Consider the following 114,670-nt stretch of genomic DNA (forward strand, 5'->3'; position numbering starts at 1 on the left):
GTCGGGCTGTCACTCACCCCACGCACCCTATCGGGGCCGGTCACCGACTCCCAACTCACCGCGTCGGCTGTCCCCGCGCGGGCACCGGGAGCCGCTGCGTCGGATCAGTTCTCGTGCGCGGCGATGACGGCGAGGTCGTCCGGACTGATCCGACCGTTCACGCGCGCCGAGCGCATCCGGCGATGACCGCCGACGACGAAGACCGCGCCGTGGACGCCCCGGGCCTGCAGGTGCCAGGCGAGCCATTCGGCTTCGTGCCCGTCCTCGCTCACCAGAATCCATCGGGAGTCCGGTCGCGCGGAACGCAGTGACTCCGGGGTGTCCGGGGTGAGGCGATCGAGGACCTCGACGGCGTCGATGGCCAGTGCGCCGAAGAGGGCGCCGTCGATCTGACGCCGTCGATGCGAACGCACGTCGACGGGGACGGCTCCTGCGGCCACCGCCGCAGAATAGTCGGTGACCTGCAACGACAGCGGCGACGACGGGGCCGGGGCGACGATCGGAGACGCCGCGGCGAACACCGAGCGGGGAGCGTTACGTGAGGTGGGAACAGCAGAAGGGGCAACCGAAGCGGTCATGAGAGGGAGTCCTCAAGGGGTGATCGAGACGAGCGGGGAGCGCGAAGAGGGCAGCCGCAGATGCGGTACTAGCCCCGACAACACTCCTGACAGCTCTGGATCACGGCGACGAGTATGCCACAGCCGGGCGGGCCCGACCAGGGTTCGATACAGGTGGCCCCGCTCACGCTCGGGGCGGCTGCCAGTCCTGCAGGCGACGCATCCGTGCGTCGAGTACGGCGTCGGGCGTCATTCGCAGCACGAGGTCGCGAGCCCGGACAGCGGGTCCGCCGCGCATCTGTCCGACCCGGCCGACCATCGACGCCTGTCGCGCGATCCGCTGGGTGCGCGGTCGTCGCAGCCGGTCATAGGTCACCAGCGCATCGTCAACCCCGTCGCGGCCGGCGCGGCTCATGAGGGCGCTCAACGTCACCGCGTCCTCCATCGCCAGATTCGCTCCCTGTCCGAGGTTGGGCGTCATCGCATGCGCGGCATCCCCGACGAGAACACCTCGAGCCCTCACGAACGTCGGCAACCCTCGCGCGAGCTCCTCGATCGGCAGGTGCCCGACATCGGCCGGTTCGGTGGCGTCGAGCAGCTCGACGATCGGTCGATGCCACCCCGAGAAGCGTTGCCGCACTTCGTCGAGACCACCTTCGGCCCGGGTTCCGTCGTCCGAGATCGAGGCGAACCAGTACACATGCCCGTCGGGCAGGGGCGCGATCCCGAACCGTTGTCCCCGGCCCATCGTCTCGCCCGCCGCATCGAGAGCGACCGGCCTCGACGTGATGGCCCGCCACGCGGAGTAGCCACACCGGATGACGCCGGGATCGTCGACGACCGCCGCCCGCACGCGGCTCCGGAGGCCGTCGGCGCCGACGATCAGGTCGCAGTCCGCGATCTCGGCGCCATCGGACAGCCGCACCCAGCCGTCCACGACGTCGAGGTCGGCGACACCGGCCCCCGTTCGGATGTCGGCGCTGCCCGACACGGCGTCCAGCAGCGCTGCGTGCAGCTCGGTGCGGCGCACCACCCGCATGTCCACGAGAGACTCGGGATCGAACCTGCTGAGCCACCGACCGTCCGGCCGCCGCGTTCCGCTGACCGGTGGTCCCATCGAGTCGGGGCCTGTCGAGTCCGGCCCGATCGAGTCCGGGTCCGTCGAGTCCAGATCTGTCGAGTCCAGGTCTGTCGAGTCCAGGTCTGTCGAGTCCAGGCCTGCGGGGATCACCGCGGACAGCCCGAGCGCCCCGAGGGCCCGGCGACCGTTGCCGAAAATGCTCAACCCCGCGCCGCCCCCGCGCACCTCCGGTGCACGCTCGACGAGTGTCACGTCCGCACCCGTCGCGGCCATCCCGGCGGCGGTACACAGTCCCGCGATCCCGGCTCCGACGATCACGACCTTCATCGGGTTCTTCTCCACATGGAGAAGAATCTAGCAGATATTCTTCTCCGTGTGGAGAAATCGCCGAGCACCTCGACGCGGAACGTCCTGCTCGACACCGGTGTCGCCCTCATCGGGACAGTCGGCAGCCGTCGGGCCTCCGCCCGGGCCGTCGAAGACACGGCGGGTGTGCCGCACGGGAGCGTCCGACATCATTTCGGCGGGCAGAGCGGGTTCCTCGCCGCCCTGGTCGAGCACGTCTTCGACGGCGACCGGGCCACCGACGGCGAGTCGGCACGGGAGGTGATCGCCCGCTGGCTGGGCGCCGACCGTGTCCGGACGAAGGCGCGGTACGAACTCATGCTGCTCGCGACCCGCGACGACGCGCTCCGGCGTGCGATGGTCGGGCATCGGGACCGGTACGTCACGGGACTCGTCGACGGGGGCATGTCGCGCGCGGATGCCCGGCAACTGGTCGCCGCCCTCGACGGCCTTGTCCTCGACGCACTGCTGCGCGATGCCGACGGCAGCGATGCCGATCACGATCCTGGCCGTCTGCTGCGCGCGTTCCGTTGACCTCGGCCGTTCGTCACGGCGACTCGACCAGATCCGCCGCCAGTGCACGCAGACGGTCGGCCAGCTCGTCGACGCCGGGCTGTTCGACCGGGAAGTGACCGCACCCGCTCAACAGTCGGATCTCGGTGGGTGCGACGATACGCCGGGCGAAACGCACGCTGACCTCCGGCGGCGTCCAGGTGTCGGACGCGGGGTGGACGAGCAGCACCCGCGGGCCCCGGTAGCGCTCCGGACGAGGCGGATGATGGGTCATCAGGTCCGCCAGGAAGCCCAGCGACACAGACGATCCCCCGCCGAGTGGATCGTCGGCGCAGACCTTCGACAGCGCCGGGTCGAGGCTCATCGCGGACATCGGGGCGACCCAGCGGATCGGGAACCGCACCCGGGCGAGGGCGCCGACCCGGGACGCGGCGGACATCAGCGGGATGAGTCGCGCCAGCGCCGGCGTGCGCGCGACTGCTCGCCGCGCATCGGGATCGCCGGCAAGATCGAGCAGACAGGTGGCGACGACCGCCGCCACGCGTCCCGTCCGGTCCGCGACCTCGTAGGCGAGCATCCCACCCAGGCTCGCGCCCAGCACCACGAGCGGACGGGGATCACCCTCGGTCTCGGTGATCACGAGATCGCTCACCAGATCGACCCAGTCCTCGTAATGGACGCGCCCGGGATCGGGCACCCGCGTGAGGCCGTACTGGGGCAGGTCGGGGGCGAGCACCTCGTATCCCTCCTTCGCGAGAATGGCCCCCAGCGGCCAGACCAGCCCGCTGTGTCCGCCGCCGCCGTGCAGCACCAACACCCGCAGCGGTGCCGCATCGCGACGCGCGCGCCGGACGTGCACATCCACCTGTCCACAGGGGCGGCCGGCACTCGACGGCCAAACCCACCAGGTGGATTCGGCTGCGATCCCCGCTGCGTCGGATCGCCACGGCTCGGGCAGGAAGCGGTAGTAGGATTCGATGCTCACCCCTCCATCGTCGATCCGACGGAGTGGCCGGACAACTCGCGTTCTCGCAGGATCGAGCCGATGCGCAAAACCCCACGGCAACAACGTTCGTCGTTCACCGTCGAGATGATCCTCGAAGCGGCGACTCAGCTTCTCGACGCCGAGGGCGCCGGGTTGACCACCAACGGCATCGCCGAGCGGGCCGGGGTGTCGGTGGGTTCGATCTATCAGTACTTCGGCGACAAACAGGCGGTCTTCGACGAGCTCGCGCGACGGCACCTCGAGTCCGCCGGCGCGCGGCTGACCACGATCCTCGACGACAACCCCGTCGGTTCCCGACCGTGGCCGGAGATCCTACGGCTGGTGATCGGCGCTGCGGTGCAGGAGAACTCCACCCACGGACGCGCACACGGACGCCTGCGCGAGCTGACCGACCCGGTGCGGCTGGCCACCGGCTACACCGCTCTCGTCGACACGCTGATCGGTCGGCTGCTCCCCTACCTCGTCGCCGACGGGTGGACGCCGGAGTCCGGCCGACGCCGACCTGCGTCTCGCGTTCGCCGCCGTCGACGCGCAGGTCCATCAGCTGGCGGGGTCGGGGTTCACCGAGGTCGAACTGGCCGATCGCATCGCGACCTACACGCTGAACGGGCTGCGCAGCAGCTGAGGCCGGACGCGAGCCGTGAGTTCACTTGCCGCGACGGGGATTCGCCTTCGTGCGTTCGTGGACCAGCCGAAGGCCGTCCAGGGTCAGGTGCGGGTGATGGTCGGTGAGCGACCGGCATTCGTCGAACATGAGCGGAGCGAGGTAGCCGGTGGCGACGACGGTCACGTCGTCGCCGTCGAAACCGGGGACGGTGTCGCAGACCCGATCGACCAGGCCGTCGACCTGTCCGGCGAAGCCGTACAGGATGCCGGACTGCAACGCCTCGACCGTGTTCTTGCCGAGCACGCTGCGCGGCGGCATCAGCTCGACCTTCCGCACGGTGACGGTGTGTTCGGAGAGGGCCTCGACGGCCAGGTTGACCCCGGGCGCGATGGCGCCGCCGAGGAACTCGCCCTTCGCCGACACCGCGTCCACGACCGTCGCGGTACCGAATGCCACGACGATGCAGGGTCCGCCGAACTCGTGGTGCGCGGCAAGACAATTCGACACCCGGTCGGTGCCGACCTCTTTCGGGTTGTCGACCAGCAGCGGAACCCCGGTGCGCACGCCGGGTTCGAGCAGCACGTGGGGACCGTTCCCGAAATAGCGCGGGACCATGACGCGCAGTTCGCGGAGGAGTGACGGCACGGTCGACAGCGCGCTGACGCCGGTCACCTGCTCGATGTCGTCGCCGAGCATGCCGCGGAACGCCCATGCCAGCTCGTCGGCGGTGTAGTGGGGATCGGTGTGTATCCGCCAGTCACGCACCAGGCGTGCATGATCTCCGGTCCCGGCGTACACGCCGAGGTGGATGTTGGTGTTGCCGATGTCGACGGTGAGCAGCATGGTCGAAGGGCGTGTCGTCGGACGGTCGCGTCGACGTCAGATCGACGCGTCGGCGAAGACCGGGCTGTCGAGGTGCCGGGGATCGAGGAGCCCCGATCCCGCAGGGACATCCGCCGGGTCGTCCCCGGTGGTCTCGATGCGGTTGCGGTCGTCGACGAAGACGACGTTGGGCGAGTACTCGCGCAGTTCGGCCTCGTCGAGCATGCCGTACGCGATGATGATCACCAGATCGCCGGGATGGACGAGATGCGCTGCGGCACCGTTGATCCCGATGACCCCGCTGCCACGCTCGCCGGCGATCGCGTAGGTCACCAACCGGGCGCCGTTGTTGATGTCGACGATGGTGACCTGCTCGCCTTCCAGCAGCCCGGCGGCGTCGAGCAGATCGGAGTCGATGGTCACCGAGCCGACGTAGTGCAGATCGGCCTGGGTCACGGTGGCGCGGTGGATCTTCGAGGTCATCATGGTGCGCAGCATGGTCATCGTCCCTCTGTGGTGGTTGTGGTGGCGTTGTTCCAGGCGATTTCTTCTTCGAGCGCGGCGAGTCCGCCGATGCTCACCCCGACGTTGTCGATCAGGCGGGCCGGGCCCAGTCGGGCGGCCACGAGGAGTCGTCCGGCACCCTTCTCCGGCGGGTCCTCGAGTTGCCTGCCACGCAGCTCCAGATAGTCGATCTCGATCTCGGGCACCGTGGCCAGCACCGACCGCGCGGTGTCGACGATCGCCTCCCGGCCGCCCTCGGCGGCATGGGCACCGGCGACGAGCGCCGCCGACAGGGCCGTCGCGAGCTCGCGTTGTTCCGGGGTCAGGTACCGGTTACGCGAGGACATCGCGAGCCCGTCCGACTCGCGTACGGTCGGGATCCCGACGATGTCGATGTCGAGATTCAGGTCGGTGACCATCTGCTTGATCAACACCAGTTGCTGGTAGTCCTTCTCACCGAAGAACGCGGCGTTCGGTCCGACGATGTTGAGCAGCTTGAGCACCACGGTGAGCATTCCGGCGAAATGCGTGGGCCGGGAGACGCCGTCGAGGATCCCGCCGGTCTCTCCCGGGTGAACCATGGTGCGGCGACCGTTCGGATACATCGACGCCGCGCTCGGCGCGAAGACCAGCTCGACGCCCAGCGGCTCGAGAAGCGCGAGGTCGGCATCCAGGGTGCGCGGATAGGCGTCGAGGTCCTCACCCGCCCCGAACTGCAGCGGATTGACGAAGATCGAGACCACCACGACCGTGTTGCCCTTCGCCTTCGCCGCGCGCACCAACTCGAGGTGCCCGGCGTGCAGCGCACCCATGGTCGGCACCAGCACGACCCGCTTGCCCGCCCCGCGCAGGGCACGCGTGACCCGCGACAGGGTCGCGGGCTCGCGGTGCACGGTCATCGCGCCGGCCGCGAAAGTGGGTTCGGTCTCGCCGGTGGGGGCGTTCACGGGATCTCCTTCGATCGGGGGGGGTCATCGGCCCTCCAGGACATCGAGCAAGGCTGCCGGGGCATCGGTGCGGTCGGCCGCGCGCCGCGCGAGCGTCCGGTAGGCGTCGGCGATGCCGTGTGGGCCCGGGCCACCGGGGACCGCCCGCAGTGCGGCGAGGTGACGTGCGACCGCTTCGGCGTCACCGCGCGCGACCGGTCCGGTGAGCGCCGACGGGCCGAGTTCGAGCACATTGCGCAGCGACGCGGAGACCAGCGGACCGAGAATCCGCTCGGCGAGCCGATTTCCGGAGCCGTCGACCGTCGCGGTGTCTCGGCCGGAGTGGTCGATGGCGGCGTTCAGGGCGGTGACCGCGTCGGAGATGAGCGCGATGAGGTGGTTGGCGCCGTGCGCGAGCGCGGCGTGATACAGCGTCCGGTCCTCCTCGGCGATGCGGACCGGATCGCCGCCCATCTCCAGGACCAGAGACGAGGCGATGGCCTCGCCGATCGGATCGGCCGCCGTGATGGCGAAACAGGCGTTCGTCAGGCGGGCGGTGTCCTCTTCGGTGCCGACGAAGGTCATGGCGGGATGCAACGCGATGCCGAGCGCCCCGCGGTCCGTCAGCGGTCGGAGCACACCGACTCCCTGAGCACCGGCGGTGTGCGCGACGATCGTGCCCGGTCGAAGCGCGTCGCCGGCCGCGATCTGGTCCACCACCGCGTCCAGGGACGCGTCCGGAACGCTCACCAGCAGCAGTTCGCTGCGGGCGACGACCGCGTCGAGGTGGAGGATCTCCGATTCGGGAAGGCGACGGGCCGCTCGACGTCGGGACTCGGGGGATCGGGCGACGACGGCACCGACCACGTGTCCGGCCTTTTCGAGCGCCTCACCCAGGGCCGTCCCGACGCGTCCCGCGGAGACGATGCCGACGGTGAGCCGGGCGGGAGCGGGCAGATTCGACGTACCGGGGAACGGATCGGTTGCCTCTGGATACGGGTAGGCGGGATCGCCGAAGGCGTCATCGCCACCGGGTCGCCGTGCTGACGGCATACCGGATTCACCGCTCGGTGAGGTCACCGCTGTCCTCCAGAAGTCGTTCCAGTCCCGCCTCTGCCGAAAACAGCCGGCGCGGGAGCGAACTTCCGCGAAGGCGTCGGCACGGGTACCAGACGTTGCAGAGCAAGGTTAGGTCCAGCGAGCGGGCCGGGGCCAATGTCTGTGACAGGTGTCACCCCGACGCCGGGCGCCGCCCACCCTCGCAGCCGTCGATCGCATCGCCGACACCGGCTGTGACCTGCGCCTGACCGGCGTAGTCTGAGGCGGACCAGCCCTCTCGTCACCGCAGCCCTCCTCGAAGGGAGTCCGCAGATGAGCCTGGAACCGGGTACCGAGTTCGCCGGGTACACGGTTGTGGGCAAGATCGGCGCCGGGGGCATGGGTGAGGTCTACCTGGCGCGGCACCCGCGTCTCCCCCGCCACGACGTCATCAAGGTGCTGGCCGAGCACGTCTCGAACGACCCGACCTTCCGCGCGCGGTTCACCCGAGAGGCCGATCTGGCCGCCCAGCTCGACCACCCGTGCATCGTCAGTGTCTACGACCGCGGCGAGGTGGACGGACGGCTGTGGATATCGATGCAGTACGTCGCCGGCACCGACGCGGCAGCGCTGATCGCCGCGACGCCCGGCGGCCTTCCGCTCGCCGACGTCGGCGCGGTGGGTGATGCCATCGGCTCGGCCCTGGACCATGCACATCGGCACGGGCTCCTGCACCGCGACGTCAAGCCGGCGAACATCCTCCTCAGCTCCGAGGACAGCGAACCGGGACAGCCGGACGCGCCGGAACGACGACGGATCAGACTGGCGGACTTCGGGATCGCTCGTCAGACCGACGGCGGGACGGCTCTCACCTCGGCGAACCTGGTCATCGGTTCGTTCCCGTACTCCTCTCCGGAGCAGTTGTCGGGGCAAACCCTCGACGCACGCAGCGACGTGTACTCACTCGCCTGCAGCCTCTTCGAATTCCTCACGGGGACAGTGCCCTTCACCGGTCCCACGCCGGCGATGCTGATCCACCACCATCTCGTGACACCGCCGCCGGCGGTCTCCGATCTGCGCCGGGACGTGCCCCGGGCGGTGTCCGACGCCGTGCGCCACGGGCTGGCCAAGAACCCCGCCGACCGCCCGCTCTCCGCGGGTTCGCTTGCCGCCGAACTCCGTTCGGCGATCGACACGACGGGGTTCTTCCCCATCGTCGCCCGCACCGGCCCCGCCATGAGTGCACGAACGCAGCTCGCCGCGACCCAGCATGCCCCCACCGCCGCGATTCCGACGGCGCAGGCGCCTCCGCTCCGATCCCGTTCGTCGCACTCAGCATCGCCGGCTCACGGATTCCCCACCGTGACAGCCTATTCAGAGTTACCGGACCAGACCGTCAGCGGACCGGATCCGGGCGCGTCCACCGTACGCGCGTCGCGCGACCTCCCGGTACTGGACGTTTTGCCGAACGGCCCCGCGGCCACCCGCCGCACGACCGCCTCGCTGGCGTGCGGTGTCGCCGCCCTCCCGCTGAGCGTCGTCGGCGGGCTCGGACTCCCGGTCGGCGTGGCCGGTTGGTATCTGGCGGGACGCGGAGTGCCGTCATCGGCCGGACGGCTCGCCAAGGCGCTGTGCATCGCCGGGATCGTCCTCAGCGTCGCGTTCATCGGGTTCACCGTCGGCCACGCGATGACGATCCAGTTCTGACCGCGAAACCCGTTGCACTCGCAGGTGTCTGATCAATGACTGCCCACGGGCGTGTACGGACTGGCGGACGCGCGGCCCTGTCGGGACAACACTCCGAACATCGTGTCGACCACCCACAGCGTCAGAACGCCGGCGACGATGTCGACGACGTCGTCGAACGGTGACCGGAACCTGGGCGAGAACGGATCGAGGACCTCAGACACCGGTACGTCGAGCAATTTGCCCGTCCCGTCGACGATGGCGTCCACCGGATTCGACGCCCACCCCTCGTAGGCGTTGATCGCCAGCAACGCGATGACGGGGACCGCCAGCACCCACCAGAATCCGCGCCGGCGCGCGACCGACCACGCCACGATCAGCATGAGGACGAAGGCCGGCGTGTTCTCCGAGCAGAACGTCAGCACGGGGTACTCCCCCGACCGGACGAGCACCGGAACCTGGCCTCCCCAGAAGCCGAGGGCGCCCACCGCGCCGATCACCACTGCGATCCCCGAACGGAGCGGGCTGCGCGACCAGATGCCCAGCACGATCACCATGTACAGCGGCATCAGCGCGGTCAGCGCCCAGATCAGGATCAGGCTCGTCTCCGGGCCGTTTGCCTCCATGGTCGCGTAATACTCGGGGAAGGGCGTGCCGTCATGGGTGTCGAACCCGAAGAGCCACAACACCGTCGGCCACCAGGCGATGACGGGGAGGAACAGCGCCGTACTCACCAGGGACTGACGCACCGCACCACCGCGGTCGGTGTACCGGATCGGTGGCCCGGCCGCGTCCGACCGGCCGGTCCGACCGGACTCCCCACCCGCGAGCGCGTCGCTCATGCGGGAATTCTAGGGCGATCGTCCAACTCGCACCGGCGATTCGACGGGCCCGGTCACGGATGTGAACCGAACAGATGACGAACCGGTGGCCCGCCGAGAGATCAGGGTTCAGCCGTTGCGGCGGCGGCGGCCTCCGCCGGTCGATTCCGTCTGCTGACGCAGCTGATTGAGCAGCTCGGAGACCGGGAGCCCCGCGGAGTGCGCCGACTCGGCGTCGTCCTCGGGCGCGCGGCGCCGGCGTCCGCCGCCGTAGGAGTCGACGGCGCGGCCGCCGTTGCCCTCGTGCCGACCTGCGGCGCCCAGGAACGGCGGCGGCTCCACCGCGTCGTCCGCAGCGGCGTTCTCCCCGGACGTGGTGCCGGCGTCGTGCTGGTCCGCCTCGGTGTCGTCTGCACCCGCCGGGGATCCGACCCCGCCGGAATCCTGAGCGGATCCGACTCCGTCGGAATCGTGAGCGGATCCGACTCCGCCGGGCGAACCTTCCGACGGACCGCCGGTCGACCACTCGTCGGTCGGAGTGTCATCGGTGTAGAGGGGTTGATCAGCGGGGACCGAGGCCACCTCACCCTCTGACGGGTGCGATGGCGTCGCGTTCGCGTCGTTGCCCAGGTAGAAACCCCCCGAGAAGGGCAGCGACGACGACTCCGCGGACTCCGTTCGGGTCTCGGTCGCGGGAGACGCAGAACCGGACTGCGCGGGCTCGACGACCTCCGCATCGGACACTTCCTCGCCGCCGGCGACCGTGCCCACCGAGCGGTCGTCACCGCCGAACGTCGGGAAGGTACCGCGGCTGTCCGCGGACGAGGCGGACGTCTGTTCATGCATCTCGTCGGCGGGGACCTCGGTGGCGATACGCCCCGAGATGGGGTCGTCGGTGATGACCGGGATCACCTCGGTCATCTCATTGGGGTCGGCCTGACCGGTGTGGCGGCCGTCGTCGGCCGTCGGCGCGGTGGCCGCGAAGTCGCGCGCAGCGAGGACACCGTCGTCGGCGTAGGCCGAGCCGTACGACGCGACGCCCCCGAAGTCGCCGCCGAACGACGAACCGCCGTGGCGGCGGCGCGTGCGGGAGTCGTCGTCGAGCCCGGACGCGAGTTCGCGCATCTTCTCGCTCGACAACGCCGCCCGCTGGTCGGGCAGCGGCTCGCCGAGCAGCATCTCGAGGCTCGAGCGCAGCGCGAGAACCTGCGCCTTGAGTTCGGAAAGCTCTTCGTTGGACTCCGCCGTGACCTCTTTGCGGATCGTGGTCTCGACATCGAGCTCGTACTGACGGCGCGCGGCGATCTCGCGCTCGAGCTGCAATTCGTAGACCAGACGCAGGTCGCGGCTCTTGGCTTCGGCGCTCTCGGCCTGTCGGCGGAACTTCGTGACCAGGATGGCGCCGATGACCGCCGCCCACAGCGCCGCGATGACGGCAAGGGAACCCGTGATCGACAACCGGTCGGTGAAGACCATCAGTACGCTGGCCGCCAGTGCGAGCACGATCAGCAGACCGAGCAACCACTGAGCCGGCGAGCGACTCGAGCGGCGCGAGTCGGCGGAACGGCCGTTCGAGGTCGTCATGATCGTGAATTTACCCGCTGTGAGTGCATTCAGACGTCAAGCGGGTGCGGAGTTTCTCAGATGGCAGACATGTTAAGGAACCATTCGGCCACATCGGGGGCTTCGACGCGCGTGTCACGAATCGCCCACTGCGGGCGGATCGTCGGGAGCCCGGCAGCAGTACTCGAGCCACAACGCCGCGGCCGCGAGCAGCACGCCCCCGATCAGTCCCACGATCGCACCGGGCCGGTCGTGGTCGGCGGCGGCGAGATCGTGCTGACCCAGCAGGAACGCGAGCAACCCGAGCCACACCCCCACCGCGATCGCACCGAGGATCGCAGAAGCCTTGGCCAGGGCCAGCACTCGCGCAGCGGTCAGCGGATGCAGTTGGCCGCGCGCCCTGCCCACGTCCCGGGATTCCACCCGAGACCGGACGACGAAGGCGATGACGATCTCGAGCGCGGCGAGCACATGCAGGACGAGTCCGGCGAGCAGTGGCAGCGGCGGGAAGTCGGAATAGTTGTAGCGCACCAGAATCCATGCGGCGATCGCCGTGGCCGCGGCGATGATCGCGAGATCGCGGACGCGCGTGGGACCGAGTCCGGACTCCTCGTCGTCCTGATCCGGCCGACGCGGGTCGGGCAGGCTCATCGCGTCCGGCCCGTCAACCGGTCGACAACCCGGACCGCGTCGCGTTCGGCCGCGTCGAGTTCGTCGACGAGATCGGTGACCCGACGTTCGCCGCTGGGCGTCCACAGGGTGGCGTCCGGTTCGACCTCCAGCCACGGGACGAGGACGAACGCGCGTTCGGCCGCACGGGGATGAGGCAGGGTGAGAGCCGGGTCGTCGCTGACGACGACGCCCGACGCATCGGTCACCGAGATCACGTCGACGTCGAGTGTTCGTGGGCCCCAACGGATGTCGCGTGTGCGCCGAGCAGCGTTCTCGAGTTCGAAGCCACGGTCGAGCCACTCGCGCGCATCGGCATCCCCTTCGACGATCAGAGTGATGTTGAGAAAGTCCTCCTGGTCGACGCCACCCCACGGCGGCGTCGCGTACACCGCGGACGCCGCGACCAGCTCGTCGGCGAAACCGTCGACGACAGACCGGAGGTGGGCCAGCGGATCGCCGACGTTGGATCCCGCCGACAGCACCGCGCGGGTCATCGGGTGCCCTTGCGCGAGCGGCGGGTCACCACCGCGACGTCGTCGAAGGTCAGCGGGATCGGCGCCGACGGCTTGTGCACGGTGACCTCGCACGCGCTGATCCGCTCATCGGTCATGATCGAGTCCGCCACCTCCCCGCCGACCGCCTCGATCAGGTTGCGCGGCTCGCCCCCGACGATGCCCGCGACCTGCTGTGCCAGTGCTCCGTAGTCGACGGTGTCGCGCAGATCGTCGGACTCGGCCGCGGCCTGCAGATCGAGCCAGAGCACGACGTCGATGAAGAAGTCCTGGCCGTCCGCGCGTTCATGGTCGAACACGCCGTGGTTGCCGCGGACCTTGAGGCCCCGCAGTTCTATCCGGTCAGCCATTCGTTTCTCCTACCGGTGACGAGGTACGCGAGCCCCCGGCTCGCCAGGCAGCGGCGACGGCGACGGCGTCGCGACTGCTCGAGACATCATGGACGCGCACACCCCAGGCGCCCGCGGCGGCCGTCAGCGCCGTGATCGACGCGGTTGCGACGTCACGTCCGGCAGGTGGCCGGTCGACGCCGTCGTGGTTCAGCAACGTACCGAGGAACCGCTTGCGGGACGCACCGACCAGGATCGGAAAACCCAGACCGGTGAACGTCGGCAGCGAATGCAGCAACGCCCAGTTGTGCTCGGCGGTCTTGGCGAACCCGAGCCCGGGATCGAGGATCAGCCGGTCGGGATCCACCCCGGCCGACACCGCGGCGTCGACCTGGGCCAGCAGTTCGCCGCTGACCTCGGCGACGACGTCGCGGTAGCCGCCGACGTCGCCACTGCGATGGGTGAACCGGCGATCGGTGCTGTCACCGGCCGGTCGCCAGTGCATGAGAATCCACGGCAGGCCCGCGTTCGCCACGACCCGCGCCATGTCGGCGTCCGCACGACCACCGGACACATCGTTGATGATCGCCGCGCCCGCGGCGATCGCGGCGTCGGCAACGGGTGCGCGCATCGTGTCGACGGAGACGGTGACGCCGTGGGCGGCGAGTTGGGTGATCACCGGGACGACGCGGTCCGCTTCGAGGTCCGGGTCGACCCGGATGGCGCCGGGCCGGGTCGACTCTCCGCCCACGTCGATGAGGTCGGCGCCCTGCTCGATCAACTCCAGACCGTGGGCCACCGCCGCATCGGCGTCGAGGTAGCGGCCGCCGTCGGAGAACGAGTCCGCGGTGACGTTGAGGACGCCCATCACCAGGGTCCGGTGGTCACCACCGCCGTCGGGGACTGCGCGCGGGGTCACCGGGTGATCAGGTCGAGGGCTTCGCCGCGGGACACCGCACTGGTCTTGAAGATGCCCCGGACCGCCGAGGTCGTGGTGGTGGCGCCCGGCTTGCGGATGCCTCGCATCGCCATGCAGAGGTGTTCGGCCTCGATGACGACGATGACGCCGCGGGGTTCGAGCCTGCGCATCATGGCGTCGGCGATCTGGCTGGTCAGCCGCTCCTGCACCTGAGGACGCTTCGCGTACAGGTCGACGAGTCGGGCGAGCTTCGACAGTCCGGTGACGCGGCCTGACGTTCCCGGGATGTACCCGACGTGCGCGACACCGTGGAACGACACCAGGTGGTGTTCGCAGGTCGAGTACATCGGGATGTCCTTGACCAGCACCAGCTCGTCGTGGTCCTCGTCGAACGTCGTCGCGAGGACGTCATCGGGCTCGGTGTAGAGGCCGGCGAACATCTCGCGGTAGGCGTTCGCCACCCGGGTGGGCGTGCGGATGAGGCCCTCGCGGTCGGGGTCCTCGCCGACCGCGAGCAACAACTCGCGCACCGCGGCCTCGGCACGTGCCTGGTCGAAATCGGGTCGGGATCCCTCGAGAACGGAGTCAGGACGCTCGCTGATGCTCATCAGGTCACCTTACGAACTCGGCCGCTGGTCGTCGTCATCGGCGCGGCGTCCCCAACCGTTGGTGCCGTTGGTGCCGTTGGTGCCGTTGTGTCCGGTACCGGGCTCGGGTCCCTCGGGCGGCCAGCCGGGCGCGGACCAGTCACGCGGTGCACCGTAATCGGGCCGGGTGCCGCCGGAGTACGGTCCGCCCGGACCGGGCGCCGACCGACCCGCCCCCGGATTCGGATATCCCGGGTTGGGATACCGAGGCTCATTCTGGGGCCCCGGGTACTGGGGATTCGGGTACTGGGGGTTCGGATACTGGGGATTCGGATACTGGGGGTCCGGGTAGCGCGGCTCAGGGTGCTGCTGCGCCGGCGGTGTCGGTCCGCCCGACGTGCCCGGTTCGGGGTACATCGGCGGATAGTTGGGCACCTGACCCGGGATCTGCTGGGTTCCGGGGTAGCCGGCGCCCACCGGCTCGGGGATCTTCGCCTGCTCCGGCGGCGGCCACGGCTCGCCGCGCTCGATCGCCAGTTCTCCCGGCGTCTTCACCGGCGGCTTGTCGCTCGGGGTGCGCTCGCCGAAGTCGTTGAAGGCGGTGATCCGGGGCCGCTTGTCCACATCGGAGAAGATCTTCTCCAGATCCTTGCGGGTCAGCGTCTCCTTCTCCAGGAGCTGGGTCGCGAGCACGTCGAGGGTGTCGCGGTACTCGGTCAGGATCGCCCACGCCTCGGTGTGCGCGGCCTCGATCAGGCGACGCACCTCGTCGTCGATCTCGCTGGCGATCTCGGCCGAGTAGTCGGTGTGCGAGCCCATCGACCGGCCCAGGAACGGGTCGCCCTGGTCCTGTCCGTAACGGACAGCGCCCAGCTTGGCGCTCATGCCGTACTCGGTGACCATCGCCCGGGCGATCTTGGTCGCCTGGTCGATGTCGGAGGACGCGCCCGTCGTCGGCTCGTGGAAGACCAGTTCTTCCGCGGCGCGACCACCCATGGCCATCACCAGGCGGGCGATCATCTCCGACCGCGTCATCAGGTCCTTGTCCTGCTCCGGCACGGCGAGGGCGTGACCGCCCGTACGTCCGCGCGCGAGGATCGTGACCTTGTAGATCGGGTCCAGGTCGGGCATCGCCCACGCGGCCAGGGTGTGACCGCCCTCGTGATAGGCGACGACCTTGCGTTCGTGCTCGCTGATGATGCGGCTCTTGCGGCGCGGACCGCCGATGACCCGGTCGACGGCTTCTTCGAGCGCCTCGGCGGTGATCGTCTGCTTGTTCTCTCGCGCGGTGAGCAGCGCGGCCTCGTTGACGACGTTGGCCAGATCGGCACCGGACATGCCCGGGGTCCGCTTCGCGAGACCGTCGAGATCGGCATCGGAGTCGATCGGCTTGCCCTTGGCATGCACCTTCAGGATCGCCCGACGACCCGCCATGTCGGGGTTGCCGACGGGGATCTGACGGTCGAAGCGGCCCGGGCGCAGAAGCGCGGGGTCGAGGATGTCGGGCCGGTTGGTGGCGGCGATCAGGATGACACCCGAGCGGTCGCCGAAGCCGTCCATCTCGACGAGCAGCTGGTTCAGGGTCTGCTCGCGCTCGTCGTGACCACCGCCGAGTCCGGCGCCGCGCTGGCGGCCGACGGCGTCGATCTCGTCGACGAAGATGATGCACGGGCTGTTGTTCTTGGCCTGCTCGAACAGGTCACGGACGCGCGACGCGCCGACGCCCACGAACATCTCGACGAAGTCCGAGCCGGAGATCGTGAAGAAGGGCACCCCGGCCTCGCCCGCCACCGCGCGCGCGAGCAACGTCTTGCCGGTTCCGGGCGGCCCGAACAGCAGGACACCGCGGGGGATCTTCGCGCCCAGCGCCTGATAGCGCGTCGGGTTCTGGAGGAAGTCCTTGATCTCGTAAAGCTCTTCGACGGCCTCATCGGCGCCGGCGACGTCGGCGAAGGTCGTCTTCGGCATGTCCTTCGACAGCTGCTTGGCCTTCGACTTGCCGAAGCCCATGACGCCGCCGCGGCCGCCGCCCTGCATGCGGCTCATCACGAAGAAGAACAGGCCGAACAGCAGGATCATCGGCAGCACGAAGATGAGGATCTGCCAGAGGACCGACTGCTCGTTGACGTTGGTGGTGTACTGCGCGCCGGTGGCCTCGACGGCGTCGAAGACCTGCTCGCCGGCCTGCGCCGGGTACTTGGCGCTGATCTTGTCCGCGTCGGCGTCGTTCACCTTCACCGGCGTCTTGAGCTCGATACGGAGCTGTTGTTCGCGGTCGTCGATGCTGATGAACTTGGTGTTCTTCTTGTCCAGCTGCTCGAGTGCGACGGACGTGTCGACGCCCCGGTACTCCCGGCCGGAATCGCTCATCACGCTCCAGCCCCACAGGGCGAGCAGGATGAGCGCCAGGATGGCGAGGTTGCGGAAGACTGTCTTACGGTTCATGCCAGTTGGTGGGGGTCGGGCTGGTTGGCGGGATCGAGTCCCGGCGCCGACGCCTTTCCCATGTCCTTCCCATCGACGTACACATTGAGGCTACCGGTCAACGATCGCGCTGGTGAATCCGTTCCCCTGCAGGTCGGACCCGGTTACGCACCCACATGCGGCTCGGCGCGGGGCGCCCGGCCGCCCGGCGGGTCTCAGAGCGCGTACACCGAGGGTTTCAGCCGGCCGATGTACGGGAGGTCGCGGTACCGCTCGGCGTAGTCGAGGCCGTACCCGACGACGAACTCGTTGGGGATGTCGAAACCGATGTCGGCGACGCGGACCGGCGACCGGACGGCCTCCGGTTTCCGCAGGAGCGTGCAGACCTCGAGGCTTCGTGGCGACCGGGTCGCAAGGTTCTTCATCAGCCACGACAGGGTCAGGCCGGAGTCGATGATGTCCTCGACGATCAACACATCCCGGCCTTCGATGTCCCGGTCGAGGTCCTTGAGGATCCGGACCACGCCCGACGACGACGTCGACGAGCCGTAGCTCGACACGGCCATGAACTCCATCTGCGACGGGATCGGCAACGCGCGGGCGAAATCGGTCATGAACATGATTGCGCCCTTGAGCACGCCGATGAGGACCAGGTCCTCGTCGATGTCGGCGTATCGGGACGCGACGGAGTGGGCGAGTTCGGCGGTGCGCTGTTTGATCTGCTCCTCGGTGATCAGAACAGCGTCGATGTCAGCGGCGTAGGGATCGGCAAACTGCACCTGTCCAGCTTGTCATGTTTTGCCGATCACGCGGCGCAGGGGTCGTGACGCGTTCGACGAAAATCGTCCGCGAGGGGCGCACCGCCCCCACCTGGGCGTTTGCAAAATCGCTTCCGGATGGGTCATTCGATGAATTCACAGGAAGATTTCCGCGATTTGCTATTCTCATAACATTCACATAACAAGTCATCACACGTGCACCATTCCGGACCGTTGAGTTTCGATATCGAAGAAGTGTCTGCCATTCTCGAAATCGAAGGTCTAGGCGCCAGGCTTCCATATCCCCCCTTCTCTCGAAATGTCCCCCCTCGGACAAGAAGGAGCCCCCGTGTTCCCCACTTCGCGTACCTCCCTGCGCCGTTTTCGCCTGAGCACCATCCTGTGCCTGGCGACCGCGGTCGTCACCGTGTCCGCCGCGACGGCCCAGGCCGCACCTCAGCAAACCCCGACTTACGATGCGTCATGGAACAATTCGTCGTTGACCCTCACGGTGCACAACGCGTCGCTGAGCACGGCCGGCGGGAATCTGACGGTGCGCGACACATCAGGTGCGGAACTGTTCCGCATGCCCCTGAGTTACGGCAAGGAATATCGCCAGTTCCCGATCGACGCCCGGACCGCCGGAAATAAGGTGACCCTTATTCCGTCTCGCGATCTTTCGCGCTCGTCGGCACTCGATCCGGTGCAGGTCAACCAATTGCGCGACGTGGCTCGACACAACGTCGCGGGTCCGCAGACACGGCAACAGCGCGACGACGAGGCGCTCGAACGGTTCAACACTCAGCTCCGGACGGGCATGACCATTTCTTCTTTGGTTGGAACGGTCGTAGGCGGAATCGTTGGCGGTGTCATCGGATGCGTCGGAGGTCTAGCGTTCATCGGCATCGGTTGCCCCATCGCTATCCCGTTCGGCACGGCTGCGGGAGCACTAGCCGGCCTCGCTCTCGGCGGTGGCGGCACCCTGATCGGGGCCGGCATCCAGTACTTCCAGACGATCAATTCGCCGTTCGTCCCGCCGCGGCGCTGACCGCGAACCTTCGCACGACGGTCCGCCTCACCGCGCGGTGAGGCGGACCGTCAGTGTTTGTCCATTCCGGACGACGACGCGACGCGTCGTCGGATCACCGCCGACAGCGACCTGCGCCCGGGAGTCGCCGCCCGTCGTGTCGTCGACCGGCGAGGTCGCGAGGTCGTCGACGGCGCAGATGACGGGGTGCGTCGGTTCGGTCGCCCCCACCTCGAGCAGCCACCCGCGGATGACCCGGGTCCGGACAGCCGGCGGTAGCTGTCGCAGCGGAGCCAGCTCGAGTCCGTCATCGACCGTGGCGGACTCACGGACCTGAGCGGCCCAGTCGTCGAGTGCGTCGTTGTCGGCCCGCAGGGCGTCGGCCGTGCGACCCAGCGCTTCTACGACCCCGCCCCGCAGGACCTCCTCGAGCAGCGGTAGTACCTCGGTCCGCACGCGTACGCGGGTGAAGCGTGGGTCCCGATTGTGTGGGTCGTGGTGGACTGCGAGCCCGAGTTCGGCACAGGCGGCCAGTGTCTGTGCCCTCCGCACACGCAGGAGCGGACGTCCCCACGGCTGGTTCCAGGCCCGCATGCCGGAGATCGAGCGCGACCCCGATCCGCGTGCCAGCCCCAGTAGGACCGTCTCCGCCTGGTCGTCCGCCGTATGGGCGAGCAAGACCGGATTCCCCTCGCGCGCGGCGTCGAGGGCTTCGTATCGGGCGTCGCGGGCGCCGGCCTCCAGACCCCCGCGCGTCCCCACCTGCACCGGCAGGACACGCACGTCGGCGCCGAGACCCCTGGCGAGGTCGGCCGCCGCGACCGCGACCTCCGCAGACCCCGGTTGCAGGCCGTGATCGACGACCAGCGCCGTGACATCGAGCCCGGCTGCGCACGCCGTGGCGGTGAGTGCGACGGAATCGGCTCCCCCGGAGAGTCCGATGCAGACCCGGGGCCCGTCGAGGTGTGCGGCCGCGAACTCCGCGACCGCCCGAGTTACAGCACTCGCCGAATCCATGCCTGCGCGTCGTCGATCTCATCGGGCAGCGGCATCGTGTCCGGCGACGTCCAGACGGTGTTGAATCGCTCCATACCGACCGTCGCGACCACCTCGTCGACGAAGGCCTTGCCCCGGATGTACTGCGCGAGTTTGGCGTCCATTCCGATCAGCGCGCGGATGATGCGCTGGATCGGGTTCTGCGGAGCGGTGCGTCGCTTGTCGAAGGCGGTGCGGATGCGGGCAACGGATGGCACGTGCGCGGGTCCGACCGCGTCCATGACGTGATCGGCGTGGCCCTCGAGGAGCGTGCCGAGCACCATCATGCGCTGGAACGCCGCGTACTGTTCGGGGCTCTGCAGCAGTTGCATCGCCCCGATGACGCCCTTCTCCCGGGTGCCGCCGGAACCCTTGAGCGCCTTGGTCATCCGCGTGACGATCTCGGTGGTCGACTCGCCGGTCTCCGACGTCAGCACGGCCACGTTGTCCTGCATGTAGTCCCGCAGCCACGGGTTGGCCGAGAACTGCACGCGGTGGGTGACCTCGTGCAGGCACACCCATAGGCGGAAGTCCGACGGGATCACCTTCAGCTGACGTTCGACGTTGATGATGTTCGGCGTCACCACCATGAGGACGCCGGGCTCGCCGGTGTCGGGATCCGGGGTGAACGGGTCGTACTGCCCGAGGATGGCCGTCGAGAGGAAGGCCAGGAGCCCACCGGCCTGGAGCCCGCCGAAGCGGGCGGCGAGCCCGGGCGAACCGGCGTCCGCGTCGTCGTCTGCGCCCAGCATCGACCGCATGGACACCGAGGCGGCGTCGATCCACCCGGCCCGGTCGAGGACCCGGGTGGTCGGGACCCGGAGGCCGTCGGCCAGACCGGTCACCTCGCGGACCGGCGCCTCGGCGCGGGTCGCGGCGTCGGCCAGTTCCGCTCGCGCGGCCTCATAGGTGTACGCGGTCGTCTTGGGGCCGGGCCGGGCCAGGCGTTTCGCGGTCGTGGCGGCCAACGACCAGTCGATCTGCGACCCGATACCCGGACCGGGATCCGCCGTTTCGTCCGTGGCCGGGTCGGCGTCGTCGGGCAGGGCGTGCCTGGGCCCCGACTGGTCGGCTTCTGGGTGGTCCGGCCCTGGGTGATCCGACTCGGGGACGACTACTGGTCTGGTCATCGGCATCCGCACTCTCTCAGTTGACCCACCACGGCGTCGAGGGCGGGACGGGCGTCCGCCGGCGACGTGCCGCCGGACATCAGGGCGAACGACAGCACGCGGCCGTCGACTGTCTGCACTATGCCGGTCAACGAACTCACCCCGGTGAGTGTTCCGGTCTTTGCCCGGACCCATCCCGCGCCGGGGGTGGTGGCGGGGAAACGATCGGCGAGTGTGCCGGTCCCCGCGGCGATCGGCAGGCCGTCGAGCATCGGACGCAGGGCGGGCCGACTCGGTCCGCTCGCCGCGGTCATCACCGCGTCGAGCAGTTCAGGGGTGGTGCGGTTGGCGTAGGAGATCCCGGAGGCGTCCTGCAGGGTCGTCCCCGCCCACTGCTCGGGGAACATCGACGACAAGACCTGCTCCACGGCGTCGACGCCGCCGGCATGGGTCGGCGGTCCGCCGCGATGCACCGACAGTTCGATGGCCAGCGTCTCGGCGAGCACGTTGTCGCTGTACCGCAGCATGTCGTTGACCCGCGTGACCAGCGGCGCCGAGGTGACCTTCGCGATCACGCGATCTCCCGCGGGCGCGGTCACCTCGGTGACAGGCCCCTCGACCCCGAGCGCGGCGGCGAGCGCCTCGCCGGCCATCCGACCGGGCGTCGGGCTGCGCGGGGAGTACTCGTCGAGCGGTTCGAGGCGGGCACCGTCGACCATCACCGATTCGACGGGCGCGATGTCGCCGCCCTGGATGTCGCGCCGGTCCCAGGTGGTGTCCATGGTCGGACCGGAGAACGCGCTCAGATCCACCGCCACCGAGGTGACCGGGAGACCGGCCCGCTCGATCTGGGCGGCGAGGTCGGCGATGCGCCCCGGGCCGGTGTAGAACGTGTCGGCGTCCGCGGGTTGGGCGGACAGCGTCGGATCACCCGCGCCCTTGAGGATGACCTGCCCGTTGTCGCCGGCCACGACCGTCGTCGTCAACCGCTGGTCGTGGGGCATCGCCTCCAGGAACGCCGCGGCCGAGAGGACCTTGTCGTTCGACGCGGGGATTCGGGGCTGCCCCGGATCGCGGGTCCACAGCACCTGGCCGGTGAGCGAGTCGCTGATCATGCCGGTCAGCTCGCCGAGCGCGGGATCGCGCAGTGCCGGGGCGATCGACCGCGAGATCCCGGACGGTGTCGGTTCGGGCGCGGTCGCGACCACCGGATCGATCCGCGGGTCGACGGCGACCGCGGCCGGCTGCGGCGGCACGCCGGGCGGCAGTTCGGGTTCGCGGTCCAGACGCAGGGCCACGAGGACCGCGGCGGTCGACACCAGGGCCAGGATCACCACGGCGGTGACCGTCCACCACAGGAGTCTCCGGCGGCGACGGTCTCCGGTACTGGTGGATGCGCCCACAAAGCCTCCGGTCTCTCGCGGTGCGTCCGACGATCACCCGGCCGGACGAACATGCAGGGGTACGAACATCGAGGTCGTCGGACTAACAGTATCGTTGGACCCGCGCGCGGCCGTCTCGGCCCGGCGCAGCATCCCCGATCCAGACTGCCAGGAGGAACAGTGGAATTCGATGTGACCATCGAGATCCCCAAGGGTGGCCGCAACAAGTATGAGGTCGACCACGAGACGGGGAAGGTCTACCTCGACCGCTACCTGTACACCTCGATGGGATACCCGGCCGACTACGGCTACATCGACGGCACCCTCGGTGAAGACGGCGACCCGCTCGACGCGATGGTCCTGCTGCCCGAGTCGGTGTTCCCCGGCATCATCGTGCGCTCGCGCATCGTCGGCATGTACACCATGACCGACGAGGCCGGCGGCGACGACAAGCTGCTCTGTGTGCCCGCGGGCGACGTGCGCTGGGACCACATCAAGGACATCTCCGACGTCTCGGACTACGAGCTGGGCCCCATCGCCCACTTCTTCGAGCACTACAAGGACCTGGAGCCGGGCAAAGAGGTCCAGCCCGGCGGCTGGGTCGGACGTGAGCAGGCCGAGAAGATCGCGCAGGAGGCCATCGACCGGCTCGCCGCGCATCCCCACGACGCGAACGAGCCCTCGCGAGGCTGACGCTTCGGCAGACGACACCGCACCCCTGCGCGCCATTCGCCATGGCCTGCAGGGGTGCGGTCGTCTGCCGGGGCACCGTCGCCGGCGTCCCTCGTACCCAGGGGTCAGACGATGTGCGGAAACGCCTTGTTGCGCTTGCCTTCCCGGATCTGGATCGTCTTGACCTCGGTGAACTCCTCGAATCCCGCGATCCCCATCTCGCGACCGTAACCGGACTGCTTCATCCCGCCCGCCGGTAGCTGGGGGCCGCCGTCGATGGTCGTGTTCACCCACACCCGGCCGCTGCGCAGCTTCTTCGCCACCGAGAGTGCGCGGTCGATGTTCTTGGTCCACAACGACCCCGACAAGCCGTACTCGGTGGCATTGGCCAGCGCGATCGCCTCCGCAGCGTCGGCGAATCGGGTGACCGTCAGGACCGGGCCGAAGATCTCCTGATGGAATTCGGGAGCGCTTTCGGTGACGTCGAGGACGATCGTCGGTTCGACGAAATGGCCGGACTCGGTGGCCGCGTCGCGGGGCACGCCACCACCCACCGCGATCCGCCCGCCGTGTGACTCCGCGGAGGCGATGTGGCTACGGACCTTCTCCAGGTGACCCGCATGGATCATCGGTCCGACATCGGTCTCCGAGTCGAACGGGTCGCCCACCCGCACGCGTCCGGCGGCGGCGACCAGCCGTTCGACGAACGTGTCGGCGATCGAGTCCTGGACGAGCAGGCGCGATCCGGCGACACAGCACTCGCCGTTGTTGAAGAACGCGCCGAACAGCACGCCGTCGAGCGCGTCGTCGAGGTCGGCGTCGTCGAACACGATGTTGGCGGCCTTGCCGCCCAGCTCCATGGACAGGCGCTTGGCGGTGCCGGCCGACGCCGCGGTGATCGCGTGTCCGGTCGCGGTGCTCCCCGTGAACGACAGGAGGTCTACGTCGGCGCTTTCGGCCAGCACCGCTCCGACGTCCGCGCCGTACCCCGTCACGACGTTGACCACGCCGTCCGGGACACCCGCCGCGGTGAGGATCGCGGCCAGTTCGAGCGCGGTGCCCGAGGTGAACTCGGACGGCTTGACGACGGCGGTGCACCCCGCTGCCAGCGCGAACGGCAGCTTCTGCGCGAGCAACAACAGCGGGAAGTTCCAGGGCAGGATCATCGCCGCCACACCGGCCGGCTCGCGGACCACCATCGCGGTGCAATCCTCGGCCAGGCCGGTGTGGGCCTCACCGTGCGACGACATGGCGAGTCCGGCCGCGTACTCGAACAACTCGGCACTGCCCGCGACATCGCTTTCCGCGTAGCGCAGCGGTTTGCCGGTCTCCTCGGTCTCGATGCGGGCGAGGCGGTCGGCGTTCGCCCGCATCAGGTCGGCCACCCGCAGCAGGGTGCGGGCCCGATCCATCGACGAGGTCCGCGGCCAGGGACCGTGGTCGAAGGCGCGACGCGCGGACGCGATCGCCCGCACGGTGTCCGCTCGGTCGCCCGCGGTGAACACGGCGAGCTCGCGGCCGTCGACGGGGCTGTGGCGGGTGATCGCGGGCCGGTCGTCGGAGGCGTCGAAGCCGCCGTCGATGAACAGCCCGTATCGTCGGACCGCCGTCGCGGGGTCGATGACGGTGGACGTCTGCATGGAGAACTCCTGATCGAGATGTCGGTGCGGGTGGACGAGTGCCGGTGGCTCAGTGCTCGTGGATCAGCACGCCGCGCAGGTTCTTGCCCGCGTGCATGTCGACGTAGGCATCGTTGACCTGGTCGATGGTGTAACGGGCGGTGATCAGCTCGTCGAGCTTCAGCTGGCCGGCCTTGTAGTAGTCCAGCAGCGCCGGGATGTCGCTGGTCGGGTTGCAGTTGCCGAACAGCACCCCGCGCAGGGTCTTGGCGTACGTCACGATCTCGAGGGGGCTGATCGGGATGCCCGGTTCGTTCTGCCCGATGGAGACCAGAGCGACCCGACCCTCCTTGCGGACGGCGGAGAACGCCTCCGCGATCAGCGCTCCGTCGACGACCCCGACGGTGATGACCGCAGAGTCGGCGCCCTGCCCGTTCGTGACCGAGTGCACGAACGGCATCGCCTCGGCGATCGACGCGAAGGCATGAGTCGCACCGAGCTTCATGGCCTGCTCGCGCTTGAAGTCGACGGGGTCGACGGCCACGACGTAGGCGGCCCCGGCGTGGTGCGCGCCCTGCACCGCGTTCATACCCACACCGCCGGCACCGACGATCATCGCGGTGTCCCGCGGGCGTACGTGGGCGGCGTTGACCGCAGCACCCCACCCGGTGGCGACACCGCAGGACACCAGGCAGGCGATGTCGAACGGCAGGTCGTCGTCGATCTTCACGGCCTGCGACTCATCGGTGACGAGGTGGTCGGCGAAGGTGCCCAGGCGCTGCATCGCCCCGATCGGCTGTCCCGACGAACGACTGAACCGCGGGTTGCCCTCGAGCCCGAAGCCGTTCTCCATACCGGCGCCGGTGTCGCAGATGTACTGCATACCCTGCGAGCACCAGCGGCACCGTCCGCACGCCGGTAGGTATGCGGTGGCGACGTGGTCGCCGACCGCCAGGCGCCGCACGCCGGGGCCCACGGCGTCCACGATCCCGGCGCCCTCGTGCCCACCGACCATCGGCAGGGCGTTCGGGATGTCCCCGGTGACCAGATGGTCGTCGGAGTGGCACAGCCCCGATGCCATGACCTTGATGCGGACCTCGCCGGGCCCGGGCTCGGCGAGCTCGAGTTCTTCGACTTTCCATTTGCCGCCGATGGCGTCGATCACGGCGCCGCGCACTGTTCGAGACATGATGTGTACCTCCAGAGATGGTCTATTTGATGATGGCGAGTCTGCTGCGATCGAGTGTGAGAACGACGATCGCGATGACCACCGCGCCGTACACGATCTGCTGATAGTTGGGGTCCACGCCGGCGACCGATCCACCGACGCGCAGGACCGTCACGATGAGCGCGCCCACGATGACCTTCCACGCACTGCCGATGCCGCCGGTGATCGCGCATCCGCCGACGAGGACGGCGGCGATGGCCGGTAGGAGCAGCGCGTCGGCGAGTTGCGGTGCCGCACTCTGCTGTTGGGACGAGAGCACCACGGCAGCCAGCCCGGCGAACAGACCCGACAGCGAGAAGGCGACGATGCGCACACCGCGAGTGCGGATGCCCGCCATGATCGCCGACCGTTCGCCGAGCCCCACGAGGTGGAAGATGTTGCCCCGCGGGTGGAAGCGCATGAACGCCCAGATCGCCGCGGCGACGAGCAGCCCCGCCCACACGGCGAGCGGCATGCTCAGGAACGTCACCGAACTGAGCCAGAAGATCGCACCGTAGTTCGTGTCGATGTAGATCGTGGTCGATCCCGACAGCGCCAGCGCGATGGCCCCCCAGAAGCCCAGGGCACCGAGGGACACCACGAAGGAGGGCACCTGCCCGATCGTGATCAGCACGCCGGTGAGTGCGCCGATCGCGGCGGTGGCGGCGACGGTGATCAGGATGGCGAGTGGGCCGGTCGCGCCGATGGTCTGCGCCAGGATCACGGTGCCGAGCGAGCACACCGCGGCCACCGAGAGGTCGATACCGCCGGTGAGGATGACGAACATCTGCCCCAGCCCGAGCAGGAGGATCGGGAGTGCCTGGGCGGTCACGACGGACAAGGCCGTCGTCGAGAAGAAGTTCGGCTCGGCGATCGTCACCAGGCCGAGCAGGACCACGAGCAACGCGGGCGGTCCTGCCGTACGCATCATCGCCGCCGTCGGCATGCTCTTCGGCATGGGCACGCTGCGCGAGGGCAGCGGAGTGGTCATCGTTGTCTCGGCCATGTCACATCATCTTCTCGAGTAGCTCGATCTTGGTCGGGGGGTCGGTGGCGACGGAGTCGTATTCCGCGGTCACCCGGCCGTCACGGAGGACCACGATGCGGTGCCCGAGACCGAGTGCCTCGTCGAGTGTGTCGGCGAGCACCAGGACTCCGACGTCGCGCGCGGAGAGGTCGCGAATGAGGCGGTAGACGTCTTCCTTCGCGCCGATGTCGAGTCCGCGGGTCGGGTGGTCGAGGATCAGCAACGACAGACTCTCGTCGCGAATCCACTGGGCCAGCACTGCTTTCTGCTGGTTTCCGCCGGACAGCCGGGCGATGTCGAGGTCGGGGTCGTCGGGCCGGATGTGCAGCTGCCGAATCCACTCCCGCGCCTCGTGCCGAGCGGCCGCCGCGCGGCTCCCACGACCCCGGACGGGATGGGTGAGGCAGATGTTGTCGGCGACCGAGGCGCCGGCGATCATGCCCTCCGACCGCCGTTCGGCGGGCAGGTAGGCAACCCCCGCCGCGACAGCCTTTCGAGGTGAGGCCGGGAACAGACCGGAGCCGCCCACCGACACCGATCCGCCGCGTGCGGGCGAGGCTCCGAAGACCGCCCGGGCAAACTCCTCCCGCCCGGAGGAAGCGACACCCACCATGCAGACCACCTCGCCGGGCCGCACCGACAACGACACGTCGTCGACGCTGCCCGCGACCGTCACGTTGCGCGCCTCGAGCACCGGGGCCGCCTGCCGCACCGGAGTCCGCCGGTCGGTGCAGTAGATCTCGTCCGCGGCCTCCTTGCCGATCATCATCGAGTAGAGCTCACGCTCGTCGACGTCGTCGGTGGGCCGCTCGCCGACGAGCTTGCCGTCGCGCAACACGTAGACACGGTCGGAGAACCGGAGCACCTCGTCCAGACGATGCGACACGAAGATCACCGAACCGATCTCGCGGAGCGCCAGGACCCGTCGGTGGAGGATCTCGATGTCGGCCGGCTGCAGCACCGAAGTCGGTTCGTCGAGGACGAGCAGCGGTGCGTGCCCCGCGGAACGTTCGCTGACTGCCCGGGCGACCTCGACCATCTGACGCTCGGCGAATCCCACGTCCTCGGTGGGTGTGTCCGGATCGAGCGTGGAGTCGACGAGGTCGAGCATGGCCCGAGCCGCCCGGCGGCGGGCGCCGCGGCGGATGAAGCCGAACCGTGCGAACTCCGATTCCGAACCGAGGGTGAGGTTCTCGGCGATGGTCAGGTTCGGGAGGAGGGACTGTTCCTGATGGACGACACCGACCCCGTGCCGGGCGGCGTCGGCCGGGTCCGAGAACACCAGTTCGGTGCCGTCGATCCGCATGACCCCGGCGTCGGGGCGATGGACACCCGCGAGGATCTTCAGCAGCGTCGACTTCCCGGCACCGTTCTCACCGATGAGTCCGATGACCTCGTGCTTGTGCACGGTCAACGAGACATCGTCGAGGACGACGTTCGGTCCGTAGCGCTTGGTGATTCCGTCGAGTTCGAGCAGCGGTGTCATTTGACGACCCTCAATCGGTTGCGTGCGGGCCACCCGGTGGCGATCACCGCGGCGACGATGATCACGCCCTGAGCGCCTTGCTGGACATAGGGACTCGCGCCCGACAACAGCAGGCCGTTGCCCAGGACGACGAGGAGCAGGATGCCGACCAGCGAGTGCAACGGGCCACCGCGGCCGCCGCTGAGCAGCGTCCCGCCCACGACCACCGCCGACAGCGTGAGGAACAGGTTCCCGGAGCCGACGCCGACATCTCCGACGCCGAGCCGGATGGTCGCCAGGACCCCCGCCAGTCCGGACATGACCCCGGCGATGGTGAACAGCACGACCTTGGTCCGCACGACGTTGATGCCGGTCACCTTGCTCACCGCTTCGTCACCGCCGATGGCATAGGTCTGCGTCCCCAGCGGGGTGCAGCGACACAGGAACCAGGTCACCAGGAGCGCGACGACGGCGAACACGACGATGATCGGGATGCCGAGCAAGGACCCCTGCGCCCACTCCCCCAGTCCGGCGTCGGCCAGTTGCGGTGTGCTGGTACCGAACAGCACCGTCGCGACACCGAGGCCGACGAACCAGGTACCCAGCGTGACGAGGAACGAAGGCACCTTCGCCACCGCGTGCAGCACACCGTTGACCAGGCCGAAGAGCGCTCCGACACCGACTGCGATGAGCACCGCGAACAACCCCAGGTCGTTGCCGTTCACGCTGTTGGCCGCCAGGAGGACGAAGGTGAGGCCACTGGCCGCCATCACGCCTTCGATCGACAGGTCGACGCTTCCGATCAGGATCACCAGCGTGGCGCCCATCGCCAGGATCAGCGGGATCGCCGCCTGCTGGATGATCGCGTTCAGGTTGCCGAGGGTGAAGAAGCTGTCCGCGGTGAACGAGAACACGACGCAGAGGGCGAGGAGGGCCACGAGTGGTCCCACGGAACGTCCCCACCGCGACAGCAGCACCGACCTCCCGGTCCGCGTGTCCGATGCCGGCGGTCCGGCCTGCTCGGTCTCCGGCTGCACCGGAGCTGACATGGTCATGTCGAGGTCACTCCTCATTGCTCGATGGGTCGGACTCGATCGGTCCGACGATGCGCGAGAACGGATCCCGGACCGAATCCACGATCTGCTGGTCGGTGGGTCGCTCGATGTGACGCGCCACGTTGTCGGCGGTGATCAGCGTCTGGTCCACGTAGAACTCGCGTTGGAGCTCCGACAGGTCGGACACCTTGCGCTCCCCGGTCGCGATCTGATGGCAGATCGCGAGACCCATGGCTCCGTTGAAGTACGGGTCGGTGGTGTAGGTCGACACCATCTCGCCGCGTTGGATGGCCTCGAGCCCCTCCGGCGTGGCGTCGGCGGCGCTGGCGACCTTGATCTGACCCGCCTTGCCCTTCTCCCGGACGGCTTGCAACGCCCCGAGCGCCATGGCGTCGGTGGCCGCCCAGATCCCGTTGACCTTGTCTCCGTACTTGTTCAGCAGTGTCTGGGTGGTCGTGTACGCCTTGTTGCGATCGAAATCGGCCGGCTGGTTGTCCAGGATGGTGACGCCGGGGTGCTGCGCGATCCCCTCGGTGAAGCCTTGGTAGCGCGTCTTGCTGATCTCGTTGGCGAGCAGACCCTGGATGGCGATCACGCCACCCTTCCCGCCGATGCTCGCGCCGAGTGCGTCGCCGGTGTCGGCCCCCTCCTTGACGCCGTCGTAACTCACATACGACGCCCATCCGTCACCGACATCCCACGGATGCAGATCCGCCGGCTTGCTCCACTGGGTCACCGCACAACCCCCGCTGTTCTGCACCGCCCGAACGATCGCCGGTGTGTCGGCACTGGTGTTCGGGTTGATGTTCAGCAGGACCTTCTTGCCGGTCGCGAGGACCGACTGCAGTTGTGACAACGCGTTCTGCGAGTCGCCGCCGTAGACGATCACCTTGAGATCGACCCCGACCGAGTCCGCGTAGGCCTTGCTGCCCTCGACCCATGCGGCTTCGTACGGGTTGGTCAGCGACCGGACCTCGGAGACCATCAGCAGATCATCTGCGCCGGTTGCCGATTCGTTCTGGGCGCCGGAGCAGCCGGCGAGTGTCGCCACTCCCAGGACAGCGACGGCGGCGGCCGTTGCGTACCGTCTCATCGGGTGGGCGTGGTGGGTGTGTGGCATCGAAACGCACCTCCTGTAAGCGTTTTCTACAGTGATCGGGAACACATGTCAAGGCGGTCACGGTTCCCGTCACCAGGCGCCGCCGGCATAGCGATAGCGCCAGATCAGACCGTAGATTCACTCGGAGACCATCCGTCGGGGGCGCACCCGCCCGGACGACTGCCGCTCTGCCGAGTCGGAATCTGTGTGATAGCGCTTTCTAGGCAGATCGGAAGCCGTCAGCCCGCGGAGCGGAGGAGCGATCGGCTGATGATGAGGCGCTGCATCTCGCTGGTGCCCTCGTAGATCTTGGTGATGCGCGCATCGCGATAGAGCCGTTCCACCTCGTACCCGCGGATGAACCCGTTGCCTCCGTACACCTGTAAGGCGGCGTCGGAGTGGCGGACGCAGGCCTCGGATGCGTTGAGTTTCGCCATCGAGCACAGCACCTCGGCGTCCGGATCCGCCTCGTCGATCGCCCGGGCCGCGGACACCGACAGCGCGGTGGCGGCCTGCAGTTCGGTGGCCATCGACGCCAGCGAGAACGAGATGGCCTGGTTCTCGGCGATGGGTCGTCCGAACTGGCTGCGGTCCAGTGACTGGCGGACCGCGGCGTCGAGCGCCGCCCGGCTGATCCCCAGGGCCAGTCCGGAGATACCCAGGCGCCCCTTGGCCAGGACTTTCATCATGTACCCGAATGCCTGGCCCTCGTCACCGAGGAGCGCCGACGCCGGCAGTTCCACATCGTCGAAGACGAGCCCGCCGACCTGGGAAGCGCGCTGGCCCATCTTGTGTTCGTGGTACGCCCGGCTCACCCCCGGTGTGTCGATGTCGACGACGAACACCGAGATTCCCCCGCGCTTCCCGAGTTCGGGATCGGTGACGGCCAGGACAACCGCGAAGTCGGCGACCGGTGCGTTGTGGATGTAGATCTTCTCGCCCCGGAGCCGCCAACCGTCCGGCGTCCGCTGCGCCCGTGTCGAGATGGAGCCGAGGTCCGATCCCGAACCCGGCTCGGTGAGGGCGTAGGCGCAGCGCTTCTCCGCAGTGAGCATCGGCCCGAGGTAGGTCTGCTTCTGTTCGTCGCTGCCGTAGCTGCTGAGCAGCGAGCCGAGGATCTCGACGAGACCGCACTGGTCGGCGATCGACGCATACCCGTAGGAGAGCGACTCCATGACGAACAAGTAGTCCAGAGCGGTACCGCCGGCGCCACCGTGGTCGTCTCCGACGGTGATGCCGAAGAGTCCGATCTTGCCCATCTCGGCGAAGATCTCCTCCGGAAAGCGTTCCGTCTCATCGAGTTCCGCCGCGATCGGTCGAATGCGTTCGTCGACGAAGTCGGCGACGAGGGCACGCTCGTCGGGTCCGAAGACCGACGTCGGGATGCGGCTGCTCGCGGTACCGGGCGCGAAGGTCATGCGGTCACTCCTTGGAAGATGAGGCCAGAAGGCGAGGACAGAAGGAAGAGCAGGGTCATGGGGATGGACAGTGTGGTCAGGAGACCGGGCACGCGAGCGTCCCGAAGACCGCCGGGCCCATTTGCGACGGGGATACGATGATCGGTCGGAATCCCATGTGCGGGAGTATGTCCCGTTCGACATCGACACCCGGCGCGATCTCGACGAGTTCCAACCCGGCAGTGGTGAGGCGGAACACGGCGCGCTCGGTGACATAGAGAACGCGCCGGCCATGGGCAAGCGCCCGCGAGCCGGAGAACGTGACCTGGTCGACGCTCCGCACGAACTTGGCGGTGGCGCCCTCACGACGAATGCGCAGTTCTCCGTCGACGACGTCGACCGCCAGCCCGCCCGTGGTGAAGGTGCCGCAGAAGATCACGGTGTCCGCACTCTGCGAGATCTCGACGAAACCCCCTGGGCCGTTGATCATTCCGTCGATCCGGCTCACGTTGACCGAACCGCTCGCGTCGACCTGCGCCATGCCCAGGCAGGTGGTGTCGATCAGTCCGCCGTTGATGAGGTCGAACTGGGTGGTCGACGAGTGCATGACCTGCGGGTACCGCGCGGCCCCGAAGAGGTCTCCGGTGAGCGGGCGTCCGCCGATGATGCCCTGCTCGATGACCACGGTGTTCTCGGCCGAACGACCTGCCGCGGCGAGGGCGTCGACGACCAGCGACGGGATGCCGAAGCCGACGTTGAGCACCTCGCCCGGTCTGACCTCCGCCGCGGCACGACGGGCGATGATCCCCCGCGCGCCCGTAGGCAGAGACGGCTCGTGGTCCTCACCAGCGCCGATGGCCGCGGTGCACAGACTCGGGTCGTACTCCCCGGCATGGGTCTGCCACCGCTCGGGTACCAGCACAGCCGTGTCGACGAGGCAGGCGGGAAGGTGGACGAGGTGGGGGTCGAGCACGCCGTCGATGACCCGCTTCACCTCGGCGATGACCCGGCCACCGCACGCGCGCGCAGCCTGGGCGACCGCCAGGGCATCTAGTTGCGCGGCTTCGGCCGCCCAGCCGATGTTGCCGTTGCGATCCATGGTGTCGCCGCGGACGAATGCGACGTCGACGCGAAACGGTTTGTAACGCAGGTATTCCCGCCCGTCCAGCTCGATGAGTTCGACCAGCGCTTCGGCTGCTCGCGAGTTGAAGCGCCCGCCACCGTGCCGAGGGTCGGCGAAGGTGTCGAGACCGACCGTCGTGATCAGGCCGGGCCGTCGCGCCCCGATCTCACGGAACAGTTGACTGATCACCCCACCGGGCAGGGCGTATGCGTCGAGAGCCTCGGTCCGGGCGAGCTCGCGGAGCTCGGCAGACCACGTCCACAGACCCCCGATGACTCGCGAGACCATCCCGGGCCGCGCCAGATGCCCGGTGCCCCCTCCCCGCCGGTCGCCCATACCGAGCGCGTAGACAACCGTCAGGTCCCGGGGCTCACCGATTTCGGCGAACCGCGCCTCGAGAGCGGCCAACAAGGCGTCCGGTTCGAGGATCCCCCCGCCCGCTCCGGTGACCGCGATCGTGGAACCAGACGAGATCCCGGTGACCGCCTCTGCCGCACCGACGAGCACGGGGCGGGGAAACCATTCACTCGTCATTGACCGGCGCTTTCTGTGAGGATCGGGACCAACTGTCCAGTTCTATGGTGTGAAGCGTATCTCACAGAAAGCGCTTTCTCAAGACCTCGTCACATCTGTCTCCGACCGATGAACGAGCGTCGGCCTCGGGTCAGCGAGCAGGGCCGGTCGAATCCCGGAGCACGACCTCGGCCGACAGCGGCTCGGGGGACTCCGGGCGTTCCTCGCTGCCCAGCATCACGTGCATCAGTTCCCATGCCCGCTTGCCGAGGGCGACCTTCGGACTGGTGACGGTCGTCAGGCGCGGTGCGATGTGCCGGGCCAGGACGATGTCGTCGAACCCCGTGACCGAGATGTCCTCGGGCACCGACAGCCCGGCGTCGCGCAGCGCCGAGATGGCGCCGATGGCGCTCAGGTCGTTGAAGCAGATCAGAGCGGTGGGTTCGTGTTCGAGCGCTTCGGGAACCGCGGCGTGAGCACCCTCCACGGTCCCGTCGGCGCTCACATGTGTCACCTGCAGGCCGAACGCGGACGAACTCTGCACCGCCCGCCACCGCTCGCGGTTCTGCCACGCGAATTCGGAACCACCGAGATAGACCGCGCGCGTGTGCCCGAGCTGCGCCAGGTGGCTGCACAACTGCATCATCGGCGTGAAGTTGTCCGCCGCGACCATCGGGAGGTCGACGCCGAGCTCGATGCGGTTCACCAGCACCGCCGGGGCTTGTCGACGGGCGAGCTGTTTGAGGCCCGCGGTGGGGATGCGACTCGACAGCAGGACGAGGCCGTCGACCTGACCGAGCAGGTCGAGCGCGGTGTTCAGCTCCTCGTCCGGATCGCCCTCGGAGTCCGCGACGAGCATGCGATACCCGTTCTCGGCGGCGCCGCGGTGCATCTCGTTGACGACATCGAAGAAATAGGCGTTGCGGAGGTCGGGAAGGATCACCCCGATGTTCCGCAGGCTGCCGATCGCCAGTCCGCGCGCCGCCCCGCTGGGTCGGTATGCCAGCTGTTCAGCCGCTTCGTGCACCCGGTCGGCCAGCTCTTGTTTGACCTTCGACGACCCGCTCATGACGCGAGAGACGGTGGCGATGGAGACACCTGCGGCCTCGGCCACCGTCGCGATGGTCGGCCGCGCGCGCGGCCCGTCCGGGCGCTGTGTCGACATGATGGGCGTCGTCCTCCTGATCGGCTGGGAAACCTCGGTCACGGCTGGTCGATCTGAGAAAGCGATTCCTGATGCTCACGTGGATGGTAACGGGTCGCCGATCCCGGCCAGGGCAACCGCGGCAGCTGCCACCGTCTCGTCGGCCGGCGTTCTCCACCAGCGACTGCTGAGCACCTCCACCTCCACCAGGCCCCGGTAGCCGGTCCGACGGCAGTCGGACACGAAGGAGTCGATGTCGATCGACCCCTCGCCGGGCATGCCCCGGCTGGTGAGTTCGTCATCGATGGGCGTCACCCAGTCGGCGAGCTGGACGGAGAAGACCCGATCGCCGAGGCCGGCGATCTGCTGGCGCAGCTCGGTTTCCCACCAGACGTGGTACGAGTCGACGGCGAGTCCGACCTGCGGGTTCCCGATGGATTCGACCAGGGCGGCGGCCTCCCGCAGTGAGGTGATCGCCGATCGCGTCGCGGCGAGCATCGGGTGGAACGGTTCGATCGCCAGCGCGACCCCCGCGGCGACCGCGTGCGGGACGAGGGCGTCGATTCCCTCTCGGATCTGATGCCGCGCCTCGTCGAGGTCCCTCCCGACCGGCGGGCCGCACACGAGGACCAGACAGTCGGCGCGCAGGGCCCGCGCCTGATCGATCGCACGGAGGTTGTCCTCGAGGCGTTCACGCCGCAGCGATTGCGTGGGCTGCGGGAACATCCCGCCGCGGCAGACGCTGGAGACGCCGAGGCCGGAATCGTGGATACGCCGACAGGCCGCATCGAGGTCAGCGCCCTCCAATACATCTCGCCAGAGACCGACGCCGCCGAACCCGTGCCGTTCGGCGAGGTCCACCACGACCTCGAGCGACGAACCTCGGATGGTCGCGGAATTGAGGCTGCACTCGGAAAGCTCCATGGCTCAGCCGATTCCGTGAGCCGCGAAGTAGGCGCCGGCACGCTGCGCGGTCCGCTCGGGGTCGGCGAACAGCCCGATCGAATCGGCTTCGCGCACGAGGTCGGCCAGATGCAGGAGGGTGCGCCCGGTCTCGAATCCGCCGATCATCCGGAAGTGCGACTGCTTTCCGTCGAGGTAGGCCAGCCACGCGACGCCGACCTTGTAGAAGCGGGTCGGCGAGGTGAAGATCAGCCGCGACAGCGGCTCGGTGGGCGCCAGGATCTCCCGGAACCCCGCCAGGTCGCCCGCGTCGAGGCGAGCGAACGCGGCCGACGCGTACGGACCCAGCGCCGCGAAAGCGCCCAGCAACGCGTCACTGTGCCCGTCGTCGTCGCCAGCGATCATGTCCACGTAGTTGTAGTCGTCGCCGGTGTAGACCCTGATGCCGGCGGGCAGGCGATTGCGTAGACGGACCTCGAGCGCGGGGTCGAGGAGCGATACCTTGATGCCCTTGACCCGGTCCGCGTGCGCGACCATGACGTCGACGACGGTGTCCATCGCGGCGTATGGGTCGCGGTGCCCCCAGTAACCGGCCAGTGCGGGATCGAACACCGCGCCCAGCCAGTGCAGGATGACCGGCCGCCGAGCCTGGGACAACACCTTGTCGTACACGTTCAGATAATCGTCGGGGCCGGTGGCCGCGGCCGCGAGGTGGCGGCTCGCCATGAGGACGCAGTCGCCCCCGGCCGCCTCGATGGCCGTCAGCTGCTCGAGATAGGCCTCGGCGATCTCGGTGAGGCTCGGATGGTCCGTCGTGATCTGGTCCGTGCCGATGCCGACCACCACGCGTCCGCCGAGTTCGCCTGCTGCGCGGAGGGTCCGGGTCGCGAGCTCGTGCGCACCCTGCCAGTCGAGCCCCATCCCGCGCTGCGAGGTGTCCATCGCCTCGGCGACACCGAGCCCGAGCGACCACAGGTCGCGGCGCAGTTCGAGGGTTGCGTCCCAGTCGATCTGGTCGGGTCCCCCGGCCGCGGACGCACGGCAGGGGTCGGCGACCACGTGTGCCGCGGCGAAGACGTCCCGGCTGGCCGGCGGTGCCGACGCCGTCGCGAGCGGTGCGGGTGCTCCGAACGCATGAACCGACGTACCTCCACCGCTCACCGGCAGTCTGACTGTATTCATGAAACTCCTGTAATCGCTTTCTTGCGGATCGGTGTGTGCAGCCTATACGCTCTGAAAAGCGAGGTAAATAGCTTTCATGCCGATCACCTCGATTCAGAAAACAGTTTCTCGCGGTGTGCCGACCCACCGCTCATCTGCAACGAAAGGGCTGCGATGGCCGTAACGACGAGCACCGGCGGGATCCACGAGGGATTGGCCGGCAGGACTGCGATCGTCACCGGCGCGGCCGGCGGTATCGGATCCGCGATCTCCGCTGCCCTGACACGAGGTGGGGTGCATGTCGTCGGCCTCGACGCCGACCCGCGTGTGGACGAGGTCATGACGTCGCTGGGCTGCTCGGCGGTGTGCGGCGATCTCACCGACGCGGCAGTGGGGCAGGCGGCGATCGACCTCGCCATCACCCGCACCGGCCGGCTCGACGTCGTCGTCAACGCCGCGGGCATCCAGAAGCGGACCGACGCCGTCGACATCTCCGACGAGGACTTCCACCGGTTGTTCGAGGTGAACGTGTCCTCGGCGTTCCGACTCATCAGGCAGGCGACCAAGTGCCTCATCGAGACCAAGGGCAGTATCGTCAACATCGCCTCGCTCTCGGCCGACCGGGCCGTACCCGGCATCGTTCCCTACGGCGCGACGAAATCGGCTCTGACGCAACTCGGTAAGGGCCTCGCCGCGGAACTCGGCAGATACGGAATCCGGGTCAACACCGTCGCGCCGGGTTACATCGAGACGCCGATGACCGCGGATGTCCTGGGCGAGGAGGAGTTCCGGACAGCGAAGCTGAATCGCATTCCACTGCAACGTTTTGCCGACGGCGACGATGTGGCCGACGTCGTGACATTCCTGGTCTCCGATGCGGCGCGCTACGTGACGGGTGTCGTCCTGCCCGTCGACGGCGGCTACTCCATCACGTGAGCACCGCCCCCGACGTGGCCTCACGGGGCGCCCGCCCGTGGAATGTGATCGTCGCACCGGATTCGTTCAAGGGCAGCGCGAGCGCGCAGGAGATCGCGGCCGCGATGGCGGCCGGATGGCGCCAAGCCCGCCCGACGGACCGGCTGACGGTGTTGCCGCAGGCCGACGGTGGCGAGGGGACGATGGCGGCGGTCGCCGCCTCGGTTCCGCGAGCGCGCTGGCATGTGGTGGGCAAGCCCGTCTGCGGGCCCGACCGACGCCCGGTCCAGGCGCGGTGGCTCGAACTGCCGGGATCGGTCGCGGTGGTCGAACTGGCCGAGTCGAGCGGCCTGCCCCTCATGGCGCACCCCTGCCCGACGCGGGCCACGTCGAGGGGACTCGGTCAGGTGATCAGGGCGGCGCTCGACGCGGGAGCGCGTCGGATCGTCGTGGGCCTCGGCGGCTCGGCATCCACCGACGGCGGCGCGGGCGCACTGCTCGAACTCGGACTCCGCCTCTACGACGAGAACGATCGCCGCCTCGACATCACTGACGCCCTGGACCTCGGTCGAGTGGCGCGCATCGACTCCACGGGGCTGGCCCCGCTGCCACCCGACGGCGTCGAAGTACTGGCCGACACGACGGCTCCGCTGTGCGGCCCGTCCGGAGCGGCCCACACCTTCGGCGCCCAGAAGGGGGCGGACGCGGACACCCGGCAGGCCCTCGACCTCGCGCTCGGGCACTTCGGCGCACTTGCCGGGCACGCCTTCGGCATCAGCACCGCCGAACCGGGTACCGGCGCCGCAGGCGGAGCAGGCTTCGGACTGCGCGCCTGGGGCGCGTCTCTCGTCCCCGGCGCCGAGCGCATCAATCAGCTCACCGGCCTGACCGCCTCCCTGCGGACGACCGATCTCGTCATCACCGGGGAGGGCTGCTTCGACCGCACCTCGTCGGGCGGCAAACTCGTCGGCACGGTGCTGCGGCAGTGTGCGGCACACGGCGTGCGCTCCCTCGTCGTGGCCGGTCGCCTGATGGCCACTCCCCCAGACCTCGGTGTCGAACTCGCGGCCACGGCCGGGACGGCGGACGCGGCGATCGCTGCACCCTTCACCCATGCCCGCTCGGCGACCAGGATGGTCGCCGAGACCGTCCACGAGCCGACAGCGTTCGGCATGCCAGGAGCGCAGAGCACATGAACCCCACGCCCGAGAACCCCGCCGCACCCGAGCTTCCGTCGAGTGCGATGGCACGTCGTCTCAGGGTCGGCGACTCAGCGACGTTCACCAAGACCGTCGGCGAGTACGACGTCTATGGATTTGCCGGCATCACCGGCGATTTCGCCCCCAACCACATCGACCGCGCCTACATGGAGGCCGGGTCCTACGGCGAACGCATCGCGCACGGCGTCCTCATCCTGGGCCTGTCCTCGACGGCGTCCACGCAGATCGCCGCGCGCTCGGGCGATCGAGCGGTGTCCTATGGCTACGACCGTGTCCGGTTCGTCGCGCCGGTCTTCCTCGGCGACACCGTCACCATCACCTACACCGTCGACCGGATCGACGACGACGAGCAGAAGTCATACGCGTCCGTCGTCGCCACCGATCAGCGTGGACAGACCTGCATGGTCGCCACGCACATCATGAAGTTCCTGCCCCAGCCCGACGACGCGTCCTGACCCCCGAACGCCCCCTTTCCCAGGAGGAATCCCGTGCACACACCCCGCATACTCACCGCCCGTCAGGCCGCCGCTCTCATCCACGACGGTGACACGATCACGGTCAGCTCGTCGTCGGGGCTGGGCTGTCCGGACGCCGTCCTCGCCGGCATCGGACGTCGCCACGAGGAAACCCGATCGCCGTCGGGACTCACCAGCGTCCACTGCATCGCCGCCGGGGACATGTGGGGAATCAAGGGAATCGACCACCTCGCCCGCCCCGGTCTCCTCGACCGGGTCGTCGCCGGTTCGTATCCCTCCGGCCCTTCGAGCGCGGACCCTCCGGCGATCTGGCAGATGATCGAGAACAACGAGATCGAGGCCTACAACCTGCCCTCGGGCGTCCTGTTCCAGGTCCACCGGGCCGCTGCCGCGAAGCAACCGGGGGTCCTCTCGCAGGTCGGTCTGCAGACCTTCGTGGACCCGCGGATCGGCGCCGGCCGAATGAACACCGTCACCCCGAACGCCTACGTGCGGGTCCAGGAGATGGACGGCCAGGAATGGCTGTTCTACGAGGCGATCGTCCCGGACGTCGCGATCATCCGCGCGACCACCGCCGACGCACACGGCAATCTCACCTTCGAAGAAGAGGCGTCGCCGCTGGGCGCGCTCGACCTCGCCTATGCCGCGCACAACAACGGCGGGGTGGTCATCGCACAGGTCAAGTACCTCGCCGAGGGCGGCAGTCTGAGTCCCCAGGCGGTCCGGGTGCCGGGCATTCTCGTCGACGCGATCGTAGTGACCCCGCACCAGCTGCAGACCACCCAGACGCAGTACGACCCCGCCATCTCGGGTGAGATGCGCCGCCCGCTCAGCACCCTCGACCCGGTGCCCTTCTCGCTGGAGAAGATCATGGCGCGTCGTGCCGCCGCCGAACTGCGCTCCGGTGAGATCGCCAACATCGGCTTCGGCGTCTCTGCGCTCGTCCCCCATGTCCTGGTGGAGGAGGGTCTCCCGAAGGCGGTCTCATGGGTCATCGAGCAAGGAGCCGTCGGCGGGGTCCCGTTGCTCGACTTCGTCTTCGGGGTGTCACAGAACCCGGATGCCATCATGCAGAGCGCCGACCAGTTCACGCTCCTCCAGGGTGGTGGTTTCGAGCACTCGCTGCTGTCGTTCCTCGAGATCGATCGCCACGGCAACGTGAACGTGCACAGCCTGCCGAAACGCCGGCACGTGACCGCGGGGCTCGGCGGGTTCGTCGACATCACCACCGGCGCGCCGTCGATCGTCTTCGTCGGCTCGTTCACCGCGGGTCGACGCGACATCGAGATGCGTGACGGTGGGCTGCACATCCGCACGGACGGGCCACACACCAAGTTCGTCACCGAGGTCGACTCACCGACGTTCTCGGGTCGCCGGGCGATCGAGAAGGGGCAGCGCGTCCTCTACGTCACCGAGCGAGCGGTCCTCGAACTGCGTCCCGAGGGCCTCACCGTGGTGGAGATCGCCCCCGGCGTCGACCTCGACCGCGACGTCCTCGCGCGCTCGGAGTTCGAACTGCTCGTGGACCCCGATCTCCGCACGATGTCGTCTGCACTCTTCGCCGCCGAACCCATGGGTCTCACCCTGCAGTCGATGCCGGCGCACCCGCGCGTTCGCGCCCTGGACTGACGCAACAGCGACTGCCCCGACCACCGCGGGGTCTCATCGACTTCGACGCCCCGCGTCCCCTCACGCGACCCGGTACCGCTGATCCTCCAGAACCGGCAGGACCTGTTCCCGGATCCGCCGTTCCGTCGCGTCCCCGTCGATCGGCACGAGGATGACCGCGTCGGCGACCTCCGCGGCATAGATGTCGCGCAACAACGTGAGCAGGCCGTGGGTGGTCCCGACATAGCGGATGGTGCCCGGCGCGGGGGTGCTCCCACCGACGACGGAAGTCACCGAGCCGCCGCCTGCAGGGTTCGACGAGCCGCCTCCGGCAGCGACCTGCGCACGGGCCGCCGACGCGCGGGCGGACGCGGCATCCGAGGCGACCGCCACCTCCACCTCCAGCGCGACCACGAAGTTCGCCTGATCGTGGCTTCCGGCGCGGACCAGTGACCGCGCCCGTTGTGCGTCACGCAGGGTCTCGCGGCGCACGACGATCGGAAACCCCTGTGCGACGGCGTCACCGGCAACCGCAACGCGGAACGCGGGGCGACCGATGCTCACCGTGCTGCGAGGACCGGCGGTCGGCTGGACGGAAAGCTTCTGTGCGTCGAGTTCGATGGTCATCGGTTACCCCTCGTCGATGTCGGGTCGGTGTGGTCGAGACGGTGTCGATCGGTTGCGCGGTGCTCAGGTCTGCGGTGGTCAGGTGTGCGGTGGTCAGGTGTGCGGGCCGTCGGTGGCGTCAACGCTTTCAGGCACCCGTTGATGCCCGCGGCGTCGGCAAGATCCGGCCCGCTCGCTCCGCTCCCGGCGCCGGCCACATTCGGCCCGCTCGCTCCGCTCCCGGCGCCGGTCACATTCGGCCCGCTCGCTCCGCTCCCGGCGCCGGTCACATTCGGCCCGCTCGCTCCGCTCCCGGCGCCGGCGAACCAGTCCGACCGTCCGATCAACACGCCGTAGGAGGAGGCTCTCCCCCTGCCCGCAGCCGAGAACGCCACGTAGTCGATGCCGTGGCTGACGATCGAGATCGGCCGATGGGCGACGAGTCGCTCGGCGTCGACGAAGATCCGCGCGCCGTGGCGATGGGCGATCGACGCGAGGCGGCCGACGGGCAGGACCTCGCCGGTGCCGGCCGATGTCGTCATCACCGCGAGAAGGCACACAGGGTGCGCGGCGAGCTCGGACTCCAGCACGAAGAGCGTGTCCTCGACGGACTCGCCGACCGGCACGACGCGTGCCCGGTCGCGGCCCTGCGGGCCCGCCGGCCATGCGGCATCCCGGCCGTCCCCGGAGGAGAGGACCACGACGTCGCCGGGCGCGATGTGCGCCGCGAGGCCGATGGCGTCGGCGAGGTCACGGGTGACGACGACGGTGTCGTCGACGCGCCCGCGGACGAAGCGTCGCAAGGAGTCTCGAGCATCCTCATGGCGTCGGGTGACGAGCCGCGGGCGTTGCACGACGTCGCCGGTCGCGATGGGGGCCGACAGCACAGCGGTCATGGCAGATAACTCCTTCGGAATCCACGCTTGCCGCATCCGGGTTCGGGGTGCGGCCAGGTCGTCACCCGGAGCACCCCACCGAGGAGGAGGGTTGCCGACCAGCGAGCCGGGGCTTGTCACTGGTACTCATGACCTGCCGTCAAGACTCGTCGATATGCTCGAAGAGTGTCAATTTTCACTCAACGTGATCCGAAGTTAGGGCACACTTACCTGTAGCGTGTTCCTCGTGTCAGCGTCTGATGTGTTCGTGTTGTCCCGTCCCCACGGCACCGTTCGAGGTCGGGGAGCAAAGCGTGGCTTCACCGATGTCGACGAGGCGTCGGCAGCACTGCGATCGGGCGCCGTCACCGCACTGACCGGTGCGATCCCGTTCGACGTACGCGACGCGGCCGCGCTCGTGGCGCCGCAGCACCTCGACATCACCGACGAGCCGCTCGCCGGCGGGCCGCCGCTGTCCCGGACGCCGGTCTCGGTCGAGCTGCACCCATCCGCCGACGAACACCGCGAACGTGTCGCGCACGCGGTCAAACGGATCGTCGCCGGCGACGTGGGCAAGGTGGTTCTCGCCCGCAGCCTCGACATCGTCCTCGACGCGGAGGTCTCCCCCGTCGACCTGCTCGACGCGCTCGCCGGCGGAAACTCCGGACACAACGCGTTCGGCGTCGACCTGGGCGCAGCCACCGGTTCGGGCTCCTGGCTTCTCGGCGCGAGCCCCGAGGTACTCCTACGCAAGTCCGGCCCGGTCGTCACCTGTCACCCGTATGCCGGGTCCGCGGCGCGGTCGTCCGACCCCGTCACCGACCGGGCGATCGCCGACCAACTCGCCTCCTCGGCAAAGGATCTCGCTGAGCACGAATTCGTCGTCGACCACCTCCGGGAACGCCTGTCACACCTCTGCGACGACGTCGACGCGCCATCGACCCCGCAGCTCCGATCCACCGGTGAGGTCTGGCATCTGGCCACGCCCATCCGGGCGACGCTGCGCGACCCCGCGACCACCGCGCTCGATCTCGCACTCCTGCTCGGGCCGACACCCGCGGTCTGCGGCACGCCGAGTGATGTTGCCGCACAAATCATCCGAGAGGTCGAAGGGGAACGCGGGTTCTACGCCGGGGCGGTCGGGTGGTGCGACGCCACGGGCGACGGCGAATGGATGGTCACCATCCGGTGTCTCGAACTCGACGCCGACCGCCGCAGCCTGCGCACCTGGGCAGGCGGCGGCATCGTCGAACACTCCGATCCGCAGGGTGAGCTCGAGGAGACCGCCTTCAAACTACGGACGGTGTTGAACGCCTTGGGGATCGACGGACTCGACTGATCGTCAGCCCAACGCCTGGTCGAGATCGCCGAGGAGGTCGTCGACACCCTCGAGTCCGACCGACAACCGGACCACCGAGTCGCTCAGCCCGATCGCCGCACGACCCTCGGGCCCCATCGCCCGATGGGTGGTGGTGGCCGGGTGCGTGATCAGCGACTTCGAATCGCCGAGATTGTTGGAGATGTCGACGACGCGCAACCCGTTGAGGACCTCGAAGGCCCGCTTCTTGCCGTCGATGCCGTCGTGGTCGTTCAGCTCGAAGGTCACCACGGTACCGCCGCCCGACATCTGACTCGTGGCCAGCTCGAACTGCGGATGTGACTGCAAGAAAGGGTATTTCACCCAGCGCACCCGCGGGTCACCCTCGAGGAACTCCGCGATCCGCAAGGCCGAGGAGACCGAGGCGTCGACGCGCAGGCGCAGGGTTTCGAGGCCTTTGACGAGCGTCCACGCGTTGAACGGGCTCAACGCGGGACCGGTGTGGCGCATCAACTGCTGCACCGGCCCGTCGATGTAGTCCTTGGGGCCGAGGACGGCGCCGCCCATGACGCGGCCCTGCCCGTCGATGTGTTTGGTGCCGGAGTACACGATGACGTCGGCGCCCAGGTCGAGACCACGCTGCAGCAGCGGAGTGGCGAAGACGTTGTCCAGCACCACCTGTGCGCCCGCGGCATGAGCCAGTTCGGACACCTTCGCGACGTCGACGAGGCTCTGCATCGGGTTCGACGGGGTCTCGAAGAACACGGCGTCGGTGGGCTTGGACAGCGCCCGCTCCCACTGGTCGAGGTCTTCGCCGTCGACGAACTCGGTCTCCACGCCCCACCGCGGCAGGATCTCGTTGCACACCACGAAGCAGGAGCCGAACAGGCTGCGGGCGGCGACGAGCCGGTCTCCGGCCTTGAGCAGTGCCCCGAGCGCGACGAACACCGCGGCCATGCCGCTCGCGGTCGCGAAACACGCTTCGGCACCCTCGAGTTGGCGCAGACGCTCCTGGAACATCTCGACGGTCGGGTTGCCGTAGCGCGAGTAGACGAAACGTTCGTCCTCGCCGGTGAAGGCACGCTCGGCGGCCTCGGCGGAGTCGTAGACGTAACCGCTCGTGAGGAAGAGGCCCTCGGAGGTCTCGTGGAATCCGGAGCGGGACAGTCCACCGCGCACCGCGATGGTGTCGGCCGACAACCCTTCGGGCAGCGGACGACCCACGGGCAGATCAGGACTCACGATTGCCTCCACGGCAGGTTCTCGGCACGCCAGCCCGACGCACCACGATGATCGTTCTCGTCGAGCGCACCCTCGAAACCGTCGACGACGTTGTACGCCTTCGCGATCCCGTCCGCAGTCGCGGCCTCGGCCGCACCGATGGAACGGTGGCCGGACCGGCACAGAAAGATGACCTCGTGGTCGTCACCGACGCCCGAATCGCGCAGCTGGGTCATGAAGTCGTCGTTGCGTCGACCTTCGGGGAAGGTGGTCCACTCGGCGAAGATCGTGCGCTTGCCGAGGATCTCGAGATCGGGCACACCGACGAACGACCATTCCGCGCGCGTCCGACAGTCGACGAGGATCGCGTCGGGATTGTTCTCGAGCTTCTCCCACGCTTCCCGGGGAGTCAGGTCTCCGGCATAGGTCATGAGGAGCACACCTTCCATTCGCCGTTCTCGCGCACCACGACCGTGTCGACGACGTTCTTGTCGTCGGGCGTCTTGTCATAGTGCCAATGGACTTTCGCGGTCGCCCGGTCACCGTCGACCACCAGTTCGGTGATCTCGGGGATCTCGATGTGACCGTTGGTGGTCAGCGACTCCCTGTTGTCCGCGACGAACTGCGCCTCGGTGATGAAGTCGGCGGCCTCGACGTCGGCCGCACAGGTGTTGGCGCGGTACTCGGAGTAGTTCGGACCGTTACGAGCCGTGTAGACGTCGTTGATCGCGTACTGCACCTGGGCCGAGTCACTCACCCGGTCCTCCGGCGGCCGGCTGACGTTCGACAGCACCACCCCGAGCACCACGAGTCCGACGACGCCGGCCGCGACGAAGAACGGCCAGGCGTTCTTCCACGACGGGGGCGCCTGGTCACCCTCACCTGCAGCTCTGGCCATGGCGGGCAGTCTATCGACCGCCCGGGTGGCGGCGCCGACCGGCGTCGGCGCCCCGCCGGCGAGGCCCCGGGCACGTCGACAACCCGGCGGTCGTGAGTAAGGTGGCCCTAAGAAACTTCGAACAGGTGGCCGGGCACTCTCCGAGATCGCCGACGCCGCACGGCACGACCAGCAAGGAACCCGGATGCGCATCTCCGAACACCGAACACTCACGCTGATCTTCGCGCTCCTCGCGGCCGCGATGGTGGCGACGTCGTGTTCATCGCCCGACGAGTCCGTCGACGAGGGTATGGCGCAGGTGCCCGCCCCCGAATCCGGTGCGATACCGGTGACCGTGCAGCAGGCGTACGCACCGGTGACGGTCGAGCAGCCACCCAAGCGCATCGCGGCGATGGGCGTCGGCGACGGCGACACCCTGCTCGCGCTCGGCGTCACGCCGACGACGATCGCGCCCTTCGCCGATCCCGACCAGGCGACCGCGCCGTGGAACGCCGAACTCATCGGCGACTCGAACCCCGTGGTGCTGGCCAACGCCTCGGCCGCCTTCGGCGACGAGATTCCCAAGGCCCTCGCCACCGAACCCGACCTGATCACCGCGGTGGGCGCCGATCCCACCCGGGATCAGTTCGATCTGCTGACCAAGACCGCGCCGACGATCGTGCGACCGGCCCAGTTCAAGCCGTGGCAGGTGCCGTGGGACGCACAGACCCGGCAGATCGGCACCGCGATCGGGCTGCCCGAGCTCGCCGACCGCAAGATCACCGAGACCGAGCAGTTCCTCGCCGGCGTCCGCGAGAAGAACCCGCAGCTGGCCGGCAAGACCGCCGTCGTGATCACCGCCAGCCCCACCGGCGGCGTGTCCATCTACGGGCCCGACGACGGCCGCGGACAGACCGTCGCCGGCTACGGACTCGCATTCCCGCCCGCGCTCCAGGGTTCGATCAGCAACGGGTTCTACGGCGAGGTGCCCGCCGAGAGCCTCAACCTGCTCGACGCCGCCGACGTCGTCATCGCCGTCGACTGGCAGGGCTCCAACGATCGACTCCGCAACAACGCCGCCTTCAACCGTCTGAACGTCGTCAGGTCGGGACGCGTCGTCTACCTGCCCCAAGAGGTGGGCAGCGCGATGTCGGTACCAACCGTGCTGACCATCCCGTGGGTTGCGGGTCAGGCCGTCGAACCGATCGCCGCGGCGGCCGGGAAGGCGTGAGTCGGCCCGGCAACCGGGTATCGCCACACCTCCCGAGTGAGGGTTACCTCACAGATGGATTTTGGTCGTGGCAGGCAAGCGCCTACCGTAGAAGGGATAGGCCTTATCCATACGCGTGGACCTGGGGGTCACCGGATTTGCTGATCCGCGCGTGCTGAGCAACGGAAGACACCTACTCCATGAGCGAGAACAGCCGCCCGCTGCGGGTTGCGATCGTCGGTGCCGGTCCCGCCGGGATCTACGCCGCCGACGCGTTGATGAAGTCCGACACCGCGAAGGACCGCGGCGTCAGCATCGATCTCTACGAGCGCATGCCCGCTCCGTTCGGCCTGATCCGCTACGGCGTCGCGCCCGACCACCCGCGCATCAAGGGCATCATCACCGCCCTGCACAAGGTGCTCGACAAGCCGCAGGTCCGCCTGCTGGGCAACGTCGACTACGGCACCGACATCACCCTCGACGAGCTCCGCGCCCACTACGACGCGGTGATCTTCTCCACCGGCGCCACCGACGACCGCGTCCTCGACATCCCCGGCATCGACCTCGACGGCAGCTACGGCGCCGCCCAGTTCGTCGCCTGGTACGACGGGCATCCCGACTTCCCGCGCACCTGGCCCCTCGAGGCCGAGAAGGTCGCGGTCATCGGCGTCGGCAACGTCGCCCTCGACGTCGCACGCGTACTCGCCAAGACCGGCGACGAACTGCTGCCCACCGAGATCCCCGCCAACGTCTACGAAGGACTCAAGGCCAACAAGGCCATCGAGGTCCACGTGTTCGGCCGTCGCGGCCCGGCGCAGGCGAAGTTCACCCCGCTAGAGCTCAAAGAGCTCGACCACTCCCCCAACATCGAGGTCGTGGTCAATCCCGAGGACATCGACTACGACGAGGGCTCGGCCGTGGCACGCCGCGGATCGAAGATCACCGACCAGGTCGCCACGATCATCGAGAACTACGCGATCCGCGAGCCCAAGCAGGGCGCGATCCACAAGTTGTTCCTGCACTTCTTCGAAAGCCCCACCGAGATCCTCGGTGAGGACGGCAAGGTCGTCGGTCTGCGCACCGAACGCACCCAACTGGACGGCACCGGCAACGTCAAGCCGACCGGCAAGACCACCGACTGGGAGGTCGGCGCGGTCTACCGTGCGGTCGGTTACCTCTCGGACAACCTGCCCGAGATCCCGTTCGACTCGCAGGCCGGCGTCATCCCCAACGAGGCCGGACGCGTCTTCGACGAGGGTCAGCAGCTCACCGGCATCTACACCACCGGCTGGGTCAAGCGCGGTCCCGTGGGCCTCATCGGTCACACCAAGGGCGACGCCAACGAGACCGTCGACTGCATCCTCAAGGACATGGAGGCCGGTGTCCTCAACGATCCGGGCAAGCCCGGTGAGGACGCGATCATCGAACTGCTCGAATCCAAGAGCATCCCGTTCACCACCTGGGACGGCTGGTACCGACTCGACGAACACGAGCGCGCACTCGGCGCCGCCGAAGGCCGCGAACGCGTCAAGGTCGTCGAGCGCGAGGACATGCTCGCCGCGTCCGAGCCGAACAAGGTGTCACGCCCCTCCGCGTGACACACCGGGGCTCTCCTGCCGGCTGAGCCCACCTCCGCCGGCTGAGCCCACCTCCGCCGGCTGAGCCTGTCGAAGCCAAGAGCGGCGGCCGAGATCTCTCGGTCGCCGCTCTTTCGCATGCGCCGGGCGGTGTGCGGAGGCGTCCTCCCCGCACCCGCCCGACGCGAAATGTCTTGTCGTCGTGGACGCTCAGTTGTGTGGGTTCAGCGGTCTCGGTTCGGCTCAGCGGCCCGGGATCGCGGGAACACCCTCGACGTCGGTGCCACCGCCGGTCAGTGCAACCGAGGCGGACGACGCGGACGAGCCCGTGCCGAATCGCTCCAACGGATTGTCGACGCGACGGACGTTCCACCAGAAACCGGCGTTGTCGGTCAGGTTCTCGGCGTAGTCGGAGATCGCGTACCCGGCGATCGACGACGGGAAGCAGCCGAACCAGACGGTCTTGATCGTGAGCGACTCGTTCTTCTTCAGCTGCGACTTGAACTTGGTCGCGCCGTTGATCTCCTGCAGGGTGACATTGCGGAACTCGCCGTCACGCGCGGTGACCCGCATGAACCGGGTCATGCTCCACGCCTGATTCCACGGAGTGCCCGGAGCCGCGAACTGGCAGTAGACACCGCCCGTCAGCTGGAGGTTGGGAACGGCGGCCTGCGCCGGCGCGACACCCACCAGCGTCCCACCTGCGACTCCTGCGGCGACCAGCAGCCCTGTGACAGCTCGTTTCAGCGATTTCATCGATCCTCCTCGTTCGTAGGCGACACCATGCGTGTTCCCGACGTCACCGTCCGCGTACGTGTTCGACGCGTGACCGGCGACCTGTGTGGCTTGTCGGTCGAGATCCCCACCGACACCGGGACTATCGACCAAGCCTGAGCGAAGTGTTACCGCGGGCACAGCCTCCGCTCAGGTTTCGTGGGCAATTCGTTATGGGACCGACACCGTCGGCGGAAACATGGACCGACTCCGTCGGCGGGGACATGGGACCGACTCCGTCGGGGAAGCGAGTACCCGGGCGCCGGAGAGGCCCTGGCGAAGGTTGGTAAGGTTTACCTTCGTGCGCCGCTCCCTCCGAGTTCTCGGCATCCCGCTCCTGCTGGCGGCCCTCGCTGCGCTGGTGGTTGCCTCGGTGCTCTTCGGGACGCGGCCGGTACCGCTCGACGAGATCTGGCCGAGCTTCACCGCCGGTGCCCACGAGATCTGGACCGCTCTCCTCGACTTCCGCATGCCCCAGGTCCCCAAGGCCACCGACGTCGACGGCATCGTCTGGGACCTGCGCGTGCCCCGTACCCTCCTCGGACTGTCCGCCGGGCTCGCCATCGGTGCGGCCGGCGCCATCACCCAGGGACACACCCGCAACCCGATCGCCGATCCCGGCATGCTCGGGGTCAACGCGGGTGCGGCGTGCGCCGTGGTCGGCGGCATCTACCTGCTGGGGATCAGCAGCCCGATCGCGTTCATGTTCTTCGGTCTACTCGGCGCGGTCATCGCCGCGACGGTGGTCTTCGGACTGTCCGCGCTCAGCGGTTCGAGCCCTCTCACCCTGATCCTCGCGGGCACGGGGCTCACGGCGACGCTCACCGCCGTCACGTCCTCGATCGTGCTCGTCGACACCGCCTCGCTGGACCAGTGGCGGTTCTGGAGCGTCGGCTCGACCGCCGGACGTGGCATCGACGTCTTCTGGGCCAGCCTCCCGTTCATCGGCATCGGTCTGGTGCTCGCCCTGGCGAGCGGCTTCTTCCTCAACGTCCTGAGCCTCGGTGACGACATGACCAAGGCACTCGGTTCCCGGGTCGTGCTGATCCGGTCACTCGGGGTGCTGACCATCACCCTGCTCATCGGAGCGGCGACCGCCGCCTGCGGACCCATCGTCTTCCTCGGACTGGTCGTGCCGCACGTCGCCCGGGCGATCGTCGGGACCGACTATCGGTGGATCATCCCGTACTCGGCCATCCTGGGCGCGATACTGCTCGTCGGCTGCGACATCCTCGGCCGCCTGGTCGCCCGGCCGGGCGAGGTGCAGGTCGGAGTGATGATGGCCCTGGTGGGCGCACCGTTCCTGATCTTCATGGTCCGACGGCAGAGATTGGGGACCGTGTGAGCACGCCGACCTCCGGCAAGACCGAGCCCACCCAACCGGGATCCCCACTGCAGAGATCCGGATCGCGCATCGCGCCGCACCCCGGTGGCTACCGGATCGCGATCGAGCCGGTGTCGATGGTGGTGCGCCCGCGGATGCTCGGCGTCGCCCTGGTGTCCACGGCGGTCGCACTCCTCCTGTTCCTGACGAGCGTCGGTGTCAGCGACTTCCCGCTCACCCCGATCGACGTCGCGCGCATCCTGCTCGGCGGCGGTACCCGGGTCGAGAACGTCGTCGTCTTCGACGTGGCACTTCCCCGGGCACTCGTCGCGCTGCTGGTCGGTTTCGGTCTCGGCATGGCGGGGTCGCTCACCCAGCTCATCGCCCAGAACCCGCTCGCCACCCCCGACATGCTCGGCATCACCGCCGGCGCCGGCGCCGCGGCCGTCGCCGCGATCGCCTTCTCGACGACCAGTTGGGGGTCGGTGTTCGGTGAACTCGGCGTCCCGGCATCGGCGATGGTCGGAGGTCTGCTCACCGCTGCCCTCATGTACTTCCTGGCCTGGCCGGGCCGCAAGGCGAACACCGGGATCAACCCGTTCCGGCTCGTCCTGATCGGCGTCGGGTTGACGTGGATGTTGCAGGCGCTCACGAACTTTCTGCTGACCCGCGCCGACATCCAGGACGTCGCCCGCGCCCAGGTGTGGATCGTCGGCTCGGTGGCCAACGTCGGTTGGTCCAACGTGTGGCCGGTCGCGGCCGGGGTCGTCGTGAGCATGCTCGTGGTCGTCGGTCTGGCGCGGCAGATCGGCATGCTCAGTCTCGGCCCCGACCTCGCGCGCGGACTCGGCGTGCGGACCGGGGTGGTGTCGACGACGCTGCTGCTGACCGCGGTCCTCGTCGCCGCCCTGAGCGTGTCCGCGGCCGGTCCGATCGCTTTCGTCGCCCTCCTGGCCCCGCAGATCGCACTTCGCCTGGCCGGCACCGCGGTCCCCACGCCGCTGCTGTCGGGACTCATCGGCTCGTCGCTGGTGCTCGGCGGAGATCTGCTCTGTCGCGCAGTGCTTCCCGGCGGCCTGCCGGTCGGCATCGTCACCGCCGCGATCGGCGGCCCGTTCCTGATCTATCTGATGATCGCCATGTCCCGGAAGGCGAGCGTATGACCGCACGAACTCTCGAAACCTCGACCGACACCGCGCGTCTGCGCGGAGTCGGGTTGACGGTGGGCTACGACGAACGGATCGTCATCGACGGCCTCGACGTCGACATCCCGGACGGGCAGGTCACGACGATCATCGGCTCGAACGGGTGCGGCAAGTCGACGCTGCTGCGCTGCCTGGCCCGCCTCCTGCCACCCAAGGCCGGTTCGGTGTATCTCGACGGCGAGGACATCTCCTCGATCCGGCCCAAGCAGGTCGCCCGCACATTGGCGATCCTGCCGCAGAATCCCATCGCGCCGGAGGGACTCACCGTCGCCGACCTCGTGGCACGGGGCCGTCACCCGCACCAGCGTTGGTTCCAGCAGGCCAGTGCCGCCGACGAGGCCGCGGTGGCCCAGGCGATGGAGATGACCGACACGCTCGATCTCGCCGACCGAACACTCGACGCACTCTCGGGTGGACAGCGTCAGCGCGTGTGGATCGCCCTGACACTCGCCCAGGACACCGACCTCATCCTGCTCGACGAGCCGACGACCTATCTCGACCTGGCCCACTCCATCGACGTGCTCGATCTCGTCCGGCGGCTACGCGAGGATCACGGCAAGACCATCGTCATGGTCCTGCACGATCTCAATCTCGCCGCGCGCTACAGCGATTCACTGTTCGTCATGCGCAAGGGCGCGATCGTGACCACCGGCTCACCGTCCGACGTCATCGACGCCGATATCCTCGACGAGGCCTTCGGCCTCCGCGCCCACGTCATGACCGACCCGATCTCCGGCGGCCCGCTGATCGTTCCCCTCGACTCACGGACCTCCGCCACGTCCTGATGACCACTGCTCCCTGAGGTGCGAGGAGCGATAGCGACGAGCCACGAAGGGCCTGGTGAGTAACGTTCCGGAGCCCTTCGAGGCTCGCTTCGCTCGCACCTCAGGGAGCAAAGGACGGTTCACGCGCTCGCACCTCAGGGAGCAGGGTCCTCTCGCCGAGCCGAAGTCGCGAGCATGCGCTCGCGGAGCGAATCGTAGACCGGCGGCGATCCGGACATGTGGGCGACGAGAACGGCCGCGGCGGTCGCGGCCAGCATGGGCAGGGCGACGGTGGTCGTCGCGGTCATCTCCATGACCACGACCATTCCGGTGAGCGGCGCCCGCACGACCGCGCCGAACAGGGCGGCCATCCCGGCCAGGATCAGCGCACCGCGCAATCCCGCGTCGCCCGCATCGGAGAGTGGCACGACGACGTCGGCGAACTCGGCGAAGGTTGCGCCCCACAGGGCACCGAGCGCCAGCAGCGGGGCGAACAGTCCGCCCGGCGTGCCCGCGGCGTAGGATAACGGGCCCGCGACGAAGCGCACCAGGAACAGCACGATGAGCGCGGGCAGCACGACTCCACCGTCGAACACGGCCTGGGTGAGATCGTCGCCACCGCCCGCGGTCCGGGCGTCGGCGGCGAGGAGCGCCCCGATCACGGCACCGATCACGGCAGCCCGGGCCATCGGTGGCACGCGGGTGAACCCTCCCACCCAGCCGAGGGTCCCGAGAACCACTCGGCTGTAGGCGATCCCGATCAGCCCCGACAGCAGTCCGAACACGACGAACACGGGCAGCAGGGTCACCGACGGGACGGTGATGGACGGAACGACGAACTCGGGAGGGTCGCCGAGTATCAGCCGACCGGCCGCCACCGCCGCCACGACGGCGAACACGGTGGGCACCACCAGGCGCAGGCGGAACGAGCGACCGACCTCCTCGAGCGCGAACAGGGCACCGCCGATGGGGGCGGTGAATGCCACCGCCAGGCCCGCGCCGCTCATCGATGTCTGCATGACCCGGACATCGGCGTCGTCGAGGCCACCGCGCCGGGCGGTTTCGGCGCCCACGACAGCACCCATGTGCACGGTGGGCCCCTCGCGACCGAGGACGAGGCCCGAGCCGATCGCGGCGAGCGCGCCGGCGAACTTCGCCGGGATGAGCCGGAGCGGCGCCGCGGTCGCCTCACCGCGTTCGACTGCTTCGACGTGCTGAATGCCGCTGCCCGCGGCCGTCGGTACGAGTCGGACGGCCAGCGCGCCGGCGGTGGCGCCTGCCGCGGTGACCGCGATCGGTACGAACCATCCGGGCACACCGAGACCCGCCGACCATTCGAGCATGTCGTGGCGCCACCGTTCGAGATGTTCCAGACACCAGCGGAACGCGCCGCCGATCAACCCGGTGGCGAGGCCGGCGACGACGGCCAGCACACACAGCCGCACCATGCCCCGGTCCGCGGTCTGTGGCGACATCACACGTGGACGCTACCGCGCGTGCCGCGCTCCGGGTGCCCGGCGCATCACACCGGCTGGATCAATCGCCCCTGCATCACCAGCGAGGCATTCTGCTTGAGGCGGCGCATGCGGATGCTGACCGAGTACCCGGTGACCCCGTCGACCGCGGCGAGTCTCGTGCGCAGGTAGTCGTAGAACGCGGCGGTGTCCCGGCAGATGACCGCGACGATCAGGTTCTGCTCGCCGCTGATGGCGGCCGCGAACGCGACCTCGTCGTGCGCCACCAGCTCGGCTCCCGCACGGTCGAGTGCCGAGGGCAGCACGGTCAACCACAGCGTGGCACTCAGGCCGAAACCGAGTCGCTCGGGCAGGATCTCGACGTCGTAGTGCAAGGCGCCGCCGCGTTCGAGAGTGCGGAGTCTCCGGCGGACCCGTCCGACCGTCCAGCCGCAGATACGCGCCAGCTCCCGATGCGGCAACCGTCCGTCCTGGGTGAGCGCGTCGATGAGTACGGCGTCGTCGGGACCCAACCGCGCACTGCCCGTCCGATCGTCGCCCGACGGCTCGTCTCCGGGGGCGGGGTCGTCATCGACCGGCACCGGGTCGGCTGCGTCAGGGCCGCCGGCGAGCAGGGCTCGGGACTCGTGCGACAGATGCCCCCCGAAACCCGTCCACCGCGACGCGGGCTGCCCGAGGTCGAAGGCGTGCAACACGAGATCGATGCGGACGTCGATGATCGACGCGCGAGTCGGGAACACCTGGGCGACAGCCTCTTCCCCCACCACCCCGAGGGGCGCGCGGAGGACGCACACGATCTCGGCGCCACCGGAGACGACATAGGCGAAGGCGACGTCGCGACGGCGTGCCAGTGACGTGGCCAGAGACTCCATCCGGTCCGGCCGGCACCGCACGCGCGCAACCCATTCCGACTGCCCGCGCACCGACGGCTTGATGATGCCGACCACCTTCATCACCCCGGCTCTCCGCAGCGCCTGATACCGACGCGCGGCAGTCTGCTCCGACACCCCCGCGACCTCGCCGAGTTGGCGGAACGACGCACGCGGGGACACCTGGAGTGCGCGCAGGATCGTGCCGTCGATCTCGTCCATGGTGGCAGAAGTGTAACGCTGTTTCGGGTCAGGGCGGAGGTTCTGTGCGGTCCAGGCGGATCAAGAGGGGATTTCGCGGACCGCCACCGGAGAATGGAAGATCTGCGCCGTTCGGCGACACACCTTCCGTACCCCCGAAAGCGAGAGCGAGTGACCGCGTTCAGTCCTGCTGGGTCCATCCCTGCTGGGTCCATCCCGTTTGGGTCCACACCCACTGCCTCCACCGTGCCAGGGCCCGCCCATCTCACCCCGGTCCCTGAACGCCGCACGGCCACCCTCGTGATGGCCTGCCTCGGGGTCTTCGTCGCCTACCTGCCGATCACGAGCGTCGCCGTGGGGCTGCCCGCCATCGGCACGGCGTTCGGCGCGACCACCGCCCAGTTGTCCTGGGTGCAAGACGCATTCGTCCTGCCGATGGCGGCGTTCATCCTCACCGCGGGGGTCTTCGGTGACGTCCACGGCCGGCGCAAGGTCTACCTCGTCGGTCTCTGCCTGACCGCGCTGGGTGCCCTGGTCGCGCTGACCGCGCAGTCGATCGCGATGGTCTGGCTCGGGCAGGCGCTGGCCGGTACGGGGGCCGCGGCACTGTTGCCGACGACGCTCGCCCTCATCAGTCACGCCGTCCCCGACTTCCGCGAACGCGGCAAGTTCATCGGCCTCTGGGCGTCGTCGCTGATGTTGTCGCTGACGGTGGGACCCTTGGTCGCCGGACCGGTCGCCGAGGCCATCGGGTGGCGCTGGATCTATGTGCTGCCCATCCCGGTTGCGGTGATCGCGCTCGTCATCGCCTTCATCACCCTGCCCGAATCCCGGGCACCACAGGCACGCCGCCTGGACTGGCCCGGACAGATTTCCGCCGCGATCGCGGTGACCGCCCTGGTGTTCGGCGTCATCGAGGCCGGGGTCTACGGATTCGTCGACGCTCGCGTCATCGTCGCATCGCTGGTCGCCGTGATCGCCGGCGTCACGTTCGTCGTGGTCGAAAGGCGTTCGGACAGCCCCATGCTCGACCTCCGCCTGTTCGGCAGCCGCGCCTTCACCGCCACCACATTGGTAGCGATGATCACCTTCCTCGCCCTCATCGGCTTCATCTTCGTGCTGAGCATGTACCTGGGCATGGTCCAGCAACTCGGCACCGTCGAAGCCGGATGGCGGCTGGCCCTGATGAACGCCGCGTCGATGCTGGTCGGCGCGCTCGCGGGCAAGATGATGCACCGCATTCCGGCGCGCCTGCTGATCGGCGGCGGCCTGATCATGGTGTCGCTCGCCCTCTTCGCGCTGCTCACCGTCGACGCCGACACCTCGTTCGTCGCGCTGTGCTGGCGCCTCGTGGTCCTCGGCCTGGGCATGGGCCTCGTGATGGCACCGATGACGGCGACCGCCGTGTCCGCGGTGCCCTACCACCTCGCGGGCATGGCCGCCGCAGGCAACAACGCCTTCCGCCAGGTCGGCGGCGCACTGGGCCCGGCCCTGCTCGGCGCACTGCTCACCGCAGGTGCGGTGAACTCCCTGCCGGACGCCCTCGCCGATGCCGGTGTGGGCGAGGCGGTACGCGACCGCGTGGTCGGTGCGGTCGACGGAGAGGGACTCGGTGCGGTGTCCGGCCTCGACCTGGGTGCGGACACACCCGCCGTGATGCACGCCGTCGGCACCGCGTTCCTCGACGGGATGCACCTGTGCCTGGTGTTCTCCGGGGTCCTCACCGCCGGCGCCGCGGTCCTCGCGCTGGTGATGCTGCGCCCCGCCCGATCCGTCGAAGAGTCGCAGACGGTGTGATTCCGCGGCTCAGCGCCGTCGGGTGAGCAGCAGCCGCGCGCCGGCGTCGAGCAGGAACCCGAGGATGCCGATGACCACGATCACAGCGGCCACCTGGTCGTAGGCGAGCTGGTCGCGTGCGTTGAGGATCTGGTAGCCGAGACCTGAACGCACACCCAGCATCTCGGCGGGTACGAGTACCACCCAGGCGATACCCAGGGCCACCCGGATCCCGGTCTGGACGTTGCCGCGGATCGCCGGCACCACCACCGTCGTCAGGACCTCGATGCGGGTGGCGTGGAACGATCTCGCGACTTCGAGGTAGCCGCTGTCGATCGCCTTCACTCCGGCCGCGGTGTTGATGACGATCGGCCAGATCGCCGCGATCGCGATCAGGAAGATGACCGGCTCGTTGCCGATCCCGAAGACCATCACCGCGATCGGGGCCCAGGACAGCGGCGAGATCATCCGCAGGAAGGCGACGATGGGGTTGGCCGCCCGGTCGGCGGTGATGCTCAGCCCGATCAGCAGCCCCAGCGGGAGACCGAGCACGACCGCGATCAGGAGCCCGATCACCAGGCGCCACAGGCTCAGGCCGATGTCGGGCAACAACACACCCCGATCGAGCAGTTGCACCATCGCCGGGAACACCTGCTGCGGCGCGAACTGTCGCGCAAGCGAATCCGCGGAGGGGATGACGGTGGTGCTGAGCCACCAGAGCGCGATGAGCGTGGCGATCGCGATCGCCGGGGGCACGAGCGTCGACCCCGGTCGTCGACGGGGCGTGAGCGACTCGTCCTTGGTCAGCAGCGTCATGAGGTCACCTGCTCAGTTCTCGTGAGGTCGGCGGGCAGGCCGAGAGCCACGGCACCACCGCGGGATTCGATGGCGGTGCGGATGAAACGGTCGTCGACGAGATCGGCGTGCACGGTCGCCGGGTCGATCCGATCGAGGAATCGACGGTCGCCGTCGACGATCGTGTTGTCCATCTCGGCGACCAGCCGCTCGGTGAAGCTCGCGAACGGGAACGGCTCGAAACCGAGCCGCTGCGGTTGCCAGTCGGGGTGGGCGACGACGAAGTCGGCCGGATCGTACGTCAGAGCTTTGGCGATGGCCGGTGTCGGTTGCGGCAGATAGCCTCCGGACAACTCGGCCGCGGCCCGTCGACGATCGAGGTCGAGGTGGTGTTGCGCTGCCACCACGGAGTCGGCGAGTGACTGGACCGCCGCGGGGCGTTCGTCGATGGCGGACTGGTGGACGAGCAGCGCACAGCACGCGTGCTGACGCCAGACGTCTCCCAGGAACGTGTGTATCCGACCGATCCCGCGCACCTGCGCCATGGCGTTGAACGGATCGGCGACGACGTAACCGCCGATCGACCCGTTGGCGAGGGCCGGAACCATGTCCGACGGGCTCATGACGACGAGTTCGACGGTCCGGTCACCGCGAGAGGCGCCGGACCGGATAACCGGACGCAGACCGTGCTGCCGCAGCAGCCTCTGCAGGATGATGTTGTGGATCGACCACCAGGCCGGGATCGCTATCTGGGAGCCTGCCAGCTGCCCGAGCTCGACGATGTCGGGGGCCACGGTCAGCGCCGATCCGTTGGTGTGGTTCCAGCCCAGTACCTGCACCGGACTGTTCATCGAATACCGCAACGCGACAGCCATCGGCATCAGCAGATGAACGACATCGACCTTGCGCGTCACGAAGGCCTCGGCCAGCGAGGACCAGCTGCGGAACAGCACCGGTTTGGTCGCACTGACGGCCGCCGGATCGTAGAGTCTCGCCGAGTGGGCGATGAGCAACGGTGATGCGTCGGTGATCGGCAGGTAGCCGAGGCGCAGCGCGTCGGTGGCGCCCGGCGGGTCGGCCGTCGCGGCGCGGCCCAGCCCGACGACGCCGCCGATCCCGCCCGCGACCGTGAGACCGCCGAGCCCGGTCAGGAGTGCACGACGCGAGATGGAGGGGTTCACACCTTCTGCCCCACCTGCCGGCCGAAGTTCGCGAGGATGTCGGAGCGGCGCACCGGGTCCGACCGATCGACGACGGAGCCGGTGGAGTCGGGAGTGAGCGACCATTGCGCACCGATCCGGCCGGTCTCGGACAGCAGGACGACGCGGTCGGCGAGCCTGATCGCCTCGTCGACGTCGTGGGTCACGAGGACGACGGTGATGGCCAACTCGGCGGTGAGCTCGGCCAACCAGGTCTGCAGTTCGCCGCGGACCGCGGGGTCGAGCGCGCTGAACGGCTCGTCGAGCAGTAGCAGCCGGGGTCGGATCGCGGCGGCCCGGATGATCGCCACCCGTTGCGCCTGACCGCCGGACAGCTCATCGGGATAGCGGTCGGCGAGACCGGCGAGCCCGAACCGGTCGAGCAGACCCTGCGCATAGGCACGGTCGAAGGCGGCGCGGTGCGCGGCGAAGCGTCGACCGAACCCGATGTTCTCACCGACGGTCAGCCACGGCATCAGCAACGGTCGCTGGAACACGACGCCGGTGTGCGGTCGTCCGGCGTCGGTGTCGTCGGACCAGTCGAGGGTTCCGGCGGTGAGGGTCTCGAGCCCGGCCAGGACCCGCAGCAACGTCGTCTTCCCACTTCCGCTCCGTCCGAGAATCGCCACGAACTCGGCCTCGTCGACCGTGAAGTCGATGTCGGAGAGGACGGTGTGACCGCGGAACGACTTGCGGCCGCCCGTTATTCGAACTGCGCGAGTTCCCACCGCAGCTGTCCTTCCGAAGGTGATTGGATGGGGATGAAGGCGGTCTCCCGAAAACGGCGATTGGTGTCGCTCCCGGTGGCGTAGCCGGCACCGCCGCGAACTGTGGCCTCGAGCCGGGAGGACGCCGCCGCGGTCTGGGCCGCATCGAGTCGCAGGCGGATCAGCTCGGCGGGTGACGGTGCCGACGGATCGACCGCATAGTCCCCCAGGCGCTGCCGGATGTCGACGAAATCGGCTGTCCGGTGGTCGAACTCGGCGCGGAAGACCTCGTTGACACCGGTCAACGAGCCGGCGGCCCCGTCCAGCGCCGAACCGATGGCGCCGCTGCAGAACGAGCACTGGAGCAGCAGGAACACCGGGCGGATGCGACGCACGAACGACGTGAGGTCGTCGGAGATCACATTCTCCTCACCGACCACCACATCGTGGAGCGCGAGGGAGGTCGACGCCGTCGACCCGAGTCCGATCAGCTCCGGTGCGGTTCGGATCTCGACACCGGGAGCGTTCGCGTCGACGACGACCACGAGTGTGGTGTCCCCGGTGCGCACCGGCAGGACGATGAGCGATTCGTCGTAGACGTTGGAAGCCCACCGGATCGGGCCGTTGATCACCAGTCCGTCCGGACCGACGTGGCCCGTGATGGGTACCTCGCCCAGTCCGGCGACCTGTTTGAGGCCGGCCGCCATGGCGGTGACCCCGATCCGGTCGCCGGACACGAGCGACCGAAGATGCTGTTGCCGAAGCCGTTCCGGCGCGCGGGCCACGTACTCGATCACCATCCGCTGAGCCCAGAGTGAGAAGCCGACCGACAGGCTCGCCGCCGACACACGCTCGATGACCTCGACCATGGAGGCCACCGACGCGGAGTGATCATCGTGCGCCCCGACTCCCCTGTCGAGTAGGCCGGCACGACCGGCCGCGGCGATGTCCACCCGGGTGTCGGTCCGGCCCGCATCGAGATCGCGCGCCCGGTCGGCCACTGACGACACGACGTCGCCGACGGTGTCCACGCCGGTCACCTCGGATTTGCCGGCGGTGAGGGTCGGTCCCATGTGTCAGCCCTGGAGTCGGTGCAGACGGTCGACCGGGGTCGATACGACGTCGCGAGCATGGCGGACAGCTGCCTCGTCCGGGGCGTCGTAGAAGCACAGGCACTTGTCGGTGTCCTCGCGGACATAGGTCCGCAGGAAGCTGACCTCGGGGACGTCGGCGTACTTCGGCGAATTGGCCTTCTTCCGCGCGAGGTAGGTGTCCATGTCGATCGCCTCCGGGATGTCCCATTCGACGAGGTAGCCGGCGGTCGGGCGTGCCTTCTTGAGTTCGGCGAGATCGGCGCCGACGAGTCGGACCTCGTCGGGCCCGGCGGCGACGAGACCACTGAACTCGTCGACGTCGCTGATCGAGGCGGCCCGGCATCCGTCGAACTCCGCGATGACGAACAGGCGGCCGGCGCCCTCGGTGACCTGGGTCTCGATGAGTTCGCCACCGGCGGTGCGCAGGTGGGCGTCGAGACCCTTGATCAATTGTTCGACGCTGCCCGCATCACCGTCGGCAGGTTCGAGTTCGTAGAGGAAGAGCGCCATGATCGGCCTTTCGTCGGTGAGGGGGTTGCCCGATGTGGAGTCGCGACGCCGCTCGCCGGAAGAACCGGTTGCGCAACGAGACACGACGAAGATCGCAGCATCGACGCTGCGAGAGTTCGGGTTTCAGAATCCGTGCGAGATGAGAATCAACAGGCGGCACCGGCGACACGAAGCAGATCGACGTGTACGCGGCGGGTGAGGAACCTGTGGATCACGTCCTCGACCCTGGCATAGACAGACTGGTCTGTCTATAGCCGCCAGTGGTTTACCCTCGTATCTGTGACCCACGTCAATGAGACCGTCGCAACCGAGCCCAGCGCGGCCGACACCGCGTCCCCGGCGCAGCGGTTGCTCGCTGCGGCGACCGAACTCTTTGCCGCACAGGGAATCAGGTCTGTCGGGATCGACCTGATACTGCGGTCCTCGGGAGTCGCGAAGGCCAGCCTCTATAGCGCTTACGGCTCCAAGGACGGGCTGGTCATCGCCTACCTCGACCATTTGGATCAGGCTGATCGCAATCGATGGTCGGACGGCACCAAGACCCTCGGCGGTCCCCGCGAGCGCATTCTCGCCTTCTTCGACCTCGCCATCGCCGGCGCGCCGGCGCGCAACTTCCGCGGCTGCCAGTACGCCAATGCCGCCACCGAGTTCCCGGACACGCAACTGCCGCCGGTCACCGCTCATCGCGACTGGGTGCTGACCACCCTCACCGACAACCTCCGACAACTCGGCGCCGCCGACCCGGACTCCGAGGCGCGACAGATCCAGATCGTCTACGACGGCGCACTCGCGGGTTCGAAGATGGAACGGTCCACCGCTCCGATCGCCACGGCACGACGACTGGCCGAGGTCCTGCTCGATGTGTCACCCGGCGCGGCGTCCCCCGACCATCGACGCGACATAGCGCGCGGGGACGTCGAACCACACCTCCCGGGCCGGTAACCGGCCCAGCACCGCCGGCGACAGGTCGGTCGCGTAGGTCAGACTCAGTGTCCCGGAGAAATCGGGGTGCACGCGATCGAGCGACGGGATCTCCACGACCAGCCCGTCGACTCCCAGTACTGCGCGGGCCATCGTTCCCGCCGGGGCCGTCCACTCATGGTCGATCGCCCGTCCGGCCCTGCCGGGCACACTCGACACGGTTCCCAGGATGCGCGTCGGCGTCAGGGCGAGCGCACCGGTGAACGGCCGGACACTCTCCCGCGCCGACCGTCCGGGCACCCGGCCGCTGAAACGCAGTGCCACCGGGACGAATTCGGCGATGTGGTGCGCATGTTCGGCAACCACCGCATCGCGCAATTCATCGGGAAGTCTGCCGATGCCGAGCATCCGGCGGAGGGAGGCCACGCAGTCACCCTAGGCCGTTGCGGGCGAATTCTCCGGGCCTTCGTGGGATGGCCGATCGACATCCCCGGCCAGGCATCTATTCGACGATCGGGGGCGGATCGCCGCCGAGCCGCTCGGTGACCACGCCCGCAGCGGCCCTCACCAGTTCGCCGAGCTCGATCACCGCGTGACCAGACAGTGCTCTGCGGGCGTCGACGACCGCGAGGATCACCGCGGGTGTTCCACCGGGGCCGAAGGCGACCGCGTTCACCGAGATCGGTTGATACTCGCCTTCCGGATCGATCTCTCCGACAACGACATCGGAGGGAAGCTGGCGCTGCGCCTCCCGCAGGGCGGTGACCGCGCGTCGGCCGGCCACCCCCGCACCGCGCAACCCCGCGACCGTCGCCGACAACGACTGCTCGCTCTGGTCGGCGCATTCCACGGCGTACCCACGCGTTCGGATCACCTCGAGCATCGGGCGATACACCTCGCGGAGAACGCCGTGATCGACTCTGACATGGTCCGCGCCGAGGAGCAGCCACTCGTCGAGCCGATCGGGCGGGTACCAGGCGGCCAGGCCGGCGCCCAGCGGTGGCGCGATCTCCAGGGTGTCCCCCAGACGCAGACCGAGCGTGCCGCGGCGACCGCTCACGGGTTGCACGATCTCACCGATGGCCAGGTCTGCCCCCGAGGGTACGAAAGCTATTGCGGCCATGCCGGTTTCGTCAGCCAGATCGCGCATCAGCGGGCGGGCGATCTCGACCGGCGCCATCGCCCGGGACGCAGCCTCACCGATGGGCACCACCGTCGGCCCCAGCCGGAAGCCCTTGGTCACGGGATCCCGTAGCAACCAACCCGCTTCGGTCAGCGCGATGACCATCGGATAGCACGTGGGCTTCGAGACTCCCAGGTGGCGCGCGATGTCAGCCAGGCTACGGGCGGTCGTCGGCTGATCGGTCAACAGCTGCATGAGCATCACGATGCGTTCGGTCTGCGGGGAGGATCTCGCCATCTCGCCATCCTGCCAGCAACCGGGGCGTTCGCATAGTGCGACTCTGGCGTCGCACTGTGATCGTCGTTACCCTCATCCCCACACCCGGACAGCTCTCGAAAGGTCCCCACAATGGCAACTGTCAACGGCGGTCAGCTCCTTGCCCGCGCACTCGCCCAGGCCGGCACGACGGAGGTCTTCACCCTTCACGGCGGACACCTCGACGCCTTCCTGATCGCTTGCGCGGGAGAGGGAATCCGGCTCACCGACACCCGTCACGAGGCGAGCGCCGGCCACGCCGCCGACGCCTACGCACGTGTCACGGGCGGCTTCGGCGTCTGCGTGGTCACCTCGGGACCCGGGTTCACCAACGTCTACACCGCGCTGGCCAATGCCTACCTGGACCGCTCGCCGACACTGTTCGTCGTCGGGGCGCCTCCGCTGCGCGAGACCGAGACCAATCCGCTGCAGGGCGGTTTCGACCAGATCGCCGCCGCCGACCCGGTCACCAAGTGGGCCTACCGGATCACCGACGCCGCCCGCGTCCCCGAGATCGTCGCGCTTGCGATCCGCAAGGCCACCAGCGGCGTGCCGGGCCCGGTGCTGCTCGAACTCCCCATCGACGTCATGTTCGGCGAGGCCGACGACGATCAGGTGCGCTTCCCCACCAATTACCGGGTCTCGACGCGGTCCGGGGCGGATCCCGACGCCGTGACCCTGGCGCTCGACCTGCTGCAGACCGCATCGAACCCCGCGATCGTGATCGGCGGCGGGATCACCTTCTCCCGTGCCGAGGAAGCACTTGTGGCTTTCGCCGAGACCGTCGGCGTGCCCGTCTTCTATCCGGGCAAGGCCGACGGTGCGATCCCGGCCGACCACCCGCTCGCCGGCGGTGGACTCCTGTCGATGGGCACCATCCCGGCCCTCGGGGCGCCCACACCCGACGTCGTCGTCATGGCGGGCACGCGAGCCGGGATGTTCACCGGCGGGCGGGCCAGCATGTTCCCGGGCGCCAAGATCATCCAGATCGACATCGACCCCGCCGAGATCGGCCGGATCTACGACGTCGAGGTCCCGATCGTCGCCGACTGCCGCGCCGCTCTGGAACAACTCACCGCTGCGGCCGCCGGACGGACCTGGCCGGACTGGACCGAGTGGGCGAGCACCGTGAAAGCCGCCAGAGGCGCGCATGCCGCCGGATTCCCCGACGCGACCACCGACACCGGCAAGATGCACCCCTACTTCGCGGCCAAGGCCATCGTCGAGGCCTGCCCGCCGGACACCATCTTCGTGCTCGACGGCGCCGAGGCCCCGTCCTGGGCCGAGTTCTTCGTCGCCGTCGGCCGTCCGGGAAGCGTCCTGCGGCTGGGCTATCTCGGATGCCTGGGCGTCGGACCGGGATTCGCGATCGGAGCGGCCCGGGCCCGGCCCGGCGCACCCGTCGTGCTGATCACCGGGGACGGCGCAGCCGGTTTCCACCCGCAGGAATTCGACACCATGGCCCGTCATCACCTGCCGGTGACCACCGTCGTCTTCAACAACGCCGTCTGGGGCATGTCGATCCACGGGCAGGAGGCCGTCTTCGGGCCCGAGGGCGTGGTCGTGTCCGAGCTGGCCGACAGCGACTACGAGAAGATCGCGGAGGCCTTCGGCGGAATCGGAATGCGCGTCAAGCATCTCGACGATCTCGCGCCCGCCGTCGAAAAGGCTCTCGGCGCCGATGTCCCCGCGTGCATCAACGCCGAGATCGAGCCGGGCGTCGTCCACCCGATCACGACCATGATGCTCGGCGACGTCACGAGCACCGACGAGATCGTCGTCCCCTACTACGAGAACCTGCCCCGGTGACCACCGATCACACCCGGCGAGAGGGAGAGACCATGACGGACAAGCGTGTCGACGGCAAGATCGCAGTCGTCATCGGCGGCGGCTCGGGCATCGGCGAAGCCGCGGCCCGGACCCTGGCCGCCCACGGTGCAGCGGTGACCGTGGCCGACGTCAAACTCGAAGCGGCCGAGGCTGTTGCCGCAGACCTCGGTGGCAGCGCACAGGCGCGGTGGGTCGACGTGGCCGACGAGGAGTCGGTGGCCGCACTCTTCACCGGGGTGACGGACGACCTCGGCGGCGTGGACATCGCGGTGAACTGCGCCGGGTTGAACATCCCGGGGTTCATCGTCGACCTCGACGCGCAGCAGTGGCAGACGACCATCGAGTTGTGTCTCACCGGTTCGTTCCTGGTGACCAAGCACGCGGGACGAACGTTGAACGACGGCGGATCGCTGATCGGCATCGCCTCTCTCAACGCCCGCCAGCCTGCGGCCGGCTTCGCGGGTTACTGCGCGGCCAAGGCGGGCATGGTGATGCTCGCCGAGGTCGCCGCACTCGAGCTGGCCCCGCGCGGCATCCGGGTCAACTCCATCTCCCCGGGACTCGTGGACACCCCGCTGGTGCACACCCTCACCTCGATCCCGATCATCCAGGAGGACTTCACCGAGAACACCCCGCTCGGGCGCAACGGCCGACCGGACGAGATCGCCGAGGCGGTCCTCTATCTCGCCTCCGACGACTCGCGGTGGGTCACCGGGGAGACGATCAACATCAACGGCGGCGCGCACCTGCGCCGGTACCCCGATGTGATGCGCCACCTCGCCGACCTGGCGGCCGTCGAATGACGACGCCGACCGACTACCGTCTGGCCGAGCAGACCCGGCTCCGGGCGCGCGTGGACGGAGCCGCCCCGGCGCTGTCGGGGACCGGAATCCACCTCACCTACGACCAACTCGACGACCGCACCAGCCGCCTCGCGAACGTGTTGCACGACCGCGGTATCCGAGCCGGCGATCGGATCGCGGTGTTGGGGAAGAGCTCTCCGGAGATCATCGAGACGGTACTCGCCGCCGCGAAGATCGGCGCGGTCACCGTGCCACTGGACTGGCGGCTCTCGGTCCGCGAGCTCGGCGAGGTCGTCGACGACGCCCAGGCTCGTCTGATCGTCTGCCACCGCGACTATCTCGACGCCGTGACGGAAATCCGTTCCGGTACGGACACTCTCGACGACCCGATCGCGTTCGGCGATCCACGACAACCGCTCTCGTACGAACGGTTGCTGGCCGCGGCATCCCCGAATGATCCGGGCCACGTCGGCGACGCCGACGACGTGGTCCTCCAGCTCTACACCTCGGGTACCACCGGCCGGCCCAAGGGCGTGCTCACCTCCAACACCAACCTGGGCGCCTGCACGCGGGCCGGCGGGCCGTGGGGATTCGACGACTCGTCGGTCAGCCTCTGCGCCATGCCCCTCTTCCACATCGGTGGGCTGGGCTGGGCGCTGGTGGGGCTGGCCAACGGTGCACACAACGTGGTCATCGCCGACTTCACCCCGGAATCCCTCCTGGACACCCTTGTCCGCGAACGCATCACGAACGTCTTCCTGGTACCGACCGTCATCGGCATGCTCGTGGACGTACCGGGCGCCGCCCGGGCCGATGTCGGGGCACTGCGGTCGATCGCGTACGGATCCGCGCCGATCACCCCCGCACTCCTGCGCCGGACTCTGCGCACCTTCGGCACCCCGCTGTTCCAGGTGTACGGACTCACCGAAACCCACGGCGCGGTCACCCAACTCGACGCCGCGGACCACAGCACAGACCCCGAGCGCGCACATCTGCTCCGCTCCGTCGGCCGCCCGTACCCCTGGGTGGAACTGTCCATCAGAACCGCGTCGGGCACCGAGGCACCGCCCGGCGAGCAGGGCGAGATCTGCATCCGGACACCGCAGGCGACCCGCGGCTACCACCGGCGCGACACCGAGACCGCGGCGACCATCGACGCCGACGGCTGGCTGCACACCGGCGACATCGGCCGAGTCGATGGAGACGGCTACGTGTACGTCACCGACCGGCTCAAGGACATGGTCATCACCGGCGGTGAGAACGTCTATCCCACCGAGGTCGAGGCGGTTCTCGGCGACCACCCGGACGTCGCGCAGGTCGCGGTGGTCGGGCTGCCGCATGACACCTGGGGCGAAGAGGTGACGGCGTTCGTCGTGGCCGCCCCGGGACACGAACCCACCGAGGCCGACCTCCGTGCCTTCGCCCGAACCCGGTTGGCCGGCTACAAGGTCCCGAAGACCGTGCACATCGTGACGGCCCTCCCGCTCGGAGCGACCGGGAAGATCCTCAAACGGTCCCTGCGAGAACAGTTCGCATCCCAGGTCCCCCTCGCGCCGACCCGTCAGTCGAAAGCTGCCGCCACGTCGGCGGCACGCCGCAACTGATCGGGATCCGAACTCGTCGGGATGAGTTGGACCTCATCGGTGCCGATGTCGGCGAAGCGTCGCAGGACCTCGACGAGCTCGGCTTCGGTGCCCGACCATCCGGTGGTGGGCGCGATCGCATCGACGAAGTCCGACGGGATCCAGTTCATGTAGTGGTGCAGGTGACGGGTCACCTGAGCGCGCGGGGCGTCGCCGTCGCCGATCGCGAACCAGAAGGAGGTCGCGAGGCGCGGCGCGGCGCGGCCCGCCTCGGCCCACGCCGAGCGCGCCACGTCGAAGAGTTCGTCCTGCTTGCGGGTGTCCAGATCGAGCGTCACACCCGCGATCCCGTCGGCCCAGTCGACGGCGCTGCGGATCGTCTTCGGCCCGGTGGTGCCGACGTGGAGTTCCGGCCCGCCCTTGCGGTGCGGCGGCGGCCCGACCGGCAGCACCGACTCGGTCAGCTTCTCCCCGGCCCACACGCGCTTCATCGTCGCGGCGCGGTCGGCCAGCTGACGCATCGTCTGCGTCGACGGGTCCGCCCCGACGGCGCGGTAGTCCTCGTGCCGTCCGCCGACTCCCAATGCCACCGTCAGCCGACCTTCGGAGAGCATGTCGCCGGTGGCCAGGGATTTGGCGAGCATCACCGGATCGTGCAGCTGCGGCACGACAACCGTCATCACCAGGGGCACCCGATCCGTCCACGCGGCGGCGGCGCCGAGAAAGGTGAGGCACTCCGGGTTGTCGAAGGCGATGCGTTCACCCCAGCAGAGCGAACTGAACGGCCCGTTGTCGATGGTGGTGGCCCAGGAATGGAGCGTGTCGGCGTCGAGGTCCGGCTCCATCACGGGCATCGTCATCCCGATGCGCACGGGCGTCATTCTGACACGTGCGCCGCACGCCGGGGGGCGCTTTCGCAGATGTCGCGGATCGTGGCGTGGATCGCCAAGATCCGCGACATCTGTTGTGTCAGTTCTGGTTCCGCCCGGGGCTACCGGACGCGGCCCTGCCCACATACGCCGAGCGGACCGGAGAGTTCTTCAGCTCCCGCAACGCCGTTCGCAGACCGCGACGCTTGCCGGTCTCCGGGTCGACACCGAAGTGGTCGCCCAGACCCTCGCGGATGGCGAAACGCAACTCGGATGCCGTCTCGGGCGCGTCATCGGACGTGGCCTTCAGCAACGAATTGGGCAGTGCCAGTTTCGCGATCGTCCGGAACGACTGCGCGTACTGGCCCAGCAGCGAACCCGTCGTGTACGGCAGGTCGTACTTGTCGCACAACTCGCGCACCCGCACCCCGATCTCCTCGTACCGGCTGCTGGGCAGGTCGGGGAAGAGGTGATGCTCGATCTGATGGCTGAGGTTGCCGCTCATGAACCGCATCAGCGGCCCCGCCTTGAAGTTCGCCGATCCCAGCATCTGCCGTAGATACCAGCGCGGCTGATCCTCGTTCTCGAACTCCTCGACCGTGAACTTCTCGGCGCCGTCGGGGAAGTGCCCGCAGAAGATGACCATGTACGCCCAGTAGTTGCGCACGATGTTCGACGTGAAGTTCGCGGTGAGCGTCGTCTTCCAGTTGGGTCCCGCGAGTGCCGGGAAGATCAGGTAGTCCTTGGCGGCCTGCTTGCCGACCTTCGTACCGATGACCTGCAGATCCTTCGCCGCCTGCCGGTAGGTCTTCTCCTTGTTGCGCAGCTTCTCGGTCTCGAGGTGGTGGAGTGCCACGCCGATCTCGAAGAACGTGCCCAGGGTGAAGTTGTAGATCGGGTTGCCGATGTTCCACCACTCCCACGGCTGGTCACGGGTGACGCGCAGGATTCCGTAGCCCACGTCGTCGTCCATCCCCACCACGTTCGTGTATTTGTGGTGGACGAAGTTGTGCGAGTGCTTCCACTGCACGCTCGGACACGTGGTGTCCCATTCCCACGACGACGAGTGGACCTCGGGATCGTTCATCCAATCCCACTGCCCGTGCATCACGTTGTGCCCGAGCTCCATGTTCTCGATGATCTTCGCCAGCGACAGCATGGCGGTACCGGCCGCCCAGGCGACCTTCTTGTTGCTGAACATCAGGGCGAGACGGCCACCGGCAGCGAGGCTGCGCTGGATGGTGATGGCCCGCCGGATGTACTTCGCGTCAGCCTCGCCCCGGGACTCCTCGATGTCGCGGCGGATGGCATCGAGTTCGGCGCCGAGGGTCTCGACGTCGCTCTCGGTGAGATGTGCGTACTGATCGATGTCGGTGATGGCCATGAAGCCTCCTACAGATCGAGGGTGCATTCACCAGACACAGCGCTGATGCATGTCTGGATTCGTTCTCCTTCGCGACGTTCCTCGCCGGTGCGCAGGTCGCGCACATATCCACCGGCGAGCGGCACGACACAGGTCTGACAGATTCCCATCCGGCAACCGAACGCCATCTGGATCCCCAGGTTCTCGCCCGCTTCGAGGAGCGTTGTGGCGCCGTCGATCTCGGCCTCTTTGTCCGAGATGGCGAACTTGACGGTGCCACCTTCGCCGCCGTGGTCGGTGCGGGCGATGGCAAATCGCTCGACGTGCAGGCGCTCACGCAGACCGCCGTCCTCGTAGTGCGACTCCATCGCGTCGAGCAGCGCCACCGGTCCGCACGCCCAGCACTCGCGTTCGCGCCAGTCCGGGGCCCACTCGTCGAGCCGCGAGACATCGAACTTGCCCATCTCGCGCGTCAGCTGGAGGTTGAGATCGTATCCGTCCGCCTCGTCGGCGAGCTTCTCCATCTCGTCGAGGAAGATCACGTCGTCGCGGGTGGGCGCGGAGTGGATGTGCACGATGTCGGGCGTCTGCCCGTGCGAACTCAACTGCCGCAACATCGCCATCACCGGCGTGATCCCGCTGCCGGCGGTGACGAACAGGATCTTGTCGGGGACCGGCTCGGGGAGATGGAAATCGCCCTTGGGCGACTGCAGCCGGATGATCGTGCCCGGACTGACCCCGTCGACCAGGTGCGACGACAGGAATCCGTCGGGGTTGGCCTTCACCGTGATGGCGATGGTCTTGTTCTCGGCGGCGCCGATGGACGTCAGCGAATACGACCGCCAGTGCCATTTGCCCTCGATCTGCAGACCGATCCCCACGTACTGGCCGGGCTTGTAGGAGTCCGGGAAGCCCCAGCCGGTCCGGATGGTGACGGTCGCGGTGTCATCGGTCTCCTTCGAGACGTCGACCACCTTGCCCCGGAGTTCACGTGCGCTCCAGAGCGGATTGATCAGATGCAGATAGTCGTCGGGCAGTAGCGGCGTGGTCGCCCGCGCCACCAGACCCCGGATGATGTTGACCTCCGGCTTGCGGGCTTCGACGCCCGCCGCCGGCCGCTTGCTCCATTTCAATAGGTTCACACGCACTCCTCCCCTGGCTGTGTCGGAATGAAGTTGGTGGTCGGCTGGAGTCGGCGAGTTCGCTGTGGTTACTCGCCGGTATCACCCTTCGGTGCACGACTGTACACAAAGATCGGTGACTGTGGTCACAAGACCGGGAAGTGGCAGTTCACCGACGTTTCGACGCTCCACCCGCCTACCAGGCGAAGGCGCCGCCGACCCAGATTCCGGTGGCGATCAAGGCGAACAACAACTCGATGCCGATCGTCTTGGCCGCGGCCTTCAGCGCCGCCAGAGCGCCGCGCCATGCCCGGTCGGCACTCCGGGTGCGGATCAGCTCCGCGATCAGCGCGCCGACGATGAACCCGACCAGCAGGCCGACGACGGGTACGACGAAGAAACCCACGATCCCGACGAGTCCGCCGACCATGATGGTCCGATTGGGGATCGCATCCGAGCGCAGTGAGCGCCCGGCGACCAGGTATTTGATCACCTCGCCCGCGGCGATCACGAGCATCGCCACGGCGAAGACCGACCACGCCCATCCCCCGACGAGAAGCGCCCACACGAAGAGGGCGCCCACGATCAGCAGTGTTCCCGGCAGGATCGGTACGACGATGCCCACCAGCCCCACCAGCACGACGGCTGCTACCAGCAGCTCACCCCAGAACGGCACCTAGTGTCGGCCTGTCACTCGCCGCGGGCCGGCGCGGGCGCCGGACGTCGCGCCGGACCCGTCGGACGAGGAGGCGTCGCGACCGGCGGAATCGGACGGGGGCCGCCCACGGGGCGGGGTCCCGGCCTCGGTGCGGGTGGGGGCCCGCCACGGCCCGGCGGCGGACCGGGTGGCGTCGGGACGCCCGGGGGCGGCATTGCCGGACCCGGCGGAACTGCCGGACCCGGCGGGGTGCCGGGACGGCGAGGAGCCGGCGCCGGCAGCGTCGTGGCCTTGCGCACGGCTTGGCGGCCGGACACCGGCGTCACCATCGACGCGGCACGAACGGCGCGTTCGCGGGCAGCGGGCACGTCGTCGGCGGTCGCGGTGACCACGCCCATGCGCCTGCGATGGAAACTCTCGGGCTTGCCGAACAGACGGATGTCGGTTTCGGGCACGGACAGCGCAGCGGCGACGTTCTCGAAACCGATGGCCGGCTCGTCGAGCTGGCCGTAGATGACCGCCGACGCCCCGGGCGACGCGAGCGTCACGTCCACCGGGAGACCCAGAATCGCGCGCGCGTGCATCTCGAACTCCGACAGGCGCTGAGTGGCCATGGTCACCAGACCGGTGTCGTGCGGGCGGGGACTCACCTCGGAGAAGTACACGTCGTCGCCCTTGACGAACAGTTCGACGCCGAAAACCCCACGCCCGGCCAGCTTTCCGTCACCGAGTGCGGTGGCGATGCGCGCCGCGATCGAGGTCGCGGACGCATGCGCGTCCGTGCTCATCTCGTGCGGTTGCCAGCTCTCGACGTAGTCGCCGTTGATCTGCCGGTGCCCGATCGGCGCACAGAAGTGCGACGTCAGCCTCCCGGTCCGGGGGTCTATCGCGCGAACCGTGAGAAGCGTGATCTCGTAATCGAATTCGACGAAACCCTCGACGATGACGCGGGTGCCCTGCACGCGCCCACCCGTGTTGGCGGTCTCCCAGGCGGCGACCGCGTCCTCCGGGCCGCGTAACACCGTCTGGCCCTTGCCCGATGACGACATCACCGGCTTCACCACGCACGGGAAACCGATCTGCCGCGCCGCGACCGTCATCTCCTCGAGCGAGTCGGCGAACAGGTACGGGGAGGTGGGCAGCCCGAGTTCCTCGTCGGCCAGCCGGCGGATGCCTTCCCGGTTCATCGTCGCGACCACCGCGCTCGCGGTCGGGATGACCTCGGCGATACCGCGTTCGGCGACCTCGACGAGCGCCTGGGTCGCGATCGCCTCGATCTCGGGGACCACATACGCGGGACGGTGCTTGTCGATGACGGCGCGCAGGGCGTCGGCGTCGGTCATGTCGATGACCTCGGCGGCGTGGGCGACCTGCTGGCCGGGAGCATTCGGGTACCGGTCGACGGCGATCACCTCGACACCGAGCCGCTGGAACGCGATGATGACCTCTTTGCCCAGCTCACCCGCACCCAGGACCATCACCTTGGTGGCGGTGGGACTCAGGGGCGTGCCGATGACGTCCGGCGGACCGATCGTCGGCGCCGGCTGGTCTGCGCTGATCGCGCTCTCGCTGTTCGACGTCATCCTCAAATCCTACTTGCCGTCAGCACACATCCCGACGCGGTCGGGCGCGGTGGGCACCACACCGGTACGCGGTGCGCGCTCATCCCATCACCGAGTGCACGTAGCACCAACGCCAGACCTCGCCGGGCTCGGCCGATCGCATGACGGGATGGGCGGCGTCGTGAAAATGGGCGGTCGCGTGGCGACGCGGACTCGAGTCGCAGCAACCGATGTGCCCGCACGTCAGACACTTTCGGAGGTGCGCCCAGTGCGCCTCCCCGATCGCCACGCAGTCCTCGCAGCTGCGCTCGTCGCCCGAGGCCGAGACCGGATCATCGGCCGGGGAGAAGTCGAAGGCGCCGAGTTCGGCGCATCGCGCCCCGGCGGATGAGTCGATGCCCGGTCCGGGGCCGGCATCCGACGCGGGGCCGGACTCCGCCCGACCGGCCGACGACCCTCGGCGAAAGATCTTCATGCTCGTCATTATCCACCGAGCAGGAACGACCGAGCGGGCGCGATTAAAGTCGCTGCAATGGGCGCATCGCTACTGCTGATCGCAGTTCTGGCTGTGCTGATCGCCGCACTGTGTCGTCGGTACGAGCTGTCGTCACCGCTGGTGCTGGTCACGGTGGGGTTGGCCATCGGATGGATTCCCGAACTGCCCTCGGTGGCCCTCGAACCGGAACTGGTCCTGTTCCTCATCCTGCCGCCGCTGCTCTACTCGGCGGCCCAGGAGAGTTCGTATCAGGCGTTCCGGGCGAACTGGCGGGCGATCGGGTTCCTGGCAGTGGGACTCCCGCTCGTGACCACGCTCGTCGTCGGGTACGTCGCCTACCTGGTGGTCCCCAACCTCCCGCTGGCCGCGGCGCTCGTGCTCGGCGCCGTCGTCGCGCCGCCCGACGCGGTGTCGGCGCAGGCGATCGGTCGACGACTCGGCCTGCCGCGGCGGATGATGACGCTTCTCGGCGGGGAGAGCCTGCTCAACGACGCCACCGCACTGACCGCGTTCCGCATCGCGCTGGCCGCCGCGGTGGGTGCCACCGCCACCGCGGGGGAAGGGGTCCTGACGTTCGCGGTCGCGGCACTCGGCGGGCTGGTCGTCGGCCTCCTGGTCGGTGTGGTGGTCTCGTGGGTGCGGATCTGGCTGACCGATCCGCCGATGGAGACGGCCATCGGCATCCTCGTCCCGTTCGCCACCTACTACGCGGCTGAGCAGTTCCACGGATCGGGCGTCATCGCCGTCGTCGCGGCCGGACTGTTCCTCGGGCACCGTTCGGTCCGGCTGGGCTATGCGACGCGACTCCAGGACGATGCGGTCCGCAAATCCATCGACACGATCCTCGAGTCGTTCGTGTTCCTGCTCATCGGCCTGCAGTTGCCCATGCTCATCGACGGCGTCGAGAACGAGTCGTGGGTGCAGGTCGGCATCGACGCCGCCGCGGTCCTGGCCGCCACCATCGCGGTCCGCATCGTCTGGGTGTTCCCCGCGACCTACCTGCCGCGGTTTCTGTCGCGGCGCATCCGGGAGCGCGAGCCCAGGCCCAGTCCGGCATCGGTCTTCGTGGTCTCGTGGGCCGGTATGCGCGGTGTGGTGTCGCTGGCCGCCGCCTTCGCGATCCCGGTGTACACCGATGCGCACGAACCGTTCCCGGCGCGCGCGGAGATCCTGTTCCTCACCTTCGTCGTCGTCGTCGGCACGCTGTTGATCCAGGGGACGACGCTGCCGTGGGTCATCCGCTACCTCGGCGTGAGCGGCGACGAGGTGGCGCAGGACCGCCTCGCCTACGCGGCGGCGCAGGACCGCGCCTCCCGTGAGTCCGAACGCCGGCTCGAGGAGTTCGCGGCCGAGCTCGACGACGACGACCCGCGCCGTCTGCAGGTGGTGATGCTGCGCAAGTGGATCACCACGCAGCGCAACGTCGCGTGGGAGGAACTGGGCCGGGGTCCCGAGGACCTCGGCGAGAGCCCGACCTCGGCCGGCGCGCGTCTCCGCACCGAGATCCTGCAGATCCAGCGGGCGGTGTTCATCGAGGAGCGCGACGCCGGACGCATCGACGACGAGGTCCTGCGAACGGCCTTGCGGCGCCTCGACTTCGCCGAGGGGCAGGGCGACCGCGACGTCTAGTTCCCTGAGGTGCGAGCGCAGCGAGCCACGAAGGGTCCTCCACCCGAACGAACCCGGGGAGTTCTGCCCATTCCGCGTCCGGAAGTCCGGCCCTACCTTCGGTGTCCATGACAACGACACTCACCCGCCTGGCCACGGCCGGCGCCTCCCTCGCCCTCGCCGCCGGCGCGCTCTCCGTCGGCACCTCGACCGCCACCGCGGCGCCCGGCGCACCGTCGTGCGATGCCGCCCAGCGCACTCTCACCTCCGTCGTGACCGCACGGTCGGCGGCGACCATCTGCCAATGGCGCGCCGACGGCACCCTCGAGTACCGCGGCGTCGCCCGCAGTTCGGGGAACACGCTCTGTATCCCGGTGTCCGAGGTACATGTGCAGGAGAACGGCAGCGGCCGCTACTACTACGTCGCGTACAACAACGGCTACCGGTACTCGGTGTTCGACGGGCTGGGTCTCAGCATCGTCGGACCGGACGGGCGGCTGATCAGTTCCGAGGACGCGATCGCCTGATCGGCACGGGATCGCGGTCGTCGGCGCCGGTCTCGGTCCGGGCTCGGTCCCCCGACTCGGACTCGTCTCCAGACCCGGCCCTGTCCTCGCTTCCGGCCTTGTCCTCGCTTCCGGCCTTGTCCTCGCTGCCGGATTTGTCCCGCGTCCCAGCCCTGTCCCTCGACCCGGCCCCGTCCGGCCCGACGATCGCGGCGTGCACGATCGTCTCCTCGGTCCGGCCGCGCAGCGAGGTGGTCTCCTGCTTCTCCCAGCGGTCGGCCTCGGTCTGCCCGGCAGCGGCCACCGCGCGGCCGGAGGCGAGCGGACGCCGCGGGTCACGCTTGGCCAGTTCCGACAGGCGGGCGCTCTCGTTGACCGGGTCACCGATGACCGTGTACTCGAACCGCTCGATGGCCCCGACGTTGCCGGCCACCACCGAGCCGTAACTGACCCCGATCCCCGCCGAGAGGTCGGGGACCTCCTCGGCGAGATCGCGGGCGATGGCCCGCGCGGCCGCGAGTGCGTTGGCTGCCGCGTCGTCGAGGTCGATGGGTGCACCGAAGATCGCGAGCACCGCATCGCCCTCGAACTTGTTGACCAGACCGTCTCGTTCCTCCACCGCCCGCACGATCACCGCGAAGAACTTGTTGAGGATCTCCACGACCTCGGTGGGACTGCGTTGCGCCGCCAGCGTCGTCGAGCCGATGACGTCGACGAACAGGGTGGCGGCGAGACGTTCGGTGCCTCCGAGTTCCGGACTGGACGACAGCGCGGCCTCGGCGACCTCATGACCCACGTGCCGGCCGAAGAGATCCCGGATCTTCTCCCGCTCACGGAGTCCGGCGACCATCGAGTTGAACCCCACCTGCAGGTCACCGAGTTCGGTGCCGTCGTAGACGACGAGGTCGGCGTTCTCGAGGTCGCCGTCGCTCACGCGATTCATCCCGGCCCGGACACTGCGGATGGGTGCGGTGACGCTCATGCTCGACAGCAGCGTCAGCAGCAACCCGGTGAACAAGGCGGTGACCCCCAGCACCGTGGCCCCGACGAACAGATCCAGCTTCGACGTCTCGTCGCGGGCGAGGCCGAACGCCAGCACCAGCAGGATGCCGATGATGGGGATCGCCGAGCCGACGATCCACGACATCACCGATCGCGCCCGCACACCGGTGCGCTTGCGTCGCCGATGTCCGGCCGAGATCAGTTCGGCCGCAACGGGACGCAGGGTGAAGTCGATGAAGAGGTAGGAGATCGCGACCACGACGACACCGCTCAGGCTCACCACGAACAACGTCTTGGGGATCAGCTGGGCGTCGACGATCCCGTACATGATCGTGAGCATCACGGTGGCGACGCCCCACAGGAATCCCTGGACGAGCGACAACCGCCACGGCAACCGCATCGTGCGCCGGGCGTCGCGTTTGGTGGGCGGGACGTCGCGGATCGCCCAGCGCAGGTCCCGCACCCCCACGTAGGTACCCCAGCCGATACCCACCACGAAAGCCACCGTGATGTACACGGGCACGACGATGAAGTTGACCCACCACAGTTCGGCGCTGAACACCGTGGGCTGCGGGATGCCGACCGCGGTGAGCGCGACCGCCACCACCGCACCGAAGAGGTTGGCCACCACGATCGACGCGGTGAGCAACGTCTGGATGCGTACCCGCTGCTTGAACGTGCTCTCGCCGACAGAGCCGAGCAGGATCGACCCGTAGTCGCGGCTCCCCCGCTTCGCACGCATGGGCACTAGCTAATCACGCCGCGTCGTCGGAATCGGGACGAGCTTCGCAAGGCGGGCGCCGGGGCAGCCCGGCCGTCCGTGCCGGGTGTCGGTCAGACGATCTCGCGGCGCACGATCGTCTGGTCGCGTCCCGGGCCGACGCCGACGCAGGAGATGTGCGCGCCGGAGAGTTCCTCGAGCCGCAGGATGTAGTTCTGCGCGTTCTGCGGGAGTTCCTCGAAGGTCTTGCACTGGGAGATGTCCTCCCACCAGCCGGGCATCTCCTCGTAGATCGGCTTCGCGTGGTGGAAACCGGTCTGCGTCATCGGCATGTCCTCGACGCGCTCCCCGTCGACCTCGTAGGCCACGCAGATGGGGACGGTGTCGAGGCTCGAGAGCACGTCGAGCTTGGTGAGGAAGTAATCGGTGATGCCGTTGACCCGCGTCGCATAGCGGGCGATGACGGCATCGAACCAGCCGCAGCGGCGGGCGCGGCCGGTGGTCACGCCCACCTCGCCGCCGGTCTTGGCCAGGTAGGCGCCCCACTCGTCGAAGAGCTCGGTGGGGAACGGTCCCGAACCGACACGCGTCGTGTACGCCTTCAGGATGCCCAGGACGGTGGTGATCTTGTTGGGCCCGATGCCTGCGCCGACGGCGGCGCCGCCTGCGGTCGGGTTCGACGACGTCACGTACGGGTAGGTGCCGTGATCGACGTCGAGCAGCGTGCCCTGCGAACCCTCCAGCAGCACCGTCTCACCACGCTCGAGGGCCTGGTTCAGCAGCAGGCGGGTGTCGGAGATGCGGTGTTTGAAGCCTTCGGCCTGTCCGAGGACCTCGTCGACGACCTGCGCCGGGTCGAGTGCCTTGCGGTTGTAGATCTTGACCAGGATCTGGTTCTTGAGTTCGAGTGCCGCCTCGACCTTCTGCGTCAGGATCTTCTCGTCGAGGACGTCGGCGACCCGGACGCCGACGCGGGCGATCTTGTCCTGATAGCAGGGGCCGATCCCGCGGCCGGTGGTGCCGATCTTCTTGTTGCCCAGGAAGCGCTCGGTGACCTTGTCGATCGCGACGTGGTACGGCATCAACAGGTGGGCGTCGGCCGAGATGAGCAGGCCCGAGGTGTCGACGTCACGCTCTTCGAGACCGCCGAGCTCGGTGAGGAGCACGCCCGGGTCGACGACAACGCCGTTGCCGATCACGTTCTGCACGCCCGGGGTCAGGATGCCCGACGGGATGAGGTGCAGTGCGAAGGTCTCACCACTCGGGAGTACGACGGTGTGCCCGGCGTTGTTGCCGCCCTGATAGCGGACAACCCAGTTGATCCGGCCTCCGAGGAGGTCAGTCGCTTTGCCTTTGCCCTCGTCGCCCCACTGGGCTCCGATAAGCACGATCGCGGCCATGACAGGTGCTCCTTTGTGCGGCGCGCTTGGGACCAAACCTGACCAACACTACTGTGTCGACGCGGTGGATACGCTATCCGCGTGCCGATTGCCCTCCTTCCCCAAACCGGTCGCGCCGACGACAAGAAGGCCGTCCGCGCCGCCGTCACCGAGGTCCTGACCGACCCCGGCATCACCCGGATCGTCGTCGAGCCGCGCGTCGCCGAACGATTCGCACCGACCGTCGCACACGAGAACGACATCTACCTGGCCCAGGTCGTGGCGGCGCTCATGCTCGCCGACCGTCTCGATGTCGAGGTCGCGTACGTGTCCGCCGAGGCCACGCCGGCGACCCGGCGCTACCGGCTGCCCCACGGACCGGCCGCTCGCGAGTTGGCCGAGCACGGCACCGCGGTCGCGGTCCCGCTCATCCGCGACGACGCCGCGACCGTCGTCGTCGGCAGTGCCCGTCACCTGGGCGCCGAGGGCGCGAAGCTGCACGGCGAGACCTACGTCGACAACGAGCGCCTGTTCGACGGGGAGGTCCGTTCGATCCTCATCGAACCCACGCTCGCCGCACCGGGACTGCGGGCCCAGGTCGAGCGGATGTTGTTGCCGGGCAAGTGGTTCGCCGGACGCGCCTGCCAGACCGGCGGAACCAACATCGTCGTCGAACGTGACGGCGTGGTGAATCCGCGCGTCCTGAAGCGGTCCACGTTCTACCGCCATGTCACCGATCTGCTGCTCGTACGCCCCTGACCCGCAATCCGTAGCGACAATGCGCATATAGCGCGCATTGTCGCTACGAAATCCGGCAGGTCAGGCGACCTTCCGAGCCTCCTGGCCCGTCGTGAGGTGCAGGTCGTCGCGGCGGATGAGGGTCGTCGCGATGACGCTGATGACCGCGGTGGACACGAGGTACCCGGCTGCGAACCACGGGGAGCCGCTCGCGGCGCCGATCAACGCGGTCAGGATCAGCGGCGTCAGTCCGGACGCGTAGATCCCGGAGAACTGATAGACCACCGACAGTCCGGTGTAGCGGACCTGCGTCGGATACAAGCCGGCGAACAGAGTGCCCTGCGCGCCGTAGAACAGCGCGTGGATCACGCCGAAGACGACGACCAGTCCAGCGGTGAACCAGAGCAGGTTCGAGGTCCCGAACAGCAGAAAGACCGGATAGACGGCGATTCCGTACGCGGCGATCCCGATGAGATAGATGCGTTTGGCGCCGTACCGGTCGGTGAGCAGCCCGGAGAACGGCAGCAGCGCGGCCATCACGAGCGACGCGATGGTCACGGCCACCAGGACCGGCACCTTCTCCATGTCGAGTTCGCTCGTCGCATAGGCGATCGCGAAGACACCCCACGTGTTGAACGCCGACCCCTCGCCCCACCGGGCGAGCAGTCCCAGGACGGTGTTGCGGGTGTTCGGCGGGAGCACGACGTCGCGCAGCGGCGCAGTGGACTTCTTCGCGAGTTCGGCGACCTCGGCGAAGGCGGGCGTCTCGTCGACCTTGAGCCGCACCACGAAACCGATGACCACCAGCACGATGCTCACCAGGAAGGCGACGCGCCAGCCGTAGGTGAGGAAGGCGTCCTCGTCGAGCACCGTCTGCAGCAGGGCGAACACACCGGTGCCCAGGGCGAGACCCAGCGCCAGTCCGATCTGCGGGATGCTGCCGAAGAGACCGCGCTTGCCGTCCGGGCTGTGTTCGACCGACAACAGGACCGCACCGGCCCACTCCCCGCCCAGCGCGAAGCCCTGCACGATGCGCAGGAGCAGCAGGAGGATCGGGGCGAGCACACCGACCGACGCCGCCGTCGGCAGCACACCCATCAGAGCGGTGGCGACGCCCATCATCACCATCGTGATGGCGAGGGTGCGTTTGCGGCCGATGCGATCGCCGATGTGTCCGAACACGATTCCGCCGATCGGACGCACCACGAACCCCACCGCGAATGTCGCGAAGGACAGCAGCGTGCCGACGAACGAACTCTGGTCGGGGAAGAACAGCTGGTTGAACACCAGACTCGCCGCGGTCGCGTAGAGGAAGAAGTCGTACCACTCGACGGTGGTGCCCAGCAGGCTCGCGGCGACGACCGTACGCAGACGCCTACGGCGTTCGGCATCGGTCTCGTTCGCTGTCGAGGTGGTCGCTGCGGGAGAGACATCCAGGGAAGTAGCCATGACCGGGACACGGTATCGGCGGCCGGCAGCGGGCCGGCGACTACGAATCAGCCTGAACGAAAAGGGGCGAAACGGTTGCGGTGGCGGCCATCCGATGCGGAGCGTTGCCGAAATCCAGAGTGCGGGATGAGTGTCGGAAACCGACACTCATCCCGCACTCTGCGGAGGACTATCCGATCTCACCAGGTCAACTCGTCCCGACAACGTCGTTGTCCGTCGTCGGGGTCGACCTGGACGGTGGCGTGCTCGAGCCCGTGCCGCGCGAGCACCGCCTGCGCCGCGGGGAGGACCTCGGCGTTGGGCTGGGCGCTGCCGAGGTGCACGGTGGCCACGTCCATGCCGGTGGTCAGCGTCCAGACGTGGAGGTCGTGGACATCGTCGACGGTGGGTATCTCGGCGAGATCGGCGCGCAGCGCCTCGACGTCGACATGTGCCGGCGCCTGCTGGTTGAGGATGCGTAGTGCGTCGACGGCCAGCCGGACCGCACGCGGCACCACCCACAGGGCGATGAGCACGGCGACGACGATGTCGGCATAGCCCCAGCCGGTCGTCATGGCGACGATACCGGCGATGAGCACCCCCACGCTCCCGACCGCGTCGGCGAGCACCTCGAGGTACGCCCCGCGCACCGCGATCGATTCCTTGGCATCGGCACGCAGCAGGAACATCACGCCGATGTTGACCGCGAGCCCCACGAGCGCCACGACGATGAGCGTGAGGCCGGGCACCTGTGGGTCGTTTCCGATCCGCTCGACCGCCTCGTAGAGGACGAAGACCGCGACCCCCATCAGCAGCACCGCGTTCGCGACCGCGGTGAACACCTCCGCGCGATGCCATCCGAAGCTACGGGTGTCGGTGATCCGACCGTGGCGCCCCAGCAGGAGAGCGATCAGGCCCATGACCAGTGCCACGACGTCGGTGAGCATGTGTCCGGCATCGGCGATCAGTGCCAGTGAGTTCACCAGGATGCCGGTGACGAGTTCGACGACGAAGTATCCGCCGATGAGGCCTACCGCCACCACCATCGGCCACAGGCGTCGCTGCCCGCCGGCCGTCGGGCCGGGGGTGTGGGAGTGCGAATGTGAGTGCCCCATGATGCCGGTCAATATATGCAGGAATTCGCATATGTGGCAACCGCGGGGTCAGCTCCTCAGTGTGGCCAGCGCTGATGACCGCCGGAGACCCGCGATCATCAGCAGGTCGACGAGCAGGGATCGGATCTCGGCGAGCAGGGCCGCCTCGGACAGGTCACTGTGGGCGACCAGATCGGCGCGCGCCTTGCGGACGATGCTGCGGATGACCCGGGCCGCGTCCGCCTGGTCAGGTTCTTCTCCCGGGTCGGCCATCATCATGGCGCGGAGGACCTCGAAAGCGCCGGCGAGATCGTCGATGATCTCGACGAGGGCCGGCTGAACCTCCTCCCCCCGCTGTGAGATCGCCAGCGCACGCCGCGCGATGATCCGGAAGTTGCGTACCGCGTTGTCGATCGGGTCGGCGGTCGCCGAGAGTCGGTCCAACCGCATCCGCGATCCCCAGTACAGCGGCGAGATCCGGGTGACCTCGCGTCCACCGGTCATGTCCGAGTGCATCTTGTTGATCGCGGCCTGGGTCCCCCGACCGGACTCCAGCGCGGCGGCGACCCTGTCCTCGTCGTGGTCGCGCAGCCCCGAGGACAACAGGCGCGCGGCATCGCGGATCGTCGCGAGCACGCCCGCGGCGTCCCGGCGCGCCCGGCTGGCCGGATTGACCGGCAGCAACGCACCCACGAGGATGCCGACGAGTCCACCGATCAGGGCGTCGAGGGCGCGGTGGAAGCCGGCCACACCGCCCGGCGGCAACAACGTGGCCACCAGTGCGGCAGACGACGCGGCCTGCATCGGGATCAGCGGCCCGTCGTCGAGGAACACCGCGACCGTCATCGCGAGCGCGACCACGATCATGATCTGCCAGGCACCTTCGCCGACGAGGCTGATGAACAGATCGCCGACGAGGATGCCGATCGCGACACCGCCGACGAGTTCCACCGCACGGCGCCACCGCTGGCCCAGGGACAGACCCAGTGAGATGACCGCGGCGATGGGCGCGAAGAACGGGTCCGGGTGGATGAAGATCTCGACCGCGATCCACCACGACACCCCGGCGGCCAGCGCGCACTGCACGATCGGGACAAGCGAGACGTGCAACCGCCGAAACCGACGCTTGAGCTGCGGCGGGAGGGAGTTGAACACCCGGCGCGGGTAGGACGGGTTCGCGAGCCCGCTCATCGGACGGACGTCATCGGGAGGTGCCCCGGTGTCCGGTTCCGGTCACGCCAGGCCGAGCTCGGCTGCTGCGCGGGGGTCACTGTCGTTGAGAAGGTCCAGGCAGCGAAGATACTCGTCCTCCTCGCCGATCAGCTGGGCCGCACGTGCCAGCGCCCCGACACAGCGGAGAAAGCCGCGGTTGGGTTCGTGGCTCCACGGCACCGGGCCGAAACCCTTCCAGCCGTGGCGGCGCAACTGATCGAGCCCGCGGTGGTAGCCGGTCCGCGCGTACGCGTATGCGGCGATCACCGCGCCCGCGTCCACGTCGCCGGCAGTTACCGGGCTCGCCGACCCGAGGGCCGCTTCGGCGAGGTGGGCCCAGGCGATCGAGGCGGTCGGGTGGGCCGCCGCGACGTCGGCCGGGGCAGCCCCGTTGAGCAGGTCCGATTCGGCGTCGTCGTCGCCGGTGAGCAGTACCGGTTGCGGGCCGAGGAGATCTCCGAAAGACGTCATGTCCTCCATTCAAGCATCGCGCCGGTGCCGGACGCCCGTTCGATCAAACGCCCTAGTGCTGGATTGTCGGGGCATTCGCTAGGGTGAATGGCGCAATCGGTCCTGCTGCCCGGGCATCTGGCGGCCGGACCGAAGTCATGCGACGCGCGGAATGCGGGGTGATCAGTCGATGTCGCGATCTCAGGGGCCGAGAACTGCTGTCACCAAAGCACTGTCGACGCTGAAACAGGTCCGTGAGGATCGCCGTGCTCGCCGGACGGGCGCGGACGCGAGCCGCGGCAGTGCTTCGGCCGGCAGTGCTTCACCCGGCGCTGTCCCGCCGAACACCGTGTCACCCAGCACCAGCAGAGAGGGCCACGAGCCAGCTGTGGACGATTCCACCGAGAAGAACACCACCGGGGACAAGGCCGTCGAGAACGAGGCGACCGAGAACGCGTCCACGGCGGTCGGTGCCGCGAAGCAGCCCGCGCCACCCGAGTCCGCACCGCCGAAGCCCAGGGGCGGACGCGGGATCGACGGCGCCACCCAGGTGATCAACCGTGCCAACCTGCCGTCGGCCGACGACCTCGACGATCTCGACGACATCGACCCGCTGGGCGCGGACGACTCACCGGCGGACAGCGCGGACGACACGGGCGGGGGTACGGACAGCGGGGACGCCGACGCCTCGCCGCGCAAGGCACGTCTCGGACCCAGCGACTCGAAGACCACGGTGATCCAGCGGTCGGACCTTCCCGACACCGGCGACCTCGAAGACCTCGACGACATCGATCCGACGAGCGAGGCGCCGGAGTCCGCCGACACCACGACCCCCGTCGACGCCGACACCCCGGGCGAGGAGCCCGACACCGAGGACGGGGAGGCCGCCGACACCGAGGGCCCGGTCCCCGCCGACCATGTTGCCGACGAACAACTCCCCGACGACGACTCCGCAGCCGGTACCGCGGTCGGCGCGGGTGTGGCCGCCGCAGGTGCCGCCGCCGTGGCGGCCGCGACCGCTCCGGACGCCTCCGAGGACGCCGCGGTCGACGAATCGGCACGTGCCACGGGCGAATCCGCCGACGATGCAGACGACACCACGGACGCGCAGGCAGACGACACCCCGGACGTCCCGGCGGACGACGCCGAAGCGTTGGATGCCGAAGCGGCGGATGCCGACAGCACCGACGTGGCAGAGGATGCGGACGCGAGTCCGTCGGCCGGCGAGGTGGACACTCCCGCCGAGTCCGACGCAGGGCCCGAACCGACGGACGCCACCGACGCCGACGAGTCCGGTACCGACGCCACTCCTGCGGACGACACCGAGACGATCGCGGTGGCCCAGGTCGAGGACGCCACCGAGGACTCTGACGAGGTCGAGGACCCCGTCGAGATCGAGGACGCGGCAGCCGACGAAGAGGCCCCCACCGTCGCCATCCCCGCATCGACTGATGCCTCGACGGACGCGGACCCGGCCCACGCGGACTCTGAAGACGCGGACTCCGTTGATGCGGACTCTGTTGATGCGGACTCTGTTGATGAAGGCTCTGCCGATGAAGACTCCGCCGAGGACTCCGATGCCGCGACAGCGGTGATCCCGGCTGCGGGAGCCGCCGCAGCCGCCGGCTCGACGGCGCATTCGACGACCGACGACCGTACCGACACCACTCCCGAACCGGCGGTGGCAGCACCGTCGACCGGCGAGTGGACGACCACCGCGCACGAACCGAAGGTCATCCCGGGGTCCGGCCCGACGAAGCAGAAGAAGAAGCGTGGAAAGGGTGTGCTGATCGCGTGCGCCGCGCTCGTCGTGGCGGTCGTGGCGGTGATCGGTGGCATCTTCGCCTACAACAGCCTGCAGGCCCCCGCCCCCGCCGACGAGGCGGCAACCATCGCCATGGATTACACGACCGCTCTCTACGAAGGCGATCTCGGCACCCTGCGGTCGGTGACGTGCGGGGAGCTCAACGCCTTCTACAGCGACTTCGACGACGCGGCCTATCAGAAGACGTTCGAAGCCCAACGTGCCCGCAACGAACTCGTCCAGACCCAGGGAATCAACGCGGTTCGCGTCGTCGAGGGCGGTGAACAGGCCGTCGTCGAGGTGATCGCGGTGCATACCAACACTCCGGATGAGCCGCAGATGGTCACCCTCAATCTGCAACGCGATGGGGACAACTGGAAGGTGTGCAACCCCACGTGACCAACGGTCACGGATGGGGCACGCCGCACTCCCCCGAGGCCACGCGACAATTCGCGCGTCCCTCGTACCCTGTACCTCCTGCTGCAGCACCGCAGCCGACGCCCCGCTACTTCACGCCGCCGGCCCGACCGGTCGTCGCCGACGACTCGGCTGCCCGCGGCGGCCCACCCGTCGAGCGCCGGGCCCGGACCGCTGACCTCCGAACCCCTGACATCCGAACCACCCGCATCCGACCGGGCACACGGTCGCGTCCCCACACCGCATCGCGCACCGACCCGGCGGTGGTGATCGCGGCACTCGTGATGCTCGCCCTCGCGGTCGCCGTCGTCGTGGGACTCGTCACCACCTGAGCGCCGGTTTCGCGGGTCGACGCACGGGTACACCCGCTCTCACCACGGGATGTCGAGACAACCGGCACGAGTCGGCCACGAGATGCCGAACCGCCGTGGTCGTCGCGAACAGTCCGGGAGTGATGTCTCATGCCGCGTTCACTGGCCGACCAGACCGAGCAGGAGCTCGGCGGACCCAAGAGCGTGCTCAGCCGCCAGAAGCGGGACCACGTCCAGCTCGACCGTCTCATCGCCGCTGCCGAGCGCTCCGCCGGCCGCGAACGCGCGGCTGTGCTCAACGAGTTGTGCCGGCTCGTGTTCCCGCACGCGTTCGCCGAAGAGGCGGTGCTGTGGCCCGCCATCCGGCGCCGTCTGGCCGACGGCGAGCAGTTGACCCTGCAGATCGAGAAGGAACATCAGGCGATCAACGAGTTGTTCACCTCGCTGGAGACACTCGACGTCGACTCTCCCGAACATCACGAGATGTTCGCCGAGATCGTCCGACTGCTCCGCGACGACGTTCGCGACGAGGAAGACGTCCTCCTGCCACGTCTGCAGGACGCCGTGTCGCCGGAGGAACTCCTCCGGCTGGGCACCTACTGGCAGGCCGTCCGGTCGACGGCACCGACCCGCCCGCACCCGGTGGTCGCCCGGCGGCCTCCCGGCAACGTGCTGGCAGCGGCCCCGCTGAGCGTCCTCGACCGCACGCGTGACCGGCTCGACACCGTCGCGCGCGGTGGTCATGGCTGGTCGGGCGCGGCCCGGACGGCGAGCGGGGCGGTCGCGACGGTCGCCGGCGCGGTGGAGCACATCCCGCCGCTGACGCGCGGTGAGCGTCCGGCCACACGCACCCCGCGCACCGGTCACGGCCGGAACTGATCGGCGTCGGCGTCCAGAACGCACTTCTGCCCGCATCCCGGGGGATGCGGGCAGAAGTCAGATAAAAAATCAGGCGCAGAGGGATCAGGCGGAGAGGGACTTGCCGTTCGACTTGAGGTCGTTGCACGCCTCGACGACGCGCTCGCTCATGCTCGTCTCGGCCTTCTTCGACCAGCTGCGCGGGTCGTAGACCTTCTTGTTGCCCACGTCGCCGTCGACCTTCAGCACACCGTCGTAGTTGCCGAACATGTGGCCGGCGACCGGGCGGGTGTAGGCGTACTGGGTGTCGGTGTCGACGTTCATCTTCACGACACCGTAGCTCAGCGCCTCGTCGATCTCGCTCTTCAGCGAGCCCGAACCCCCGTGGAAGACGAAGTCGAACGGCTTGGCGCCGTCACCGAGGCCGAGCTTCTTGGCGGCGACCTCCTGGCCGGTGTTGAGCACGTCGGGACGCAGCTTCACGTTGCCCGGCTTGTAGACGCCGTGGACGTTGCCGAAGGTGGCGGCCAGCAGGTAGCGGTTGCCCGAGTCGCTGGCGCCGAGCGCCTCGATGGTCTTCTCGAAGTCCTCGGGGGTGGTGAACAGCTTGTCGTTGATCTCGTTCTCGACGCCGTCCTCCTCGCCGCCGACGACGCCGATCTCGATCTCCAGGATGATGTTGGCCGAGCCCGCCTTGGCCAGCAGTTCCTTCGCGATCTCGAGGTTCTCGTCGAGCGGCACGGCGCTGCCGTCCCACATGTGCGACTGGAACAGCGGGTTGCGGCCGGCGTCGACGCGCTCCTGCGAGATCTGCAGCAGCGGGCGCACGTAGGTGTCCAGCTTGTCCTTGGGGCAGTGGTCGGTGTGCAGGCCGATCAGGACGTCGTACTTCTCGGCGACGACGTGCGCGAACTCGGCGAGCGCGACCGCTCCGGTCACCATGTCCTTGACGCCCAGACCCGAACCGAACTCGGCGCCACCGGTCGAGAACTGGATGATCCCGTCACTGCCGGCGTCGGCGAAACCCTTGATCGCGGCGTTGATCGTCGACGACGAGGTGCAGTTGATCGCGGGGAACGCGTAACCACCCTTCTTCGCCTTGTCGAACATCTCGGCGTACTGCTCCGGGGTTGCAATGGGCATCGACGAATCCTCCAGGGTGTGGATGTGCTCTGGTGTTCGGGTTCTCTCGCCTCGAGTGATGCTTCGGTGGCGAGCAGCCGGACTTCCCGCGGCCGGACTCCCCTCAGTATGGCAGGTGCCACATCGCGCGGTGCGCCCACCATTCGTGCCCGGACCTGCTGGAAAACGCTCGTCATCGAGCCGCGAGATTCTGTCCTCGACACACGCGCAGGTACTCTGGGTCCCCGTGATCGACTCCGCGCTTGCCACCACGACCACCAACCTGGCGCTCCTGCCGGGATTCCTGGATCCGGTGAACCTGCTCAACTCGTTCGGCACGTGGATGCTGGCCGGTCTGTTGTTGGTCGTGTTCATCGAGTCGGGTCTGCTGTTCCCGCTGCTCCCCGGCGACTCGTTGCTGTTCACCGCGGGTCTGATCGTGGCGGCCAAGTCTGCGGAGATCGAGCCGTTCGCCCCGCTGTGGGTCCTTCTCGTCCTGATCCCCATCGCCGCATTCCTCGGCGATCAGGTGGGGTACTGGATCGGCAAGAAGCTCGGGTACTCGCTGTTCACGCCCAACGCGAAGGTGCTCAAGCAGGTCTACATCGAGGAAGCGCACGAGTTCTTCGAGAAGCACGGTCCGGTGACGATCATCCTGGCCCGGTTCGTACCCATCGTGCGCACGTATGCGCCGCTGGTCGCGGGTGCCGCCAACATGCGCTACCCGATCTTCCTGGCCTACAACGCCATCGGCGCCGTCGCCTGGGGCGCGGGGGTGACGCTACTCGGCTACTTCCTCGGCCAGATCTCCTTCATCCGCGACAACATCGACTACATCTTCATCGGCATCGTGCTGGTGTCGGTGCTGCCGATCATCGCCGAGATCGGCAAGCGCATCCTGCGCTCACGCAAGAAGCCCGTCGAGGAGAAGCCGCTACCGCGCTCGGACGAGGCGAACAACTCCGCCGCCGAGAACTAGTCGGTCGAGCCGGCACCGCGCGCGGTCGAAACCCTCACCACGCGGCGTCGAGATCCGCGTGCCGGCGGATCCACGCGTGCATCGCGATCCCGGCCGCCACACCCGCGTTGATGCTGCGGGTCGACCCGAACTGCGCGATCGACACGGTGAGGTCGGCGGAACGCTGGGCGTCGTCGCTGACACCCGGACCCTCCTGCCCGAACAGCAGTACGCATTCGCGCGGCAGGTCGGCCGTCTCGAGGGGCACCGCGCCGGGAGTGTTGTCGACCGCCACGACCGTCAGCCCCTCCACCCGCGCCCATGCGATGAGGTCCGCCACCGTCTCGTGGTGCATCAGATGCTGGTAGCGGTCGGTCACCATCGCCCCGCGACGGTTCCAGCGGCGCCGGCCGACGATGTGGACGGCAGCCACGGCGAACGCGTTCGCGGTGCGCACGACGGTCCCGATGTTGGCGTCGTGGGCGAAGTTCTCGATCGCGACGTGCACCGGGTGCCGACGGGCGTCGATGTCGGCCACGATCGCCTCCCGCGACCAGTAGCGATAGGCGTCGACGACGTTGCGGGTGTCGCCCTGATCGAGGAGTTCACGGTCGAGATGCGGGTCGTCGGGGGCGGGCTCGCCGGGATGTTCGACGGCCCAGGGCCCGACACCCACGGGCGGGCCCGTCAACCACTCGGTGGGACCCGGTCCCCCGTCATCGGAGTCTGAAGGCTCTGGGGAGTCGGGCTGATCGTTCTCGCTCACGATCGGTGTTCAGGCGAGTTCGAGGTCGCTCAGGGTGAGCAGTGAGCGGTAGGGCACGCCGAGTGCGGTGATCACGTCGTCGGCGCCGGTCGCACGATCGACGACGGTCGCCACGCCGACCACGGTGCCGCCGATCGACCGAACGGCCTCGACCGCCGTCGACGGGGACCCGCCGGTGGTGCTCGTGTCCTCGACCACCAGGACGTTTCGTCCCACGATGTCGGGGCCCTCGATCTGCCGCTGCATGCCGTAGGTCTTCGCCGACTTGCGGACCACGAAGGCGTCGATGTCCCGTCCGTCCGCGTGCATGATCGACGTCGCGACCGGGTCGGCCCCCAGGGTGAGTCCGCCCGCGGCCGCGTAGTCCCAGTCCGCGGTCAGCTGCCGCATCAGACGTCCGATCAGACGCGACGCCTCGTGATGCAGGGTCGCCCGGCGCAGGTCGACGTAGTAGTCGGCCTCTCTCCCCGACGACAGCGTGACCCTGCCGTGCACCACGGCGAGTTCGCGGACGAGTTCGGCCAGACGCGACCGGGCGGCCGGGTCGACCTCGGGCGGTGTCCCGCCGGAAACCGGGGCGGACGAGGACATGGCAACTCTCTCTCGATCGTTCGTGCCGGAATCTATGCGAGGCAACGCGATACGGCGTCGGGCAGGGTCAGCTGCGGTGGCGGTTCGGACGCTCACCCGGGTCGCGACGCGGCGCGGCATCAGCAGGACTCGCGGGGTCGGAAGCAGGCTTGCGCGTTCCCGACCCGCGGATCGGCATCGGCGACATCCCGCGACCACCCGTCGACGGCGAGGCCGGTCCCGGCGTCGACGCACTCGACGACGAGGCGCTCGGAGGCTTGCGTGTCGAGGCCGGAGCCGAGCTCGTCCTCGGCGAGGGGGCACCGCCCTCGCCCGGTGATGCCTGACGCCGACGCTTGTCCCGCAAGGACTCGGTCTTCTCGTCGGCCAGTTCGGCGCGGGTCGGACCGTGCGGGTCGCGCGGATCGGGCGAGTCCTCCGGCTCACGCACCGGCGGCAACACGCGGAGCAGGTCGGCGAAGCGGCGGACCACCTCGAGACCGGTGTTGAGCGTGGCCGGGTCATTGGTGACCGGCATCGAACCGAGGGCCCAGTTGCCCTCGTTCCACATCACCTCGACGAACGCGGGTGCCTTGTTGGCGAGCGCGACCATGCGGCGGTCGCAGACGCGGCGGGCCACCTCGAGGTTGTTGGAGAACATGACGCGCGGACCCATCGCGCCGAGCAGTTCCACGTCGTCCTCGGCCGGGGCGAGGACGTCCTCGTGCCGGAGGTCGACGACGACGGTCGACGGCGAGGACCGGCGGACGGCGATCACGGTCGCGGTCTCGGCGAGGTCGAAGACCACGGCCTCGACCCCGGCGTAGTGCCCGTAGGCCACGTCGCGGACCTGGATGTGGTCGCCGACGTTCATCGTCGCCCGGCGGAAGACCTTGCGCAGCTTGGTGTCCGACTCGCGGAACTTGAACTCGTGTTCGTCGCCCCAGACCGCGCGCTGGTGCCGCGCGACACTCGACCGCTGCCGGTCGAGCCACAACAGGACGCCCGCGCCGAGCAGCGCCACGGCGGCGATCAGGAAATAGACGGTGGTCATCGCGCTACAGCCTACTATCGGCGGGCCCGGGGCGATGTCATCCGCGTCCCCGGACGTAGCCGCGTTCCTTGTCCACGACGTTGACCAGCGCGTCCGCGAGCGGCTCGGACCCGGCCTCGGTGTACCGGCGGAGGTTGTCGAGGACCTGGTCGGCCAGAGCCTCACGCCACCCGTCCGCATCGCCGCTCATGTGCGCGGAGATCGCGACGTTCGGAAGGTCCCAGAGTTCGCTGTGGGTCGGCAGCGGTTCGGTGACGAACACGTCGAGCGACGCCGCGCCGAGATGGCCGGACCGTAGTGCCTCGGTCAGCGCCGACTCGTCGACGAGCTCGCCGCGGCCGACGTTGACGAGATGAGCTCCCGGCTTCATCGCGGCGAGCACGCGTGCGTCGATCATCCCGGAGGTCTGCTCGGTGAGCGGCGCGATGGCGACGACGGTGTCGAACGCCCCGACGTGGTCGGCGAGTTCGGCGGTCGAGACCACGTGTCCGAAATCGGGATCGGCGGTTCGGGCGGTCCGCCCGGCCCCGACCACCCGGATTCCCACGGCGCGAAGAAGTCTCGCCGTGGCCCGGCCGATGCCGCCGGTCCCGATGACCAGTGCGGAGGTGCGATGGGTCACGACGGTCTCCCGCCGGTACCACCGATGTTCGCGCTGTATCGTCATCGACTCGTGTAAACGCTTGTGGTGGGCGAGGATCGACGCCAGCACGAATTCGGCGATGGGCCGGTCGAAGACACCGTGGGCATTGGTCACGACGATGTCCGATGACCGCAGGTCGTCGAAGAGCAGCGCATCGACGCCCGCGGCGCACACGTGGATCCAGCGCAGGGACTCGGTCACCGCGTCCCAGTTGTCGGCCAGTGCCCGAGAAAAGAAGTCCCACAGCACCAGTGCGTCCGCACCCGGCAGCGCGTCGCCGAGATCATCTGCGGTGCAGAGCCGCACCGACGCGAGCTCTTCGATCGCGGCCAGGTTGTCGGGTGGCGGATTGTCGCGCGAATACAGCAGCGCGACCACAGGCGAATGTGCGGTCATGCCCCCACCGTAGGTGACGGGCCGGTCCGTTCGTCGAGGACGAACAGCAGCAGGGTCACCGCGAGGAAGCCGGCCGGAACCCAGGCGGCGTGGCCACCCATCACCTGCGTGCAGATGGCCCCGATGAGCGCGCCGCCGGCGAATGCCCCGACCACGCGCGCGTACACCGTGAGCGCCCGGCGGGAATCCGATGAGCGATCGACCGCCACCCCGTACCCGGCCTCGACGAGCCGCATGAGGTTGCCGGTCGTCGCCACCGCGATGTAGTTCAGATCCCCGATGTTGCGGAACAACTCGATCTGCATCGCCGTGATGAACGCGATGGGGATCGTGACGTAGAAGTGCGGGACCGAGGTGGGTACGAAGCCGATGACGACGAGGATCGCGACCTGCAGCGCCATCGTGACGCGGATCGGGTAGACGAGCAGACGATCGAACCGGCCCGCCTTGACGTGTACCGCCAGCACGACGCCCACGAGGAAGGCGAGGATCGGCCACAGGTGACCGGACGCCTGATACCACTGGCGCTCAGACAGGTTGAGGGCGAGGAGGATGACGTTGCCGGTCTGGGCGTTCGCGAAGACCCCACCGCGCGACAGGAACGTGTAGCTGTCCAGGAATCCGCAGGCGGCCGTGATCAGCAGGGCGAAACGCAGCGTCGTCGACGTGGTCATCTCACAGCACCACCGGGACCGAGCCGGTGCGACGCCCCGTCCGGTCCAGCAAGGATCCGAGACGCTTGGGTGTCTCGAGGGTCACCGAACGGTCCACGACGACCAGTCCCGGCACCCTGCTCTCGAGTTGCTGTTCGAATTCGGAGAGTTCGCCGATGGTGTGCAACCAGACCCCCATGAGGATGTTCGCCGTACCGGTGACCTCGCAGCAGACCCGCACCTGCGGCAGGTCGTCCAGCGCGTCGACCAGTGCCGAGATCGACCTCGACGACGCCCGCGCCCACACGTTGGCGGTCACCGGCCATCCACTGATCACATGCGCCACCTCGCAACGGATGGACAAGACCCGCTCGGCGACGAGGGCACCGAGCCGGCGGCGGACCGTCGGGGCGCTCAGACCGCTGGCGGCCGCCAGATCGACCGCCGATCTCCGGCCGTCCTGCGCCAGCGCGGCGATCAGCCGCAGGTCCATGTCGTCGGGGTCGTGCATCGGGGTGCGGTGCACCGGCCGGTGTTCGGCGAGAACCGATTCCTCCGCGTCGGTCAGAGTGCGCACCCGCCAGCGTTCGCTCTCCCCGAAGACACGCATCACCACGCGGGTCCGGGTCCGGGCGACGCCATCGGTCTCGGCGAGGCGCTGGACCCAGTCGCCGAGGAAACCGAGGTCGGGCACCATGACGGTCAGCAGCAGATCGCCGTCCCCGGCGGTCCGCTGGATCGTCGCGACCGAACGGTCCATCGACAGACGTTCGACGAGTGCCTCGCGTCGCGCGGAGGCCTGCACCTCGACGAAGGCGCTGCACCGGGTGTTGAGGTAGGCGGCCCCGGGATAGGTCACGATCCAGGCGAGTCCGCTGTCGACGAGCCGTTCCCATCGGCGTGCGGCGGTCGCGGCGCTGACCCCCACGACGTCGCCGACCACGCCCCACGGCGCCCGCGGGGCGACCTGCAGAGCGTGAACGATCTGATAATCGAGGTCGTCCGGCACGCAACAATCCTGCATCACGCGGCGGAATTTTTTCGCTATCGGAAGTCGCCGGGACAGTCCACTGCCCCGCTCTTACGTTTCCTCCCAACACCCAACGGTCGCCTAGAGCGGCCCGAGTTCAGGAGGACGGTCCGTGAAGGTCTGCGTCATCGGAGGAGGTCACGGTTCATATGCCGCGGCCGCGGAGCTGAGCGAGAAGGATCATCACGTCACGTGGTGGCGGCGGGACGCGGCGGCGTTCTCTCCGCTGATCGACGGTGGTGTGCTCGAGATCGACGACCACCGGGGCCGCCGTTCGGTCGGGGTGGGTGACGCAGACGGGATCGCGATCACCACCGACCTCGCCGAGGCGGTGTCGAACGCCGATGTGATCGTCGCGCCGGTTCCCGCGTTCGCGCACGATTCGCTCGCCCGCGTGCTCGCCCCGCACCTGCGCGACGGCCAGATCGTCTACCTCCCGCCGGGCAGCTTCGGCTCCGTCGTGTTCGCCGCCGCGGTCCGCGAGGCCGGAAATCCTGCCGACGTGGCGTTCGCCGAGACCGGCACCCTGCCCTACCTCGCCCGCAAGCACGGCGACACCCGGGTGGTGGTGAGCGGTTACGCGACGCGCCTGCCCACCGGCGTCTTCCCGGCCCGGCACACCGAACGCGCCCTCGCCACGCTGAGCGAGGTCTACCCCGCCGTCGAACGGATCGAGGACGCGCTCAGCGGCGCCCTGATGAACGCGGGCCCGATCATCCACCCGCCCCTGATCCTGATGAATGCCGGACCGCTGGAGCACTTTCCGTCGTGGGACATCCACAACGAGGGCACCCAGGAATCCATTCGTCGCGTCACGTCCGCCCTCGACGCCGAGCGCGTCGCGATCCGCGAGGCCCTGGGGTACGACGCACCGCACTTCCCCCTGGCCGACCACTACACCGCCGACGGCGACGAGTGGATGTACGGCAACGCCGCGCACGAGAAGCTCACCGACAGCGGCGACTGGCGCGAGCACATCGACCTGCGGACCCACCGGTACATGACCGAGGACGTCGAGGTGGGGCTCGCCCTGTTGAGTTCCGTCGCGCGCTGGGCATCGGTCCCGGCGCCGGTCGCCGACGGTCTGCTCGCCATCGCCGGCGCGGTCACCGGCCGCCCGGCGGGCTCGGGCGAACGCACCCTGGAAGGCCTGGGTCTCGACCGGCTCGACCGCGACGGCATGCGCGCCTTTCTCACCGAGGGGTTCGTCCAGTGACGAGGCGGCATGTGGCCGTCGTGGGTGCCGGACGGATGGGGCAGGGCATCGCGGCCGCCCTGGCCTTCGGGAACGTGTCGGTCACCGTGGTCGATCTCCGCGATCGCGGCGCCGACTCCGCGGCCTACCTCGAGGGAGTACGTGCGTCGATCCGAGCGGCCCTCGCGCACAAGGTGACACTCGGTCTCGTGACGGTCGAGGACCTCGAGGGCGTCGCCGCACTGGTGACGGTCGTCGGCGAGGTCGACGCCCTCACCCCGATGGCCGACGCGGATCTCGTCTTCGAGGCCGTGCCGGAGGTCGCAGAGGTCAAACGTGACGCGCTGACGTGGATCGAGGCCATGGTCGGCGACACCGTCCCCATCGCATCGACCACGTCGAGCTTCCTGGTCGACGACCTCGCAGGCGCGTTGTCGGCGCCGGCGCGTTTCCTCAACGCGCACTGGCTCAACCCCGCCGACCTCATGCCGCTCGTCGAGATGGCGGCCGGTACGGCCACGAGTCGCGGGGCCGTCGACGCCACCCGTGAGTTGCTGCTCGCGGTCGGCAAGGTGCCCGTGGTGTGCGCCCCGTCGCCCGGGTACATCGTGCCCCGGCTCCAGTCGCTGGTGATGAACGAGGCCGCGCGAATGGTGGCCGAGGGCGTGGCGAGCGCCGAGGACATCGACACCGCCGTCCGCATCGGATTCGGCTCGCGCTTCGCGGTTCTCGGTCTCCTGGAGTTCATCGACTGGGGTGGTTGCGACACCCTCTTCCACGCATCGAACTACCTGAGCCACGAACTCGGCGAGAGGTTCGCACCCGCACCCCTCGTCGAGGCGAACATGAACTCCGGGCGCCGCGGGATCTCCGACGGCGCAGGCTTTTACGAGTTCGACGCCGACACCGTCGACGACTATCGGGCACAACGGATCGCGGACTTCGCGCGCGTTCTCGACGCCCTGGGCCGTCTCGGTCGTCATGAGGAGTTCGCCACCACCGACTGAACCGAGTCGCCCCGTCGAACCGTCCGTGACCGGCATCCCGCCGGTTGCGCGATCGACGCCGCCAATGACGCGGCGCAGTAAAGCTTTTCCCTATTTCCACCCACGGTGAGTCCGACACAATCGACTTATCCACGAGTACAGCCCACCGAACGACGGATCGCCGATCCCGTTCGCCCACCGATGAGGAGTGATCCGTGGTAACACTCGACAGTTCCGTCCCGACGGACCCCGGTTCGGGGTCCCCGCAACCCCGGCGAGAGCGGACCGCCCGCGTGGCCGTGGCCTCCGGCGTCGGCACGATCATGGAGTTCTACGACTTCGCGATCTACGGCACCGCGACAGCACTGGTCTTCAACAAGATCTTCTTCAACGTAGACGATCCCTGGTTCGGCACCTTCCTCGGGTTCGCCACCTTCGCAGTGGGTTTCGTGATGGCACCCATCGGCGCGGTGATCTTCGGACACTTCGGCGACCGGATCGGACGGCGCAAGGCCTTGACCGCGGCCTTCCTCCTCATGGGCGGGTCGACGCTGGCGATGGGCGTGCTGCCCGACTACCAGGCCATCGGGATCGTGGCGCCGATCATCCTGATCTTCCTGCGCATGGTGCACGGCATATCCCGGGGCGGCGAGATCGGCGGCGCCGCACTGCTGGCCGCCGAACACGCGCCCGCGCACCGTCGTGGTCTGTACGGCTGTTTCGTCACCCTCGGCTCGCCGGTCGGCGGCATTCTCGCCAACCTGTCTTTCGCCCTCGTCCTCCTGATGCCGATGGAGCAGGTCCTCGCCTGGGGTTGGCGTATCCCGTTCCTGATCGGCGGCGTCGTCCTGGCGATCGGCGTGTGGACGCGCAGTCGCGTCAGCGAGACGCCGGACTTCGTCCGATCCCAGCAGTCGGCGGAGTCCTCACCGCGGACGTTCTCGGTCCTGCGCCAGAACTGGCGTCGAGTGGCACTGGCGGCGGGCATCAACGTGGGCCAGAACTGTTATGCGTTCCTGTTGTTCACGTTCATGCTGTCGTTCCTCACCGAAACCGATCCCGGCCGCGGCTTCGACCGTTCGCCGGTCGTCTTCGGCAGCACCCTGGCACTGGCATGTCACGCGGCGACCGTCGTGCTCGGCAGTCATCTCTCCGACCGTCTGGGCCGCAAACCGGTCATCGCCTTCGGGATGATCAGTTCGCTCGTCTTCGCCCCGATCCTGTTCTGGGTCACCGCATCCGGGTCGCTCGCGGCATGCATCACGGTCATCTCCATCGGCTTCGCGCTCACCGGGTTCGTGTACGGACCCATGCTGACGACCTTCGCCGAACTCTTCCCGATCACACAGCGCTACAGCGGTATCGGCATCGGCTTCCAGATGGGCGCGGTGCTCGGCGGCGGCCTGGCACCGATGATCGCCAACCGAATCGTCAGCGCGACGGGCAGCGTCATCCCGGTCGGGGTCTACGCGGCAGTGCTGATGGCCATCAGCCTGTGCTGCCTGATGGTCATTCGCGAGACCGCACCGGCTGCCGCCGGGCGAGCGTTCGGGCAGCGCCTCCGGGGCTGATCGGTCCCGGACCCATTGACAGCATCCTGCTTTTTTGACAGGCTGCTGTCAATGCAGTTCGGAAGGAGACGACCATGAAGACCGTCCACCTGGGGCTGTACCCCACCCTCGCCGACTGGGAGTTCGGGTACGTCGCGGCCGGCATCAACAATCCCGACTATCAGCACGAGCCCGGCTCGTTCCGGATCGTGACCGTCGGTGCCACGCGAGACCCGATCCGGACCATCGGCGGCGTCACGATGGTTCCGGAGACGACGCTCGACGAGGTCGACCCGCAAGACAGCACCATGCTCGTGCTGCCGGGTGCACAGATCTGGGAGCGCAACGACGCGTTCGTCGACGCCGCGCGCCGCTGGACCGCTGCGGAGGTCCCGGTCGCCGGCATCTGCGGCGCGACGATGGGCCTGGCGCGGGCCGGCCTGCTCGACGACCGTCGTCACACGAGCAACGCACCGGAGCAGTTGACGCCGACCGGCTATGCCGGTGCCGAACACTATGTCGATGCCCCGGCGGTCACCGACCGCGGCATCATCACCGCGGCGGCGATCGCCCCCGTCGACTTCGCGCGCGAGGTCTTCGCACTGCTCGGCGTCTACACCCCGCCGGTCCTCGACGCCTGGTACCAGCTGTACGGACAGCAGGATCCGAGCGGCTTCTACGCACTGGCCGACGAGCAGTGACCGACCCGCAGGAGCTCTTGTCGGCGTCGGCGCTGACGACCTTTCGTCTGAACGGACAGTTCCTCGCCCTCGCCGAAGGGCTTGCCGAACCCGCGGGCCTCACCGCGACCCGCTGGCAGGTACTCGGCGCGGTTCTGCGTGAACCCCTGCCCGTTGCGGGGATCGCGCGCGCGATGGGTATCACCCGCCAGAGCGTGCAGCGCACCGCCGACGTGCTGGTGGCCGACGGGCTCGCCGAGTACCGCGAGAATCCCGCACACCGACGAGCCAAACTCGTGGCACCGACGGCGGCGGGCCTGACCGCGGTCCGGGCGATCAACCCCGGTCACCGGGCCGCCGCCGACCGCCTGGCCGAGATCATGGGGACGGACCGGTGGCAGCGATGCCTGGATGCGCTGCAGGATCTCGCCGCCGCCCTGGACACCCTGCACACCCTGGACAACGAGCCTGCGGACGGCCGCACCAGCGGCCATGTCTAATTGTTGACAATCGTACGATCGAGCGTCACCGTGTACCCATGACCGCCAGCGTTGACTCCCCGGCACGCACCGTCCAGACCGCCTCGCTCAGCCCCGTCCTCAAACAGGCGACCCCGGTCGTCGTCGACCACGCGCAGGGTTCGTGGATCCGCGGGACCGACGGTCGCGACTACCTCGACTTCACCACCGGGATCGGCGTCACCAGCACCGGACACTGCCACCCGCACGTCGTGGCCGCCGCACAGGCGCAGTGCGCGAAGGTGATCCACGCGCAGTACACCACCGTGATGCACACGCCTCTGCTCGAGCTGACCGAGCGTCTCGGCGCCGTCCTGCCCGTCGGCCTCGACTCGGTGTTCTACGCCAACTCCGGCTCGGAAGCCGTCGAGGCCGCGGTGCGCCTCGCCCGGATGGCCACCGCACGACCCAACGTCATCGTGTTCCAAGGCGGATTCCACGGTCGCACGGTCGCCGCGGCGAGCCTCACCACCGCGGGAACCCGCTTCTCGGCCGGCTTCTCGCCCCTCATGAGCGGCGTGCACATGGCACCCTTCCCCTACGCCTATCGCTACGGCTGGGACACCGACACCGCGGTCGACTTCGCGCTCCGCGAGCTCGACTATCTGCTGCAGTCGCGTGTCGCGCCGAACGACACAGCGGCATTCCTGATCGAACCCGTACTCGGCGACGGCGGCTACCTCCCCACACCACCCCGCTTTCTCCACGGCCTGGCCGAACGCGCGGCCCGCCACGACATCCTGCTGATCCTCGACGAGGTGCAGGCAGGGTTCGGCCGCACCGGGAGATTCTGGGGACACCAGCACGCCGACGGCCTGACCCCCGACATCCTGATCACCGCCAAGGGGCTTGCGTCCGGATTCCCGATCTCGGCGATCGCCGCATCGACGGAACTGATGAGCAAGGCCTGGCCCGGTTCTCAGGGCGGTACCTACGGCGGTAATGCCGTGGCGGCGGCCGCCGCGATCGCGACCCTCGACGTGATCGAATCCGAAGGGCTCGTCGAGAACGCGCGCGTGCGCGGGGAACAGTTGCTCGCCGGGTTGCGTGAGGTGTGCGCCGCCCATCCCCGGGTCGGCGACATCCGCGGACTCGGCCTCATGGCCGGCATCGAGTTCGTCACCACCGACGCCGCCGGGAACTCCGCTCCCGACGCGGCCGCCGCGGTCGCCGTGCAGCAGGCCACCACCACCCACGGCCTGCTGACCCTCACCTGCGGCCCGGCGGCGAACGTCGTGCGCCTCATCCCAGCTCTCGTCGTCACCGCCGAGGAGATCGATCTCGGCGTCGCCCGGTTCGGTGCCGCGCTCGCCGCTGCATTGGCTTAGCCGTGGTGCCGGTGGACATTGCAACCGAACTCGCCGAACTCGGCGTCGACGCCGACGCATCGACGCGCCGGCTCGCCGAATACTCCTACGACGCTTCCAACTACCGCATCCCGCCACTGGCGGTGACCTTTCCGCGCACCGCGCGGGAGGTCGCCGCGGTGGCCGGCTGGTGTCATGAGCACGACCTCCCCGTGATCGCGCGGGGCGGCGGAACGTCCATGGGCGGCAACGCGATCGGCCCGGGAGTGGTGATCGACCTCTCCCGTCACCTCGACCGCGTCCTGAGCGTCGACGCCGGCACCGCCACGGCCGTGGCCGGTTCGGGCGTCGTCCTGACCTCACTCGCCGCCCAGGCCCGTGCGGCCACCGGCGGCCGCCTCACCTTCGCGCCCGATCCGTCGTCGGCCTCGCGTGCGACGCTCGGCGGAGCCATCGGCAACGACGCGTGCGGCAATCATTCGGTTCGCCACGGCCGGATGAGCGATCACGTCGTCGAGTTGCACCTCGTCACCGCCGAGGGGTTGCTCCTCACGGCCACACGCAACGGATTGCGCGCCACCGATCCCGACGACGCCGCGGCCGCCGCCCGGGCCGCCGAGATCTCGACGGCACTCACCGACCTGGCAGCGTCGAACCTGTCGATCTTCCGAACCCAGCTGGAAACCATCCCCCGACAGGTGTCGGGATACCATTTGTCGACGCTACTGCCGGAGAACGGGTTCGACGTCGCTCGCGCGCTGGTGGGCAGCGAGGGCACCTGCGCGATCGTCGTCTCGGCGAGAGTCCGTCTCGTGACGGTCGCCGCGTCGCAACTGCTGCTGTGCGTCGGCTACCACTCCCCGTCCGACGCCGCCCGCGACGTGCCGGCCATCCTGCCGTTCGCGCCGTCGGCCGTCGAGGGCATCGACCGCAGGATCGTGGCCACCATGGCGGCTCGACGCGGCCGGGACGCGGTCGCCGGGCTCCCCGACGGAGCGGCATGGCTGTTCATCGATGTCGACGAGGAAAGTGCTGCCGCACAATCGGAATCCGACGTGCCCGCCACCGCCAAGCGCCTCCTCGATCATCTCCGGACCCAGGGACGCATGATCGATGCCACCGTCGTCGACGACCCGATACGACGCACAGCGCTGTGGCGCGTACGGGAGGACGGGGCCGGATTGTCGTCGCGGCTGGCCGATCCCGACGACGAGAGCATCGGTGGCGGTTACGAGTCGTGGCCCGGATGGGAGGACGCGGCCGTCGCACCCGAGCGACTCGCCGACTACCTCGACGACTTCACCGACCTCCTCGACCGTCATGCGTTGACCGGCGTCCTGTACGGACACTTCGGTGCCGGCTGCATGCATGTCCGGATCACCTTCGACCTCCGGTCCGCCGAGGGCCGCGCGGTGATGGAGCACTTCTGCACCGACGCAGCCGAACTCGTCGTCCGCCATGGCGGATCGCTGTCCGGCGAGCACGGCGACGGGCGCGCCCGGTCGGCCCTGCTCCCCCTCATGTACTCGCCGCCGATGATGGCGGCGTTCGCCCGGTTCAAGACGATCTGGGATCCGAAGGGAACCCTCAATCCGGGCAGCATAGTCGACCCGGCGCCGATCACCGCGAACCTGGCGCTGGCCGGCATTCCGGCACGCACCTGGCCGACTCTGTTCGCGCTCGGCGACGGCTCGCCGGAGCCCGCAGAGCGGGGATCGGCGTCGATCGCGGCGCGGGTCCGGCGCCGCATGTCCCGAAAGCTGCCCCTGAAATCCGCCCCAGAGACAGGTGCCGACGACATATCGGCGTCGACGCCGCCGCCGAGGGCGGATTTCCGGGGTGGTATTCAGCCGACTCCGGAACCCGGCAGACCCGAACTCCCGGTGCTCGACCCGTTCGTCCACGCGGTGCAGGGGTGCATCGGGGTGGGCCGGTGCCGCGCGGACTCCGGCGGGGTGATGTGCCCGAGCTACAAGGCCACGCGCGACGAGAAGGACTCCACCCGCGGCCGGGCCCGCGTGCTGCAGGACATGGTCCGCACCGCGCCGAGCGTCGACGAGGGATGGCGGTCCACCGATGTCGCCGAGGCTCTGGAGTTGTGCCTGTCGTGCAAGGCGTGTTCGACCGACTGCCCCACCGGCGTCGACATGGCCACGTACAAGTCGGAGTTCCTGAGCCATCATTACCGACGCCGGCTACGACCGTTGTCGCACTACTCCCTCGGATGGATGCCCGCCTGGCTGTCGGCGGCCGGTGTCGCGGCGCCGCTGATCAACCGCACCCTCGGGTCCCGGTTGGGCGTCGTGGCCGCACGATTGGGCGGTATCGACCCGCGTCGATCGATGCCCGCATTCGCGACGCGACGCGCCCGCCGACGCCATCTGGACGGCCTCGTCCCCGTGTCCGCCGACTCGACGGTGATCCTGTTCGTCGACTCGTTCACGCGGGCGTTCCGGCCTCAGGTCGCCGCCGCGGCCGCCCGGGTCCTCGACGCCGCCGATCCCGTCGACCGTGCGCCCGATCCCGTCGACCGTGCGTCCGATTCCGTCGACCGTGCGTCCGATCCCGTCGACCGTGCGTCCGATTCCGTCGGCTGTGCGTCCGACAACTGTTGCGGTCTCACGTGGATCTCGACGGGACAGCTGGACCGTGCCCGGAAGGTATTGCGGCGCACCGTCGCCGACCTCGACGACGGGACGGAACGACCGATCGTGGTGGTCGAACCCAGTTGTGCCGCGGCGCTGGCGAAGGACCTGCCAGAACTGGTTCCGACCGAGGCCGCACGCCGCGTCGCGGCACGTGTGCGAAGTTTCGCCGCCCACGTGCCCACGCTGCTCGACGCGGGTTGGCGACCACCACCCCTGCCCGACGAGGTGACGTTGCAGACCCACTGCCACGAGTACGCGGTGTTCGGCGCCCGGGTGGGCGCCGCCGCCCTCGATGCACTCGGGGTCACCGTGCACACCGCAGACGGGTGCTGCGGCGTCGCCGGTAATTTCGGCTTCGAGAAGGGCCATTACGAGGTGTCCATGGCCGTGGCCGAGAACGGTCTCGCCCCCGCCCTGCGCGACGCCCCGCGTCGGACAGTCGTCACCGATGGGTTCAGTTGCGCGATGGCCGTCGAACACCTCGCCACCGTCGACGACGCCCTCGCCCGCGCCCGCGACATCCGCGGTCTCCACCTCGCGGAGTTGCTCGACCCTGCCACCGACGCCCACCCGCACCACGAGTCAGGAGATCGCTCATGACGGCCATCGCCCCGCACACCGTCCCGGATGCCGTCTCGCGCGTCCGCACCGACCTGTTCATCGACGGGGAGTGGAGTCCGCCCGTCGACGGCAATCACTTCGACGTGGTGAACCCGGCCACCGGGGAGTTGCTCGCCCAGGTTGCCGATGCCGACGCCGCCGACGCCCGTCGCGCCATCGAGTCGGCGGCCGCGCATCAGTCCGGGTGGGCGGCGACCTCACCGCGCAGCCGCAGCGAGATCCTCTACCGCGCACACCAACTCATCATGAGCCGCGTCGACGAGATCGCCTCGGTGATGACCGCCGAGATGGGTAAACCGTTGGTCGAGGCCAAGGGTGAGGTCGCCTACGGCGCGGAGTTCTTCCGGTGGTTCGCCGAGGAGGCGGTGCGGATCGGCGGCGACTCCACCACCACCGGCGACGGCGGCCATCGCATCGTCGTCAGCAGACAACCGGTCGGCCCGTGCATCCTCATCACCCCCTGGAACTTCCCACTGGCCATGGCGACCCGCAAGATCGGACCGGCCGTCGCGGCGGGTTGCACGATGGTGCTCAAGCCCGCCGAACTCACCCCCCTCACCACGCTCCTGCTCGCCGACATCCTCGTCGAGGCCGGCCTTCCCGCGGGCGTGCTCAACGTCGTCACGACGAGCGACCCGGCGACCGTCGTCACCGAATGGATGGAGAGCGGGCTGGCCCGGAAGGTCAGTTTCACCGGGTCGACCGCGGTCGGCAAGACGCTGTTGCGACAGGCGGCCGGGACGGTCATGCGCACCTCGATGGAGCTCGGCGGCAATGCACCGTTCATCGTGTGCGCCGACGCCGACATCGCCAGGGCCGTCGACGGTCTGATGGTGGCCAAGATGCGCAACATGGGCCAGGCGTGTACCGCGGCGAACCTGATCTTCGTGCATCGCAGCGTGATCGACGAGTTCACCGACGCATTCACCACGAGAATGGCTGCGCTGCAGGTCGGCGACGGTGCTCACGACGGAACCCAGGTGGGTCCGCTCGTCGAACCCCGGGCCGTCGCGAAGGTCGCCTCGTTGGTCGACGACGCGGTGGCCAAGGGCGCGACGGTCTGCTGCGGGGGCGACACCCCCGACGGCCCCGGCTACTACTACCCGCCGACCGTTCTGCGTGGGGTCTCACTCGACGCCGACCTCATGCGCACCGAGATCTTCGGCCCCGTCGCCGCGATCGTCCCGTTCGGGAACGCCGATGCGCCCACGGATCCCGCCGCCGACGACGAGGTCATCGCACTGGCCAACGACACGCCGTGGGGGCTGGTCGGCTACCTGTTCAGTCGCGATGTCGACCGTTGCGCTCGCCTGGCGGCTGCGCTGGAAACCGGTATGGTCGGGGTCAACACCGGCATCGTGTCCAATCCTGCCGCTCCGTTCGGCGGTGTGAAGGAGTCCGGGCTCGGACGCGAGGGCGGACGCGTGGGCATCGAGGAGTTCCTCGACATGAAGTACACCGCCTCTCCCGTCATCCGCTGATCCTCGCGCCCGTCCGAACGGCGCATCGCCCGCATGTGAAGGCCGAGATGTAAGGAGCGACAAGCATGTACCTCGGTGCTCAGCTGTTCACCGACAGCGAGTACGCACAGCGCCTGGTCCGCGTCCGCGAACTCATGGACCGCCAGGGGTTGTCGGCGATCATCGTCACCGACCCGGCCAACATCTTCTATCTCATCGGGTACAACGCGTGGTCGTTCTACACGCCGCAGATGTTGTTCGTGCCCATCGACGGTGAGATGGTGTTCTACGCGCGCGAGATGGATGCTCATGGAGCGCACCGCACCACGTGGTTGCCCCCCGAGCAGATCGTCGGGTACCCGGAGAGCTACGTGCACCGTCCGCACCTGCATCCGTTCGACTGGGTCGCCTGGTCGCTGCGCCAACGCCATCTCATCGCACCGGCGTCGAAAGCGGGATCGGTCGGCCTCGAGATGGATTCGCACTTCTTCTCCCCCAAGGCCTATCGGGCGCTGTTCAACGCCATCCCGGAGTGGAAGCTGGTCGACAACTTCGAACTCGTGAACTGGGTGCGGTCGGTGAAGTCCGACGCCGAGGTGCAGTTGATGCGCCAGGCCGGCATGGTGTGCTCGGAGGCGATGCGGGCCGCGATCGACACCATCGACATCGGCGTGCGGCAATGCGATGCGGCGGCGGCGATCTCGCAGGCCCAGATCACCGGCACGCCGGAGTACGGCGGTGACTACCCGGCGATCGTCCCGATGCTGCCGACCGGGGCCGCCGCCGACACCCCGCATCTGACCTGGAACCAGGGCACATTCGTCGAGAACGAGGCGGTGGTGATCGAGTTGACCGGCGCGCACAGCCGCTACCACTGCCCGTTGGCGCGGACCGTGTCCCTGGGCACCGTCTCGAAAGATCTCGACTACGTGGCCAAGGCAACCGCCGAGGGCCTCGACAACGTCCTCGATGCGATCAAGCCGGGCGTGGCGACACGCGAGCTGGCGTCCACGTGGAACTGGACTCTCGCCAAGTACGGCCTCGAAAAGCCCTCGCGGCTGGGCTATTCCATCGGTATCGGGTACCCGCCCGACTGGGGTGAACGCACCATCAGCATCCGCACCGAGGACGAGTCCGTCCTGGAGACCAACATGACCTTCCACATCGTGTGCGGCATGTGGATGGACAACTACGGTTTCGAGCTCTCGGAGTCCGTGCGCGTCAGCCCCACCGGGGTGGAGACGTTCACCGACTTCCCCAGGGAGCTGATCCGGAAGTGAACGAGACAACCTGATCCCTGAGGTGCGAGGAGCGCAAGCACAACCCGATCCCTGAGGTGCGAGGAGCGCAAGCGACGAGCCACGAAGGGCGACGAGACGAGGTGAAGAAAGTGACCACAACCGAAACCATTTACGACGCACGGCATTCCGCGCCCACTCTGCCGTTGGCGGGCCGGGCGAAGGACCTGGTCGGTTCGATGATCGACTCGTCGACGTCGTTGTTGGCCGCCCAGTCGCACGACATCGTGCGCTTCGCGATGGGTTCACCGGCCGACGAGGCGGTCCCGGCCGACGAGTTCCGCCAGATCGCCGGCGAGATCCTCGACCACACGTCGTTCACCTACGGCGCGACCGAGGGTGAACCACGGCTGCTCCAGCTGCTCGTCGATTACCTGGCGACCACACCGGACCCGTCGTCGCACGATCGTCTGGTGATCACCACCGGCGGCATGCAGGGCCTCGATCTCGCCTGCAAGCTCTTCATCGACCCCGGTGATCTCGTGATCGTCGAATCCCCCACCTACACCAACGGCAGTGCGACGGCGTTGTCGTACGGGGCCCGACTCCTCGAGGTTCCCGTCGACGACGACGGGATGCAGGTCGATCAGCTCGAGGACCTCGTCGCGCACACCCACCAGACGCCCAAGGCGATCTACACGATCCCCACCTTCCAGAACCCGTCCGGCGTGACGATGTCGGAGGAACGACGCCGCGAGCTGCTCCGCCTGGCCCACACGTGGGGTTCTGTCATCATCGACGACGATCCGTACGGGCTGCTGCGCTTCGCCGGCACCGACATCCCGACGTTCCAGACGTTGAGTCCCGGCGATCCCCTCGTCTTCTCGGTGCGTACCTTCTCCAAGATCCTCGCGCCCGGTTGGCGGGTGGGCTGGGTCGATGCCGACCCCTCCCTGCGTCAGTTGCTCATCAACGGCAAGCAGGCCATGGACACCTGCACCAATGTGCCCAATCAGCACATCGTCGCCGAGTACATCGCCCGCGGCGGTCTCGAGGACCACCTCGCCGGAATCCGCACCCTGTACCGCGAGCGCAAGGACGCGATGCTCGACGCCGTCGCCCGCCACCTCGGCGACCGGGTGGTGACGACGAATCCCGAAGGAGGGTTCTTCCTCTGGGTGACGCTGCGCGACGAGTTCGCCGAGATCGACACCCGGGAACTGTTCGAGGTCGCCCTGGCCGACGGCGTGGCGTTCATCCCTGGCCCGGCGCTGTCACCGGGCGGCCGGTTCCGCAACTCCATGCGGTTGTGCTTCGCCTCGAGCACCCCTGAACGGATCGACGAGGGTGTCCGACGCCTCACCGCGAGTCTTGAGAAGATGGCACGGTGAGTGGTGACCCCGAACTCGAACAGACAGCACACGAGCTGACCGCAACCGAGATGGCCGTCCTCGACCTCATCGACGAGGCCGCCATCGTCGCGCTCACCTCCGCCCTGGTCGAGGCGCCGAGCGAGAATCCCGGCGGCACCGAGGAAGCAGCGGTCGCCGTTCTCGAGAAAGCCTGTCGCGAACAGGGATTGGCGGTGTCCATCACCGAGGCGGCACCCGGGCGACCGAATCTTGCCGCGACTCTCGCCGCCGGACCCGGGCCGGGCCTGATGTTCCTCGGACATTCCGACGTGGTCCCGGCGGGCCCCAACTGGACAGCCGACCCGTACACGGCGCACATCCGCGACGGCCGCATCTACGGGCGCGGCTCCACCGACATGAAGGGCGGACTCGCTGCCGTCGTCGCAGCCATGAGCGCACTGTCGCGAGCGGGCGAGTTCGGTGTGGCACCGACGGGGCCGGTGCGCCTCGTGTGCACCGTCGACGAAGAGGAACATGGCACCGGGGTACGCGACTTCGTCGCCCGCCCCCGGGATCACGACTTCCTCGGCTGTATCGTCGCCGAACCCACCGATCTGCAAGTGGTACGCGGTTGCCGGGGCGCCTCGTACATCGAGATCGACGTGACGGGTCGCGCCGCGCATTCCGGCCGACCTGCCGACGGGCGCAGCGCGATCGACGCTGCCGCGGCGATCGTGGACATCATCCGCGTCGACGGTGAACATTTGGCGGAGAATCCCGACGAGCTACTCGGCCACGGGACGTGGAACGTCGGGACCATCTCGGGCGGACAGGGGATCTCGGTGGTCGCGCCCACGTGCTCGCTCGGCATCGACCGACGTCTGATGCCCGACGAGGACCCGAACGTCATCGCCGTCGAGCTCCGGAAGACGATCGGCGACAGGGGTATCGACACCGACGGGATCTCGGTCGACATCCGGGTGACGATGGAGATGCCTGGATTCGCCACTGCCGCCGACCATCCGCTGGTGACCGCGGCCGTCGAAGCGGTCACGCACGCGGGTGCCGCCACCTCGGTCGGAGGCTGGACCGCGGCCTGCGACGGTGGATTCGTCAGTCGCGACCTCGGCATCCCATCTATCGTGCTGGGCCCGGGCAACATCAACACCGATGCCCATCAGCCCGACGAGTCGGTCGCGATCGCCGATCTCGTCACCGCGGCGAGGGCCTACACCCTCGCCGCGTTGCGCCTTCTCCGCCACGTCGACTGAGCCCTACCCGAGCGGGTTCAGCCACGTCCAGCCGGTTCAGCTCCACCGGCCGGTTGAGCTCGTCGAAACCCTCACGAACCGACCTTCTGCCCCTGCAACGAGCTGAAGTCGTTCTCGCGGGTGGGGATCCCGGTACCGCGGATCGAACCTCCCGCGGTCTCCTTCAGGAAGAGCAGTGCCACCATGCCGATGGCGCAGGCACCCATCATGTACATCGCCGGGAACAGAGACCACTCGGTCTTCTCGACCACGGCGTCGTTGACCAGCGGGGCCGTACCGCCGAAGGCGGCGGTCGCGACGTTGTAGGAGATCGCGAACCCGGCATAGCGGACCTGGGTCGGGAACATCGCCGGGAAGGTCGCCGAGATGGTGGCCAGCTGCGGGATGTACAGCACACCCAGGACGACGAAAGCCACGATCGCCCAGACGAATCCCTGACCCATCAACCAGTAGAGCGGCAGGGCGAGGACGAACAGCCCGATCAGCGAACCCCACCACATCGGTTTACGGCCCGTCGAATCCGACCACCATCCGAAGAACGGGATCAGCAGCATCATGACCAGCTGACCGACGAGATTGACGGTGCTCGCCGAAGTCTCGGAGAGGCCGATCGTGTTCTGCAGGTAGGTGGGCTGGTAGGCCAGCAGCGTGTAGTTGGCGACGTTGAGCGCGATGACCAGGCCGAACATCGTGAGGATCGGGCGCCGGTAGTTGATCAAGAGGTCCTTGAAGCGGGTCCAGGCAGACCCCTTGATCTCGTTGTCCTGCTCGAGTTCCTGGAAGACGGGGGTGTCTTCCATCTGCGACCGCAGGTAGAGGCCGATGAGACCCATCGGCAGCGCGAACAGGAACGGGATGCGCCAACCCCACTGGTCCATCTGCGAGTCGGTGAGCAGCAGTTGCAGGAGCAGGACGAACAGGGTGCCACCGCAGAAGCCCGCCAGGGTGCCGAACTCGAGGAACGAGCCGTATTTGCCGCGCTTGTTGTCCGGCGCGTATTCGGCCATGAACGTTGCGGCGCCGCCGTATTCGCCACCGGTCGAGAAGCCCTGGATGACGCGGAGCAGGATGAGCAGGATCGGGGCCCACACACCGATCGACGCGTGCGTCGGCAGCAGACCGATCAGGGCCGTCGCACCGGAGATGAGCAGGATGGTCATCGCCAGGACCGACTTGCGCCCGATGCGGTCACCGATCGGTCCCCAGACCATGCCGCCGAGCGGACGCAGTACGAAGGAGACGGCGAAACCGAGCATGGTGCCGATGGTTCCGAGGTCCCCCGGAAAGAATGCCTGGGTCAGGTAGACCGACGCGGCGGCGTAGACACCGTAGTCGTACCACTCGGTCGCGTTGCCGATCGCGGAGGCGCCGATGGCCTTGCGAAGAATCTTCTTGCCCTCTGGGGAGTCCGGGTCCGGTGCGAGCTGCTCATACGTGTCTGCTGCTGTCGTGTCGCTCATCTGCGCTTCCTGAGTCGTGGGGCCACTGGTGGTGGAACTCGGTGGATTCGTGATGCGCACGTACGGCACGATTCTCGGCCCTACGCGACTGCCGGCCGCAGGTGATCAGCCCCTGGCCACCTGCCGGTCGGCGTTCTCGTCGTCACCGACCAGGCGGCGCAACCCGTCGGCCATGTGCTCGATCATCAGAGCATCAGCAGCCGCGGCATCTCCCGCGGCGATGGCGTCCACCAACGCCTGGTGTTCGTCGATCCGGTCCTTTCCCGAGGAGTATGTTCCCCGCATGGCTCGCAGGCACATTCGCGTCTCCACGAGGATCGTCTCGTGCAGACGCGAAAGCCGTTGACTTCCGGCATATTCCACCAGTGTCTGGTGAAAGGCCATGTCGGCCTCCGCCATCCCAGCGCCGTTCGGCTCGTCGATGAACTCGCGCATGACCTCGACGGCGTCGACGAGTGCATCCACCGCCTCCTGCTCACGGTGCGAGATCACCTGCTGCACAGCGGCGCGCTCCACCGCGGTCCTCGCGACGTACATGTCGCGGATGTCGTCGTCGTCCATCGACACGACGAACAGCCCGCGATTGCGGTGGCTCACGAGCAACCCCTCCGCGGTGAGCCGTTGCATGGCCTCCCGGAGCGGGCCGCGACTGACGCCGAGGTCGGCAGCCAGCCCCGACTCGGTCAGCTGTGAGCCGGGTGGGAAGTCCCCGTTGGCTATCGCATCGTGCAACTTACGCGCGATGATCGCCGGTGTCGATTCCTGCACCAGTGGCGACAGCACTCGGCGCCGCGGCGGCGGACCCTGTTTTCCCTGGCGAACGACGGTTCGAGCAGAGCCCGGATCCTCCGGACCCGCCGCGCCGTCTGCCACGTTCATCGTCACCGTCATCCCCTCTTTCTTACCGTGAAAGACTCGCGCAAGGCGGTGTTTCATCGGCGCGCCGCCGCACCGGCGATTGTTGGATTGTTGACAATCTACCTGTGGCGCCGTAGCCGTGACAACCACCGGCAGCCAGAGGCCCACCCGCCTCGATCGAACCGGTCCCAGGTGACGTGGCATCCCGGGCCGGAGTCGCACGCGACTTCATGTCGTCGGAGCGACATCGATCGAGGTCGCGTCGACGGACTGAGGTCGCATGCGACCCCTCTTCGGCCAGCGCACCTCAGTCGATGACCGCTTTCGCGACCGTGATGCACGTCGTGATCCATTCCCGGTCGGACGGACGAAGAGGCCGCGAGGCCCGTTCGGCATCCTCGATCGCCCAGTGCGCGTTGAGGATCATCCGCACGATGACCCAGTCCCGGGCGCGATCCGGGTCGAATCCGGCTGCGTCGACGATCGTGTAGAAGCGTCGGCGGATCTGCTCGCGCACATCGGAATCCCTCGGGCCGAGGCGGTTCCACAGCATCGGCGCGAGCTCGTAGTGCCGGTCGCCCGACATCGGACTGGGGTCGATGGCGACCCAGTCCCCGTCGGGACCGGCGAGGACGTTCTCGTGGTGCAGGTCGCCGTGCACGATGACGCCCCGGCCGTCGGTGTCCGACACGAAGTCCCGGCCCAGGGACAACGCCTGCTCGACGAACCGCCTCGGCACCGGAGCATCACGGGGCATGGCGGCCAGCCCGGCCAGCCATCCCTGAAGGTGCGTGGTGAGGCGAGTCAGGCGCCCCGGCGCCGGGATGTGCAGCACACCGTAGAGTCCGGCGACCACCGTGCAGGCCTCGTCGTCGTCGACGGTCGTCAGGTCCCGCCGTTCCAGACGCTCGAGGAGCAGCGCCCGCCTGCGCGGGTCCGCGCGCACCAGGCGCACCGCACCCCGCCCGTGCCAGTGCTGCAGTCCGAGCGCTTCCTGGGCACCTTCGTCGTCACCGTCGAAGGCGAGCTTGAGGACCCCGCGCTGTCCGCCCCGGTCGACCACCGGGACCACCATCGACTCGAACCCGTGCCACACGTCCGAACCGTCGCGTCGTAGTTCCCACTCGGTGAGCAGTGCCGACGCGGTGACGGGGAGTCGGCGCAGCCACTCCTGCCAGGCCGGTCCGAGCGCCGCCTGTGCGGCCAGGCCGGCGGGGATGTCCGCATCGATGATCATCTGCGCGCGTTCACGATCCGGCACCTGCCGACGCGCTGCCCGATCGGACGAAGCGGTAACCCATGCCGGCTTCGGTGAGGAGATGCCGGGGATGGGCGGGGTCGTCTTCCAGCTTGCGGCGCAGACTCGCGAGGTAGACACGGAGGTAGTTGCTCTGCCCGTCGTAACCCGGTCCCCACACGGATGCCAGGATGTCCTTCTGCGACACCAGCTTTCCCTCGTGCCGCACGAGCATCTCGAGAATTCCCCACTCGGTGGGGGTGAGGTGGACGGGTGACTCGTCGCGCGTCACCTGCTTGGCGGCGAGGTCGACGGCGAACGCACCGGCGTCGACGACCGGTGACTCCGACGCCCCACCGGTCACCGCCCCGCGACGCAGCGCCGCCCGCAACCGCGCCAGGAACTCCTCCATCCCGAACGGTTTGGTCACGTAGTCGTCGGCGCCGGAATCGAGGGCCACGACCTTGTCCGCCGCGTCGCTGCGCGCAGACAGGACGATGACCGGCACCGTCGTCCAGCCCCGCAACCCTTCGAGCACCGTGAGTCCGTCGATGTCCGGCAGGCCGAGATCGAGGACCACGACATGCGGGTTGATCCGCGCCGCCGCCGTGAGCGCCGCCGCACCCGTGGCCGCGGTGGTGACGGCGAAACCTCGGGCGTTCAGGTTGATCCGCAACGCGCGCAGCAGTTGTGGCTCATCGTCGACGACGAGGACCCGGGTCTTCTCGGCAGTCATCGCGCTTCTCCCGGATCAGGGTGCGCCACAGTGGCTCCGGGCGGCCGCGAGTCGCCAGGCGTCTCGGCATCATCGGTCGCGGGCAGGTCGACGACCATGGTGACACCGCCGCCCGGGGTGTCCTCCACGGTGAGGACCCCTCCGATCGCCGAGACGAAGCCTTGCGCCACCGACAATCCCAGCCCGACGCCGGACGACGCCCCGCTCGTGTCGCCACCCTGATGGAACGCTGCGAACACCTGCTCCCGGCCAGTCTCGGGCAGGCCCGGCCCGTGATCGACGACGCGGATCACGCACCGTGGCGGATCGCCGGCGGTCAGGCGTGCCACGATCCCGACCTCGCCGCCGCCGTGGCGGCGCGCGTTGTCGATGAGGTTCGCCAGCGCACGTTCGAGGAGACCGGCATCGGTGAACGCCCAGGCGTGACCCAGGTCGAAGGCGGGCCCCGCCTCCGTTCCGTATCGATACACCTCGGCAGCGGCCCGGTGCACCACTTCCGGAAGGAATGTCCGCTGCAACTGCGGCCGCACCGCCCCGGCCGCGAGACGCGACGAGTCCAGCAGGTTGCCGACCAGCGCCGCGAGATGATCGACCGACTCGTCGACGGTCGCCAGGAGTTCCGCGGTGTCCTCCGGGCTGAACGTCACGTCGTCGCTGCGCAGGCTGGACACGGCGGCCTTCGCGGCGGCTAGGGGTGTCCGGAGATCGTGACTCACCGCCGAGAGCAGCGCGCGACGCAATTCGTCGGTCCGCGCGAGCGCCTCGGCGGAGGCCGCCTCCGCCTCGAGCGCATGACGCTGCACCGCACTCGCCGCCTGGCCGGCCACCGCCGCCAGCACCCGCCGGTCTCGTGCACCGAGTTTCGGGCCGCGCAACAGCAACTCGAATTCGTCCCCCGGCACGACGCACACGGTGTCGGCGTCGTCGGGTCCCGTCGGAGGGTGCTCGCCGACGGCGGCCTCCACCCGTCGGGCGGACCGCGCGA

Annotated in this window: 109 protein-coding genes and 1 riboswitch (2 of these 110 only partly in view); of the genes, 38 read left to right on the forward strand and 71 right to left on the reverse strand. The window is 68.7% G+C overall.

Translation table 11 applies throughout. The features are described from left to right. The 3 genes from lysS to MAY35_RS00275 form a co-directional block, all read right to left on the reverse strand. Window positions 1–44 carry the start of a lysine--tRNA ligase gene (lysS, locus tag MAY35_RS00265; protein ID WP_238418628.1) on the reverse strand. 1,567 nt of this gene lie to the left of the window's left edge, so the window shows 44 of its 1,611 coding nt (coding positions 1–44); it begins with the start codon at window positions 42–44; its stop codon lies off the left edge, out of view. 60 nt (window positions 45–104) lie between these two features. Continuing rightward, window positions 105–578, reverse strand: coding sequence for a rhodanese-like domain-containing protein (locus MAY35_RS00270; protein ID WP_238418629.1), 474 nt, complete (start codon window positions 576–578; stop codon window positions 105–107). A 163-nt stretch (window positions 579–741) separates the two neighbouring features. Then, window positions 742–1,965 carry an FAD-dependent monooxygenase gene (locus MAY35_RS00275; RefSeq protein ID WP_238418958.1) on the reverse strand — a complete coding sequence of 408 codons (1,224 nt, stop codon included), beginning with the start codon at window positions 1,963–1,965 and terminating at the stop codon, window positions 742–744. Between the two features lie 48 nt (window positions 1,966–2,013). On the opposite strand from MAY35_RS00275, the gene MAY35_RS00280 reads away from it, so the two are divergent. After that, a complete protein-coding gene (locus tag MAY35_RS00280) occupies window positions 2,014–2,517 on the forward strand; it encodes a TetR/AcrR family transcriptional regulator (RefSeq protein ID WP_238418630.1) in 504 nt (167 codons plus the stop codon). A gap of 13 nt (window positions 2,518–2,530) precedes the next feature. Here the strand turns inward: MAY35_RS00280 and MAY35_RS00285 are convergent, their stop codons facing one another. Beyond that, entirely contained in the window at window positions 2,531–3,481 is a 951-nt protein-coding gene (locus MAY35_RS00285; RefSeq protein WP_238418631.1) for an alpha/beta fold hydrolase, read from the reverse strand. 60 nt (window positions 3,482–3,541) lie between these two features. Here MAY35_RS00285 and MAY35_RS00290 point away from each other — a divergent pair, with 60 nt between their 5' ends. Next, window positions 3,542–4,234, forward strand: a complete 693-nt coding sequence (locus MAY35_RS00290; RefSeq protein WP_238418632.1) for a TetR/AcrR family transcriptional regulator — start codon at window positions 3,542–3,544, stop codon at window positions 4,232–4,234. On the opposite strand, the gene MAY35_RS00295 is transcribed toward MAY35_RS00290, so the two are convergent. From MAY35_RS00295 to MAY35_RS00310, 4 genes are all read right to left on the reverse strand, one after another. Next, complete coding sequence (locus MAY35_RS00295; RefSeq protein WP_238418633.1) at window positions 4,149–4,952, reverse strand: type III pantothenate kinase; 804 nt, start codon at window positions 4,950–4,952, stop codon at window positions 4,149–4,151. The genes MAY35_RS00290 and MAY35_RS00295 overlap by 86 nt on opposite strands. Before the next feature lie 36 nt (window positions 4,953–4,988). After that, window positions 4,989–5,429: an aspartate 1-decarboxylase gene (gene panD, locus MAY35_RS00300; protein ID WP_238418959.1), complete on the reverse strand. Its 441-nt coding sequence runs from the start codon at window positions 5,427–5,429 to the stop codon at window positions 4,989–4,991. A gap of 2 nt (window positions 5,430–5,431) precedes the next feature. Continuing rightward, complete coding sequence (gene panC / locus MAY35_RS00305; RefSeq protein ID WP_245403471.1) at window positions 5,432–6,334, reverse strand: pantoate--beta-alanine ligase; 903 nt, start codon at window positions 6,332–6,334, stop codon at window positions 5,432–5,434. 72 nt (window positions 6,335–6,406) lie between these two features. Then, complete coding sequence (locus tag MAY35_RS00310) at window positions 6,407–7,441, reverse strand: Rossmann-like and DUF2520 domain-containing protein (protein WP_238418635.1); 1,035 nt, start codon at window positions 7,439–7,441, stop codon at window positions 6,407–6,409. A 291-nt stretch (window positions 7,442–7,732) separates the two neighbouring features. Between MAY35_RS00310 and MAY35_RS00315 the strand changes: the two genes are divergently transcribed. Further along, window positions 7,733–9,106: a serine/threonine-protein kinase gene (locus MAY35_RS00315; RefSeq protein ID WP_238418636.1), complete on the forward strand. Its 1,374-nt coding sequence runs from the start codon at window positions 7,733–7,735 to the stop codon at window positions 9,104–9,106. Between the two features lie 32 nt (window positions 9,107–9,138). Here MAY35_RS00315 and MAY35_RS00320 read toward each other — a convergent pair whose 3' ends face one another. The 9 genes from MAY35_RS00320 to hpt form a co-directional block, all read right to left on the reverse strand. Further along, complete coding sequence (locus MAY35_RS00320; RefSeq protein WP_238418637.1) at window positions 9,139–9,927, reverse strand: hypothetical protein; 789 nt, start codon at window positions 9,925–9,927, stop codon at window positions 9,139–9,141. 108 nt (window positions 9,928–10,035) lie between these two features. Next, complete coding sequence (locus MAY35_RS00325) at window positions 10,036–11,490, reverse strand: DUF6779 domain-containing protein (protein ID WP_238418638.1); 1,455 nt, start codon at window positions 11,488–11,490, stop codon at window positions 10,036–10,038. A gap of 114 nt (window positions 11,491–11,604) precedes the next feature. Beyond that, window positions 11,605–12,120: a DUF3180 domain-containing protein gene (locus tag MAY35_RS00330; RefSeq protein WP_238418639.1), complete on the reverse strand. Its 516-nt coding sequence runs from the start codon at window positions 12,118–12,120 to the stop codon at window positions 11,605–11,607. Then, window positions 12,117–12,635 (reverse strand): 2-amino-4-hydroxy-6-hydroxymethyldihydropteridine diphosphokinase, encoded by a 519-nt coding sequence (gene folK / locus MAY35_RS00335; RefSeq protein WP_238418640.1) that lies wholly within the window; start codon window positions 12,633–12,635, stop codon window positions 12,117–12,119. The genes MAY35_RS00330 and folK overlap by 4 nt, the downstream gene beginning before the upstream one ends. After that, entirely contained in the window at window positions 12,632–13,003 is a 372-nt protein-coding gene (folB, locus tag MAY35_RS00340; RefSeq protein WP_238418641.1) for a dihydroneopterin aldolase, read from the reverse strand. The genes folK and folB overlap by 4 nt, the downstream gene beginning before the upstream one ends. Then, complete coding sequence (folP, locus tag MAY35_RS00345; protein ID WP_238418960.1) at window positions 12,996–13,850, reverse strand: dihydropteroate synthase; 855 nt, start codon at window positions 13,848–13,850, stop codon at window positions 12,996–12,998. Before folP ends, folB begins: the two co-directional genes overlap by 8 nt. 47 nt (window positions 13,851–13,897) lie before the next feature. Then, window positions 13,898–14,509: a GTP cyclohydrolase I FolE gene (folE, locus tag MAY35_RS00350; RefSeq protein ID WP_238418642.1), complete on the reverse strand. Its 612-nt coding sequence runs from the start codon at window positions 14,507–14,509 to the stop codon at window positions 13,898–13,900. A gap of 9 nt (window positions 14,510–14,518) precedes the next feature. Next, window positions 14,519–16,933: an ATP-dependent zinc metalloprotease FtsH gene (gene ftsH, locus MAY35_RS00355; RefSeq protein ID WP_238418643.1), complete on the reverse strand. Its 2,415-nt coding sequence runs from the start codon at window positions 16,931–16,933 to the stop codon at window positions 14,519–14,521. A 194-nt stretch (window positions 16,934–17,127) separates the two neighbouring features. Beyond that, window positions 17,128–17,691 carry a hypoxanthine phosphoribosyltransferase gene (hpt, locus tag MAY35_RS00360; protein WP_238418644.1) on the reverse strand — a complete coding sequence of 188 codons (564 nt, stop codon included), beginning with the start codon at window positions 17,689–17,691 and terminating at the stop codon, window positions 17,128–17,130. Window positions 17,692–18,019: 328 nt separating this feature from the next. Here hpt and MAY35_RS00365 point away from each other — a divergent pair, with 328 nt between their 5' ends. Continuing rightward, the gene (locus tag MAY35_RS00365) at window positions 18,020–18,718 is read left to right on the forward strand and encodes a glycine zipper family protein (RefSeq protein WP_238418645.1); all 699 of its coding nucleotides are present in this window, start codon (window positions 18,020–18,022) and stop codon (window positions 18,716–18,718) included. A 27-nt stretch (window positions 18,719–18,745) separates the two neighbouring features. Here MAY35_RS00365 and tilS read toward each other — a convergent pair whose 3' ends face one another. From tilS to dacB, 3 genes are read right to left on the reverse strand one after another with little or no spacing between them, the layout of a single operon-like run. Beyond that, window positions 18,746–19,714: a tRNA lysidine(34) synthetase TilS gene (gene tilS / locus MAY35_RS00370; protein ID WP_238418646.1), complete on the reverse strand. Its 969-nt coding sequence runs from the start codon at window positions 19,712–19,714 to the stop codon at window positions 18,746–18,748. Next, on the reverse strand, window positions 19,693–20,862 hold the full coding sequence (locus tag MAY35_RS00375; RefSeq protein WP_238418647.1) for a zinc-dependent metalloprotease: 1,170 nt from the start codon (window positions 20,860–20,862) through the stop codon (window positions 19,693–19,695). The genes tilS and MAY35_RS00375 overlap by 22 nt, the downstream gene beginning before the upstream one ends. Next, the gene (gene dacB, locus MAY35_RS00380) at window positions 20,859–22,175 is read right to left on the reverse strand and encodes a D-alanyl-D-alanine carboxypeptidase/D-alanyl-D-alanine-endopeptidase (protein ID WP_238418961.1); all 1,317 of its coding nucleotides are present in this window, start codon (window positions 22,173–22,175) and stop codon (window positions 20,859–20,861) included. The genes MAY35_RS00375 and dacB overlap by 4 nt, the downstream gene beginning before the upstream one ends. 228 nt (window positions 22,176–22,403) lie before the next feature. Here dacB and MAY35_RS00385 point away from each other — a divergent pair, with 228 nt between their 5' ends. Then, window positions 22,404–22,916, forward strand: a complete 513-nt coding sequence (locus MAY35_RS00385) for an inorganic diphosphatase (RefSeq protein WP_238418648.1) — start codon at window positions 22,404–22,406, stop codon at window positions 22,914–22,916. A 104-nt stretch (window positions 22,917–23,020) separates the two neighbouring features. Here MAY35_RS00385 and MAY35_RS00390 read toward each other — a convergent pair whose 3' ends face one another. From MAY35_RS00390 to MAY35_RS00440, 11 genes are all read right to left on the reverse strand, one after another. Further along, window positions 23,021–24,535 (reverse strand): aldehyde dehydrogenase family protein, encoded by a 1,515-nt coding sequence (locus MAY35_RS00390; protein ID WP_238418649.1) that lies wholly within the window; start codon window positions 24,533–24,535, stop codon window positions 23,021–23,023. A gap of 49 nt (window positions 24,536–24,584) precedes the next feature. Beyond that, window positions 24,585–25,703 carry a Zn-dependent alcohol dehydrogenase gene (locus MAY35_RS00395; RefSeq protein WP_238418650.1) on the reverse strand — a complete coding sequence of 373 codons (1,119 nt, stop codon included), beginning with the start codon at window positions 25,701–25,703 and terminating at the stop codon, window positions 24,585–24,587. 22 nt (window positions 25,704–25,725) lie between these two features. After that, window positions 25,726–26,679: an ABC transporter permease gene (locus MAY35_RS00400; protein WP_238418962.1), complete on the reverse strand. Its 954-nt coding sequence runs from the start codon at window positions 26,677–26,679 to the stop codon at window positions 25,726–25,728. Window positions 26,680–26,728: 49 nt separating this feature from the next. After that, window positions 26,729–28,234, reverse strand: a complete 1,506-nt coding sequence (locus MAY35_RS00405) for a sugar ABC transporter ATP-binding protein (RefSeq protein WP_238418651.1) — start codon at window positions 28,232–28,234, stop codon at window positions 26,729–26,731. Beyond that, window positions 28,231–29,268 (reverse strand): ABC transporter permease, encoded by a 1,038-nt coding sequence (locus MAY35_RS00410; protein ID WP_238418652.1) that lies wholly within the window; start codon window positions 29,266–29,268, stop codon window positions 28,231–28,233. The genes MAY35_RS00405 and MAY35_RS00410 overlap by 4 nt, the downstream gene beginning before the upstream one ends. Window positions 29,269–29,275: 7 nt before the next feature. Then, window positions 29,276–30,388, reverse strand: a complete 1,113-nt coding sequence (locus tag MAY35_RS00415; protein WP_238418653.1) for a sugar ABC transporter substrate-binding protein — start codon at window positions 30,386–30,388, stop codon at window positions 29,276–29,278. A gap of 218 nt (window positions 30,389–30,606) precedes the next feature. Continuing rightward, a complete protein-coding gene (locus MAY35_RS00420) occupies window positions 30,607–31,785 on the reverse strand; it encodes an acyl-CoA dehydrogenase family protein (protein ID WP_238418654.1) in 1,179 nt (392 codons plus the stop codon). A 76-nt stretch (window positions 31,786–31,861) separates the two neighbouring features. After that, window positions 31,862–33,421: a CoA-transferase gene (locus MAY35_RS00425; RefSeq protein WP_238418655.1), complete on the reverse strand. Its 1,560-nt coding sequence runs from the start codon at window positions 33,419–33,421 to the stop codon at window positions 31,862–31,864. A 130-nt stretch (window positions 33,422–33,551) separates the two neighbouring features. Then, entirely contained in the window at window positions 33,552–34,565 is a 1,014-nt protein-coding gene (locus MAY35_RS00430; protein ID WP_238418656.1) for a LacI family DNA-binding transcriptional regulator, read from the reverse strand. A 75-nt stretch (window positions 34,566–34,640) separates the two neighbouring features. Then, window positions 34,641–35,468: a sugar phosphate isomerase/epimerase gene (locus tag MAY35_RS00435; RefSeq protein ID WP_238418657.1), complete on the reverse strand. Its 828-nt coding sequence runs from the start codon at window positions 35,466–35,468 to the stop codon at window positions 34,641–34,643. A 3-nt stretch (window positions 35,469–35,471) separates the two neighbouring features. After that, a complete protein-coding gene (locus MAY35_RS00440; protein WP_238418658.1) occupies window positions 35,472–36,629 on the reverse strand; it encodes a dihydrodipicolinate synthase family protein in 1,158 nt (385 codons plus the stop codon). Between the two features lie 153 nt (window positions 36,630–36,782). Here MAY35_RS00440 and MAY35_RS00445 point away from each other — a divergent pair, with 153 nt between their 5' ends. The 4 genes from MAY35_RS00445 to MAY35_RS00460 are packed head-to-tail and all read left to right on the forward strand — an operon-like array spanning window position 36,783 to window position 40,848. Then, complete coding sequence (locus MAY35_RS00445; RefSeq protein WP_238418659.1) at window positions 36,783–37,544, forward strand: SDR family NAD(P)-dependent oxidoreductase; 762 nt, start codon at window positions 36,783–36,785, stop codon at window positions 37,542–37,544. Next, window positions 37,541–38,719, forward strand: coding sequence for a glycerate kinase (locus MAY35_RS00450; protein ID WP_238418660.1), 1,179 nt, complete (start codon window positions 37,541–37,543; stop codon window positions 38,717–38,719). The genes MAY35_RS00445 and MAY35_RS00450 overlap by 4 nt, the downstream gene beginning before the upstream one ends. Continuing rightward, window positions 38,716–39,198: a MaoC/PaaZ C-terminal domain-containing protein gene (locus MAY35_RS00455; RefSeq protein ID WP_238418661.1), complete on the forward strand. Its 483-nt coding sequence runs from the start codon at window positions 38,716–38,718 to the stop codon at window positions 39,196–39,198. Before MAY35_RS00450 ends, MAY35_RS00455 begins: the two co-directional genes overlap by 4 nt. A 33-nt stretch (window positions 39,199–39,231) precedes the next feature. Next, window positions 39,232–40,848: an acyl CoA:acetate/3-ketoacid CoA transferase gene (locus MAY35_RS00460; protein ID WP_238418662.1), complete on the forward strand. Its 1,617-nt coding sequence runs from the start codon at window positions 39,232–39,234 to the stop codon at window positions 40,846–40,848. A 60-nt stretch (window positions 40,849–40,908) separates the two neighbouring features. Here MAY35_RS00460 and MAY35_RS00465 read toward each other — a convergent pair whose 3' ends face one another. Together MAY35_RS00465 and MAY35_RS00470 are read right to left on the reverse strand one after the other, a co-directional pair. After that, window positions 40,909–41,454 carry a hypothetical protein gene (locus MAY35_RS00465; RefSeq protein WP_238418663.1) on the reverse strand — a complete coding sequence of 182 codons (546 nt, stop codon included), beginning with the start codon at window positions 41,452–41,454 and terminating at the stop codon, window positions 40,909–40,911. Then, a complete protein-coding gene (locus tag MAY35_RS00470; protein ID WP_238418664.1) occupies window positions 41,451–42,329 on the reverse strand; it encodes an aminotransferase class V-fold PLP-dependent enzyme in 879 nt (292 codons plus the stop codon). Before MAY35_RS00470 ends, MAY35_RS00465 begins: the two co-directional genes overlap by 4 nt. An 18-nt stretch (window positions 42,330–42,347) precedes the next feature. Then, window positions 42,348–42,463: riboswitch (SAM riboswitch) on the reverse strand. Between the two features lie 107 nt (window positions 42,464–42,570). Here MAY35_RS00470 and MAY35_RS00475 point away from each other — a divergent pair. Beyond that, window positions 42,571–43,647, forward strand: coding sequence for an isochorismate synthase MenF (locus MAY35_RS00475; protein ID WP_238418963.1), 1,077 nt, complete (start codon window positions 42,571–42,573; stop codon window positions 43,645–43,647). Window positions 43,648–43,650: 3 nt separating this feature from the next. On the opposite strand, the gene MAY35_RS00480 is transcribed toward MAY35_RS00475, so the two are convergent. The 3 genes from MAY35_RS00480 to MAY35_RS00490 are packed head-to-tail and all read right to left on the reverse strand — an operon-like array spanning window position 43,651 to window position 45,745. Then, on the reverse strand, window positions 43,651–44,868 hold the full coding sequence (locus tag MAY35_RS00480; RefSeq protein ID WP_238418665.1) for an O-succinylhomoserine sulfhydrylase: 1,218 nt from the start codon (window positions 44,866–44,868) through the stop codon (window positions 43,651–43,653). After that, a complete protein-coding gene (locus MAY35_RS00485; protein WP_238418666.1) occupies window positions 44,865–45,278 on the reverse strand; it encodes a rhodanese-like domain-containing protein in 414 nt (137 codons plus the stop codon). The genes MAY35_RS00480 and MAY35_RS00485 overlap by 4 nt, the downstream gene beginning before the upstream one ends. Then, a complete protein-coding gene (locus tag MAY35_RS00490; RefSeq protein WP_238418667.1) occupies window positions 45,275–45,745 on the reverse strand; it encodes a hypothetical protein in 471 nt (156 codons plus the stop codon). The genes MAY35_RS00485 and MAY35_RS00490 overlap by 4 nt, the downstream gene beginning before the upstream one ends. A 184-nt stretch (window positions 45,746–45,929) precedes the next feature. Between MAY35_RS00490 and MAY35_RS00495 the strand changes: the two genes are divergently transcribed. Together MAY35_RS00495 and MAY35_RS00500 are read left to right on the forward strand one after the other, a co-directional pair. Continuing rightward, on the forward strand, window positions 45,930–46,955 hold the full coding sequence (locus MAY35_RS00495; protein ID WP_238418668.1) for an ABC transporter substrate-binding protein: 1,026 nt from the start codon (window positions 45,930–45,932) through the stop codon (window positions 46,953–46,955). Between the two features lie 179 nt (window positions 46,956–47,134). Then, a complete protein-coding gene (locus tag MAY35_RS00500) occupies window positions 47,135–48,532 on the forward strand; it encodes an FAD-dependent oxidoreductase (protein ID WP_238418669.1) in 1,398 nt (465 codons plus the stop codon). Between the two features lie 222 nt (window positions 48,533–48,754). Here MAY35_RS00500 and MAY35_RS00505 read toward each other — a convergent pair whose 3' ends face one another. Beyond that, window positions 48,755–49,267, reverse strand: a complete 513-nt coding sequence (locus MAY35_RS00505) for a hypothetical protein (protein WP_238418670.1) — start codon at window positions 49,265–49,267, stop codon at window positions 48,755–48,757. 319 nt (window positions 49,268–49,586) lie between these two features. Here MAY35_RS00505 and MAY35_RS00510 point away from each other — a divergent pair, with 319 nt between their 5' ends. The 3 genes from MAY35_RS00510 to MAY35_RS00520 are packed head-to-tail and all read left to right on the forward strand — an operon-like array spanning window position 49,587 to window position 52,599. Continuing rightward, the gene (locus MAY35_RS00510) at window positions 49,587–50,630 is read left to right on the forward strand and encodes an iron ABC transporter permease (RefSeq protein WP_238418671.1); all 1,044 of its coding nucleotides are present in this window, start codon (window positions 49,587–49,589) and stop codon (window positions 50,628–50,630) included. Further along, window positions 50,627–51,772: a FecCD family ABC transporter permease gene (locus tag MAY35_RS00515; RefSeq protein WP_374237901.1), complete on the forward strand. Its 1,146-nt coding sequence runs from the start codon at window positions 50,627–50,629 to the stop codon at window positions 51,770–51,772. The genes MAY35_RS00510 and MAY35_RS00515 overlap by 4 nt, the downstream gene beginning before the upstream one ends. Then, window positions 51,769–52,599, forward strand: a complete 831-nt coding sequence (locus tag MAY35_RS00520; protein ID WP_238418672.1) for an ABC transporter ATP-binding protein — start codon at window positions 51,769–51,771, stop codon at window positions 52,597–52,599. Before MAY35_RS00515 ends, MAY35_RS00520 begins: the two co-directional genes overlap by 4 nt. A 134-nt stretch (window positions 52,600–52,733) precedes the next feature. Here the strand turns inward: MAY35_RS00520 and MAY35_RS00525 are convergent, their stop codons facing one another. After that, window positions 52,734–54,056: a ClC family H(+)/Cl(-) exchange transporter gene (locus tag MAY35_RS00525; protein WP_238418673.1), complete on the reverse strand. Its 1,323-nt coding sequence runs from the start codon at window positions 54,054–54,056 to the stop codon at window positions 52,734–52,736. Between the two features lie 44 nt (window positions 54,057–54,100). Further along, window positions 54,101–55,144: an Lrp/AsnC family transcriptional regulator gene (locus tag MAY35_RS00530; protein WP_238418674.1), complete on the reverse strand. Its 1,044-nt coding sequence runs from the start codon at window positions 55,142–55,144 to the stop codon at window positions 54,101–54,103. Window positions 55,145–55,426: 282 nt separating this feature from the next. Between MAY35_RS00530 and MAY35_RS00535 the strand changes: the two genes are divergently transcribed. Next, window positions 55,427–56,920 carry a DHA2 family efflux MFS transporter permease subunit gene (locus MAY35_RS00535; protein ID WP_245403479.1) on the forward strand — a complete coding sequence of 498 codons (1,494 nt, stop codon included), beginning with the start codon at window positions 55,427–55,429 and terminating at the stop codon, window positions 56,918–56,920. Between the two features lie 9 nt (window positions 56,921–56,929). Here the strand turns inward: MAY35_RS00535 and MAY35_RS00540 are convergent, their stop codons facing one another. The 6 genes from MAY35_RS00540 to MAY35_RS23410 form a co-directional block, all read right to left on the reverse strand. Then, on the reverse strand, window positions 56,930–57,715 hold the full coding sequence (locus tag MAY35_RS00540; RefSeq protein WP_238418676.1) for an ABC transporter permease: 786 nt from the start codon (window positions 57,713–57,715) through the stop codon (window positions 56,930–56,932). Continuing rightward, on the reverse strand, window positions 57,712–58,875 hold the full coding sequence (locus MAY35_RS00545) for an ABC transporter substrate-binding protein (RefSeq protein ID WP_238418677.1): 1,164 nt from the start codon (window positions 58,873–58,875) through the stop codon (window positions 57,712–57,714). Before MAY35_RS00545 ends, MAY35_RS00540 begins: the two co-directional genes overlap by 4 nt. Further along, complete coding sequence (locus MAY35_RS00550) at window positions 58,872–59,621, reverse strand: ABC transporter ATP-binding protein (RefSeq protein ID WP_374237902.1); 750 nt, start codon at window positions 59,619–59,621, stop codon at window positions 58,872–58,874. Before MAY35_RS00550 ends, MAY35_RS00545 begins: the two co-directional genes overlap by 4 nt. Next, window positions 59,597–60,673, reverse strand: a complete 1,077-nt coding sequence (locus tag MAY35_RS00555) for an acyl-CoA dehydrogenase family protein (RefSeq protein WP_238418678.1) — start codon at window positions 60,671–60,673, stop codon at window positions 59,597–59,599. Before MAY35_RS00555 ends, MAY35_RS00550 begins: the two co-directional genes overlap by 25 nt. 3 nt (window positions 60,674–60,676) lie before the next feature. Next, window positions 60,677–61,204: a DUF4242 domain-containing protein gene (locus tag MAY35_RS00560; protein ID WP_238418679.1), complete on the reverse strand. Its 528-nt coding sequence runs from the start codon at window positions 61,202–61,204 to the stop codon at window positions 60,677–60,679. 146 nt (window positions 61,205–61,350) lie between these two features. Next, window positions 61,351–61,419 (reverse strand): putative leader peptide, encoded by a 69-nt coding sequence (locus tag MAY35_RS23410; protein WP_374237909.1) that lies wholly within the window; start codon window positions 61,417–61,419, stop codon window positions 61,351–61,353. 64 nt (window positions 61,420–61,483) lie between these two features. Here MAY35_RS23410 and MAY35_RS00565 point away from each other — a divergent pair, with 64 nt between their 5' ends. Continuing rightward, complete coding sequence (locus tag MAY35_RS00565) at window positions 61,484–62,146, forward strand: TetR/AcrR family transcriptional regulator (protein ID WP_238418680.1); 663 nt, start codon at window positions 61,484–61,486, stop codon at window positions 62,144–62,146. Here MAY35_RS00565 and MAY35_RS00570 read toward each other — a convergent pair. Both MAY35_RS00570 and MAY35_RS00575 read right to left on the reverse strand, forming a co-directional pair. Continuing rightward, window positions 62,069–62,551 carry a hypothetical protein gene (locus MAY35_RS00570; protein ID WP_238418681.1) on the reverse strand — a complete coding sequence of 161 codons (483 nt, stop codon included), beginning with the start codon at window positions 62,549–62,551 and terminating at the stop codon, window positions 62,069–62,071. The genes MAY35_RS00565 and MAY35_RS00570 overlap by 78 nt on opposite strands. Before the next feature lie 76 nt (window positions 62,552–62,627). Continuing rightward, window positions 62,628–63,545, reverse strand: coding sequence for an IclR family transcriptional regulator (locus MAY35_RS00575; protein ID WP_238418682.1), 918 nt, complete (start codon window positions 63,543–63,545; stop codon window positions 62,628–62,630). Window positions 63,546–63,656: 111 nt separating this feature from the next. Here MAY35_RS00575 and MAY35_RS00580 point away from each other — a divergent pair, with 111 nt between their 5' ends. The 3 genes from MAY35_RS00580 to MAY35_RS00590 are packed head-to-tail and all read left to right on the forward strand — an operon-like array spanning window position 63,657 to window position 67,800. After that, window positions 63,657–65,372, forward strand: a complete 1,716-nt coding sequence (locus tag MAY35_RS00580; protein ID WP_238418683.1) for a thiamine pyrophosphate-binding protein — start codon at window positions 63,657–63,659, stop codon at window positions 65,370–65,372. 32 nt (window positions 65,373–65,404) lie between these two features. Beyond that, window positions 65,405–66,196, forward strand: a complete 792-nt coding sequence (locus MAY35_RS00585; RefSeq protein WP_238418684.1) for an SDR family NAD(P)-dependent oxidoreductase — start codon at window positions 65,405–65,407, stop codon at window positions 66,194–66,196. After that, window positions 66,193–67,800 (forward strand): long-chain-fatty-acid--CoA ligase, encoded by a 1,608-nt coding sequence (locus MAY35_RS00590; RefSeq protein WP_238418685.1) that lies wholly within the window; start codon window positions 66,193–66,195, stop codon window positions 67,798–67,800. The genes MAY35_RS00585 and MAY35_RS00590 overlap by 4 nt, the downstream gene beginning before the upstream one ends. Here the strand turns inward: MAY35_RS00590 and MAY35_RS00595 are convergent. The 6 genes from MAY35_RS00595 to MAY35_RS00620 all read right to left on the reverse strand — a co-directional run bounded on the left by MAY35_RS00595 (window position 67,758) and on the right by MAY35_RS00620 (window position 73,827). Continuing rightward, the gene (locus tag MAY35_RS00595) at window positions 67,758–68,660 is read right to left on the reverse strand and encodes an LLM class flavin-dependent oxidoreductase (protein ID WP_238418686.1); all 903 of its coding nucleotides are present in this window, start codon (window positions 68,658–68,660) and stop codon (window positions 67,758–67,760) included. The two genes, MAY35_RS00590 and MAY35_RS00595, sit on opposite strands and share 43 nt — an antisense overlap. 88 nt (window positions 68,661–68,748) lie before the next feature. Next, window positions 68,749–70,032, reverse strand: coding sequence for a fatty acid desaturase (locus MAY35_RS00600; protein ID WP_238418687.1), 1,284 nt, complete (start codon window positions 70,030–70,032; stop codon window positions 68,749–68,751). 8 nt (window positions 70,033–70,040) lie between these two features. After that, entirely contained in the window at window positions 70,041–71,153 is a 1,113-nt protein-coding gene (locus tag MAY35_RS00605; protein WP_238418688.1) for a ferredoxin reductase, read from the reverse strand. Window positions 71,154–71,328: 175 nt separating this feature from the next. Next, window positions 71,329–71,808, reverse strand: a complete 480-nt coding sequence (locus MAY35_RS00610; protein WP_238418689.1) for a DUF456 domain-containing protein — start codon at window positions 71,806–71,808, stop codon at window positions 71,329–71,331. Window positions 71,809–71,822: 14 nt separating this feature from the next. Beyond that, on the reverse strand, window positions 71,823–73,373 hold the full coding sequence (gene purT, locus MAY35_RS00615) for a formate-dependent phosphoribosylglycinamide formyltransferase (protein WP_238418690.1): 1,551 nt from the start codon (window positions 73,371–73,373) through the stop codon (window positions 71,823–71,825). A 79-nt stretch (window positions 73,374–73,452) separates the two neighbouring features. Beyond that, window positions 73,453–73,827: a UBP-type zinc finger domain-containing protein gene (locus tag MAY35_RS00620; protein ID WP_238418691.1), complete on the reverse strand. Its 375-nt coding sequence runs from the start codon at window positions 73,825–73,827 to the stop codon at window positions 73,453–73,455. A 57-nt stretch (window positions 73,828–73,884) separates the two neighbouring features. Here MAY35_RS00620 and MAY35_RS00625 point away from each other — a divergent pair, with 57 nt between their 5' ends. Both MAY35_RS00625 and MAY35_RS00630 read left to right on the forward strand, forming a co-directional pair. Beyond that, a complete protein-coding gene (locus MAY35_RS00625; protein ID WP_238418692.1) occupies window positions 73,885–75,477 on the forward strand; it encodes a Na+/H+ antiporter in 1,593 nt (530 codons plus the stop codon). A 107-nt stretch (window positions 75,478–75,584) separates the two neighbouring features. Beyond that, complete coding sequence (locus MAY35_RS00630; protein ID WP_238418693.1) at window positions 75,585–75,983, forward strand: hypothetical protein; 399 nt, start codon at window positions 75,585–75,587, stop codon at window positions 75,981–75,983. Here MAY35_RS00630 and MAY35_RS00635 read toward each other — a convergent pair. Then, the gene (locus MAY35_RS00635; RefSeq protein ID WP_238418694.1) at window positions 75,958–77,706 is read right to left on the reverse strand and encodes an adenylate/guanylate cyclase domain-containing protein; all 1,749 of its coding nucleotides are present in this window, start codon (window positions 77,704–77,706) and stop codon (window positions 75,958–75,960) included. The genes MAY35_RS00630 and MAY35_RS00635 overlap by 26 nt on opposite strands. Before the next feature lie 92 nt (window positions 77,707–77,798). Continuing rightward, window positions 77,799–79,085, reverse strand: coding sequence for an adenylosuccinate synthase (locus MAY35_RS00640; protein WP_238418695.1), 1,287 nt, complete (start codon window positions 79,083–79,085; stop codon window positions 77,799–77,801). 81 nt (window positions 79,086–79,166) lie between these two features. On the opposite strand from MAY35_RS00640, the gene MAY35_RS00645 reads away from it, so the two are divergent. Beyond that, complete coding sequence (locus MAY35_RS00645; RefSeq protein ID WP_238418696.1) at window positions 79,167–79,823, forward strand: hypothetical protein; 657 nt, start codon at window positions 79,167–79,169, stop codon at window positions 79,821–79,823. 60 nt (window positions 79,824–79,883) lie between these two features. On the opposite strand, the gene MAY35_RS00650 is transcribed toward MAY35_RS00645, so the two are convergent. The 4 genes from MAY35_RS00650 to MAY35_RS00665 form a co-directional block, all read right to left on the reverse strand. Next, window positions 79,884–81,251 (reverse strand): MFS transporter, encoded by a 1,368-nt coding sequence (locus MAY35_RS00650; RefSeq protein ID WP_238418697.1) that lies wholly within the window; start codon window positions 81,249–81,251, stop codon window positions 79,884–79,886. Window positions 81,252–81,430: 179 nt separating this feature from the next. Continuing rightward, window positions 81,431–82,345 carry a cation diffusion facilitator family transporter gene (locus MAY35_RS00655; protein ID WP_238418698.1) on the reverse strand — a complete coding sequence of 305 codons (915 nt, stop codon included), beginning with the start codon at window positions 82,343–82,345 and terminating at the stop codon, window positions 81,431–81,433. A 48-nt stretch (window positions 82,346–82,393) separates the two neighbouring features. Then, a complete protein-coding gene (locus tag MAY35_RS00660) occupies window positions 82,394–83,515 on the reverse strand; it encodes an aromatic acid exporter family protein (RefSeq protein ID WP_238418699.1) in 1,122 nt (373 codons plus the stop codon). 42 nt (window positions 83,516–83,557) lie between these two features. Then, window positions 83,558–84,007: a DUF3151 domain-containing protein gene (locus MAY35_RS00665; RefSeq protein WP_238418700.1), complete on the reverse strand. Its 450-nt coding sequence runs from the start codon at window positions 84,005–84,007 to the stop codon at window positions 83,558–83,560. Between the two features lie 367 nt (window positions 84,008–84,374). On the opposite strand from MAY35_RS00665, the gene MAY35_RS00670 reads away from it, so the two are divergent. The 3 genes from MAY35_RS00670 (at window position 84,375) to MAY35_RS00680 (ending at window position 87,397) form a co-directional block, all read left to right on the forward strand. Then, a complete protein-coding gene (locus tag MAY35_RS00670; protein WP_308192425.1) occupies window positions 84,375–86,189 on the forward strand; it encodes a hypothetical protein in 1,815 nt (604 codons plus the stop codon). After that, complete coding sequence (locus tag MAY35_RS00675) at window positions 86,186–86,539, forward strand: hypothetical protein (protein WP_238418702.1); 354 nt, start codon at window positions 86,186–86,188, stop codon at window positions 86,537–86,539. The genes MAY35_RS00670 and MAY35_RS00675 overlap by 4 nt, the downstream gene beginning before the upstream one ends. Before the next feature lie 129 nt (window positions 86,540–86,668). Then, window positions 86,669–87,397, forward strand: coding sequence for a hemerythrin domain-containing protein (locus MAY35_RS00680; protein WP_238418703.1), 729 nt, complete (start codon window positions 86,669–86,671; stop codon window positions 87,395–87,397). 84 nt (window positions 87,398–87,481) lie between these two features. Here MAY35_RS00680 and fbaA read toward each other — a convergent pair whose 3' ends face one another. Then, complete coding sequence (gene fbaA / locus MAY35_RS00685; protein WP_238418704.1) at window positions 87,482–88,519, reverse strand: class II fructose-bisphosphate aldolase; 1,038 nt, start codon at window positions 88,517–88,519, stop codon at window positions 87,482–87,484. Window positions 88,520–88,745: 226 nt separating this feature from the next. Between fbaA and MAY35_RS00690 the strand changes: the two genes are divergently transcribed. Then, complete coding sequence (locus MAY35_RS00690; RefSeq protein ID WP_238418705.1) at window positions 88,746–89,477, forward strand: VTT domain-containing protein; 732 nt, start codon at window positions 88,746–88,748, stop codon at window positions 89,475–89,477. Window positions 89,478–89,511: 34 nt separating this feature from the next. Here the strand turns inward: MAY35_RS00690 and MAY35_RS00695 are convergent, their stop codons facing one another. From MAY35_RS00695 to MAY35_RS00720, 6 genes are all read right to left on the reverse strand, one after another. Beyond that, window positions 89,512–90,222, reverse strand: coding sequence for an RNA methyltransferase (locus MAY35_RS00695; RefSeq protein WP_238418706.1), 711 nt, complete (start codon window positions 90,220–90,222; stop codon window positions 89,512–89,514). Window positions 90,223–90,231: 9 nt separating this feature from the next. Further along, complete coding sequence (gene pyrE, locus MAY35_RS00700; protein ID WP_238418707.1) at window positions 90,232–90,813, reverse strand: orotate phosphoribosyltransferase; 582 nt, start codon at window positions 90,811–90,813, stop codon at window positions 90,232–90,234. A 67-nt stretch (window positions 90,814–90,880) separates the two neighbouring features. Then, entirely contained in the window at window positions 90,881–91,846 is a 966-nt protein-coding gene (locus MAY35_RS00705) for a hypothetical protein (protein WP_238418708.1), read from the reverse strand. 37 nt (window positions 91,847–91,883) lie between these two features. Then, window positions 91,884–92,885, reverse strand: coding sequence for a D-2-hydroxyacid dehydrogenase (locus tag MAY35_RS00710; RefSeq protein ID WP_238418709.1), 1,002 nt, complete (start codon window positions 92,883–92,885; stop codon window positions 91,884–91,886). Continuing rightward, window positions 92,882–93,559 carry a YoaK family protein gene (locus MAY35_RS00715; RefSeq protein WP_238418710.1) on the reverse strand — a complete coding sequence of 226 codons (678 nt, stop codon included), beginning with the start codon at window positions 93,557–93,559 and terminating at the stop codon, window positions 92,882–92,884. The genes MAY35_RS00710 and MAY35_RS00715 overlap by 4 nt, the downstream gene beginning before the upstream one ends. 1 nt (window position 93,560) lies before the next feature. Then, the gene (locus MAY35_RS00720) at window positions 93,561–94,547 is read right to left on the reverse strand and encodes an Lrp/AsnC family transcriptional regulator (RefSeq protein WP_238418711.1); all 987 of its coding nucleotides are present in this window, start codon (window positions 94,545–94,547) and stop codon (window positions 93,561–93,563) included. Window positions 94,548–94,680: 133 nt separating this feature from the next. Here MAY35_RS00720 and MAY35_RS00725 point away from each other — a divergent pair, with 133 nt between their 5' ends. From MAY35_RS00725 to MAY35_RS00775, 11 genes are all read left to right on the forward strand, one after another. Further along, window positions 94,681–95,784, forward strand: a complete 1,104-nt coding sequence (locus tag MAY35_RS00725; RefSeq protein WP_238418712.1) for an NAD/NADP-dependent octopine/nopaline dehydrogenase family protein — start codon at window positions 94,681–94,683, stop codon at window positions 95,782–95,784. Then, window positions 95,781–96,770, forward strand: a complete 990-nt coding sequence (locus MAY35_RS00730) for a 3-hydroxybutyryl-CoA dehydrogenase (RefSeq protein WP_238418713.1) — start codon at window positions 95,781–95,783, stop codon at window positions 96,768–96,770. The genes MAY35_RS00725 and MAY35_RS00730 overlap by 4 nt, the downstream gene beginning before the upstream one ends. 194 nt (window positions 96,771–96,964) lie before the next feature. Next, entirely contained in the window at window positions 96,965–98,320 is a 1,356-nt protein-coding gene (locus MAY35_RS00735; RefSeq protein WP_238418714.1) for an MFS transporter, read from the forward strand. Between the two features lie 74 nt (window positions 98,321–98,394). Then, window positions 98,395–99,000 (forward strand): DJ-1/PfpI family protein, encoded by a 606-nt coding sequence (locus MAY35_RS00740; protein WP_238418715.1) that lies wholly within the window; start codon window positions 98,395–98,397, stop codon window positions 98,998–99,000. After that, complete coding sequence (locus MAY35_RS00745) at window positions 98,997–99,479, forward strand: MarR family winged helix-turn-helix transcriptional regulator (protein WP_238418716.1); 483 nt, start codon at window positions 98,997–98,999, stop codon at window positions 99,477–99,479. Before MAY35_RS00740 ends, MAY35_RS00745 begins: the two co-directional genes overlap by 4 nt. 38 nt (window positions 99,480–99,517) lie before the next feature. Further along, window positions 99,518–100,825 carry an aspartate aminotransferase family protein gene (locus tag MAY35_RS00750; protein WP_238418717.1) on the forward strand — a complete coding sequence of 436 codons (1,308 nt, stop codon included), beginning with the start codon at window positions 99,518–99,520 and terminating at the stop codon, window positions 100,823–100,825. A gap of 11 nt (window positions 100,826–100,836) precedes the next feature. After that, window positions 100,837–104,052, forward strand: coding sequence for an FAD-binding and (Fe-S)-binding domain-containing protein (locus MAY35_RS00755; RefSeq protein ID WP_238418718.1), 3,216 nt, complete (start codon window positions 100,837–100,839; stop codon window positions 104,050–104,052). Continuing rightward, window positions 104,049–105,554 carry an NAD-dependent succinate-semialdehyde dehydrogenase gene (locus tag MAY35_RS00760; protein WP_238418719.1) on the forward strand — a complete coding sequence of 502 codons (1,506 nt, stop codon included), beginning with the start codon at window positions 104,049–104,051 and terminating at the stop codon, window positions 105,552–105,554. The genes MAY35_RS00755 and MAY35_RS00760 overlap by 4 nt, the downstream gene beginning before the upstream one ends. 65 nt (window positions 105,555–105,619) lie before the next feature. Beyond that, window positions 105,620–106,813, forward strand: coding sequence for a M24 family metallopeptidase (locus tag MAY35_RS00765; RefSeq protein ID WP_238418720.1), 1,194 nt, complete (start codon window positions 105,620–105,622; stop codon window positions 106,811–106,813). A 110-nt stretch (window positions 106,814–106,923) separates the two neighbouring features. Next, complete coding sequence (locus MAY35_RS00770) at window positions 106,924–108,162, forward strand: PLP-dependent aminotransferase family protein (RefSeq protein WP_238418721.1); 1,239 nt, start codon at window positions 106,924–106,926, stop codon at window positions 108,160–108,162. Between the two features lie 50 nt (window positions 108,163–108,212). Next, on the forward strand, window positions 108,213–109,394 hold the full coding sequence (locus MAY35_RS00775) for a M20 family metallopeptidase (protein WP_238418966.1): 1,182 nt from the start codon (window positions 108,213–108,215) through the stop codon (window positions 109,392–109,394). Window positions 109,395–109,465: 71 nt separating this feature from the next. On the opposite strand, the gene MAY35_RS00780 is transcribed toward MAY35_RS00775, so the two are convergent. From MAY35_RS00780 to MAY35_RS00800, 5 genes are all read right to left on the reverse strand, one after another. Beyond that, complete coding sequence (locus tag MAY35_RS00780) at window positions 109,466–110,854, reverse strand: MFS transporter (RefSeq protein ID WP_238418722.1); 1,389 nt, start codon at window positions 110,852–110,854, stop codon at window positions 109,466–109,468. Window positions 110,855–110,959: 105 nt separating this feature from the next. Next, window positions 110,960–111,745: a GntR family transcriptional regulator gene (locus MAY35_RS00785; RefSeq protein WP_238418723.1), complete on the reverse strand. Its 786-nt coding sequence runs from the start codon at window positions 111,743–111,745 to the stop codon at window positions 110,960–110,962. 274 nt (window positions 111,746–112,019) lie between these two features. Then, the gene (locus MAY35_RS00790; RefSeq protein WP_238418724.1) at window positions 112,020–112,949 is read right to left on the reverse strand and encodes an aminoglycoside phosphotransferase family protein; all 930 of its coding nucleotides are present in this window, start codon (window positions 112,947–112,949) and stop codon (window positions 112,020–112,022) included. Window positions 112,950–112,959: 10 nt separating this feature from the next. Beyond that, window positions 112,960–113,685, reverse strand: a complete 726-nt coding sequence (locus MAY35_RS00795; RefSeq protein WP_238418725.1) for a response regulator — start codon at window positions 113,683–113,685, stop codon at window positions 112,960–112,962. After that, window positions 113,682–114,670, reverse strand: the 3' end of a protein-coding gene (locus tag MAY35_RS00800; protein WP_238418726.1) for a DUF4118 domain-containing protein. It continues 1,636 nt past the right edge of the window; 989 of the gene's 2,625 nt are visible here — the last part of the coding sequence; its start codon lies off the right edge, out of view; it ends in the stop codon at window positions 113,682–113,684. Before MAY35_RS00800 ends, MAY35_RS00795 begins: the two co-directional genes overlap by 4 nt.

Source organism: Gordonia sp. 'Campus', assembly GCF_022206305.1.
Taxonomy (GTDB): domain Bacteria; phylum Actinomycetota; class Actinomycetes; order Mycobacteriales; family Mycobacteriaceae; genus Gordonia.

Excerpts from the sequence above, each read along its gene's own strand:
- MAY35_RS00270 (WP_238418629.1), bottom strand. The coding sequence starts at position 578 with ATGACCGCTTCGGTTGCCCCTTCTGCTGTTCCCACCTCACGTAACGCT.
- MAY35_RS00275 (WP_238418958.1), bottom strand. The coding sequence starts at position 1,965 with ATGAAGGTCGTGATCGTCGGAGCCGGGATCGCGGGACTGTGTACCGCC.
- MAY35_RS00290 (WP_238418632.1), top strand. The coding sequence starts at position 3,542 with ATGCGCAAAACCCCACGGCAACAACGTTCGTCGTTCACCGTCGAGATG.
- MAY35_RS00295 (WP_238418633.1), bottom strand. The coding sequence starts at position 4,952 with ATGCTGCTCACCGTCGACATCGGCAACACCAACATCCACCTCGGCGTG.
- panD (WP_238418959.1), bottom strand. The coding sequence starts at position 5,429 with ATGCTGCGCACCATGATGACCTCGAAGATCCACCGCGCCACCGTGACC.
- panC (WP_245403471.1), bottom strand. The coding sequence starts at position 6,334 with ATGACCGTGCACCGCGAGCCCGCGACCCTGTCGCGGGTCACGCGTGCC.
- MAY35_RS00315 (WP_238418636.1), top strand. The coding sequence starts at position 7,733 with ATGAGCCTGGAACCGGGTACCGAGTTCGCCGGGTACACGGTTGTGGGC.
- MAY35_RS00320 (WP_238418637.1), bottom strand. The coding sequence starts at position 9,927 with ATGAGCGACGCGCTCGCGGGTGGGGAGTCCGGTCGGACCGGCCGGTCG.
- MAY35_RS00325 (WP_238418638.1), bottom strand. The coding sequence starts at position 11,490 with ATGACGACCTCGAACGGCCGTTCCGCCGACTCGCGCCGCTCGAGTCGC.
- MAY35_RS00330 (WP_238418639.1), bottom strand. The coding sequence starts at position 12,120 with ATGAGCCTGCCCGACCCGCGTCGGCCGGATCAGGACGACGAGGAGTCC.
- folK (WP_238418640.1), bottom strand. The coding sequence starts at position 12,635 with ATGACCCGCGCGGTGCTGTCGGCGGGATCCAACGTCGGCGATCCGCTG.
- folB (WP_238418641.1), bottom strand. The coding sequence starts at position 13,003 with ATGGCTGACCGGATAGAACTGCGGGGCCTCAAGGTCCGCGGCAACCAC.
- folP (WP_238418960.1), bottom strand. The coding sequence starts at position 13,850 with ATGGGCGTCCTCAACGTCACCGCGGACTCGTTCTCCGACGGCGGCCGC.
- folE (WP_238418642.1), bottom strand. The coding sequence starts at position 14,509 with ATGAGCATCAGCGAGCGTCCTGACTCCGTTCTCGAGGGATCCCGACCC.
- ftsH (WP_238418643.1), bottom strand. The coding sequence starts at position 16,933 with ATGAACCGTAAGACAGTCTTCCGCAACCTCGCCATCCTGGCGCTCATC.
- tilS (WP_238418646.1), bottom strand. The coding sequence starts at position 19,714 with ATGGATTCGGCGAGTGCTGTAACTCGGGCGGTCGCGGAGTTCGCGGCC.
- MAY35_RS00375 (WP_238418647.1), bottom strand. The coding sequence starts at position 20,862 with ATGACCAGACCAGTAGTCGTCCCCGAGTCGGATCACCCAGGGCCGGAC.
- MAY35_RS00390 (WP_238418649.1), bottom strand. The coding sequence starts at position 24,535 with ATGCAGACGTCCACCGTCATCGACCCCGCGACGGCGGTCCGACGATAC.
- MAY35_RS00395 (WP_238418650.1), bottom strand. The coding sequence starts at position 25,703 with ATGTCTCGAACAGTGCGCGGCGCCGTGATCGACGCCATCGGCGGCAAA.
- MAY35_RS00400 (WP_238418962.1), bottom strand. The coding sequence starts at position 26,679 with ATGCCGAAGAGCATGCCGACGGCGGCGATGATGCGTACGGCAGGACCG.
- MAY35_RS00405 (WP_238418651.1), bottom strand. The coding sequence starts at position 28,234 with ATGACACCGCTGCTCGAACTCGACGGAATCACCAAGCGCTACGGACCG.
- MAY35_RS00410 (WP_238418652.1), bottom strand. The coding sequence starts at position 29,268 with ATGACCATGTCAGCTCCGGTGCAGCCGGAGACCGAGCAGGCCGGACCG.
- MAY35_RS00415 (WP_238418653.1), bottom strand. The coding sequence starts at position 30,388 with ATGCCACACACCCACCACGCCCACCCGATGAGACGGTACGCAACGGCC.
- MAY35_RS00420 (WP_238418654.1), bottom strand. The coding sequence starts at position 31,785 with ATGACCTTCGCGCCCGGTACCGCGAGCAGCCGCATCCCGACGTCGGTC.
- MAY35_RS00425 (WP_238418655.1), bottom strand. The coding sequence starts at position 33,421 with ATGACGAGTGAATGGTTTCCCCGCCCCGTGCTCGTCGGTGCGGCAGAG.
- MAY35_RS00430 (WP_238418656.1), bottom strand. The coding sequence starts at position 34,565 with ATGTCGACACAGCGCCCGGACGGGCCGCGCGCGCGGCCGACCATCGCG.
- MAY35_RS00435 (WP_238418657.1), bottom strand. The coding sequence starts at position 35,468 with ATGGAGCTTTCCGAGTGCAGCCTCAATTCCGCGACCATCCGAGGTTCG.
- MAY35_RS00440 (WP_238418658.1), bottom strand. The coding sequence starts at position 36,629 with ATGAATACAGTCAGACTGCCGGTGAGCGGTGGAGGTACGTCGGTTCAT.
- MAY35_RS00445 (WP_238418659.1), top strand. The coding sequence starts at position 36,783 with ATGGCCGTAACGACGAGCACCGGCGGGATCCACGAGGGATTGGCCGGC.
- MAY35_RS00455 (WP_238418661.1), top strand. The coding sequence starts at position 38,716 with ATGAACCCCACGCCCGAGAACCCCGCCGCACCCGAGCTTCCGTCGAGT.
- MAY35_RS00465 (WP_238418663.1), bottom strand. The coding sequence starts at position 41,454 with ATGACCATCGAACTCGACGCACAGAAGCTTTCCGTCCAGCCGACCGCC.
- MAY35_RS00470 (WP_238418664.1), bottom strand. The coding sequence starts at position 42,329 with ATGACCGCTGTGCTGTCGGCCCCCATCGCGACCGGCGACGTCGTGCAA.
- MAY35_RS00485 (WP_238418666.1), bottom strand. The coding sequence starts at position 45,278 with ATGACCTATGCCGGAGACCTGACTCCCCGGGAAGCGTGGGAGAAGCTC.
- MAY35_RS00490 (WP_238418667.1), bottom strand. The coding sequence starts at position 45,745 with ATGGCCAGAGCTGCAGGTGAGGGTGACCAGGCGCCCCCGTCGTGGAAG.
- MAY35_RS00495 (WP_238418668.1), top strand. The coding sequence starts at position 45,930 with ATGCGCATCTCCGAACACCGAACACTCACGCTGATCTTCGCGCTCCTC.
- MAY35_RS00500 (WP_238418669.1), top strand. The coding sequence starts at position 47,135 with ATGAGCGAGAACAGCCGCCCGCTGCGGGTTGCGATCGTCGGTGCCGGT.
- MAY35_RS00505 (WP_238418670.1), bottom strand. The coding sequence starts at position 49,267 with ATGAAATCGCTGAAACGAGCTGTCACAGGGCTGCTGGTCGCCGCAGGA.
- MAY35_RS00520 (WP_238418672.1), top strand. The coding sequence starts at position 51,769 with ATGACCGCACGAACTCTCGAAACCTCGACCGACACCGCGCGTCTGCGC.
- MAY35_RS00530 (WP_238418674.1), bottom strand. The coding sequence starts at position 55,144 with ATGGACGAGATCGACGGCACGATCCTGCGCGCACTCCAGGTGTCCCCG.
- MAY35_RS00535 (WP_245403479.1), top strand. The coding sequence starts at position 55,427 with ATGGCCTGCCTCGGGGTCTTCGTCGCCTACCTGCCGATCACGAGCGTC.
- MAY35_RS00540 (WP_238418676.1), bottom strand. The coding sequence starts at position 57,715 with ATGACGCTGCTGACCAAGGACGAGTCGCTCACGCCCCGTCGACGACCG.
- MAY35_RS00555 (WP_238418678.1), bottom strand. The coding sequence starts at position 60,673 with ATGGGACCGACCCTCACCGCCGGCAAATCCGAGGTGACCGGCGTGGAC.
- MAY35_RS00560 (WP_238418679.1), bottom strand. The coding sequence starts at position 61,204 with ATGGCGCTCTTCCTCTACGAACTCGAACCTGCCGACGGTGATGCGGGC.
- MAY35_RS00575 (WP_238418682.1), bottom strand. The coding sequence starts at position 63,545 with ATGGCGAGATCCTCCCCGCAGACCGAACGCATCGTGATGCTCATGCAG.
- MAY35_RS00580 (WP_238418683.1), top strand. The coding sequence starts at position 63,657 with ATGGCAACTGTCAACGGCGGTCAGCTCCTTGCCCGCGCACTCGCCCAG.
- MAY35_RS00585 (WP_238418684.1), top strand. The coding sequence starts at position 65,405 with ATGACGGACAAGCGTGTCGACGGCAAGATCGCAGTCGTCATCGGCGGC.
- MAY35_RS00590 (WP_238418685.1), top strand. The coding sequence starts at position 66,193 with ATGACGACGCCGACCGACTACCGTCTGGCCGAGCAGACCCGGCTCCGG.
- MAY35_RS00595 (WP_238418686.1), bottom strand. The coding sequence starts at position 68,660 with ATGACGCCCGTGCGCATCGGGATGACGATGCCCGTGATGGAGCCGGAC.
- MAY35_RS00600 (WP_238418687.1), bottom strand. The coding sequence starts at position 70,032 with ATGGCCATCACCGACATCGATCAGTACGCACATCTCACCGAGAGCGAC.
- purT (WP_238418690.1), bottom strand. The coding sequence starts at position 73,373 with ATGACGTCGAACAGCGAGAGCGCGATCAGCGCAGACCAGCCGGCGCCG.
- MAY35_RS00620 (WP_238418691.1), bottom strand. The coding sequence starts at position 73,827 with ATGAAGATCTTTCGCCGAGGGTCGTCGGCCGGTCGGGCGGAGTCCGGC.
- MAY35_RS00625 (WP_238418692.1), top strand. The coding sequence starts at position 73,885 with ATGGGCGCATCGCTACTGCTGATCGCAGTTCTGGCTGTGCTGATCGCC.
- MAY35_RS00630 (WP_238418693.1), top strand. The coding sequence starts at position 75,585 with ATGACAACGACACTCACCCGCCTGGCCACGGCCGGCGCCTCCCTCGCC.
- MAY35_RS00635 (WP_238418694.1), bottom strand. The coding sequence starts at position 77,706 with ATGCGTGCGAAGCGGGGGAGCCGCGACTACGGGTCGATCCTGCTCGGC.
- MAY35_RS00640 (WP_238418695.1), bottom strand. The coding sequence starts at position 79,085 with ATGGCCGCGATCGTGCTTATCGGAGCCCAGTGGGGCGACGAGGGCAAA.
- MAY35_RS00650 (WP_238418697.1), bottom strand. The coding sequence starts at position 81,251 with ATGGCTACTTCCCTGGATGTCTCTCCCGCAGCGACCACCTCGACAGCG.
- MAY35_RS00655 (WP_238418698.1), bottom strand. The coding sequence starts at position 82,345 with ATGGGGCACTCACATTCGCACTCCCACACCCCCGGCCCGACGGCCGGC.
- MAY35_RS00660 (WP_238418699.1), bottom strand. The coding sequence starts at position 83,515 with ATGAGCGGGCTCGCGAACCCGTCCTACCCGCGCCGGGTGTTCAACTCC.
- MAY35_RS00665 (WP_238418700.1), bottom strand. The coding sequence starts at position 84,007 with ATGACGTCTTTCGGAGATCTCCTCGGCCCGCAACCGGTACTGCTCACC.
- MAY35_RS00680 (WP_238418703.1), top strand. The coding sequence starts at position 86,669 with ATGCCGCGTTCACTGGCCGACCAGACCGAGCAGGAGCTCGGCGGACCC.
- fbaA (WP_238418704.1), bottom strand. The coding sequence starts at position 88,519 with ATGCCCATTGCAACCCCGGAGCAGTACGCCGAGATGTTCGACAAGGCG.
- pyrE (WP_238418707.1), bottom strand. The coding sequence starts at position 90,813 with ATGTCCTCGTCCGCCCCGGTTTCCGGCGGGACACCGCCCGAGGTCGAC.
- MAY35_RS00705 (WP_238418708.1), bottom strand. The coding sequence starts at position 91,846 with ATGACCACCGTCTATTTCCTGATCGCCGCCGTGGCGCTGCTCGGCGCG.
- MAY35_RS00710 (WP_238418709.1), bottom strand. The coding sequence starts at position 92,885 with ATGACCGCACATTCGCCTGTGGTCGCGCTGCTGTATTCGCGCGACAAT.
- MAY35_RS00715 (WP_238418710.1), bottom strand. The coding sequence starts at position 93,559 with ATGACCACGTCGACGACGCTGCGTTTCGCCCTGCTGATCACGGCCGCC.
- MAY35_RS00740 (WP_238418715.1), top strand. The coding sequence starts at position 98,395 with ATGAAGACCGTCCACCTGGGGCTGTACCCCACCCTCGCCGACTGGGAG.
- MAY35_RS00750 (WP_238418717.1), top strand. The coding sequence starts at position 99,518 with ATGACCGCCAGCGTTGACTCCCCGGCACGCACCGTCCAGACCGCCTCG.
- MAY35_RS00760 (WP_238418719.1), top strand. The coding sequence starts at position 104,049 with ATGACGGCCATCGCCCCGCACACCGTCCCGGATGCCGTCTCGCGCGTC.
- MAY35_RS00765 (WP_238418720.1), top strand. The coding sequence starts at position 105,620 with ATGTACCTCGGTGCTCAGCTGTTCACCGACAGCGAGTACGCACAGCGC.
- MAY35_RS00775 (WP_238418966.1), top strand. The coding sequence starts at position 108,213 with ATGGCCGTCCTCGACCTCATCGACGAGGCCGCCATCGTCGCGCTCACC.
- MAY35_RS00780 (WP_238418722.1), bottom strand. The coding sequence starts at position 110,854 with ATGAGCGACACGACAGCAGCAGACACGTATGAGCAGCTCGCACCGGAC.
- MAY35_RS00785 (WP_238418723.1), bottom strand. The coding sequence starts at position 111,745 with ATGACGGTGACGATGAACGTGGCAGACGGCGCGGCGGGTCCGGAGGAT.
- MAY35_RS00790 (WP_238418724.1), bottom strand. The coding sequence starts at position 112,949 with ATGATCATCGATGCGGACATCCCCGCCGGCCTGGCCGCACAGGCGGCG.
- MAY35_RS00795 (WP_238418725.1), bottom strand. The coding sequence starts at position 113,685 with ATGACTGCCGAGAAGACCCGGGTCCTCGTCGTCGACGATGAGCCACAA.